110 protein-coding genes and 1 tRNA gene (2 of these 111 cut by a window edge) are annotated in these 112,000 nt (G+C 67.8%); 53 read left to right on the top strand and 58 right to left on the bottom strand.

The genetic code is table 11. The annotated features are described in order from the left end of the window. A protein-coding gene (locus IG196_RS05565; protein WP_192195341.1) for a purine-nucleoside phosphorylase crosses the window boundary here: on the bottom strand, positions 1 to 855 show its 5' portion. It extends 210 nt beyond the left edge of the window; 855 of the gene's 1,065 nt are visible here — the first part of the coding sequence; its start codon is at positions 853 to 855; its stop codon lies beyond the left edge, outside the window. 108 nt (positions 856 to 963) lie between these two features. Here IG196_RS05565 and IG196_RS05560 point away from each other — a divergent pair, with 108 nt between their 5' ends. Further along, the gene (locus tag IG196_RS05560) at positions 964 to 2,118 is read left to right on the top strand and encodes a DNA topoisomerase IB (protein WP_192195340.1); all 1,155 of its coding nucleotides are present in this window, start codon (positions 964 to 966) and stop codon (positions 2,116 to 2,118) included. Here the strand turns inward: IG196_RS05560 and IG196_RS05555 are convergent. From IG196_RS05555 to IG196_RS05535, 5 genes are all read right to left on the bottom strand, one after another. Next, positions 2,064 to 2,744, bottom strand: coding sequence for a hypothetical protein (locus IG196_RS05555; protein WP_192195339.1), 681 nt, complete (start codon positions 2,742 to 2,744; stop codon positions 2,064 to 2,066). The genes IG196_RS05560 and IG196_RS05555 overlap by 55 nt on opposite strands. Before the next feature lie 164 nt (positions 2,745 to 2,908). Further along, a complete protein-coding gene (locus IG196_RS05550; RefSeq protein WP_192195338.1) occupies positions 2,909 to 3,094 on the bottom strand; it encodes a DUF3606 domain-containing protein in 186 nt (61 codons plus the stop codon). Between the two features lie 111 nt (positions 3,095 to 3,205). Further along, positions 3,206 to 4,708 carry a class I adenylate-forming enzyme family protein gene (locus IG196_RS05545; protein WP_192195337.1) on the bottom strand — a complete coding sequence of 501 codons (1,503 nt, stop codon included), beginning with the start codon at positions 4,706 to 4,708 and terminating at the stop codon, positions 3,206 to 3,208. Between the two features lie 3 nt (positions 4,709 to 4,711). Next, positions 4,712 to 5,698: a Bug family tripartite tricarboxylate transporter substrate binding protein gene (locus tag IG196_RS05540; RefSeq protein WP_192195336.1), complete on the bottom strand. Its 987-nt coding sequence runs from the start codon at positions 5,696 to 5,698 to the stop codon at positions 4,712 to 4,714. 44 nt (positions 5,699 to 5,742) lie between these two features. After that, a complete protein-coding gene (locus IG196_RS05535; RefSeq protein WP_192195335.1) occupies positions 5,743 to 8,079 on the bottom strand; it encodes an acyl-CoA dehydrogenase in 2,337 nt (778 codons plus the stop codon). A 144-nt stretch (positions 8,080 to 8,223) separates the two neighbouring features. Between IG196_RS05535 and IG196_RS05530 the strand changes: the two genes are divergently transcribed. Genes IG196_RS05530 through IG196_RS05520 form a run of 3 tightly spaced genes read left to right on the top strand, consistent with a single transcriptional unit; the run spans position 8,224 to position 11,547 of the window. Continuing rightward, positions 8,224 to 9,006 carry a citryl-CoA lyase gene (locus IG196_RS05530; protein WP_192195334.1) on the top strand — a complete coding sequence of 261 codons (783 nt, stop codon included), beginning with the start codon at positions 8,224 to 8,226 and terminating at the stop codon, positions 9,004 to 9,006. Between the two features lie 5 nt (positions 9,007 to 9,011). Continuing rightward, positions 9,012 to 10,175 carry an acyl-CoA dehydrogenase family protein gene (locus tag IG196_RS05525; RefSeq protein ID WP_180839065.1) on the top strand — a complete coding sequence of 388 codons (1,164 nt, stop codon included), beginning with the start codon at positions 9,012 to 9,014 and terminating at the stop codon, positions 10,173 to 10,175. A gap of 10 nt (positions 10,176 to 10,185) precedes the next feature. Continuing rightward, on the top strand, positions 10,186 to 11,547 hold the full coding sequence (locus IG196_RS05520) for an MmgE/PrpD family protein (protein WP_192195333.1): 1,362 nt from the start codon (positions 10,186 to 10,188) through the stop codon (positions 11,545 to 11,547). 10 nt (positions 11,548 to 11,557) lie between these two features. On the opposite strand, the gene IG196_RS05515 is transcribed toward IG196_RS05520, so the two are convergent. From IG196_RS05515 to yaaA, 10 genes are all read right to left on the bottom strand, one after another. Further along, a complete protein-coding gene (locus IG196_RS05515; protein WP_192195332.1) occupies positions 11,558 to 12,265 on the bottom strand; it encodes an aspartate/glutamate racemase family protein in 708 nt (235 codons plus the stop codon). A gap of 315 nt (positions 12,266 to 12,580) precedes the next feature. After that, positions 12,581 to 13,564 (bottom strand): Bug family tripartite tricarboxylate transporter substrate binding protein, encoded by a 984-nt coding sequence (locus IG196_RS05510; protein ID WP_225616933.1) that lies wholly within the window; start codon positions 13,562 to 13,564, stop codon positions 12,581 to 12,583. Between the two features lie 96 nt (positions 13,565 to 13,660). Continuing rightward, the gene (locus tag IG196_RS05505) at positions 13,661 to 14,815 is read right to left on the bottom strand and encodes a mandelate racemase/muconate lactonizing enzyme family protein (RefSeq protein WP_139703161.1); all 1,155 of its coding nucleotides are present in this window, start codon (positions 14,813 to 14,815) and stop codon (positions 13,661 to 13,663) included. A gap of 123 nt (positions 14,816 to 14,938) precedes the next feature. Then, positions 14,939 to 15,826 carry a LysR family transcriptional regulator gene (locus tag IG196_RS05500; protein ID WP_192195330.1) on the bottom strand — a complete coding sequence of 296 codons (888 nt, stop codon included), beginning with the start codon at positions 15,824 to 15,826 and terminating at the stop codon, positions 14,939 to 14,941. A gap of 13 nt (positions 15,827 to 15,839) precedes the next feature. Next, positions 15,840 to 16,730 (bottom strand): LysR substrate-binding domain-containing protein, encoded by an 891-nt coding sequence (locus tag IG196_RS05495; RefSeq protein ID WP_192195329.1) that lies wholly within the window; start codon positions 16,728 to 16,730, stop codon positions 15,840 to 15,842. 95 nt (positions 16,731 to 16,825) lie between these two features. Further along, positions 16,826 to 17,755, bottom strand: a complete 930-nt coding sequence (locus IG196_RS05490; RefSeq protein ID WP_192195328.1) for an SDR family NAD(P)-dependent oxidoreductase — start codon at positions 17,753 to 17,755, stop codon at positions 16,826 to 16,828. A 135-nt stretch (positions 17,756 to 17,890) separates the two neighbouring features. After that, positions 17,891 to 18,760 (bottom strand): NADPH-dependent 7-cyano-7-deazaguanine reductase QueF, encoded by an 870-nt coding sequence (queF, locus tag IG196_RS05485; protein ID WP_192195327.1) that lies wholly within the window; start codon positions 18,758 to 18,760, stop codon positions 17,891 to 17,893. Then, positions 18,757 to 19,656, bottom strand: a complete 900-nt coding sequence (locus tag IG196_RS05480) for an alpha/beta fold hydrolase (RefSeq protein ID WP_192195326.1) — start codon at positions 19,654 to 19,656, stop codon at positions 18,757 to 18,759. The genes queF and IG196_RS05480 overlap by 4 nt, the downstream gene beginning before the upstream one ends. Before the next feature lie 25 nt (positions 19,657 to 19,681). Continuing rightward, on the bottom strand, positions 19,682 to 20,530 hold the full coding sequence (locus IG196_RS05475) for a 2OG-Fe(II) oxygenase (protein WP_192195325.1): 849 nt from the start codon (positions 20,528 to 20,530) through the stop codon (positions 19,682 to 19,684). Next, positions 20,530 to 21,312: a peroxide stress protein YaaA gene (gene yaaA / locus IG196_RS05470; RefSeq protein ID WP_099795461.1), complete on the bottom strand. Its 783-nt coding sequence runs from the start codon at positions 21,310 to 21,312 to the stop codon at positions 20,530 to 20,532. Before yaaA ends, IG196_RS05475 begins: the two co-directional genes overlap by 1 nt. Positions 21,313 to 21,417: 105 nt before the next feature. On the opposite strand from yaaA, the gene IG196_RS05465 reads away from it, so the two are divergent. Together IG196_RS05465 and galU are read left to right on the top strand one after the other, a co-directional pair. Beyond that, positions 21,418 to 24,288: a valine--tRNA ligase gene (locus IG196_RS05465; protein WP_192195324.1), complete on the top strand. Its 2,871-nt coding sequence runs from the start codon at positions 21,418 to 21,420 to the stop codon at positions 24,286 to 24,288. Positions 24,289 to 24,389: 101 nt separating this feature from the next. After that, the gene (gene galU / locus IG196_RS05460; RefSeq protein WP_192195323.1) at positions 24,390 to 25,283 is read left to right on the top strand and encodes a UTP--glucose-1-phosphate uridylyltransferase GalU; all 894 of its coding nucleotides are present in this window, start codon (positions 24,390 to 24,392) and stop codon (positions 25,281 to 25,283) included. 65 nt (positions 25,284 to 25,348) lie between these two features. On the opposite strand, the gene IG196_RS05455 is transcribed toward galU, so the two are convergent. From IG196_RS05455 to cysM, 3 genes are all read right to left on the bottom strand, one after another. After that, entirely contained in the window at positions 25,349 to 25,576 is a 228-nt protein-coding gene (locus IG196_RS05455; RefSeq protein WP_099795458.1) for a sulfurtransferase TusA family protein, read from the bottom strand. Further along, entirely contained in the window at positions 25,566 to 26,141 is a 576-nt protein-coding gene (locus IG196_RS05450; protein ID WP_192195322.1) for an NUDIX domain-containing protein, read from the bottom strand. Before IG196_RS05450 ends, IG196_RS05455 begins: the two co-directional genes overlap by 11 nt. A gap of 69 nt (positions 26,142 to 26,210) precedes the next feature. Beyond that, positions 26,211 to 27,113, bottom strand: coding sequence for a cysteine synthase CysM (cysM, locus tag IG196_RS05445; protein WP_099795456.1), 903 nt, complete (start codon positions 27,111 to 27,113; stop codon positions 26,211 to 26,213). A 41-nt stretch (positions 27,114 to 27,154) separates the two neighbouring features. Between cysM and IG196_RS05440 the strand changes: the two genes are divergently transcribed. Beyond that, a tRNA-Leu gene (locus IG196_RS05440) sits at positions 27,155 to 27,239 on the top strand. A 103-nt stretch (positions 27,240 to 27,342) separates the two neighbouring features. On the opposite strand, the gene IG196_RS05435 is transcribed toward IG196_RS05440, so the two are convergent. From IG196_RS05435 to IG196_RS05425, 3 genes are all read right to left on the bottom strand, one after another. Next, positions 27,343 to 27,792 (bottom strand): GAF domain-containing protein, encoded by a 450-nt coding sequence (locus IG196_RS05435; protein WP_192195321.1) that lies wholly within the window; start codon positions 27,790 to 27,792, stop codon positions 27,343 to 27,345. Positions 27,793 to 27,887: 95 nt separating this feature from the next. Continuing rightward, positions 27,888 to 28,310: a RidA family protein gene (locus IG196_RS05430; protein WP_192195320.1), complete on the bottom strand. Its 423-nt coding sequence runs from the start codon at positions 28,308 to 28,310 to the stop codon at positions 27,888 to 27,890. 13 nt (positions 28,311 to 28,323) lie between these two features. Then, positions 28,324 to 29,259, bottom strand: coding sequence for an NAD-dependent epimerase/dehydratase family protein (locus tag IG196_RS05425; protein ID WP_192195319.1), 936 nt, complete (start codon positions 29,257 to 29,259; stop codon positions 28,324 to 28,326). Positions 29,260 to 29,332: 73 nt separating this feature from the next. Between IG196_RS05425 and IG196_RS05420 the strand changes: the two genes are divergently transcribed. Both IG196_RS05420 and IG196_RS05415 read left to right on the top strand, forming a co-directional pair. Beyond that, positions 29,333 to 30,397 carry a CDP-6-deoxy-delta-3,4-glucoseen reductase gene (locus tag IG196_RS05420; protein ID WP_192195318.1) on the top strand — a complete coding sequence of 355 codons (1,065 nt, stop codon included), beginning with the start codon at positions 29,333 to 29,335 and terminating at the stop codon, positions 30,395 to 30,397. A gap of 47 nt (positions 30,398 to 30,444) precedes the next feature. After that, positions 30,445 to 31,422, top strand: coding sequence for a Bug family tripartite tricarboxylate transporter substrate binding protein (locus IG196_RS05415; protein WP_192195317.1), 978 nt, complete (start codon positions 30,445 to 30,447; stop codon positions 31,420 to 31,422). Here the strand turns inward: IG196_RS05415 and IG196_RS05410 are convergent. Further along, the gene (locus tag IG196_RS05410; RefSeq protein ID WP_192195316.1) at positions 31,394 to 32,170 is read right to left on the bottom strand and encodes a Crp/Fnr family transcriptional regulator; all 777 of its coding nucleotides are present in this window, start codon (positions 32,168 to 32,170) and stop codon (positions 31,394 to 31,396) included. The genes IG196_RS05415 and IG196_RS05410 overlap by 29 nt on opposite strands. A gap of 156 nt (positions 32,171 to 32,326) precedes the next feature. Between IG196_RS05410 and IG196_RS05405 the strand changes: the two genes are divergently transcribed. Continuing rightward, positions 32,327 to 34,522: a xanthine dehydrogenase family protein molybdopterin-binding subunit gene (locus tag IG196_RS05405; RefSeq protein WP_192195315.1), complete on the top strand. Its 2,196-nt coding sequence runs from the start codon at positions 32,327 to 32,329 to the stop codon at positions 34,520 to 34,522. An 11-nt stretch (positions 34,523 to 34,533) separates the two neighbouring features. Further along, entirely contained in the window at positions 34,534 to 34,992 is a 459-nt protein-coding gene (locus IG196_RS05400) for a (2Fe-2S)-binding protein (protein WP_056572291.1), read from the top strand. 59 nt (positions 34,993 to 35,051) lie between these two features. On the opposite strand, the gene IG196_RS05395 is transcribed toward IG196_RS05400, so the two are convergent. From IG196_RS05395 to IG196_RS05360, 8 genes are all read right to left on the bottom strand, one after another. Further along, complete coding sequence (locus IG196_RS05395; protein ID WP_225616932.1) at positions 35,052 to 35,825, bottom strand: ABC transporter ATP-binding protein; 774 nt, start codon at positions 35,823 to 35,825, stop codon at positions 35,052 to 35,054. Position 35,826: 1 nt separating this feature from the next. Beyond that, a complete protein-coding gene (locus IG196_RS05390; RefSeq protein ID WP_101493176.1) occupies positions 35,827 to 36,600 on the bottom strand; it encodes an ABC transporter ATP-binding protein in 774 nt (257 codons plus the stop codon). A 17-nt stretch (positions 36,601 to 36,617) separates the two neighbouring features. Next, a complete protein-coding gene (locus IG196_RS05385; protein ID WP_192195314.1) occupies positions 36,618 to 37,826 on the bottom strand; it encodes a branched-chain amino acid ABC transporter permease in 1,209 nt (402 codons plus the stop codon). Between the two features lie 13 nt (positions 37,827 to 37,839). Beyond that, complete coding sequence (locus IG196_RS05380; RefSeq protein WP_056572297.1) at positions 37,840 to 38,769, bottom strand: branched-chain amino acid ABC transporter permease; 930 nt, start codon at positions 38,767 to 38,769, stop codon at positions 37,840 to 37,842. A gap of 240 nt (positions 38,770 to 39,009) precedes the next feature. Next, entirely contained in the window at positions 39,010 to 40,302 is a 1,293-nt protein-coding gene (locus IG196_RS05375) for a replication-associated recombination protein A (protein WP_192195313.1), read from the bottom strand. 24 nt (positions 40,303 to 40,326) lie between these two features. Further along, positions 40,327 to 40,968: an outer membrane lipoprotein chaperone LolA gene (gene lolA, locus IG196_RS05370; RefSeq protein WP_192195312.1), complete on the bottom strand. Its 642-nt coding sequence runs from the start codon at positions 40,966 to 40,968 to the stop codon at positions 40,327 to 40,329. A gap of 172 nt (positions 40,969 to 41,140) precedes the next feature. Continuing rightward, positions 41,141 to 43,591, bottom strand: a complete 2,451-nt coding sequence (locus tag IG196_RS05365; RefSeq protein WP_192195311.1) for a DNA translocase FtsK — start codon at positions 43,589 to 43,591, stop codon at positions 41,141 to 41,143. Positions 43,592 to 43,685: 94 nt separating this feature from the next. Further along, positions 43,686 to 44,360, bottom strand: a complete 675-nt coding sequence (locus IG196_RS05360) for a Crp/Fnr family transcriptional regulator (RefSeq protein WP_056572305.1) — start codon at positions 44,358 to 44,360, stop codon at positions 43,686 to 43,688. 181 nt (positions 44,361 to 44,541) lie between these two features. Here IG196_RS05360 and trxB point away from each other — a divergent pair, with 181 nt between their 5' ends. From trxB to rpmG, 3 genes are all read left to right on the top strand, one after another. Beyond that, positions 44,542 to 45,492, top strand: a complete 951-nt coding sequence (trxB, locus tag IG196_RS05355) for a thioredoxin-disulfide reductase (protein WP_192195310.1) — start codon at positions 44,542 to 44,544, stop codon at positions 45,490 to 45,492. 248 nt (positions 45,493 to 45,740) lie between these two features. Further along, positions 45,741 to 45,974, top strand: a complete 234-nt coding sequence (gene rpmB / locus IG196_RS05350) for a 50S ribosomal protein L28 (protein WP_007830293.1) — start codon at positions 45,741 to 45,743, stop codon at positions 45,972 to 45,974. A gap of 11 nt (positions 45,975 to 45,985) precedes the next feature. Next, positions 45,986 to 46,159 carry a 50S ribosomal protein L33 gene (gene rpmG, locus IG196_RS05345; protein ID WP_007830291.1) on the top strand — a complete coding sequence of 58 codons (174 nt, stop codon included), beginning with the start codon at positions 45,986 to 45,988 and terminating at the stop codon, positions 46,157 to 46,159. A 164-nt stretch (positions 46,160 to 46,323) separates the two neighbouring features. Here rpmG and IG196_RS05340 read toward each other — a convergent pair whose 3' ends face one another. From IG196_RS05340 to IG196_RS05330, 3 genes are all read right to left on the bottom strand, one after another. Then, the gene (locus IG196_RS05340) at positions 46,324 to 47,538 is read right to left on the bottom strand and encodes a fatty acid desaturase (protein WP_192195309.1); all 1,215 of its coding nucleotides are present in this window, start codon (positions 47,536 to 47,538) and stop codon (positions 46,324 to 46,326) included. A gap of 136 nt (positions 47,539 to 47,674) precedes the next feature. Further along, a complete protein-coding gene (locus tag IG196_RS05335) occupies positions 47,675 to 48,946 on the bottom strand; it encodes an RsmB/NOP family class I SAM-dependent RNA methyltransferase (RefSeq protein ID WP_101493169.1) in 1,272 nt (423 codons plus the stop codon). A 43-nt stretch (positions 48,947 to 48,989) separates the two neighbouring features. After that, positions 48,990 to 50,843, bottom strand: coding sequence for a M48 family metallopeptidase (locus IG196_RS05330; protein ID WP_101493168.1), 1,854 nt, complete (start codon positions 50,841 to 50,843; stop codon positions 48,990 to 48,992). A 56-nt stretch (positions 50,844 to 50,899) separates the two neighbouring features. On the opposite strand from IG196_RS05330, the gene IG196_RS05325 reads away from it, so the two are divergent. Then, a complete protein-coding gene (locus IG196_RS05325) occupies positions 50,900 to 51,148 on the top strand; it encodes a DUF1653 domain-containing protein (protein ID WP_101493167.1) in 249 nt (82 codons plus the stop codon). Here the strand turns inward: IG196_RS05325 and IG196_RS05320 are convergent. Both IG196_RS05320 and purN read right to left on the bottom strand, forming a co-directional pair. After that, entirely contained in the window at positions 51,136 to 51,468 is a 333-nt protein-coding gene (locus IG196_RS05320; RefSeq protein ID WP_101493166.1) for an I78 family peptidase inhibitor, read from the bottom strand. The genes IG196_RS05325 and IG196_RS05320 overlap by 13 nt on opposite strands. A gap of 38 nt (positions 51,469 to 51,506) precedes the next feature. Next, positions 51,507 to 52,103, bottom strand: coding sequence for a phosphoribosylglycinamide formyltransferase (gene purN, locus IG196_RS05315; protein ID WP_192195308.1), 597 nt, complete (start codon positions 52,101 to 52,103; stop codon positions 51,507 to 51,509). A gap of 173 nt (positions 52,104 to 52,276) precedes the next feature. Here purN and IG196_RS05310 point away from each other — a divergent pair, with 173 nt between their 5' ends. The 4 genes from IG196_RS05310 (at position 52,277) to IG196_RS05295 (ending at position 56,833) form a co-directional block, all read left to right on the top strand. Continuing rightward, the gene (locus IG196_RS05310) at positions 52,277 to 53,458 is read left to right on the top strand and encodes an acyl-CoA dehydrogenase family protein (RefSeq protein WP_062482930.1); all 1,182 of its coding nucleotides are present in this window, start codon (positions 52,277 to 52,279) and stop codon (positions 53,456 to 53,458) included. Positions 53,459 to 53,470: 12 nt separating this feature from the next. Continuing rightward, on the top strand, positions 53,471 to 54,586 hold the full coding sequence (locus IG196_RS05305; RefSeq protein WP_192195307.1) for an acyl-CoA dehydrogenase family protein: 1,116 nt from the start codon (positions 53,471 to 53,473) through the stop codon (positions 54,584 to 54,586). A 96-nt stretch (positions 54,587 to 54,682) separates the two neighbouring features. Beyond that, entirely contained in the window at positions 54,683 to 56,041 is a 1,359-nt protein-coding gene (locus IG196_RS05300) for an alpha/beta fold hydrolase (protein WP_192195306.1), read from the top strand. 6 nt (positions 56,042 to 56,047) lie between these two features. After that, on the top strand, positions 56,048 to 56,833 hold the full coding sequence (locus tag IG196_RS05295) for an enoyl-CoA hydratase (protein ID WP_192195305.1): 786 nt from the start codon (positions 56,048 to 56,050) through the stop codon (positions 56,831 to 56,833). A 33-nt stretch (positions 56,834 to 56,866) separates the two neighbouring features. On the opposite strand, the gene IG196_RS05290 is transcribed toward IG196_RS05295, so the two are convergent. Beyond that, a complete protein-coding gene (locus IG196_RS05290) occupies positions 56,867 to 57,427 on the bottom strand; it encodes an HNH endonuclease (protein WP_099795431.1) in 561 nt (186 codons plus the stop codon). Between the two features lie 164 nt (positions 57,428 to 57,591). On the opposite strand from IG196_RS05290, the gene IG196_RS05285 reads away from it, so the two are divergent. The 13 genes from IG196_RS05285 to IG196_RS05225 all read left to right on the top strand — a co-directional run bounded on the left by IG196_RS05285 (position 57,592) and on the right by IG196_RS05225 (position 71,902). Further along, positions 57,592 to 58,629, top strand: a complete 1,038-nt coding sequence (locus IG196_RS05285; protein ID WP_101493161.1) for a bifunctional riboflavin kinase/FAD synthetase — start codon at positions 57,592 to 57,594, stop codon at positions 58,627 to 58,629. Positions 58,630 to 58,754: 125 nt separating this feature from the next. Then, positions 58,755 to 61,604, top strand: coding sequence for an isoleucine--tRNA ligase (gene ileS, locus IG196_RS05280; protein ID WP_192195304.1), 2,850 nt, complete (start codon positions 58,755 to 58,757; stop codon positions 61,602 to 61,604). Further along, positions 61,604 to 62,119: a signal peptidase II gene (lspA, locus tag IG196_RS05275; protein WP_062480914.1), complete on the top strand. Its 516-nt coding sequence runs from the start codon at positions 61,604 to 61,606 to the stop codon at positions 62,117 to 62,119. The genes ileS and lspA overlap by 1 nt, the downstream gene beginning before the upstream one ends. A 165-nt stretch (positions 62,120 to 62,284) precedes the next feature. Further along, a complete protein-coding gene (locus IG196_RS05270; protein WP_192193234.1) occupies positions 62,285 to 62,968 on the top strand; it encodes a transposase in 684 nt (227 codons plus the stop codon). Next, the gene (locus IG196_RS05265) at positions 62,956 to 63,678 is read left to right on the top strand and encodes a transposase (protein ID WP_263864230.1); all 723 of its coding nucleotides are present in this window, start codon (positions 62,956 to 62,958) and stop codon (positions 63,676 to 63,678) included. Before IG196_RS05270 ends, IG196_RS05265 begins: the two co-directional genes overlap by 13 nt. Positions 63,679 to 63,910: 232 nt before the next feature. Then, complete coding sequence (locus tag IG196_RS05260; protein ID WP_192195302.1) at positions 63,911 to 64,930, top strand: LacI family DNA-binding transcriptional regulator; 1,020 nt, start codon at positions 63,911 to 63,913, stop codon at positions 64,928 to 64,930. A gap of 28 nt (positions 64,931 to 64,958) precedes the next feature. Next, positions 64,959 to 65,972, top strand: a complete 1,014-nt coding sequence (locus tag IG196_RS05255) for an ABC transporter substrate-binding protein (RefSeq protein WP_192195301.1) — start codon at positions 64,959 to 64,961, stop codon at positions 65,970 to 65,972. A 16-nt stretch (positions 65,973 to 65,988) separates the two neighbouring features. Then, positions 65,989 to 66,825, top strand: coding sequence for an ABC transporter permease (locus IG196_RS05250; RefSeq protein ID WP_192195300.1), 837 nt, complete (start codon positions 65,989 to 65,991; stop codon positions 66,823 to 66,825). Then, the gene (locus IG196_RS05245; RefSeq protein WP_099797419.1) at positions 66,825 to 67,625 is read left to right on the top strand and encodes an ABC transporter permease; all 801 of its coding nucleotides are present in this window, start codon (positions 66,825 to 66,827) and stop codon (positions 67,623 to 67,625) included. Before IG196_RS05250 ends, IG196_RS05245 begins: the two co-directional genes overlap by 1 nt. Then, the gene (locus IG196_RS05240) at positions 67,615 to 68,688 is read left to right on the top strand and encodes an ABC transporter ATP-binding protein (RefSeq protein WP_192195299.1); all 1,074 of its coding nucleotides are present in this window, start codon (positions 67,615 to 67,617) and stop codon (positions 68,686 to 68,688) included. Before IG196_RS05245 ends, IG196_RS05240 begins: the two co-directional genes overlap by 11 nt. Beyond that, positions 68,685 to 69,545, top strand: coding sequence for a phosphodiesterase (locus IG196_RS05235; RefSeq protein ID WP_192195298.1), 861 nt, complete (start codon positions 68,685 to 68,687; stop codon positions 69,543 to 69,545). Before IG196_RS05240 ends, IG196_RS05235 begins: the two co-directional genes overlap by 4 nt. 73 nt (positions 69,546 to 69,618) lie before the next feature. Further along, entirely contained in the window at positions 69,619 to 71,280 is a 1,662-nt protein-coding gene (locus tag IG196_RS05230) for a Na/Pi cotransporter family protein (RefSeq protein ID WP_101493154.1), read from the top strand. A gap of 370 nt (positions 71,281 to 71,650) precedes the next feature. Then, positions 71,651 to 71,902: a hypothetical protein gene (locus IG196_RS05225; RefSeq protein ID WP_192195297.1), complete on the top strand. Its 252-nt coding sequence runs from the start codon at positions 71,651 to 71,653 to the stop codon at positions 71,900 to 71,902. Positions 71,903 to 72,036: 134 nt separating this feature from the next. On the opposite strand, the gene IG196_RS05220 is transcribed toward IG196_RS05225, so the two are convergent. After that, entirely contained in the window at positions 72,037 to 73,044 is a 1,008-nt protein-coding gene (locus IG196_RS05220; protein ID WP_192195296.1) for a bile acid:sodium symporter family protein, read from the bottom strand. A gap of 70 nt (positions 73,045 to 73,114) precedes the next feature. Here IG196_RS05220 and IG196_RS05215 point away from each other — a divergent pair, with 70 nt between their 5' ends. Continuing rightward, on the top strand, positions 73,115 to 74,044 hold the full coding sequence (locus tag IG196_RS05215) for a LysR family transcriptional regulator (protein ID WP_192195295.1): 930 nt from the start codon (positions 73,115 to 73,117) through the stop codon (positions 74,042 to 74,044). Here IG196_RS05215 and IG196_RS05210 read toward each other — a convergent pair. Together IG196_RS05210 and IG196_RS05205 are read right to left on the bottom strand one after the other, a co-directional pair. Beyond that, the gene (locus IG196_RS05210) at positions 74,001 to 74,426 is read right to left on the bottom strand and encodes a response regulator transcription factor (RefSeq protein ID WP_192195294.1); all 426 of its coding nucleotides are present in this window, start codon (positions 74,424 to 74,426) and stop codon (positions 74,001 to 74,003) included. The two genes, IG196_RS05215 and IG196_RS05210, sit on opposite strands and share 44 nt — an antisense overlap. Positions 74,427 to 74,536: 110 nt before the next feature. Beyond that, positions 74,537 to 75,523, bottom strand: coding sequence for a quinone oxidoreductase family protein (locus IG196_RS05205; protein WP_192195293.1), 987 nt, complete (start codon positions 75,521 to 75,523; stop codon positions 74,537 to 74,539). A 110-nt stretch (positions 75,524 to 75,633) separates the two neighbouring features. On the opposite strand from IG196_RS05205, the gene IG196_RS05200 reads away from it, so the two are divergent. Further along, the gene (locus tag IG196_RS05200) at positions 75,634 to 76,545 is read left to right on the top strand and encodes a DMT family transporter (RefSeq protein WP_192195292.1); all 912 of its coding nucleotides are present in this window, start codon (positions 75,634 to 75,636) and stop codon (positions 76,543 to 76,545) included. A gap of 19 nt (positions 76,546 to 76,564) precedes the next feature. On the opposite strand, the gene IG196_RS05195 is transcribed toward IG196_RS05200, so the two are convergent. The 11 genes from IG196_RS05195 to IG196_RS05145 form a co-directional block, all read right to left on the bottom strand. Further along, a complete protein-coding gene (locus IG196_RS05195) occupies positions 76,565 to 77,356 on the bottom strand; it encodes an SDR family oxidoreductase (RefSeq protein ID WP_192195291.1) in 792 nt (263 codons plus the stop codon). A gap of 43 nt (positions 77,357 to 77,399) precedes the next feature. Beyond that, positions 77,400 to 78,353, bottom strand: a complete 954-nt coding sequence (locus IG196_RS05190; RefSeq protein WP_192195290.1) for a DMT family transporter — start codon at positions 78,351 to 78,353, stop codon at positions 77,400 to 77,402. Positions 78,354 to 78,374: 21 nt separating this feature from the next. Next, on the bottom strand, positions 78,375 to 79,988 hold the full coding sequence (locus IG196_RS05185; RefSeq protein ID WP_225616931.1) for a gamma-glutamyltransferase family protein: 1,614 nt from the start codon (positions 79,986 to 79,988) through the stop codon (positions 78,375 to 78,377). 16 nt (positions 79,989 to 80,004) lie between these two features. Beyond that, entirely contained in the window at positions 80,005 to 80,988 is a 984-nt protein-coding gene (locus IG196_RS05180; RefSeq protein WP_412556369.1) for a Bug family tripartite tricarboxylate transporter substrate binding protein, read from the bottom strand. A 193-nt stretch (positions 80,989 to 81,181) separates the two neighbouring features. Continuing rightward, positions 81,182 to 82,693: a tripartite tricarboxylate transporter permease gene (locus IG196_RS05175; protein ID WP_192195288.1), complete on the bottom strand. Its 1,512-nt coding sequence runs from the start codon at positions 82,691 to 82,693 to the stop codon at positions 81,182 to 81,184. Between the two features lie 19 nt (positions 82,694 to 82,712). Next, positions 82,713 to 83,201, bottom strand: coding sequence for a tripartite tricarboxylate transporter TctB family protein (locus IG196_RS05170; RefSeq protein ID WP_192195287.1), 489 nt, complete (start codon positions 83,199 to 83,201; stop codon positions 82,713 to 82,715). A gap of 135 nt (positions 83,202 to 83,336) precedes the next feature. After that, positions 83,337 to 85,124, bottom strand: a complete 1,788-nt coding sequence (locus tag IG196_RS05165) for a GspE/PulE family protein (protein ID WP_192195286.1) — start codon at positions 85,122 to 85,124, stop codon at positions 83,337 to 83,339. Positions 85,125 to 85,134: 10 nt separating this feature from the next. Next, positions 85,135 to 85,920 carry a spermidine synthase gene (locus tag IG196_RS05160; protein ID WP_139700088.1) on the bottom strand — a complete coding sequence of 262 codons (786 nt, stop codon included), beginning with the start codon at positions 85,918 to 85,920 and terminating at the stop codon, positions 85,135 to 85,137. Continuing rightward, positions 85,920 to 86,465: a DNA-deoxyinosine glycosylase gene (locus IG196_RS05155; protein ID WP_192195285.1), complete on the bottom strand. Its 546-nt coding sequence runs from the start codon at positions 86,463 to 86,465 to the stop codon at positions 85,920 to 85,922. Before IG196_RS05155 ends, IG196_RS05160 begins: the two co-directional genes overlap by 1 nt. Positions 86,466 to 86,572: 107 nt before the next feature. Then, the gene (locus tag IG196_RS05150) at positions 86,573 to 87,070 is read right to left on the bottom strand and encodes a hypothetical protein (protein WP_192195284.1); all 498 of its coding nucleotides are present in this window, start codon (positions 87,068 to 87,070) and stop codon (positions 86,573 to 86,575) included. Positions 87,071 to 87,201: 131 nt separating this feature from the next. After that, on the bottom strand, positions 87,202 to 88,062 hold the full coding sequence (locus IG196_RS05145) for a TatD family hydrolase (RefSeq protein ID WP_192195283.1): 861 nt from the start codon (positions 88,060 to 88,062) through the stop codon (positions 87,202 to 87,204). Positions 88,063 to 88,150: 88 nt separating this feature from the next. On the opposite strand from IG196_RS05145, the gene IG196_RS05140 reads away from it, so the two are divergent. From IG196_RS05140 to IG196_RS05125, 4 genes are read left to right on the top strand one after another with little or no spacing between them, the layout of a single operon-like run. Then, positions 88,151 to 89,152 (top strand): S1C family serine protease, encoded by a 1,002-nt coding sequence (locus tag IG196_RS05140; RefSeq protein ID WP_192195282.1) that lies wholly within the window; start codon positions 88,151 to 88,153, stop codon positions 89,150 to 89,152. A gap of 24 nt (positions 89,153 to 89,176) precedes the next feature. Next, positions 89,177 to 90,202, top strand: a complete 1,026-nt coding sequence (locus tag IG196_RS05135; RefSeq protein WP_101493136.1) for an AAA family ATPase — start codon at positions 89,177 to 89,179, stop codon at positions 90,200 to 90,202. Continuing rightward, positions 90,183 to 91,178, top strand: coding sequence for a DUF58 domain-containing protein (locus tag IG196_RS05130; RefSeq protein WP_192195281.1), 996 nt, complete (start codon positions 90,183 to 90,185; stop codon positions 91,176 to 91,178). Before IG196_RS05135 ends, IG196_RS05130 begins: the two co-directional genes overlap by 20 nt. Further along, positions 91,175 to 92,212, top strand: a complete 1,038-nt coding sequence (locus IG196_RS05125) for a VWA domain-containing protein (protein ID WP_101493134.1) — start codon at positions 91,175 to 91,177, stop codon at positions 92,210 to 92,212. The genes IG196_RS05130 and IG196_RS05125 overlap by 4 nt, the downstream gene beginning before the upstream one ends. Here IG196_RS05125 and IG196_RS05120 read toward each other — a convergent pair. Further along, on the bottom strand, positions 92,196 to 92,831 hold the full coding sequence (locus tag IG196_RS05120; RefSeq protein WP_192195280.1) for a TetR/AcrR family transcriptional regulator: 636 nt from the start codon (positions 92,829 to 92,831) through the stop codon (positions 92,196 to 92,198). The two genes, IG196_RS05125 and IG196_RS05120, sit on opposite strands and share 17 nt — an antisense overlap. Before the next feature lie 71 nt (positions 92,832 to 92,902). Beyond that, on the bottom strand, positions 92,903 to 93,505 hold the full coding sequence (locus tag IG196_RS05115) for a phenylacetic acid degradation protein PaaY (RefSeq protein ID WP_192195279.1): 603 nt from the start codon (positions 93,503 to 93,505) through the stop codon (positions 92,903 to 92,905). A 149-nt stretch (positions 93,506 to 93,654) separates the two neighbouring features. Here IG196_RS05115 and IG196_RS05110 point away from each other — a divergent pair, with 149 nt between their 5' ends. From IG196_RS05110 to IG196_RS05040, 15 genes are all read left to right on the top strand, one after another. Continuing rightward, positions 93,655 to 94,458 carry an enoyl-CoA hydratase-related protein gene (locus IG196_RS05110; RefSeq protein ID WP_192195278.1) on the top strand — a complete coding sequence of 268 codons (804 nt, stop codon included), beginning with the start codon at positions 93,655 to 93,657 and terminating at the stop codon, positions 94,456 to 94,458. A gap of 1 nt (position 94,459) precedes the next feature. Further along, positions 94,460 to 94,906 (top strand): hydroxyphenylacetyl-CoA thioesterase PaaI, encoded by a 447-nt coding sequence (gene paaI / locus IG196_RS05105; protein WP_192195277.1) that lies wholly within the window; start codon positions 94,460 to 94,462, stop codon positions 94,904 to 94,906. 14 nt (positions 94,907 to 94,920) lie between these two features. Continuing rightward, on the top strand, positions 94,921 to 96,231 hold the full coding sequence (gene paaK, locus IG196_RS05100) for a phenylacetate--CoA ligase PaaK (protein WP_192195276.1): 1,311 nt from the start codon (positions 94,921 to 94,923) through the stop codon (positions 96,229 to 96,231). Between the two features lie 41 nt (positions 96,232 to 96,272). Next, positions 96,273 to 97,283: a 1,2-phenylacetyl-CoA epoxidase subunit PaaA gene (gene paaA, locus IG196_RS05095; RefSeq protein ID WP_192195275.1), complete on the top strand. Its 1,011-nt coding sequence runs from the start codon at positions 96,273 to 96,275 to the stop codon at positions 97,281 to 97,283. Further along, the gene (paaB, locus tag IG196_RS05090; protein ID WP_056578133.1) at positions 97,280 to 97,576 is read left to right on the top strand and encodes a 1,2-phenylacetyl-CoA epoxidase subunit PaaB; all 297 of its coding nucleotides are present in this window, start codon (positions 97,280 to 97,282) and stop codon (positions 97,574 to 97,576) included. The genes paaA and paaB overlap by 4 nt, the downstream gene beginning before the upstream one ends. A gap of 17 nt (positions 97,577 to 97,593) precedes the next feature. Further along, positions 97,594 to 98,373 carry a 1,2-phenylacetyl-CoA epoxidase subunit PaaC gene (gene paaC, locus IG196_RS05085; RefSeq protein WP_153280351.1) on the top strand — a complete coding sequence of 260 codons (780 nt, stop codon included), beginning with the start codon at positions 97,594 to 97,596 and terminating at the stop codon, positions 98,371 to 98,373. Continuing rightward, positions 98,367 to 98,897, top strand: a complete 531-nt coding sequence (gene paaD / locus IG196_RS05080; protein WP_412556368.1) for a 1,2-phenylacetyl-CoA epoxidase subunit PaaD — start codon at positions 98,367 to 98,369, stop codon at positions 98,895 to 98,897. Before paaC ends, paaD begins: the two co-directional genes overlap by 7 nt. A 12-nt stretch (positions 98,898 to 98,909) precedes the next feature. After that, on the top strand, positions 98,910 to 100,004 hold the full coding sequence (gene paaE / locus IG196_RS05075) for a 1,2-phenylacetyl-CoA epoxidase subunit PaaE (protein ID WP_101493126.1): 1,095 nt from the start codon (positions 98,910 to 98,912) through the stop codon (positions 100,002 to 100,004). A gap of 52 nt (positions 100,005 to 100,056) precedes the next feature. After that, positions 100,057 to 101,202, top strand: coding sequence for an ABC transporter substrate-binding protein (locus tag IG196_RS05070; RefSeq protein WP_099795395.1), 1,146 nt, complete (start codon positions 100,057 to 100,059; stop codon positions 101,200 to 101,202). 221 nt (positions 101,203 to 101,423) lie between these two features. Further along, on the top strand, positions 101,424 to 102,452 hold the full coding sequence (locus IG196_RS05065) for a branched-chain amino acid ABC transporter permease (protein WP_192195273.1): 1,029 nt from the start codon (positions 101,424 to 101,426) through the stop codon (positions 102,450 to 102,452). After that, complete coding sequence (locus IG196_RS05060; RefSeq protein WP_192195272.1) at positions 102,449 to 104,347, top strand: ABC transporter permease subunit; 1,899 nt, start codon at positions 102,449 to 102,451, stop codon at positions 104,345 to 104,347. The genes IG196_RS05065 and IG196_RS05060 overlap by 4 nt, the downstream gene beginning before the upstream one ends. Further along, a complete protein-coding gene (locus IG196_RS05055) occupies positions 104,344 to 105,075 on the top strand; it encodes an ABC transporter ATP-binding protein (protein ID WP_192195271.1) in 732 nt (243 codons plus the stop codon). Before IG196_RS05060 ends, IG196_RS05055 begins: the two co-directional genes overlap by 4 nt. A gap of 156 nt (positions 105,076 to 105,231) precedes the next feature. Continuing rightward, positions 105,232 to 107,283 (top strand): phenylacetic acid degradation bifunctional protein PaaZ, encoded by a 2,052-nt coding sequence (gene paaZ, locus IG196_RS05050; protein ID WP_192195270.1) that lies wholly within the window; start codon positions 105,232 to 105,234, stop codon positions 107,281 to 107,283. Beyond that, positions 107,283 to 108,041: an SDR family NAD(P)-dependent oxidoreductase gene (locus tag IG196_RS05045; RefSeq protein WP_192195269.1), complete on the top strand. Its 759-nt coding sequence runs from the start codon at positions 107,283 to 107,285 to the stop codon at positions 108,039 to 108,041. The genes paaZ and IG196_RS05045 overlap by 1 nt, the downstream gene beginning before the upstream one ends. Before the next feature lie 29 nt (positions 108,042 to 108,070). Beyond that, the gene (locus tag IG196_RS05040; RefSeq protein ID WP_192195268.1) at positions 108,071 to 108,631 is read left to right on the top strand and encodes a methyltransferase family protein; all 561 of its coding nucleotides are present in this window, start codon (positions 108,071 to 108,073) and stop codon (positions 108,629 to 108,631) included. On the opposite strand, the gene IG196_RS05035 is transcribed toward IG196_RS05040, so the two are convergent. The 5 genes from IG196_RS05035 to IG196_RS05015 all read right to left on the bottom strand — a co-directional run. Next, positions 108,612 to 109,034, bottom strand: a complete 423-nt coding sequence (locus IG196_RS05035) for a hypothetical protein (protein ID WP_192195267.1) — start codon at positions 109,032 to 109,034, stop codon at positions 108,612 to 108,614. The genes IG196_RS05040 and IG196_RS05035 overlap by 20 nt on opposite strands. A gap of 5 nt (positions 109,035 to 109,039) precedes the next feature. Continuing rightward, complete coding sequence (locus IG196_RS05030) at positions 109,040 to 109,648, bottom strand: flavin reductase family protein (protein WP_192195266.1); 609 nt, start codon at positions 109,646 to 109,648, stop codon at positions 109,040 to 109,042. Between the two features lie 107 nt (positions 109,649 to 109,755). Next, positions 109,756 to 110,232, bottom strand: coding sequence for a hypothetical protein (locus tag IG196_RS05025; protein WP_101493116.1), 477 nt, complete (start codon positions 110,230 to 110,232; stop codon positions 109,756 to 109,758). 58 nt (positions 110,233 to 110,290) lie between these two features. Next, entirely contained in the window at positions 110,291 to 111,016 is a 726-nt protein-coding gene (locus IG196_RS05020; RefSeq protein ID WP_192195265.1) for a hypothetical protein, read from the bottom strand. Positions 111,017 to 111,223: 207 nt separating this feature from the next. Then, positions 111,224 to 112,000, bottom strand: the 3' portion of a protein-coding gene (locus IG196_RS05015) for a LysR family transcriptional regulator (RefSeq protein ID WP_192195264.1). Its footprint extends 210 nt past the window's final position; the window shows 777 of its 987 coding nt (coding positions 211–987); its start codon lies off the right edge, out of view — the gene reads right to left on this strand; it ends in the stop codon at positions 111,224 to 111,226.

The following is a 112,000-nucleotide window of genomic DNA, read 5'->3' as shown; positions in this document are numbered from 1 at the left end:
GCCGTGGGTGCGCTTGATCACGAGGGTGATGGCGGCGGCTTCCATTTCGGTGATCACGTAGTCGTCGGCGCCGTAGAGCTTGGCGATGTACTGCGCCTGCTTCGACATGCCGGGGCCGTGGAAGAAGGTGTCGCCCGTCATGTGCGTGCCGGTGCCCACGAAGGGCGCGCGGCGTGCGGCGGTATCGGCGTAGCGCAGGCGGTATTTGCGGGCCGATTCCGAGTCTTTCAGCGGCGTGTCGGCCGACAGCTTCATGGCCCAGCCGACGAGGTCGGGGTTGAGCTTGAAGCGGCGGTACTCCTCGTAGCCCTTGCGCGGCATGAAGGTGGGTTCGCCGGGCTTGTTCTCTTCGGGCGCCCAGCGGTGGCCGAGGTCGTAGTCGACGAGCCAGGTGGCCCAGCTCACCTCGCCGATGGTGCCGCGCTGCGGCGGCGTGCCGGCCACGCCGGAGATCACGTAGTAGGCCTGCGAGAAGTCGAACTGCGGGTTCAGCAGAATGGCCTGCATCGACGACGACGAGTTGACCTTGCCCATGCCCAGCACCGCGCCGCACACGCCGTCGGTGTTGCAGTACACGGGCTGCAGCGCACCGGGCACGGCCATCGGCTTGGCCCCCTTCCAGTAGCGCTCGTACCAGTACTGGAACTCGCCGGCGCGGTCGCCGGTGTTCTGGCCGATCTCGAACATGGCGGCGACGAACACCTTCACCTTGACGGGTGCGGCGGTAACTGCAGCAGCAGCGCGCGTGTCGGCGGTGGGCGAAGTGGAGGCACAGGCCGTGGCGAGCAGCACGGCGCCGCACAGCGCCAGGCCGCGGGCGCCCAGGGAAAAGCGGCGTGAGTTGAGGAGGGACATGGGTGGAATCCGAAGAGAAAGAAGGAAGGGAAAGCGCACCTCGGTAACAGCGTGAGCGTGCGGCGTCCTACACCGCACGATTGTCGATGCTGGCACAAGCGCGATGTCATGCCTTCGATGCAAACCCCATGCCGGCCCGCACCGGCGTCCGCCCTGCCCCTGGCCCGCGGCCTGGTCTACGTGAACCCCGGCATGCCGGGCATCCGCCGCTTGAAGTGGGGCGACAGCTTTCGCTACCGCGACGCACACGGCCGCTGGGTGCGCGACGCCGACACGCTGGCGCGCATCCGCCGCCTGGCGATTCCGCCGGCCTACACCGAGGTGTGGATCTGCCCGCTGCCCAATGGCCACCTGCAGGCCACGGGGCTGGACGCGCGCGGCCGCACGCAGTACCGCTACCACCCCGACTGGCGCACGCTGCAAGATGGCACCAAGTTCGAGCGCCTCGAGGCCTTCGGGCGCGCCTTGCCCCGTTTGCGCGCCCGCGTGGCGCGCGACCTGCGCGCCGGCACCAAGACCCCCGGCCGCGCGCAGGTGATCGCCACGCTGGTGCGCCTGCTCGACACCACGCTGCTGCGCGTGGGCAACGAGGCCTACGCGAGCAGCAACGGATCGTTCGGCCTCACCACGCTGCGCAACCGCCATGCGGCGGTGCAAGGCTCGGCGCTGCGGCTGCGCTTTCGCGGCAAGAGCGGCGTGACGCACGAGGCCCGCGTCGACAACCCACGCGTGGCCCGCGTGGTGCGCCAGTGCCAGCAGCTGCCGGGCCAGGCGCTGTTCCAGTACACGGACGAAGCGGGCGAGGTGCGCGGCGTGCCGTCCAACGACGTGAACGACTACATCGCCGACGCCACCGACAAGGGCGACGGCGAGCGCTTCACCGCCAAGGACTTCCGCACCTGGCACGGCACGGTGCAGGCGCTGGAACTCACACGGCTGGCCTGCGCCTGGGAGGGCGACGAGCGCCGGCCCGGCGCCAAGGACATCCTCGCGGCCGTCGCGCGGCAGCTCGGCAACACGCCGGCGGTCTGCAAGAAGGCGTATGTGCACCCGGCCGTGCTGGCGCTGGGCGAGGCGCTGGCGCGCGCCGACGACACGGCGGTCACGGGCACGCTGCTGGAGAAGATCGCGGCCCGTGCCGCCACGGCCGGCCCGGCGCGCGGCCTGGTCGCGGCGGAGCGGCGATTGCTCGCCTTCCTGCGGGCGCCTCAGCCTGCGGCGAGGGCGAGGCGCACGGTGTCGGCGTCGAGCAGCACGGCGTAGCCGAGGTCTTCGGCCAGGTTCTGCAGCGCCACGGTATCGATGGCCAGGGCGCGCGGCGCGCGGTGGGCGTCGAGCACCGCGTTCGTACCGCCGGCCTCGCGCACCAGGGCGCGCAGGCGCAGCGCATCGGCGCCGTCGGGCTCGATGCAGATGGTGCCGATCTCGTCCACGCCGTCGTGCAGGTAGCCCAGCGCGCCGAGGAACAGGTAGCGCAGCGCAGCGGCATTGGGCCAGCGCGGCTCGTCGTCCTGCGGGGCCGCGAGTGCGTCATCGACCTCGAGCGTCACGCCGTGCAGGTCGAAGGCCGAGCGCATCAGCGTCATGCATTGCGCCACCAGCGCGCTGCGCGTGATGCCGTCGTCGGTGGTGGCCAGTTCCCAGTCGCGCAGCGAGCGGATCGCGCCGACCAGCTCGGACACCTGGTTGTCGATGAGGTTCACGCGGTCCTCGCAGGCGGCGGGGTCGACGGGGTCGGCCGCCACCTGGCGCTTGAGCATCAGCACCGCCATGCGGATCACCGAGACGGGCGCCGTCATGTCGTGCCGCAGCGCCGGCAGGGCGCGCGTGAGCAGCTCGTGGCGCACGCCGGCCGCAATCCAGCTGCGGGCGCTGGGGGACGACTTCATCGCGGTGCAGCGGCCCGCAAGGGCGCGCGGCCCGAGTGGCGGGAGGCGGCAGGGAACACGGTCACGGGAGGATTCCTGAAGGCGGGAACAAGGCCACGAGTATCGGGCCCGCTCCGCGCCGCGGCTGTAGGAGCCTGCCTACGCCCTGCCCGCGCCGCCGCGCGTCAAGCCGCTGGCTTGCCGAGGTAGGCGCGCACGTCCTTCACCTCGACCCCGGCCGCCGCGACGGCCGAGCGCAGCTGCGCCTCCGTCACGCCCAACGTCTGGGTCCAGTAGCGAACCTCGTGGAGTTCATTGACATTGACGCGGGCTGCATCCTGCGGTCCGCGCTTGCTCAGGTCATCGGCCATGGGAAAGTCTCCTCGGTAGATGCTTTCACCATGCCGCGTCGGCGCGCCGCTCGTTAGAGGACAGCAGCGCGCGCCCGTGCAGGAAAAGTCCGAGGACCGGCCCGATGGGTTTCAGGACGCGCGGGCCCGTGCCTGCAGCTCCCGCTTGAGCAGCTTGCCATTGGCCGTGGTCGGCATCGCGTCGATCACCTCGACGCGCGCGGGCCGCTTGTAGGGCGACAGGTGCTCGACCAGGTGCGCGCGCAGCGCCGCCTCGTCGAGCGCCGCGCCGGGGTTCAGCTCGACGAAGGCGACGATCTGCTCGTTGCCGTCGGCCTCGGGCACGCCGACCACGGCGCACAGGTGCACGCCGGTGAAGCGGCCGATCACCGCCTCGACCTCGGCCGGGTACACGTTGAAGCCCGAGCGGATGATCATTTCCTTCAGCCGCCCGACCACGAACAGCGCGCCGTCGGCGTCGAAGCGCCCGAGGTCGCCGGTGGCGTACCAGCCGCCCGGGCGCATCACCTGCGCGGTGGCGGCCGCATCGCGGAAGTAGCCCAGCATCAGGCCCGGGCCGCGCAGCCAGATCTCGCCGGTGTCGCCGGGTGCGGCTTCGGCGCCCTCGGCCGTGACGATGCGCCCCTCGCCGCCCTCGACCACATAGCCGGCCGAGGTGTCGGCGCGCGGCGCCTCGGTGCGCGTGAGGAACACCGAGCCCGCGTACTCCGAGAGGCCGTAGCCGTAGTGCAGCGGCTGGCCGAAGCGCTGCTCCACGCGCTGCTTGAGCGCGGGGTCGAGCGGCGCGGACCCTGTGTACACGTAGCGCAGATTCGGAAAGCGCGGCGCGAGCTGTTGTGCCTCGATGTGCGCCAGCAGCCGCGCGTACATGGTCGGCGGCCCGAGCAGGTTCGACACCTGCCCGTGCGCCAGCGCTTCGAGCATGTCGGCCGGCGAGAAGTTGGCGCGCAGCACCAGCGCGGCCCCGCCCGTGAGCGCGGCCATCAGCACGGTGCCGATGCCGAAGATGTGGGTCATCGGCAGGAAGGCGTAGACGCGGTCGTGCGTGTCGAGCGCACGCACCGCCGCCGACACGCGGCCGAAGTGCAGCAGCCCGCGGTGCGACACCATCACGCCCTTGGGCGTGCCCGAGGTGCCTGAGGTGAAGATGATCGCGGCGGCATCGGCCAGCGCGGCGTCGGGCTCGGGGCGGGCTTCGGCGCGCGCGGCGGTGAACATCACGCCGGACAGCGTGGCCGGCACGGCCGACGCGCGCTGCGCGTGCGTGCGCGCGGCATCGGACGCATCGGTGGTGAAGCCGCACAGCCGCGCGTCGGCGCGTTCGGCAATGGCCGCGATCTCGCCCGGCGACATGCGCGCGTTGACGCCGCACGACCATGCGCCCACGCGGCTGCAGGCCAGCAGCAGCGCGATGTGGGCAGCACAGTTTTCGGCCACCAGCACCACGCGGTCGGTCGGCCGCACACCGGCGGCGAGCAGGTCGTTCGCGGCGGTCTCGACCATGGCCTGCAGCGCGCCATACGTCGTGGTGCCCTCAAGTTCGTACAGAAACACCGCGTCCGGCGTGCGGGCGGCGCGGTCTTCGAGCAGGTGATGAATGCGTGATGGCTGCATCGGCTATTCCGCCTCGATGCCCTTGGACGCGCTCGCCCACAGCTTGCGGTCCGACACGCCCTTGGTGCCCAGCACCTCCGGTGCGCCCGCCCAGACGTCGTAGCCCTGCTCGCGCAGGCGGTGGGCGATGTCCTCGCGTGCCAGCATCTTCTGCGCCGCGGCGTTCACGCGCGCGACCAGCGTCGGGTCCATGCGCGCCGGGCCGTACAGGCCGAACCAGCCGCCCACGTCGTAGCCGGGCACGCCCGACTCGATCATGGTCGGCACGTCGGGCAGCATGCGGTTGCGCTGGCGCGAGGTGACGGCCAACGCACGCAGCTTGCCCGACTGGATGAAGGGCCGCGAGGTGGCGATGATGTCGAACATCATCGGCACGGTGCCGGCCATCACGTCGGCCAGCGCCGGCGCGCTGCCCTTGTACGGTACGTGCGTGAGCTGCAGGCCGCTCATCTTCTCGAGCAGCGCGCCGCACAGGTGGTTCGATGCGCCCACACCCGCCGAGCCGTAAAACAGCTTGCCGGGCTTGGCTTTGGCATAGGCCAGCAGCTCGCCCACGTTGCGCACCGGCAGGTCGTTGTTGACCACCAGCACGTTGGTGTAGTCGACCAGCGGCGCCAGGGGCGTGAGGTCCTTCATCGGGTCGAAGGGCATGCTGCGCTGCACGTTCGGGTTGATGGTGATGGTCGGGCTCGCGCCGAAGAACAGCATCGCGCCATCGGGCGGCGCCTTGGCGACGGCGTTGCCGCCGAGCGAGCCCGCAGCGCCGGGCCGGTTGTCGACGATCACCTGCGTGCCCAGCTCCTGGCCCAGCGCGGGCGCGAGCAGGCGCGCGGCGCCGTCCACCGGCCCGCCGGCGGAATAGCCGACCACCAGCTTGATGAGCGGTGGCAGCGGCTGCTGCGCGAAGGAGCGGTGCGGCAGTGCGGCCAGCGCCGCGCTGCCCGCCAGCGCGGCCATGAGCTGGCGGCGAGAGAGTTCGAGGGATTGCATGAGCGTTGTCTCCTTTTGTGTATGTCTTCGGTCGCTCACATCGCTCAGGCCGGCAAGTCCAAAACTTGTCGCGCGAGGATGTTGCGCTGGATCTCGTTCGTGCCGCCGTAGATCATTGCGGCGGTGGAGCCGATGAGCGGCGATAGCACGTTGAAGCTCTGGCCGTCGAGCACCTGGTCGCCCGCGACCGCGCCCTGCTCTTCGCCGGCCTCGACCAGCAAGGCACCGATGCGGTGGTACGTCTCGCTGGCCCAGATCTTCAGCAGCGACACCGACGCCGGCAGCGGCTTGCCGGCGCGCACGATGTTGGCGAAGCCCGTGTACGCGGCCGACAGGTCGAGCACGTCGAGCCGCAGCGCTGCGAAGCGCTGTGCGAACACTGGGTCGGCGAACAGCCGCCGCGCCTGCCCGAGCCGCGCCAGTTGGCCCAGCGCGTACTGCGACTGCTTGGGGCTGCCCAGGAAGATGCGCTCGAAGCCCAGCAGCGCCTTCGCAATCGTCCAGCCGCCGTGCAGCTGGCCCACGAGCTGGTCGGCCGGCACGCGCACGTTGTCGAAGAACACTTCGCAGAACTCGGGCTCGCCCGCCAGCGTGTGAATGGGCCGCACCGTCACGCCCGGCGTGCGCAGGTCGCACAGCAGGAAGCTGATGCCCTCCTGCTTGCGCGCGCCCTTGTCGGTGCGCACGAGCATGAAGATGTGGTTGGCGTCTTGCGCGAGCGTGGTCCAGATCTTCTGGCCATTGACGACGAAGTGGTCGCCCTGCGCATCGCGCCCCGCCACCGCCTCGGTGCGCAGGCCGGCCAGGTCGGAACCGGCATTGGGCTCCGAATAGCCCTGGCACCACACGTGCTCGCCGCTGAGGATGCGCGGCAGAAAGCGCTGTTGCTGCTCGGGCGTGCCGTGCTGGATGAGCAGCGGCCCGATCATCACGATGCCCTGGTCGGGCGCGCGCGCCACGCCGTGCTGCTCCAGCTCTTCGATCCAGGCGATGAGCTTGTCGGCCGGCAGGCCCATGCCGCCATGCGACTGCGGCCAGGCCGGCGCGATCCAGCCCTGCGCCGAGAGCGTGAGGTACCAGTCGCGCATCTCGCTCCAGCGCGCGCGGTGCGAGAGGTAGCGCAACTGCGCCGGATACCGCTGTTGCAGAAAGCCGCGCACCATGCGGCGGAACTCGGGCTCGGGCACCGTGGACCAGTCGGTGGTGCGCGCGAGGAACTCGGCGCTCCAAGCTGTCGCGCTGCTCGCAGCGGCTTCGGCTTCGCCGGTCAGCGCGGCATGCCGGCGCTGGTGCGCCGTGACATTGCCCAGCCACGCCGACAGGCACAGCACGCGCTTGTAGAACAGGCTCAGGTCGCACTCCTGCGTGTAGCCGATGGCCCCGTGCAGTTGCACCGCTGCGCGCGACGCCTGCAACGCGGCAGCCGTGCAGCGCGCATTGACGCGGCTGGCCTCGGCTTCGAGCCGGTCAGAAGGCAACGCACCGTCGCCCACCAGCGCCAGCACTTCGTTGAGCGTGGCCTGCGCCACTTCGAGGTGAATGAACATGTCGACGCTGCGGTGCTGCAGCGCCTGGAAGCTGCCGATGGCCTTGCCGAACTGCGAGCGCGTGCGCAGGTAGGCCAGCGTCTGCGCCAGCATCGCCTGCCCCGCGCCCAGCAACTCCGCCGCCTGCAGGATCTGCCCGGCCGCGAGCGCCTGGCGCAGCGCCTCCTGCGCGGCCGGCCCGCTGGCCAGCACGGCTTCGGCCGGCAGCACGACCTCTTCGAAGCGAAGGTTGGCTGCCTGGCTGCCATCGACCAGCGGCACGAGCGTTTCGCTCACGCCCGCCGTGCCGCGCGGCACCCACAGCAGCACGGCGTCGTCCTCGCCACGCGCCGACACCAGCCAGCCGCTGGCAGCGGCGCCGGGCAGCACCATGAGTTTTTCGCCCTGCAGCAGCACGCCACCCACATGACCGGACCGCGCTTCGCAGCCGCAGGCCAGCGGCACGGCGCTGAGGTCGCCCGCGCTTTCCTGCCAGGCCAGCGCGGGCAGGCTACGGCCCGCGACGAGGTCGGCCAGCAAGGCACGCGCGCCGGACGAGTCGAGCCGCGCCAGCAGCAGCGCGCTCAGGCCCGCCACCGCCAGCAGCGGCTCGGGCGCTGCGTGCTCGCCGGCCGCGCGCAGGATTTCTGCAGCGCCGTCGAGCCCCAGCGCGAGGCCGCCGGCCGCTTCGGGCGCCAGCATGCCGGGCCAGCCGAGCGCGGCGATTTCGCCCCAGCCGTTGGCCTCGTCGGCCTCCGGATGCTCAGTGCGGGCACGGCGCCGCGCGGTGGCACCGCTGCGGGTGAAGTAATCGAGCGCCGCTTCGCGCACGGCCAGAAGTGAGTCGGAATCCATCGCGCTGTCTGCCTTTTCTTTTCCGTTGCAATGACGAGTCGCAGCGTGCCCGAAGACCCCGCCGCAGGGCATTCGCAATTGCGGAAGGGAGGGTTTGGCAATCACTGAGTGGCCGATCGCGCGCACGGGGATAGATTTGCGGCCATGACAAAGATCAAGAAATCCCTGCACACCGACCTCGGCCACAGCACGCCCGACAAGATCACCGTGCGCGGGCGCGACCTGCCCTCGGAAATCCTCGGCCACCTCAACCTGGGCGACATGGCCTTCCTGGAGCTGACGGGCCGCATCCCGACACCGCAGGAATCCGTGACCTTCAACGCCATCGTCGTCACGCTGGTGGAGCACGGCGTCACGCCGAGCGCGCTGGCCGCACGGCTCACCTACGCCGGCGCGCCCGAAGCCCTGCAGGCCGCCGTGGCCGCCGGCCTGTGCGGGCTGGGCAGCGTGTTCGTGGGCAGCACCGAAGGCGCCGCGAAGATGCTCTACGAGGCCATTCCCTTCGGCGAGAAGCCGTCGCGTCCGCTGGCCGACATGGCGAAGGACATCGTGGCCGACCACCGCGCGCGCAAGCTCATCGTGCCGGGCCTGGGCCATCCTCTGCACAAGCCGATCGACCCGCGCACGCCGCGCCTGTTCCAGATCGCAGCCGAGAACGGCCTGTCGAGCCACTACGTCGCGCTGATGCAGGCGGTGCAGGAAGAGGCCGAGCGCGTGTCGGGCAAGTCGCTGCCGATCAACGCCACGGGTGCCATCGGCGCCATTGCGGCCGAGTTCGGCTTTCCGTGGAAGATCATTCGCGGCTTCGGCGTGATGGCGCGCGCCATCGGCCTCGTGGGCCACATCCTCGAGGAGATCGACGACCCGATGGCCATCGAAATCTGGCAACGCGTCGAAAAAGAAGCAGGCGGCCCCCGCCAGGACTGAAGCACATGATGATCGCCACCGACAACCGCTTTCCCGACATTCGCGACGCCGTGCGCGACCTGTGCGCGCAGTTTCCCAACGAGTACTTCCGCAAGGTCGACGAGGCGCGCGGCTACCCCGCCGAGTTCGTCGACGCGCTCACCAAGGCCGGCTGGATGGCCGCGCTGATTCCGCAGGAATACGGCGGCTCGGGCCTGGGCCTGACCGAAGCCTCGGTGATCATGGAAGAGATCAACCGCTGCGGCGGCAACTCGGGCGCCTGCCACGGCCAGATGTACAACATGGGCACGCTGCTGCGCCACGGCAGCGAGGCGCAAAAACGCCAGTACCTGCCGAAGATCGCCAGCGGCGACTTGCGCCTGCAGTCGATGGGCGTGACCGAGCCGACCACCGGCACCGACACCACGAAGATCAAGACCACGGCCGTGAAGAAGGGCGACCGCTACGTCATCAACGGGCAGAAGGTGTGGATCTCGCGCATCCAGCATTCGGACCTGATGATCCTGCTGGCGCGCACCACGCCGCTCGCGGACGTGAAGAAGAAGTCGGAAGGCATGTCGATCTTCATCGTCGACCTGCGCGAGGCCATCGGCAAGGGCATGACGGTGCGGCCCATCCTGAACATGGTGAACCACGAGACCAACGAGCTGTTCTTCGAGAACCTCGAAATCCCGGCGGAGAACCTGATCGGAGAGGAAGGCCAGGGCTTCAAGTACATCCTCGATGGCCTGAACGCCGAGCGCACGCTGATCGCGGCCGAGTGCATCGGCGACGGCTACTGGTTCATCGACAAGGTGACGGCCTACACGAAGGACCGCGTGGTGTTCGGCCGGCCCATCGGGCAGAACCAGGGCGTGCAGTTCCCGATTGCCGAAGCCTTCATCGAGACCGAGGCCGCCAACCTGATGCGCTACGAGGCCTGCCGCCTCTTCGACGCGCGCCAGCCCTGCGGCGCACAGGCCAACATGGCGAAGTACCTGGCGGCCAAGGCGAGCTGGGAGGCGGCCAACGCCTGCCTGCAGTTCCACGGCGGCTTCGGCTTTGCGTGCGAATACGACATCGAACGCAAGTTCCGCGAGACGCGGCTGTACCAGGTGGCGCCGATCTCGACGAATCTCATCCTGAGCTACGTCGCCGAACACATGCTCGGCCTGCCGCGCTCGTTCTGAAGGACTGCACATGAACGCCATCGACCACCCCAGCAAGGTGCTCGCGACCTTCGCGGCCGAACTGAAGTTCGCCGACATTCCCGCGCCGGTGCTGCGCCGCACCGAGGACCTGACGCTCGACTGGCTCGGCTCGGTGCTCGCGGCGCGCACGGCACGGCCGATACGCAGCATCGAGCGCTTCGCACAGATGATGGGCCCCGCCGAAGGCCCGAGCGAAATCCTCACCTCGCGGCGCACCAGCTCGCCGCTGTTCGCGGCACTGGTCAACGCGGCGGCCTCGCACTACGTGGAGCAGGACGACGTGCACAACGGCTCGGTGTTCCACCCGGCCGCCGTCGTCATCGCACCCGCACTCGCGGTGGCACAGAGCATCGGTGCCAGCGGCGCGCAGCTGCTGACGGCCGTGGTCGCGGGCTACGAGGTGGGCATCCGCGTCGGCGAGTTCCTGGGTCGATCGCACTACCGCACCTTCCACACCACGGCGACGGCGGGCACGCTCGCGGCAGCCGCTGCGGTGGGCCGGCTGCTCGAGTTGTCGCCGCAGCAGATGCTGCATGCCTTCGGCTCCGCCGGCACGCAGTCGGCCGGCGTGTGGGAGTTCTTGCGCGACGCCGCCGATTCGAAGCAGCTGCACTGCGCGCACGCGGCGGCCAGCGGGTTGATGTCGGCCTACCTTGCGCAGGACGGCTTCACGGGCGCGGCAAAAATTCTCGAAGGTGCGCAGGGTCTGGGCGTAGGCATGTCGAACGACGCCGATCCGGCGAAGCTCACCGACGGCCTGGGCACGCGCTGGACGCTGGCCGAGACCTCGTTCAAGTACCACGCCTCCTGCCGCCACACGCACCCGGCTGCCGACGCGCTGCTGCAGGTGATGGAACAGAACCAGCTCAAGCCGGCAGACGTTTCCCAGGTCACGACGCATGTGCACCAGGGCGCCATCGACGTGCTGGGCCGCGTGACGGTGCCCGCCACGGTGCACCAGGGCAAGTTCTCGATGGGCACGGTGCTGGGCCTCATCGCCGTGCACGGGCGCGCGGGCCTGGGCGAGTTCGACCGCGACTTTCTCTCACCCGAGGTCTCGGCCTTCCGCGAGAAGGTGACGATGGCGCTCGACGACGAGGTCGACACCGCCTACCCCGCGCGCTGGATCGGCAAGGTCAGCGTGCACACCACCGACGGCCGCACATTGGCCGGTCGCGTCGACGAGCCCAAGGGCGACCCCGGCAACAGCCTGAGCCGCGCCGAGATCGAGGACAAGATGCAGCGCCTCGCGCACTACGGCGAAGGCGCGACGGCCGACGAAGCGACGGCGCTGTGCGAGCGTGTCTGGCAGCTGGCCGACACGGCGCGCGTGGGGCGCTGGCTCGGCTGAGGCCGGTCGTTCAGGCGAACAGCCGGCCCTGCCCCGGCGAGCGCGCATCGAGCCCCGCGGTGCGCACGAGGTCCCAGAAGCCCGCGGGCGAGCTGGACACCACGGGCACCTGCAGGCGCGCCTCGACCTCGCGCACGGCATCGAGCGTGACGAGGCCGCCGCACGAGATGAGGAGGCCGTCGGCACCGGGCTGGTCTTCGAACACCTTGAGGCACAGGTCGACCAGCACCTCGGTCGACACCTGGCCGACAGCCTGCACGTCGGAGATGGCCAAGCCTTCGAGTGCGAGCGGTTCGAAGTCGCTCTGTTCGAGGTAGGTGCGCAGCTGCGTGTTGACCTCGTCGATGTAGGCGGTGGCGACGGCCACGCGCCGCACCTTCAGGTGACGCAGGCCCGCGATGATCGCGTCGCTCATGGTCGTGCAGGGAAGGTCCGTCGCCTGTTCCATCTCTCGCTGGAGTTGGCGCGTGAAGGCGACGCCGCGGAAGAAGCTCAGCGACGTGCCCATGAGGGAGATGGCGCTGGCGCCCTCTTCCTTGAGTTCCAGCGCTTTGCCGATGACCGAGTCGATCACTTCGGTGTAGCCGCGGGTGGAGATTTCGCCGAGGCCCAAACCTTTTGCTGAGAAGCGGATGCGGTCGCCGTAGAGCAGTGGGCCGTCTACCGGGACTGCGCCGGCTGCGGGGGGGACGATGAGGCCCAGATGAGGAGGGGTCATGGGTGTGGCTCTTGTTGGTTTAGGGCGTGTGCACAGGCCACCGGGTACTTCCCTCCGCGAATGTCCCCCGGGCTTCGCCCTCCTCCTTGATTTCGCTGCGGGAAGCACCCAGTGCCCTGCGCACACCGAGCGCGGTCGTTTTTTTGGTCGATCAACGACTGCACTGCCCAACGCTCACGGCGATGGGGTGCCTTGCGCAGCGAAATAAAGGAGGAGCGAAGCGGGGGACATTCGCGGAGCAAGGCTCCCCGTCGGCGGGAGCGTCGCCCTGAAGAACCGCAGCGCACAGAAGAACGACTCAAGCAGACAGCCACCTCAGTTCCCCTCCGCCACGATGCGCTGGTCCGTGATGATGCGTTTCCATCGCGTCGTTTCCTCCGCCATGTCCTTGCCCAGCTGAGCCGGTGTGGCGTAGGCACGCAGCGTGCCTTGCGCCGCAGCGGCCGTGCCCGTCTCGGGCATGTCGAGCACGGTCTTCACCGCAGCTGAGAGCTTGTCGACGACATCGTTGGGCGTGCCCGCCGGTGCGAGCAGGAAGATGCGCGGCGCCACGTCGAAGCCCGGCAATGCGTCGGCCAGCGGTGCCACGCTTTCGGCGCCTTCGAGTTTTGCGTTGTTCAACAACGCGAGTGCGCGCAGCTTGCCGGCCTTCGACTGCGCCATCGCCGCCGTGGCGCTCACCACGCCCAGCGGCACCTGGCCGCCAACGACGTCGGGCACGATCTGCGCGGCGCCGCGGTACGGCACATGCACCACGAACGCGCCGGTGGATTGCTTGAGCATCTCGAAGCCCAGGTGCTGCACGGTGCCGACACCCGACGATGCGTAGGAGTAGCGCCCCGGATGCGCCTTGAGTTCCTTGACGAGTTCGGCGGGCGTCTTGGCGGGAAAGTCGTTGCCCGCAACGATCATCAGCGGCGACACGAACGCGCCGGCCACGGGCTTGAAGCTGGTCAGCGGATCGATGGGGATCTTCGGCTGCAGCAGCTTGGCGATGAGCAAGGCGCTGTCGCCCATCATCAGCGTGTAGCCTTCGGGCGGTGCCTTGGCGACGAGGTCGGCCGCGATGAGGCCGGTGGCGCCGGTGCGGTTTTCCACCAGCACCTGCTGGCCCAGCACGGCCGGCAGACGCGCGCTGAGCATGCGCGCGACGGCATCGACGCCGCCGCCGGCCGAGTAGCCGACGACGATGCGGATGGGCTTGTCGGGAAACTTCTGCGCCCACGCGGCGGGTGCGGCGGCCAGCAGGCCGGCCAAGGCCAGGGCGGCCCGCATTGCATGCCGGCGCGAGGGTCGCATGGCGTCTCTTCTTCTGTCGTTCATCTTGTCTCCGTGGTGGTCGGGATTCGCCGGCCGTCTGCGCGGCCTGGTCGGGGTCGAAAGTGTCGTTGCGCGTCAGGCCTTTCCCTTGCCGTGCGAGGTCGGCAGCTTCGCGAGTTCGCGCACGCGCTCGGCATTGGGCGTGAAGCCCAGGCCCGGCGCCTCGGGCAGCGTGAGCCAGCCCTGGTCGGGCACGGGCAGGCCGTCGAAGATCTGCTTGAGCATCTGCACCGCGACGTAGTGGTACTCGACCAGCCCGCCGTTCGACACGCCCGCGTGCAGGTGCATGTTGTGGAAGGGCCAAGCGCCGCCGTTGTCGATCGGCACGTTGAAGGCGGCGGCCATGCCGGCGATCTTCAGGCACTGCGAGTAGCCGCCCGAGATGGTCACGTTGGGCTGCAGCACGTCGGCCGCCTGGTTCACCAGCAGGTCGCGGAAGCGGAAGGCCAGGCCTTCGTTCTGCCCGCAGGCCAGCGGAATGCGCGTGCGTGCGCGCAGCTGGGCCATCTGGCGCACGTCGTTCTGCGTGAGCGGCTCCTCGAAGAAGCTGATGCCGTAGGGCTCGATGCGCTGCGCGAGTTCGGTGGCGTGGAACAGGTCGAGGCCGCAGTTGGCGTCGACATACAGCTTGACGTCGGGGCCCACGGCCTCGCGCACAGCGGCGACGCGGCGCACGTCTTCGGCAATGACTTCGTCGAGCGGGCGCGGCTCGTCGCGGCGCGCGAGGGCATGGTTGCCGACGGTCATCTTCAGGCGCTGAAAGCCTTGCGACACCCACAGCTTGGCGGCGGCGGCGAGCTGGTCGCGCTCGAAGAAGCCGAAGCCGAAGGTGGCATACACCGGCACCTTGGCGCGTGCGCCACCGAACAGGCGCCACAGCGGCTGGCCGAGCGCCTTGCCCTTCAGGTCCCACAGCGCGATGTCGAGCGCGGCGATGGTGTGGCTCGCGTAGCCGGTCTGGCCGCGCGGCGAGAGCAGCCAGTAGAGCTTCTCCCACAGGCGCTCGGTGGCCATCGGGTCTTCGCCGATCAGCGCGGGGCCGGCCACTTCGCGCACGGCAGCGGCAATGATTTCTTCTTCGGTGATGGCGGTCATGCCGTGGCCGACGAGGCCGGTGTCGGTCTCGATCTCGGTGAGGCACAGCGACAGCGAGGTCTGCTTGTTCAGGCCGACCACGTCGATGGTCACGGGAATGTTCAGCGGCGTGGCGCTGACGCGGATGATCTTCAAGGCTGTCTCCTTTGGTGTGCCCGCATCTTTGCGCGCGGGCCGCAGGAGAACAATTCGTTTTTGGCGAGTTCGAGCCTTCGCGCGGCGCGAAGGCTCGTTGCCCGATGGACCGCCCGCCTCAGCTCAGTCGGGACGGCCGAGGTGTTCGAGCACCGAGCGCGCGGCGGCCGTGAGGTCCTGCTGGCGCCGCACGCACAGCAGGTGGCGGCGCAGCGCCCAGGGCGCGTCGAGCTTGAGGCAGCGCAGCTTGAGAATCTGCAGCTGCGGCAGGATGGCCGCATAGGGCAGCACGCCGATGCCCACGCCCTGCTCCACCATGCGGCAGACCATGTCGAAGCTGCCCACCTGCATGCGCACCTTGAGCGGCACCTGCGCCTCGAGCGCGGCGGCGAGCAGCACGCGGTGCAGCGCCGTGCCTTCGCGCACCACGATATGGTCGTGGCGCAGCACCTCCTGCACATCGATGCGCTTGCGGCGCGCCAGCGGGTGGTCGCGCGCGATGACCACGGCCAGCTCGTCGGTGCGGTAAGGCAGGCATTCGAGGCCGTCGGCCGGCGTCTGGCCTTCGATCACGCCGATGTCGGCCAGGCCGGCCTGCACGGCCTTCACCACTTCGGTGCTGGCGCGTTCCTGCAGATCGATCTTGAGCACCGGATGCAGGCGCAGGAACGAGCCGATCTGCGCCGGCAGAAACTGCGCGATGGTCGAGGCGTTGGCCGTGATGCTGACCACGCCCGCCACGCCGTTCTGAAAGTCGTCGAGCTCGGCGCCGAGCCGGTCCATGGCCGACAGCACGGCGCGCGCATGCAGCAGCAGCCCATGGCCGGCCGAGGTGAGCGTGACGCCGCGCGCATGCCGCACCAGCAGCGGCAGCCGCGCGCGCGCTTCAAGATCGGAGATGCGCTTGCTCGCAGCCGCCAGCGCGATGTGGCAACGCTTGGCGCCTTCGCTGATGCTGCCGTGGTCGGACACGGCCACGAACAGGCGCAGCGACTTCAGGTCGGCGGACATGGCCGGTCGGTCCTCAGGCGAGGACGAGGTGATCGAACAGCTCGCGCGCGGAGGCCGGCAGCTGTTCGCGGTTGCGCGCGATGAGCTTGAGCTCGCGCTCGGCCCAGGCGTCGCTGAGCGCCACGGTCGAGATGCGCATGGCCATCGACAACCGGTGCGCCGACGACGACGGCAGCACGCCGACGCCCACGCCCGCTTCGATCATCAGGCAGATGGCCTCGAAGCTGCTCACCTGGATGCGCGGGTTGAAGCCGCGCCCCGCGAGTTCGGCGCGGCGCTGCAGAAAGCGGTGGATCGCGCTGCCGTGGTGCAGGCCCACATGCTGCTCGTCGAGCGTGTCGGCAAAGGCCACCGACGACGCGCCCGCCAGCGGATGCGTGGGCGGCACCACCAGCACGAGCTGGTTGCGGCCGAAGGGGCGCGCATCGAACTCGCCGGTGTGCACGTCGCCCGCGAGGATGCCGATGTCGGCCTCGCCGTCGGCCACGGCGCGCACGATTTCTTCGCTCAGGTATTCGCGCAGATCGACCTGCACGGCCGGGTGCTGCGTGAGAAAGCCCGCGAGCTTCTGCGGCAGGTACTCGGTGATCGAGGTGGTGTTGGCGAACACGCGCACATGGCCCTTGATGCCCTTGCCGAAGTCCTGCATGTCGCAGCGCAGGTGCTCCATCTGCTGCATCACGCGCTTGGCGTGGTACAGCACCGCCTGCCCCGCGGCCGTGAGCGTCACGCCCTGGGCACTGCGATGCAGCAGCTTGCCGCCCACCGCCTCTTCCATCTGCTTGATGCGCGTGGACGCGGCGGCCAGCGAGATGCAGGCCTTCTCGGCGCCACGCGTGAGGCTGCGCGCGTCCGCCACGTAGACGAACAGTTTCAGGTCGAACAGGTCGAAGTGCAGGTTCACCGGGCGGGCACGAAGGAAGCGGGAGGAACGCGCATTGTCCGGCGAACCGTGCCGCCTGCAGCCGCTTGCGGGTTTGTCCTCATGCCCTCATGTCTTCAGACCGGGTCCCAGCTGAACACGTCGGCCGAGCGGTCCAGCGGGAAGAAACTGGCGCGCATCGCCGGCATGGCGTGCTCGGCAATGCTCTCGGGTGTCCAGCCTTCCGAGCGGTGGACGGAGCGCACCGGGCGCGGCTGGCTGATCAGGGAGATCTCGTTGTTGCGCACCGAGAAGATCTGACCATTGACTGCCGCGGCTGCATCGCTCGCCAGGTACACCGCGAGCGGCGCCACCTTGGCGGGTGTCATCTGCTTGATCTTGTCGACGCGGGCGCGCTGCTCGTCGGTGTCGGTGGGAATGGCGCCGATCATGCGGCTCCAGGCGAAGGGCGCGATGCAGTTGGAGCGCACGTTGAACTTGAGCATGTCCAGCGCGATGGACTTCGACAGCGCCGCGATGCCGAGCTTGGCCGCCGCGTAGTTGGCCTGGCCGAAGTTGCCGATCAGGCCCGAGGTGGAGGTCATGTGCACCAGCGCGCCCGAATTCTGTTCCTTGAAATGCGTCGCGGCCGCACGGCTCACGAAGTAGGCGCCGTACAGGTGCACCTTGATCACCGCGTCCCACTCGTCGACCGACATCTTGTGGAAGAACCGGTCGCGCAAGATGCCCGCGTTGTTGACCACTGCGTCGATGCGCCCGAAGCTGTCGACCGCACATTCCACGATGCGCCCCGCGCTCGCGGCATCGGCCACGCTGTCGGTGTTGGGCACCGCCTGCCCGCCCGCCGCACGGATCTCCTCGACCACCTGCTGCGCCGGCCCGGCACTGCCTGCTGTGCCGCCGCCTTCGGCGTCGAGTGCCCCGTCGAGCCTCGCGCCGATGTCGTTGACCACCACCTTCGCGCCATGCCGCGCCATCGCGAGCGCGATGTCCCGCCCGATGCCGCCGCCCGCGCCGGTGACGACGATCACTTTTCCTTCAACCATGTGTCTTGCCTCTGCTTCGGATGTTCGTTCGCCCGCGCGTTCGCGGGGGAATTTCAGAATGCCACAGGGGGTGGGCTGCGGGTTCAGGAATTCCGAAGAGGGGCTTAAGCGACGGCGCGAAGGCCGGCTGGCTGGCTACTGCCGCGCCGTACGGATGTTCGCCGGCAGCGTCTGCGGCCAGCTCGTGCGGAACGGGTTGATGTCCAGCCCGCCGCGCCGCGTGTAGCGCGCATACACCGCGAGCTTGGTCGGCTGGCACTGGCGCCAGATGTCCGTGAACATGCGCTCGGCACAGGGCTCGTGGAACTCGTTGTGGTTGCGAAAGCTCACGATGTACGCGAGCAGGCCGGCCTGGTCGATGGGCGGACCGCTGTAGCGGATCTGCACGCTGCCCCAGTCGGGCTGGCCGGTCACGAGGCAGTTGCTCTTGAGCAGGCGGCTGGTGAGGGTTTCGTTCACGTGCACCTGCGTCGTGTCGCTGCTCAGCAGCTCGGGCGCGGGCTGGTAGTGGGTGCATTCGATGTCGAGGCGGTCGAGGTCGAGGCCGTCGATCTCGTGCACCGGCTCGCGGTCGAACAGCTCGGGTGTGAGCAGCTTCACGCCGATGCCGGCCGACTGGTCGCTGCCGCGCCATGCGGCTTCGGCGAGGTCGGTGCGCAGGTGCTCGCGCACGGCATCGATGCTGGCGAAGGTGCTGTTGTTGAAGCTGTTGAGGTACAGCTTGAACGACTTGCTCTCGATGATGTTCGGCGTTTCGCAGGGAATGGTGAAGTGCGCGATGGCCACCTGCGGCCTGCCGCGCGGGTTCAGCCAGCTCAGCTCGAAGGCGGTCCAGAGGTCGGCGCCGAAGAAGGGCAAGGCGCCGGCCTGGATGCCCATGGCTTCGCGCTGCGTGGCGCGTGCGATGGGGAACAGCAGGCTCGGGTCGTACTTGTCGGCGTAGGCCGAGGCGCGGCCGAGTTGCGATTGTTCAGGGGTGTTGGGGTTGGTCGGGTCGTGGCTCATGGGGCAGTTCCGGCATCCGCCGCGTGTGCGAACGGAGCGATGTGGTGGGCGAGGATCGTGCAGACCTCGGGCGGCAGGTCGTGGCCCATGCCGGGCACGGAGATGAAGGTCGCGCCCGGAATGCGCTGCGCCGAATCCCTGCCGCAGGCGATGGGCACGAGCGCGTCGGCGTCGCCGTGCAGCACCAGCGTCGGGCGCTGGATGCGTGCCAGCACCTGCGGTCGGTCGTCGTCGGCGCCGATGGCGAGCATCTGGCGCATCAGGCCGGCCGGGTGGTAGGCGCGGCGCATGCTGAAGGTGAGGCGCGTGGCCAGTTGCTCGTCGGTCTGCGGGTAGGCCGGGCTCTGGATGAGCCGCAGCAGCTTGATGCTGTGCGCGACCAGCGCGGCTTCTTCGTGGCTGCGCGGGCGCCGCATGAGCAGGGCCCCGACTTCGCGGCGCGGGCCCGGCAGGCCGCGCGCGCCGCTGGAACTCATGATGCTCACGAGGCTGGCAGTGCGCTCGGGCGCGGTGGCGGCGATGCGCTGCGCGATCATGCCGCCCATCGAGGCGCCGACGATGTGGGCCTTCTTGATGCCCAGCGCGTCGAGCACGCCGAGCGAATCGAGCGCCATGTCCTGCAGGGTGTAGGCGCTGCGCACCTTCAGGCCGATCCGGTGGCGGATGGTTTCCCAGACGAGGTTGCCGGTGCCGAGGTGGTCGAAGCCCTGGCTCAGGCCGATGTCGCGGTTGTCGTGGCGCACCACGCGAAAGCCCGCATCGACCAGCTGCTGAACGAAGCCGTCGGGCCAGGCGACCAGCTGCATGCCCAGCCCCATGATCAGCAGGATGACGGGGCGCCCTTCGCCGCCGGTGTCGTCGACTTCGATCTGCAGGCCGTTGGCGGTGACTTTCATCGGTTCCCTGTTGTTTCTCTTGCTGCTACTTGAATTCGCGCTCGCGCAGCCACTTGGTGGCGACCCATTTCTCACCCGCGAGCACCGGCGCGCCGCCATGCAGCGTGCGGGTGGCCGGGTCGGGCCGGTCGTAGCTGAAGAACACGCCGGTGCCGCGCACCGGGGCCACTTCGAGCCCGATGTCGGGGAAGGTGGTGGCACCGCCCTGCTCGGGCTCCTGCAGGTACATCACGAGCGTGGCCACGCGCTGGCCGCCGCGCTTGAGGATGGTGGGCGTGCCGGGCTCGTGCGGGTCGAAGTAGTCGTAGTGCGGGCGGTACTGCGCGCCGGGCGCGTAGCGCAGGATCTGCAGGCCCTCGCCGTATTCGAGCGGCCAGCGCAGCAGCATGGCCAGGCGCTGTTCGAGGCGCGCGACGATCTCGTTCTCGCCGCGCTCGAAGAACATGCCGTCGCTGGTGCGATCGACGTTGAGCACCTCGCCGCCGGTGCGGGTCTCGACGGTGAGCGAACGGGCCAGCCGCACGCGGGCGGCGGCGATCAGGCCTTCGCATTCCTCGGCCGACAGCAGGTTGCCGAACACGACGACGCGCGGATGCCGCACGGTCTGCAGCACCTGCACGCGGCGGTCGCCGGCCTCGATGTACAGCGGCGCGCCGTCCAGGTCGGGGCCGGGCATCTCGGTGCGGGCCGGCGCCAGGGCCGCCTCGGCCTGGGCCTCGGGGAAACCGGCCTCGAGCTGGGCCAGCGCCGCGTCGGTGGCCGAATCGTGCCAGCCGGCCTCGCGCATCGACATGCGCAGTGCGGGCACCGAATGGCCGGCCGCGAGCTGGGCCACCAGCCATTCGCGCAATTCCGGACTGATCGCTTGGGACATCAGACTTTCCTTCTGAACACCAGCCTTTCGGCTGTCGACACGTTTGCGTCGAAACCATAACCCTCGAGATCGAATTTTTCCAGCGCCTTGGGCGTGGCCGCCTGGTGCAGCACGGCCCAGCGCGCCAGCAGGCCGCGGGCGCGCTTGGCGAAGAAGCTCACGATCTTGTACTTGTCGCCCTTCCACTCCTGGAACACGCATTCGACCACGCGCGCCTTGAGCACTTTCTGGTCGACCGACTTGAAGTACTCCTGCGAGGCGACGTTGATGACGACCGGCGTGCGGTCGGCCGCGAGGCGTTCGTTCAAATGCTCGGCGATGCGCGAGCCCCAGAAGGCGTACAGGTCCTTGCCGTGGCGGTTGGCCAGCGCGGTGCCCATTTCGAGCCGGTAAGGCTGCAGGCGGTCGAGCGGGCGCAGCAGGCCGTACAGGCCGCTCAGGATGCCGACGTGGTCCTGGGCCCAGGCGAGCTGGGCCGGCGTGAGGCTGCGGGCGTCGAAGCCGCCGTAGACGTCGCCATCGAAGGCAAAGGCGGCCTGGCGGGCGTTCTTCTCGGTGCTTTTGGACGACCAGGCGGCGTAGCGGGCCACGTTGAGGGCCGAGAGCTTGTCCGACAGGTGCATCAGCTCGGCGATGTCCTGGGGCGACTTCTCGCGCAGCAGCTTGATGAGTTCGGCCGAGGGGCCGCGCGGGGCTTCGAAGTGGGGCTGGGTGGCGGGGGTTTCGGAGGGGACGGGGGTGTCGTAGTCGAGCGACTTCGCGGGGGAAAGCAGGAACAGCATCGGTCGATTATGTGGGGCTGGGGTTACCCCGGGCCACGCCGGTAAAATCCCGGGCAATCCCACCCTGTCACCAACGGCACCCGAGGGTGCCGTTTTGCATTCCCCATGAGCGAACCTACCTCCCAGCCCGGCCTCGAGAGCCTCTCCAAATCGTTCGAACCCGCCGCCATCGAGGCGCACTGGGGCCCGGAATGGGAGCAGCGCGGCTACGCCAAGGCGGGTTTCCGCGGCACGCAGCAGCCCAAGGAAGGCGCCGAGTCGTTCGCGATCCAGCTGCCGCCGCCCAACGTGACGGGCACGCTGCACATGGGTCATGCGTTCAACCAGACGATCATGGACAGCCTCACGCGCTACCACCGCATGAAGGGCGCCAATACGCTGTGGGTGCCGGGCACCGACCACGCGGGCATCGCCACCCAGATCGTGGTGGAGCGCCAGCTGCAGGAGCAGAAGGTCAGCCGCCACGACCTGGGCCGCAAGAACTTCGTGGCGCGCGTGTGGGAATGGAAGGAAAAGTCGGGCAGCACCATCACCGAGCAGATGCGCCGCATGGGCGACACGGTCGACTGGAGCCGCGAGTACTTCACGATGGACGACGACCTGTCCAAGGTGGTCACGCACACCTTCGTGAAGCTCTATGAAGAAGGCCTGATCTACCGCGGCAAGCGCCTGGGCAACTGGGACCCGGTGCTCAAGACCTCGGTGAGCGACCTCGAAGTCGAGAGCGAAGAAGAAGACGGCTCGCTCTGGCACATCGCCTACCCGCTGGAAGACGGCAGCGGCACGCTCACGGTGGCCACCACGCGCCCCGAAACCATGCTCGGCGACACGGCCGTGATGGTCCACCCCGAAGACGAGCGCTACAAGCACCTGATCGGCCAGCGCGTGAAGCTGCCGCTGGTGGACCGGTTGATTCCGATCATTGCCGACGATTACGTCGACAAGGAATTCGGCACCGGCGTGGTCAAGGTGACGCCTGCGCACGACTACAACGACTACGCCGTCGGCCAGCGCCACAAGCTCGAGGTGATCGGCATCCTGACGCTCGACGCGACCATCAACGACAACGCGCCTGAAAAATACCGTGGGCTGGACCGCTTCGTGGCGCGCAAGGCCGTCGTGGCCGACCTCGAGGCACTGGGCCTGCTGGTCGAGGTGAAGAAGCACCGCCTCATGGTGCCGCGCTGCGCACGCTCGGGCGCCGTGGTCGAGCCGATGCTCACCGACCAGTGGTACGTGGCCATGACGCGCCCCGGCGCCGACGGCCAGTCGATCGCGCAGAAGGCCATCGACGTCGTGAAGTCGGGCGAAGTGCGCTTCGTGCCCGAGAACTGGGTCAACACCTACAACCACTGGATGGAGAACATCCAGGACTGGACGATTTCGCGCCAGCTCTGGTGGGGCCACCAGATTCCTGCCTGGTACGACGAAGACGGCACGGTGTACGTGGCCGAGACCGAAGCCGAGGCGCAGGCCAAGGCACCGGGCAAGACACTGACCCGCGACGAAGACGTGCTCGACACCTGGTACTCGTCGGCGCTGGTGCCCTTCTCTTCGCTGGGCTGGCCCGAGAAGACGCAAGACCTGGCGCTGTACCTGCCCTCGACCGTGCTCGTCACGGGCTACGACATCATCTTCTTCTGGGTCGCCCGGATGATCATGATGACCAAGCACTTCATGGGCACGGTGCCGTTCAAGGACGTGTACATCCACGGCCTGGTGCGCGACGCCCAGGGCAAGAAGATGAGCAAGTCGGAAGGCAACGTGCTCGACCCGGTCGACCTGATCGACGGCATCGAGTTGCCCCAGCTGCTCGACAAGCGCACGCAGGGCCTGCGCAAGCCCGAGACCGCACCGGCGGTGCGCAAGAACACGCAGAAGGAATTCCCGGACGGCATTCCGGCCTTCGGCGCCGATGCGCTGCGCTTCACGTTTGCCTCGCTGGCTTCGCTGGGCCGCAGCATCAACTTCGACTCGAAGCGCTGCGAGGGCTATCGCAACTTCTGCAACAAGCTGTGGAACGCCACGCGCTTCGTGCTGATGAACTGCGAAGGCCAGGACTGCGGCCTGCTCGAACACACCAAGGAAGACTGCCAGGTCGGCGGCAAGGCCCACGGCTACCTGAAGTTCAGCCGCGCCGACTTCTGGATCGTCTCGCAGCTGCAGCGCGTCGAGGCCGAAGTGGCCAAGGGCTTCGAGGAATACCGCCTGGACAACGTCGCCAACGCGATCTACCAGTTCGCCTGGGACGAGTTCTGCGACTGGTACCTCGAGATTGCCAAGGTGCAGATCCAGACCGGCGACGACGCGCAAAAGCGCGCCACGCGCCGCACGCTGATCCGCGTGCTCGAGGCGCTGCTGCGCCTGGCGCATCCGATCATTCCGTTCATCACCGAAGAGCTCTGGCAGAAGGTCTCGAAGGTCGCGGGCCGTGAAGGCGCGTCGATCATGATCGCGGCCTATCCGCAGAGCCAGCCCGAGAAGATCGACGAAGCGGCCGAGGCGCACGTGGCGCGCCTGAAGGCGCTGGTCGACGCCTGCCGCACGCTGCGCGGCGAGATGAACGTGTCGCCCGCCACGCGCCTGCCGCTGTACGCGGTGGCCGACGATGCCGAAGGCGCAGCCTTCCTGCGCGACGCGGCCCCGGTGCTGCAGGCGCTGGCCAAGCTCAAGGAAGTGAAGGTGTTCGACGACGAGGCCTCGTGGCAGGCCGCCGCCGAAGCAGCGCCCGTGGCGGTGGTGGGCGCCACGCGCCTGTGCCTGCACATGGAGATCGACAAGGCGGCCGAGAAGCTGCGCATCGGCAAGGAAATTGCACGCATCGAGGGCGAGATCGCCAAGGTGCACGGCAAGCTCGGCAACGAGGCCTTCGTGGCCAAGGCGCCGCCCGCCGTGATCGAGCAGGAGCGCACGCGCCTGGCCGATTTCACCGCCACGCTGGAGCGCCTGCGCGACCAGCTTGTACGCCTCGGCTGACAGACGAGGCCAGAGTGGGGGCTTAGGATGCGGATGCAGGCTTTGCGCTGCATCCTCTCCCAACCCTCTTCTTTCCTCTTTGAAACGACACTGAACCGCCCATGTCCACTTCTTCCCCGACACGCATCCGCAAGGCCGTATTCCCTGTTGCAGGCTTCGGCACCCGCTTTCTGCCCGCCACCAAGGCGCAGCCGAAGGAAATGCTGCCGGTTGTCGACAAGCCACTGATCCAGTACGCCGTCGAAGAAGCCTATGCCGCGGGCATCCGCGACATGATTTTTGTGACCGGGCGCAACAAGCGTGCGATCGAAGACCACTACGACACCGCCTACGAGCTCGAAAGCCAGCTCGAAGCCAGCGGCAAGCACGCGCTACTCGAAATCGCCCGCTCGGTGTCGCCCGACGACATGACCTGCTCGTACGTGCGCCAGCCGCGCATGCTGGGCCTGGGCCACGCCGTGCTGTGCGCCGAGCACCTGGTGGGCAACGAGCCTTTCGCCGTGCTGCTGGCCGACGACCTGATGGTCGGCCCTGTCGGCGGTCAGCCCGTACTGGCGCAGATGACCGAAGCCTTCGCACGCCTGGGCGCCTCGGTGCTGGCCGTGCAGGAAGTGCCGCTCGAACACGTCAAGCGCTACGGCATCGTGGCCGGCGAGACCGTGGAAGAGGGCCTCGTGAAGGTCAACCGCATGGTCGAGAAGCCCAAGCCCGAAGACGCGCCCTCGCGCCTGGGCGTGGCCGGCCGCTACATCCTCACGCCCGGCGTGTTCGACGAGATCCGCAACCAGCCCAAGGGCGCGGGCGGCGAGATCCAGCTGACCGACGGCATCGCGGCGCTGATGAAGAAGGAATCGGTCTACGCCTACTCGTACAAGGGCGTCCGCTACGACTGCGGCAGCAAGGAAGGCTTCCTGCAGGCTTCGGTGGAACTGGCGCTGGCGCACCCCGAAGTGGGCGAGCAGTTCCGCGAATACCTCAAGAGCCTGAAGCTCTGAGGGCGCTCAGAAGCACCAACGAAAAGGGGCCGTGAGGCCCCTTTCCTTTTGTCGATCGCCGATCGCTAGCGCCGCTTCAGCACATGGATGAAGTCGCTGCCCACGGTCTCCTGCGCCATCAACTCGTTGCCGGTCTGGCGCGCAAAGGCCTGGAAGTCGCGCACCGAGCCCGGGTCGGTCGACACCACCTTCAGCAGCTGGCCGCTCGCCATGTCGTTGAGCGATTTTTTCGCCTTCAGGATCGGCAGCGGGCAGTTGAGGCCGCGCGTGTCGATTTCGCGATCAACTTGCATTGCCAGGCTCCGGCGGCAGGCTCAGGCCGCGGCGACGTTCTTCGTTTTCCGCGGCGGTGAAGAACACGGGCTCGTGGCCGCGCGTGCGCAGCCAGTCGGCCAGCGCGTAACCGGTGCCAGCGGGCCAGCACCGCAGGTCGGGCAGGTCGTAGAGGCGGTAGTCCACCAGCTCGGGCGAGAGCTTCACCTCGCCCTCGGCCACCACGTGGTACGCGATGATGATTTGGTTCATGCGCTGGAAGTCGTAGGCCCCGACGAGCTTGGAGGCGCTCACGTCGAGGTTGGTCTCTTCCTTGACCTCGCGCGCGATGCCTTCCTCGGGCGTCTCGCCGGCTTCCATGAAGCCGGTGATGAGCGCAAACATCTTGCCCGGCCAGGCCGCATTGCGCGCCAGCAGCACCTGGCCGCGGTACTCGACGATGGCCGCGAGCACGGGCGTGGGGTTGTTCCAGTGCGTGTGGCCGCAGTTGGGGCAGCGCAGGCGCTCCTTGGGACCGCCGTCTTCCATCAACGCGATCCATTCGAGCGGGGTGGCACAAGCTTGGCAAAACTTGGGGTGGGGCATGGGGAAGTCTCTGTTCTTTTTTCTCGGGCGTGCCGCGCCCGATGAAGGCGCCGCAGCGGGATGACGGAATCAGGCGGGAAAAACGCCCGTCGACAGGTAGCGGTCGCCGCGGTCGCACACGACGAAGACGATGGTCGCGTTCTCGACCTTCTTCGACACCTCGATGGCCGCCCACAGCGCGCCGGCTGCCGAGATGCCGCCGAAGATGCCCTCTTCGCGCGCCAGGCGTCGGCACATTTCCTCGGCGTCGTCCTGGGTCACGCTGATTTCTTCGTCGACGCAGCTCGGGTCGTAGATCTTCGGCAGGTATTCAGTGGGCCACTTGCGGATGCCAGGAATGCGCGAGCCTTCGGCCGGCTGCGCACCGACGATGCGCACCGCCGGGTTCTTTTCCTTCAGGTAGCGCGAGACACCGGTGATCGTGCCCGTGGTGCCCATGGCGCTCACGAAGTGGGTGATCTTGCCTTGCGTGTCGGTCCAGATCTCAGGGCCGGTGGTCTCGTAGTGGATGCGCGGGTTGTCGGGGTTGGCGAACTGGTCGAGCACGCGGCCCTTGCCTTGGCCGACCATCTGCTCGGCCAGGTCGCGCGCGTATTCCATGCCGCCGCTCTTGGGCGTGAGCACGAGTTCGGCGCCGAAGGCCTTCATGGTCTGGGCGCGTTCCACGGAGAGGTCCTCCGGCATGATCAACACCATGCGGTAGCCCTTGATGGCGGCGGCCATCGCCAGCGCGATGCCGGTGTTGCCCGAGGTGGCCTCGATCAGCGTGTCGCCGGGCTTGATTTCACCGCGTTCCTCGGCCCGCTTGATCATCGACAGCGCCGGCCGGTCCTTGACCGAACCCGCCGGGTTGTTGCCTTCGAGCTTCCCCAGAATCACGTTGCCGCGCTTGGCGTTTTCCGCGGCGTGGATGCGTTGCAGGGCAACCAGGGGGGTCTTGCCGATGGCGTCTTCGATCGTCGGATAATTCATGCCAGCCACTGTGCCATAATTTTGGGCTTCCTTCCGGATGTGCCCGGGTGGTGAAATTGGTAGACGCAGGGGACTCAAAATCCCCCACCGAAAGGTGTGCCGGTTCGATTCCGGCCCCGGGCACCATGAGACGACAGCGTCTCACCCCCACATCAAGAAACCCGCTCGCTTCATCGGCGCAGCGGGTTTTTCTTTGCTTCGAGCCCTCTCGGGCCGGGCAGCGCCCTTCCTAGCCAAGAACGCCGGCGAGCCTCACCTGGAGCGACAAGGCGGCCCGGTGGAGCAGCTCGAACTCGTCGTCCGGCAGCGGCATGGCCGTGAAGTTGAAGTGGCACAAGGTCCCGGCGACCGCGCCTGCGGGGTTCAACAAGGGAACCCCGTGGTAGCTGATGGTGTAGTCCCGCCCGGGATGCGTTGCAAAGCGTTCGTCCGCACTCGAGTCGTCGGTCCGGAACCAGCCGTCACGCAACACGAAGGGACAGATGCTCGCCTCGAAGGGAACGACGGCAATGTTTTCGGGGATCAGCTCGCCTTGCTTGTCATGCAGATAGAGGCTCGTGACCAGGTCGGAGCGGATCTTGTAGATCCCGGTGTACCGGTGCGGCACACGCGCATTCAAGTAGGCGAGGACCGCCTGCGCGCCTTGATCGGCAAGCAACGTTTCAATTGTTTTTGGCATACGTTTCGTTCGCTTCGACGGGTTCGATCTGGCACCCGTCCCGCCATGGTACGCCCGGCCCGGTCTGCGATGCCGGCCCCGGGCACCCGCTTCCGTCAGTCTGCCTGCGCGGTCCTCAACGCCGCCACCGCACGAATCTCCACCCGCAGCGCCGGCCGCGCCAGCGCGGCCACGCCGAGGATGGTCCACGCCGGGAAATCCTCGGTGATGTAGCGGTCCTTCACTTCGCGAAAGCCCGTGAGTTCGCTGCCGACGTCGACGTGGTAGCTCACGATCTCCACCAGGTCGGCGAAACCGAGCCCCGCGCTTTCGAGCACGACGCCCAGCCGCCGGAAGGCCCAGTCGGCCTGTTCCGAGGCGCTCTCGGGCACGCTGCCGTCGGCACGCAGGCCGACCTGCCCCGCCACGAACAGCAGGCCGCCGGCCTTGACGCCGGGCGCGTACTTGAAGGTGTCGAAGACGGCGGTCGAGCCGAAGGTCGGATGGCCGTCGGGGATGCGGACGCTCTGTTTGCTCACGGGGTGCGTCCTGTCAGGCTTCTGCCGGCAGCAGCCCGGTATGCACCGTCGGGTGCGCCAGCCGCACGCGCAGCTCGCGCTTGAGCCGCGTGTTGTCGAGCCGGCGCGATTCGCCCATGAAGCTCAGCAGCTGCAGCGGCAATTGCCGCTCGGCTTCGTCGCGCGCCACGCGCGGCGGGCGGGGCATGCCGTAGAGGTCGGCGGCCAGGTCGAAGTAGTCGCCCATGCGCAGCTCGGTGTCGTCCGATGCATGCACCACGCGCTGGGGTTTGCCGCGGAACAGCGCCGCCGTGCAGGCGCGTGCAAGGTCGTCGGCGTGGATGTGGCTGGTGTAGACGTCGTCCTCGCGGCGCAGCACGGGCGTGCCGCGCTCCAGGCGGCCGCGCGGGGTGCCGTTTTCGCGGTCGGGGGCGTAGATGCCCGGAATGCGCAGGATGCTGGTGCGCACGCCGGTGCTGCGGCCGAACCAGCGCACGGCGCGCTCGGCATCGACGCGCCGGTGGGAGCGCGGGGTGTCGGGGCGCACGCCGCGCGTTTCGCTCACGCGCGCGCCGCCGCAGTCGCCGTACACGCCGCTGGTCGAGCCGTAGACCAGCGCCGAAGGCAGCGAGCGCAGCCGCAGCGCCTGCATCAGCGACACGGTGCGCTGATCGCGCCACCAGGCGGCCCCGCCATCGCGCGCGGGCGGCGCCAGGTGCAGCACGCGGGTGGCGATGCCCGCCAAGCGGCGCAGGGCGGCGCTGTCGTCCAGATTGCCCACCAGGGGTCGGATGCCGGCCGCGCGCAGAGCTGCGACACGGTCGGCGGAGGACGTGAGCGCCACCAGCTGCATGCGCCCGCGCAGGTCGCGCGCCACGCGTTGGCCGACGTCGCCGCAGCCGACGATCAGCAGGCGCTCGCGCCGGAACCGGGCCGGCAGTGCGCCGGAGGGGCTATTGATTGAAGGCAAAATCCGGGTTCCTGTCTCTTTTCAGTTGTCCCGGCCGCACGCAGCCGGGAAAGTTCACCCCCGAAGAATACCGATGACTGCTACAGCGCCGCACGAAGCGGGCTTTTCCATCACCGTCGAACCCAGCGGGCGCCACTTCGTGGTCCAGGGCGACGAAACGATCCTCGCCGCGGGCATCCGCCAGGGCATCGGCCTCCCCTACGGCTGCAAGGACGGCGCCTGCGGTTCCTGCAAGTGCAAGAAGCTGTCGGGCGAGGTCACGCTCGGCCCGCACCAGAGCAAGGCGCTGAGCGCCGAGGAGCAGCTGGCCGGCTACGTGCTGACCTGCTGCGCCCACCCGACGAGCGACGTGGTGCTCGAGTCGCGCCAGGTCACCGAGGCCGGCGCGCTGCCGATCCGCAAGATGCCGGTGCGTGTGATGGCGCTCACGCGCCAGTCGCACGACGTGATCCTGCTGCGCCTGCAGCTGCCGGCCGGCGAGCCGCTGCAGTTCTATGCGGGCCAGTACGTGGAGTTCATATTGCGCGACGGCGCGCGCCGCAGCTATTCGATGGCCAATGCACCGCACACGGTGGCCGTGCCCGGCACGGGGCTGGAGCTTCACCTGCGGCACCTGCCGGGCGGCAAGTTCACCGACCACGTCTTCGGCGCGATGAAGGAAAAGGAAATTCTGCGCATCGAAGGCCCCTTCGGCAGCTTCTTCCTGCGCGAGGACTCCGACAAGCCGCTGATCCTGCTGGCCTCGGGCACGGGCTTCGCGCCGATCAAGGCGCTGCTCGAGCACATGAAGTTCAAGGGCATCGAGCGGCCCGCCACGCTCTACTGGGGCGGGCGCCGCCCCGAAGACCTGTACATGGACGCCTGGCTGCGCGCGCAGCTGGCCGAAATGCCGAACCTGCGCTACGTGCCCGTGGTGTCGAACGCGACGCCGGAAGACAACTGGACCGGCCGCACCGGCTTCGTCCACCAGGCGGTGCTGGAAGACTTCACGGACCTGTCGGGCCACCAGGTGTATGCCTGCGGTGCGCCGATCGTGGTCGACTCGGCCAAGCGCGATTACGTGGCGCTGGCCGGCCTGCCTGAAGAAGAGTTCTTCGCCGACGCGTTCACCACCGAAGCCGACAAGGCACTGCCCTGAGCCTTCGCGTTCCCCTTTTCCTTTCCGCAGACGTTACGTAGAACAACATGAAGACGAGACACTTCCTCCTGACCCTGATCGCCGGCGCCGCAGTGCTCGGCACCGGCCACGCCGCAGCCCAGCAACACCGCCCGATCCGCCTCATCGTGCCCTACGCGGCCGGCGGCCCGATCGACAACACGGCGCGCATCCTGGCCGAGCAGGTGAAGGACACGCTGGGCGGCCCGGTCATCATCGACAACAAGCCCGGCGCGGGCGGCAACATCGGCGCCGACTTCGTCGCCAAGGCGCCGGCCGACGGCCTCACGATCGGCATCGCGGCCACGGCCACGAACGCAGTGAATCCGTGGCTGTACAGCAAGATGCCGTTCAACGCCGCGACCGACTTCGCACCCATCACGCAGATGGTGCGCGTGCCCAACGTGCTGGTGATGAACGCCGACACGGCGAACCGCCTGAACATCCGCACGCTGGCCGACCTGATCCGCTATGCCAAGGCCAACCCCGCTAAGCTCAACTACGCCAGCGGCGGCAACGGCAGCGCCGGCCACCTGGCGGGCGAACTGTTCAAGAAAGAAGCGGGCATCTTCGCGGTGCACATTCCGTACAACGGCGGCAACCCGGCGCAGTTGGCGCTGCTGTCGGGGCAGGTCGACTTCAACTTCGACAACCTCGCCACGGCCGCGCCGAACATCCGCTCGGGCAAGCTGAAGGCAATTGCGGTCACGACGCTCCAGCGCAGCAGCGCCCTGCCCGACGTGCCGCCCGTGGCCGACACGCTCAAGGGCTTCTCGATCGACACGTGGTGGGGCCTGGTCGCACCGGCCGGCACGCCGCCCGATGTGGTCGCGAAGCTCAATCAGGCCTTCGTCGCCGCGCTGAACGCGCCGGAAACGAAGACCCGCTTCGCCTCGATGCTGGCCGAGCCGGTCGGCAACTCGTCCGAGCAGTTCGGCAGCTTCATGAAGAGCGAGCTCGCCAAGTACGAGAAGGTGGTCAAGGCCACCGGGGCGAAGGTGGACTGACGAGGTCGTCCAGGGGCGCGCTCGCTTCTGTGTCGGTGGCCGCCGCAACGGCCACCGCCGCTTCGGCCGCCCCGCTCTGGTACGTGCGCAGGCCCGCGAGGTCGAGCACTTCCACGCCACCGTGTTCGATGCGCAACAGGCCGTCGCGCTGCAGCGCATGCAGCGCGCGGTTGGCACGCTGGCGCGACACCGCCGACAAGAGGCCGATCTCGTCCTGGCTCAGCCGCACGAAACGCGTCGCGCGCGGGTAGAGGATCGGGTCGAACAGGCTGGCCAGGCAACGCGCCACGCGCGCATCCGGACCGAGCAGCCGATCGAACTCCATGAGGCCGATGAACAGGCTCAGTCGCGCGTTGATGTGTAACAACAGAAACCGATTGAAGTCGATGCTGGTGGACATCAGCCGCTCGAAGCTGTGTCGCGGCACACAGGCCACGCGCGTCGGCCGCAGCGCCACGCCGTCGTAGCGCCAGCATCCGGGGGTGAGCAGCGAGCCTTCGCCGCCCCAGCCGCCGGCGGTCACGCCTGTGAACGTGGACACGCGCCCGTCGGGCAGCGACACCGACATCTTCATGAGGCCGTCGATCACGCCGATCCAGTGATCAGCGGGCTCGCCGCGTCGCACGACGAAGCCGCCGGCCGGGACCACGCGCTCGTGCGACTCCTGCACGACGCGATCGAGTTCGTCGTCCGTGAGCGCGCGCGCCCACAAGCTCTCGCGGAGCATGTTCTCCAACGCGTCCGACATCGCGCCTCCTGCTGTCTTCCCTCGTGACATCGCATCGGCCGATCCGTCGCAGGCGCCGGTCGGCGGGGTACCGTAAGAAGTGTCGTTGCAACGACATCTTCGGCGCGGCGATGGTGCCACAGTCATTCGCGTTCGCCAAACAACAAGGAGACAACGATGAAGCGTTCGAACAAGGACCCGCGCCCCGCGCGCGGACCGGACGACGGGGATGCGCACGGCCTGCGCCGGCGCGATGTGCTCGGCTACGCCACGGCCGCTCCGCTGGCCTCGGCGGCGGCCGGCATCGCGGGGCTCGGCGCCCTCACGGCGCCCGCCTCGGCGGTCGCCGCGCTGCTGCCGATGACCCCGCCCGACACCACCGACCTGATCGACATCGGCGACGCGGTCACGCTCACGGCGCTGCCGACCATGGCGCTCGTGAAGGTGACGAACACCGGCGACGGTCGCGTGCGGCTCGCGCTGCCGCGCCTCGAAGTGGGCCAGGGCATCGCCACGGCCAGCGCCATGATGCTGGCCGACAAGCTGCGCCTGCCGCTGAGCGCGATCGAAGTCACGTCGGCCGACGCGAGCCCCGAGCTGATCTGGAACCAGCTCACGGGCGGCTCGTCGAGCGTGCGCTCGATGCACGCGGGCATGCCGCTGCTGGGTGGCCTCGGCGGCCTGCTCTCGGGCTCCACGCCTTCGGTGGTCGGCCAGCGCGTGACGCGGCTCGATGCGCTCGACATCGTCACCGGCCGCAAGAAGTTCACGCTCGACCAGGCGGTGCCCAATGCCAAGCCGACGATGGTGCGGCGCCCGCCGACCATCAACGGCAAGTTCGTCGGCATCAACAACATGAACACGGTGATGGCGATGCCGGGCGTGATCGGCGTGGTGCCGATTCCGTCGACCAACGGCATCACGCCGACGCCGCCGGGCGTGGCCGTGATGGCCGAGACCTTCGGCCAGGCCTGGGCCGCGGTGAACGCGCTCGACGTGACCTGGGCCGCGGGCCCACTCGACGGCGAATCGAACGCCACCATCATGCGCAAGCTGAAGTCGTCGCTGCTGCCCTTTGCGCTGCCGCCGCTGGGCGCGCTGACGGTCGAGGCCGAGTTCGAGTTCGCGCCGGCCGCGCACTGCCCGATGGAGGTCGAATGCGCGATTGCCGACGTGCGCGCTGATCGCGCCGAAATCTGGGCCGGGCTGCAGAGCCCCATCGTCACCCAGCAGGCGGTGGCCGCCGAACTGGGCCTGCCGCTGAACAAGGTCGTCGTGCATGCGGTGCCCTCGGGCGGTTCCTTCGGGCGGCGCCTGTTCTGGGACCCGGTGCTGCAGGCGATCCAGGTGTCGAAGGCGCTCGGACGCCCCTGCCGCCTGATGTACCACCGCACCGACGACATGCGCCACACGCGCATCCGCCCGCCGATCTACCAGAAGGCGCGCGCCACGATGCTGCTGGGCCAGGTCATCGCCTTCGAGCAGCGCATCGCCAGCGTGCGCCTGGACACGCGCCACGGCTTCGGCAACATGCTCGAAGCCGCCGCCATCGCGCTGCCCAATGCCTTCCCGCAGACGGTGGGCAACTTCGCGATCGAGCAGGTGATGTTCAAGACGATGGTGACCTCGCCGTACAACTTCGGCGTCACGACCAAGCTGCTGACGCCGGTGGCGATGGACATGAACACCTGCTCCTACCGCTCGGTGCACATCCAGCCCGCGCGGCTGGTGGAAGAGATCCTGGTCGACGAAATGGCCCGCGCCGCGCGCAAGGACCCGATCGCCTTCCGGCTCGAGTACCTGCGCCTGCCGCGCGCCCGTGCGGTGCTGAAGGCGGTGGCAGAGGCCGCGCAGTGGGGCAAGGCGATGCCGGCGGGCTTTGCGCAGGGCGTGGCCGTGCACCAGGAGTCGAAGTCGTTCACGGCCTGCATCGTCGAGATCGACGCGCGCGTGCCGGCGCAGGCCCGCGTGGTGCGCGCGACCATCGCCATCGATGTCGGCACGCCGATCAACCCCTCGGGCATCGAGGCGCAGCTGCAGGGCGGCCTGTGCGAATCGATCGCGCTGGTGCTGTCGGCGGGGCTGCACATCCAGAACGGCCTGCCGCTGGAAGGCAGCTACTCGCAGTACCACTTCTCGCGCATGAAGCACTACCCGAAGGACGTGAAGATCATCATCATGCCGGCCAACGGCGAGGCCATCGGCGGGCTTGGCGAGGTCGGCCTGTCGGCGAGCTCGGGTGCGATCGCCAACGCCTACGGGCGCGCCACCGGCATCAAGCCGCGCAGCTTCCCGCTGAACTTTCCGGTCGACTTCACGCCGATCCCGCCGGGCAAGCTGCCCACGCCCGTCAACGTTCCGATTCCCGCCTGAGGAGACCCACCATGCCTGTGCAATCTTTCAAGGTGAACGGCCAGAACGTCGACGTCGAGGCGCCCGACGACCTGGCGCTGCTGTGGGTGCTGCGTGACAAGCTCGGCATCACCGGCCCGAAGTACGGCTGCGGCATCAACGTGTGCAAGGCCTGCACCTGCCACGTCGACGGCAAGGCCGTGACGACCTGCTCGGTGCGCGTGTCCGACGTGCGCGGCCGCCAGGTGACGACCATCGAGGGCCTGGCCAACGGCAACACGCTGCACCCGGTGCAGCAGGCCTGGATGAACCTCGATGTGCCGCAGTGCGGCTTCTGCCAGCCGGGGCAGATCATGGCCGCGGTCGACCTGCTGCGCCGCACCCGCACCCCGACGGATGCCGACATCGACGCCATCGAGAACGTGTGCCGCTGCGGCACCTACGGCCGCATCCGCGAGGCGATCAAGGCCGCCGCCGCGATGATGGGATAGACGTAAAAACGGCCAGCCACCGCGCGCTGCGGTGCTGGCCGGTCGGCGCTGGCTGGTGCTTACTCGCCGAGGTAGGCGGCGCGCACGCGCGGATCGCGCAGCAGTTCCTTGGCGTCGCCGTTCATCGTGATGAGGCCCGACTCCATCACGTAGCCACGGTCGGCCAGTTGCAGTGCGCGGTTGGCGTTCTGCTCCACCAGCAGGATCGTGACGCCCTGCGAGGCCACGGTCTGCACCACCTCGAAGATCTTGTCGCACATGATCGGCGACAGGCCCATGGTGGGTTCGTCGAGCAGCAGCACCTTCGGGCGCGCCATGAGTGCGCGGCCCATGGCCAGCATCTGCTGTTCGCCGCCCGACATCGTGCCGGCCAATTGGTCCTTGCGCTCGCGCAGGCGCGGGAAGGTCACGAACACGCGCTCCATGTCGCTCGCGATCTCGGCCTTGTCGTTGCGGATGTAGGCGCCGATCTGCAGGTTCTCGGTGATCGTCATGCGCGTGAACACGCCGCGGCCCTCGGGCACCATCACGAGGCCCTCGCCCACCAGGTCCCACGCGCCGCGGCCCTTGATGCTGCGGCCCATGAACTCGATCTCGCCCGCGCCGGCCGGCAGCGTGCCGGTGATGGCCTTCATGGTGGTGGTCTTGCCGGCGCCGTTGGAGCCGATGAGCGAGACCAGCTCGCCCTCGAACACGTCGAAGTCCACGCCCTTCACGGCCTGGATGCCGCCGTAGCCGACCTTCAGGCCGCGAACCTTGAGCAGGTTCTTGCCTGCGGCCTTGGCGGCGGCCGCTGCCGTCGTGGTTGCCATCGTTGCTTCTGCGGTGCTCATCTCAATGTCCTCCGGTGCCGAGGTAGGCCTCGATCACCTTTTCGTTCTTCTGTACCTCGACCGGGTTGCCCTCGGCAATCTGCTTGCCGTAGTCGAGCACGGTGACGCGGTCGCACAGGCCCATGATGAGCTTGACGTCGTGTTCGATGATCAGGATGGTGCGGTTGTCCTTGCGGATGCGGTCGATCAGTTCGCGCAGCAGGACCTTCTCGGTCGAGTTCATGCCGGCGGCCGGTTCGTCCAGTGCGATGAGCTGGGGGTCGGTGGCCAGTGCGCGGGCAATTTCGAGGCGGCGCTGGTCGCCGTAGCTCAGCGTGCGCGCCTTGTAGTCGGCGAACTTGCCGATGCCCACGTAGTCGAGCAGCTCTTGTGCGCGCTTGGCGATGGCCGCTTCTTCGGCCTTGAAGCCCTTGGTGCGCAGCATCGCGCCGAACACGCCCGAGTGCGTGCGGATGTGGCGCCCGACCATCACGTTCTCGAGCGCCGTCATTTCGGCGAAGAGGCGGATGTTCTGGAAGGTGCGTGCAATGCCGGCCTTGGCCACTTCGTGCACGGCCGTCGGCTGGTAGGGCTTGCCGGCCAGCTCGAAGGTGCCGCTGTCGGGCGTGTACAGCCCGGTGATCACGTTGAAGAAGGTCGTCTTGCCGGCGCCGTTCGGCCCGATCAGGCCGTAGACCTGCCCGCGCTTGATGGTGATGCCCACGTCGGAGAGGGCCTGCAGCCCGCCGAAACGCTTGGAGATGCCGCGAACTTCGAGGATGGTGTCTGTCGTCATGTCTGTGTTTCCTGGGCTCACGGATTGATGGACATGGGACGCGATGCCGCACCCGGCACTTCGTCAGCGGGGCTGTCGATGCCCGGTGCGTGGGTCTGGAGCGTTCCGGGCGCCACGGCCGCATGGGTCGGATCGACAGGCACGCCGCCCTTCTTCGTCAGCGTCTTGCCGTGCTCCGGCGAAGGCCACAGGCCGCGCGGACGCATCAGCATGATGATGATCATGGCCAGCGCGATGAACAGCTGGCGCAGGATGGACGCGTCGAGGCGGCCATCGGTCAGCGCCTGCAGCGGGCCCGCCACGTAGCGCAGCACTTCGGGCAGCGCGGCCAGCAGCACGGCGCCCAGGATGACGCCGGGCAGGTGCCCGAGGCCGCCCAGCACGACCATGGCGACGATCATCACCGACTCCATCAGGCTGAAGGACTCGGGCGACACGAAGCCCTGGAAGGCCGCGAACATCGCGCCCGACACGCCGCCGAAGCTGGCGCCCATGCCGAAGGCCAGCAGCTTCATGTTGCGGGTGTTGATGCCCATCGCCTTGGCTGCGATTTCGTCTTCGCGGATGGCCATCCAGGCGCGGCCGATGCGCGAGATCTGCAGCCGGTGCGAAATGATGATGGTGGCCACCACCAGCGCCAGGAACAGGTAGTAGTACAGCGTGACCGAGGAGATCGTGAAGCCGTCGAACTTCCACGCCTTGCCGAGGTCGAGGCCCCAGAACTTGATGGAGTCGATCGCCGTGATGCCCTTCGGCCCGTTGGTGATGTTGATCGGCTGGTCGAGGTTGTTCAGGAACACCCGGATGATTTCACCGAAGCCGAGCGTGACGATTGCGAGGTAGTCGCCGCGCAGCTTCAGCGTGGGCGCCCCCAGCATCGCGCCGAGCACCCCGGCCACCACCAGGGCGAGCGGAACCACGATCAGGAGCGAGGTGTGCAGCCCGTTCGGGAACATCGCCTTGAACCACGGGAAGGTGTCCGAGAGGTGCGACGAGCCCATCAGCGCGTAGAGGTACGCGCCGACCGCAAAGAAGGCCACGTAGCCCAGGTCGAGCAGGCCGGCATAGCCGACCACGATGTTCAGGCCGAGCGCGAGCATCACGTAGAGCAATGCGATGTCGGCGATGCGCACCCAGGCATTGCCTTGGGTCTGCAACAGGATCGGCAGCGCCAGCACGGCGACCACGCCGAGGATGTAGAGCGCGAGGTTCTTGCTGTTTTTCATGGTGTGCTGCTCCTCAGGCCCGGTCCGCCACGCGCTCGCCGAGCAAGCCCGAAGGCCGCAGCGTGAGCATCACGATCAGCACGATGAAAGCGAAGATGTCGCTGTAGTTGCTGCCCAGCACGCCCCCCGTGAGGGTGCCGATGTAGCCGGAGCCGATGGCCTCGATGAGGCCCAGCAAAATGCCGCCGACCACCGCGCCGGCCAGGTTGCCGATGCCGCCGAACACGGCCGCCGTGAAGGCCTTGAGGCCGGGCAGGAAGCCCATCGCGTGTTGCGCGATGCCGTAGTTGGAGGCGTACATCACGCCGGCGATGGCCGCGAGCACGGCGCCGATGATGAAGGTGGCCGAGATGACCATGTCGGGCCGGATGCCCATGAGCGCCGCGACGCGCGGGTTCTCGGCGGTGGCGCGCATCGCGCGGCCGAGCTTGGTGTAGTTGACCAGCCACATCAGCACCACGAGCGAGAACGCCGTGACGCTGAGGATCATGACCTGCGTCGGCGAGATCACGGCGCCGCCCACGTGGATGGGGTCGGTCGGCAGCAGGTTGGGGTAGGCCTTGTTGGTCGGCTTCCAGATGATCATGGCCAGCGTCTGCAGCAGGATCGACACGCCGATGGCGGTGATGAGCGGTGCGAGCTTGGGGCTGTTGCGCAGCGGCCGGTAGGCCACTTTTTCGATCACGAAGTTGAGGCTTGCCGCGACGACGCAGGCAATGATCAACGCGACGAGAAGAATCAGCCAGCCCGGTGTGTTGGGCATGCCGTCCTTCATGAGCCCGATGATGGTCCAGCTTGTGAGCGCCCCCACCATCAGCACTTCACCGTGCGCAAAATTGATCAGATTGATGATGCCGTACACCATGGTGTAGCCCAAGGCTATCAAGGCATACATGCTGCCGAGAACCAGACCGTTGATGATCTGCTGCAGCAATATTTCCATAACGCGATTCCCTATGTGTTGCACCTTGCGGGTGCCATTCACCTACCGAGGCACCGGTTTGGCGCCTCTGGCTTGACAAGCAAAAAACCAGCCAACATGTGCCGTCGGTAGGTTTGGTGGGCGGGATTTTAGACATGCCCCGGCGCTGTTTTGGGGCGGGATGACCGGGGTTTACCCGCTCACCTCATGCTGTATGTGGGTGAGGTCATGCGCGGCGTGAGCGCATGTTGCAAGACAGTATCAATCGTCTTTTTCAGCGTTGCGGCGGCGCAGTTCGCGCAGCTTTTCTGAGATACGGATTTCGAGCCCGCGCTCGACCGGTTCGTAGAAGACCTGGCCTTCCAGGCCCTCGGGCAGGTAGCGCTCACCGGCGGCAAAACCGCCCTCCTCGTCGTGCGCGTAGCGGTACCCCTTGCCGTAGTCGAGCTCCTTCATGAGCTTCGTCGGCGCATTGCGCAGGTGCATCGGCACCGGGCGCGTGCTGTCCTTCTTTACCAGCGCGCGCACCGCGTTGTAGGCCTTGTAGACCGCGTTCGACTTGGGCGCGATGGCCAGGTAGACCACGCATTCGGCCAGTGCCAACTCGCCTTCGGGGGTACCCAGTCGCTCGTAGACCTCGGCCGCGTCGAGCGCCAGGCGCAGCGCGCGCGGGTCGGCCAGGCCGATGTCTTCGCTGGCCATGCGCACGAGGCGACGCGCCATGTAGCGCGGGTCGGCGCCGCCGTCGAGCATGCGAACGAACCAATACAGGGCGGCATCGGGGTCGCTGCCGCGCACCGATTTGTGCAGCGCGCTGATGGTGTCGTAGAACTGCTCGCCGCCCTTGTCGTAGCGGCGCATGCGCTCACCGAGCACACGCAGCAGCCACTCGTCGGTGATGTTCGTGAGCTTTTCGGCACCCGCCGCAACGGCCAGCGTCTCGAGGGTATTGAGCAGGCGGCGCGCGTCGCCGTCCGCGTAGGCGACCAGGCGGTCGATGGCCGCCTCGTCGATGGCCGGAACCGCCTGGATCGATTGCGCCCGGGTGACGATCTGCTTCAGGTCGCCTTCGTTGAGCGACTGCAGCACATACACCGCCGCCCGCGACAGCAAGGCCGAATTGACTTCGAACGACGGGTTCTCGGTGGTCGCGCCGATGAAGGTGAACAGGCCCGACTCGACGTGCGGCAGGAACGCGTCCTGCTGGCTCTTGTTGAAGCGGTGCACCTCGTCCACGAAGACGATCGTGCGCTGCTGCGTGAGCCCGTCGCGCGCCACCGTGGCCTGCTCGACCGCCTCGCGGATGTCCTTCACGCCGCCCAGCACCGCGCTGATGCTCAGGAACTGCGCATCGAACGCGTCGGCCATGAGCCGCGCGATGGTGGTCTTGCCGGTGCCCGGCGGGCCCCAGAGGATGCAGGAGTGCGGCTGGCCCGACTCGAAGGCGATGCGCAGCGACATGCCCGGACCGAGCAGGTGCTGCTGGCCGATCACGTCGCCGAGCGTCTTGGGACGCAGGCGCTCGGCGAGGGGCTGGTGGGAGCGCGTGGCCAAACCGAAACTACCGTCTGCTGGTGATTACTGCTTGAGCACGTCCGCGCCCGCAGGCGCCTTGAACTCGAAGGTGCTCGCAGGCAAGGCCGGGTTCACCTCCACCTTGCTGAACTTGAGCATCGAGCGCTGGCCGAAGCTGTCCAGGATCTCGAGGGCCGCGAGCGCGTCGCCCTGGAAGCCGACCATCACGTTCTGCAGCTGGCCGTCCTTGTTCTTCGGCGTGGCCTTGACCCACTGCAGGCCATCACGCTCCGGTGCGGCTTCCAGCGCGAAATCGGCCTGCAGGGCGCGCAGGTCGGCGGCGGAGGCAATCAGCGCCGCGGGCGTCGAGCCCAGCGCCTGCGCCTGGGTGCGCTGCGTGACCTGGTTCAGGTCGGCGTCGTAGAGCCAGAGCGTCTTGCCGTCGGCCACGATGCTCTGGGCAAAGGGCTTGCGATAGTCGAACTTGAATTTACCGGGGCGTTGGAATTCGAAGGTGCCGGTCGACGTCTTGACGCGGCCCGGCTGGCCCTCGCGCGGCGGGGCCGTCACGGTCTGGGTGAACTCGGCGCGGCCGGACTTGACGGTCTTCACGAAGGCTTCGAGGCTTTCGAGCCCGTCGGCCCAGGCACTGCCGGCCACCGTGCAGAACAGGCCGGCCAACAGCCAGAGGCGGGTTTTCTTCATGGGAGGTTCCTCGGAAAAACGTTGCTGCGATGTCCATCGACACTACCCGCAGCAGATGCCGGCATCTGTAGGCTTTGATGAAGATTTGCAGCGGCACCGGTGCGCGTTTGCAAATTGCCTCTCAGCACGTAACCGGCTTGGTGGCAGTGGTCGTCGATGGCGCGCCGGGGGCTCACTCCGCCTGGCGCGCAGGCACGAGAATTTCGCGCTGGCCGCTGCCGCTCATGGCGCTCACGAGGCCGGCCTTTTCCATGTCTTCAACGAGGCGCGCGGCGCGGTTGTAGCCGATCTTCAGGTGGCGCTGCACGAGCGAGATGCTGGCCTTGCGGTTCTTGAGCACGACCTCGACCGCCTGGTCGTACATCGGGTCTTTTTCGGCATCGCCGCCACCGCCGAGCAGATCGCCGTCACCGTCGCCATCGACCGTGCCGCCTTCGAGCACGCCCTCGATGTAGTCGGGCTCGCCCTGGCTCTTGAGGTAGGCCACCACGCGGTGCACTTCCTCGTCGCTCACGAAGGCACCGTGCACGCGGATCGGCAGGCCGCTGCCGCTGGCCATGTAGAGCATGTCGCCCATGCCCAGCAGCGCCTCGGCGCCCATCTGGTCGAGGATGGTGCGGCTGTCGATCTTGGAGCCCACCGAGAACGCGATGCGGGTCGGAATGTTGGCCTTGATGAGGCCGGTGATCACGTCGACGCTGGGCCGCTGCGTGGCCAGGATCAGGTGGATGCCGGCGGCGCGCGCCTTCTGCGCGAGGCGGGCAATGAGCTCTTCGATCTTCTTGCCGACCACCATCATCAGGTCGGCCAACTCGTCGATGATGACGACGATGTGCGGCTCGCGGCGCAGCGGTTCCGGATCGTCCGGCGTGAGGCTGAAGGGGTTGTAGATGAACTCTTCGCGCGCCTTGGCTTCGTCGATCTTGGTGTTATAGCCGGCCAGGTTGCGCACGCCGAGCTTGCTCATGAGCTTGTAGCGGCGCTCCATCTCGGCCACGCACCAGTTCAGGCCGTGCGCCGCCTGGCGCATGTCGGTGACCACGGGCGCCAGCAGGTGCGGGATGCCTTCGTAGACCGACATTTCGAGCATCTTCGGGTCGATCATGAGCAGGCGAACGTCGCGTGCCTCGGCCTTGTAGAGCAGCGAAAGAATCATCGCGTTGATACCGACCGACTTGCCCGAGCCGGTGGTACCGGCCACCAGCACGTGCGGCATCTTCGCGAGGTCGGCCACCACGGGGTTGCCGATGATGTCCTTGCCGAGGCCCATCGTGAGCATCGACTTGCCTTCGTTGTAGACCTGCGAGCCCAGGATTTCGCTGAGCTTGATCGACTGGCGCTTGGCGTTCGGCAACTCGAGCGCCATGTAGTTCTTGCCCGGGATGGTCTCGACCACGCGGATCGACACCAGCGAGAGCGAACGCGCGAGGTCTTTGGCAAGGCCCAGGATCTGCGAGCCCTTGACGCCGGTGGCGGGTTCGATCTCGTAGCGCGTGATCACGGGGCCCGGCGAGGCGAGCACCACGCGCACCTCGACGCCGAAGTCTTTGAGCTTCTTCTCGATCATGCGCGAGGTCATCTCGAGCGTGTCGGACGACACCGTTTCCTGGCGCACCAGCGCGGCGTCGAGCAGGTCGACCTGCGGCAGCTTGCTGTCGGGCAGTTCGTTGAAGAGCGGCTTCTGGCGCTCCTTGACGACGCGGTCGCTGCGGGGCACCTCGGTCATCGCGGGCTCGATCTGCACGGGCGGCGATGCGGGGCGGCGCTTGGGCGCGACTTCTTCCTCGTCGTCGTCGAAGCTCGGATCCAGAGCTTCGCCGAACGCGGTCTCCTTGCTGGGACGCGTTTTCTTGGCGCGTGGCGCGGGCGCCAGTTCTTCCTCGTCGCCGGCGCGTTCGCGCGCGGCCTGCTTGCCCATGGCGATGTCGGCCGCCATTTCGCGTTTTTCACGGCGCGACTCGAACAGCGAGTAAGCACGAGCACCGATGCGCTCGGCGATCAGGCTCCACGAAAAGCGAAAGACCAGCGCCGAGCCGATCACGCCGCCCGCAATGGCGACCAGCGCCGAGCCCGTGAAACCCAGCCAGCGCACGCTCGCCGGCCCCACGAGGAAGCCGAGGGCGCCGCCGCCCGAACCCGGCAGGTGCGATTCGAGCCGGTACAGGCGCGACCACTCGAGCACCGCGCTCGCGCACAGCAGCAGGACGAGGCCGAACCAGAAAGCAAGCCGGCTGCGATTGAAGCGACCGCGCGGGGGTTGCTCGACCGCAGGTGTGGGTTCGCCACCGCGCAGCCAGCCGGCCAGCGACGAGAGCCACGCGCGCAGACCGGCCGCGAGGCACCACCAGACGGAATAGCCGGCAAGGAAGTAGCTGCCATCGGCCAGCCAGGCGCCGATGCGGCCGCCCCAGTTCTTGACCTCACCGCCCGTGCCCGAGGTCGACCAGGCGGCATCGGACGGGGTGAAGCTCAGCATCGCCAGCAGCCAGAACAGGAGGGCTGCGAACCCGGCGATCAAGGTGATTTCGTGGGCGAAGCGCAGGGCGCGCAGGCGCACGGGTTGCCCTTCGGCAGCGGAAGAAGAAGAGGACGACGATTGAAGCGTATGAAGCGAATAGGTCATGAAAAGCACGGCGTCCGGCCCGAAAAAACGAAGGCCGGCCGCCCGAACACTACAACAAAAGGCCGTGGACGCCGAAAGCGCCGGGCCTGTGGGCTCAGGTCAGCGTCAGGAGCCGGTCCTTGATGATCACCGAGCCGTCTTCCTGGGACTGCACGAAACCACGCTCTTCCAGGTCCTTCATGACGCGGCTCACCATTTCGCGCGACGCGCCGACCATCTTGGCCAGGTCCTGGCGGGAGATCTTGTCACGGACCTTGAGGTTGCCCAGGCCGTCCTGGCTGGCGAACTCGAGCAGCGCGCGGGCCACGCGGCCGTACACGTCCATCAGTGCCAGCGACTCGATCTTGCGGTCGGCGTGGCGCAGGCGCTGCACCAGGCCGCGCATGATGTTGTAGGCCATCGAGGAGTTCTCGGGCAGGCAGCGCGCGAAGGCGTCGCGGCCCAGCATGAGCACGTCGCACTGGATTTCGGTGCGCACGGTGGCCGAATGCGGCTCGTCGTCGATCAGGCTCATCTCGCCGAGATAGTCGCCGGGATGCAGCGTCGCCAAGATCACCTCGCGACCGCGGCTGTCGGCGCTCGTGACGCGGGCGCGGCCGGTCAGGATGATGTACAGCGCATCGGATTTCTTGCCCTGCTCTACAACGACCTCGGCGCGTTTGAAGCGCTTCTTGATGATCGCATCCGCAATGCTTGCGGACTGCGAGGCCGTCAACGACGCGAACAATGGAACGCGCCGAAGCAATTCAAGGTTGGACAGCATCGACATTAATCAATCCCTGAAACAGCGCGCTGATGTGATCCTGATGCTGAGCCCATGGATTACTACAATCGCGCGCATTGAAAACACCGTGCACCCGGTGTTGAACCGGGCGGTGATACTCCCCACGTATCGCTACCACCCTGAAAATGTACACGCTGACGCAGCGTCTATCCTAGGTTTTCTACTCATGTCCGCACCCCAACACGCCAAGGTTCTCATTCTGGGCTCCGGCCCGGCCGGCTACACCGCCGCCGTCTACGCGGCACGCGCCAACCTCCAGCCTTTGCTCATCACGGGCATCGCGCAAGGCGGTCAACTCATGACCACGACCGAGGTCGACAACTGGCCCGCCGACGTGCACGGCGTGCAAGGCCCGGAGCTGATGCAGCGCTTTCTCGAGCACGCCGAGCGCTTCAAGACGCAGATCGTGTTCGACCACATCAACAAGGTCGACCTGAGCAAGCGGCCGTTCACGCTCACGGGCGACAGTGGCACCTATACGTGTGATTCGCTGATCATTGCCACGGGCGCATCGGCCAAGTACCTGGGCCTGGATTCCGAAGAAAAGTTCATGGGCCGCGGCGTCTCCGCCTGCGCGACCTGCGATGGTTTCTTCTACCGCGAGCAAGAGGTCTGCGTGATCGGCGGCGGCAACACGGCCGTCGAAGAAGCGCTGTACCTCTCCAACATTGCAAACAAGGTAACGCTCGTGCATCGCCGCGACAAGTTCCGCGCCGAGCCCATCCTGATCGACAAGGTCATGGAAAAAGTGGCCGAAGGCAAGATCGTGCTGAAGCTGCACAACCAGTTGGACGAGGTGCTCGGTGACGGCACGGGCGTGACGGGCATCCGCATCAAGAACACGCAGACCGGCGCGACCGAAGACATCGAGCTCAAGGGCTGCTTCATCGCGATCGGCCACCACCCGAACACCGACATCTTCCAGGGCCAATTGGAAATGAAGGACAACTACATCGTGACCCGCTCAGGCCTGAAGGGCTTCGCGACGATGACCAGCGTGCCCGGCGTGTTCGCCGCCGGCGACGTGCAGGACAACATCTACCGCCAGGCCATCACGAGCGCCGGCACGGGCTGCATGGCCGCCCTCGACGCGCAGCGCTTCCTCGAGGAGCACTGAGGCCTTTCCCGCGGGACGGACACCGGCCCCTCAGGGCCTGGTTTCCCGCATCTGCGGCACGGCCATCCCAGCCGGACCCGAAAGGGCTATAATCCGAGGCTTTGCCGAAATAAGGTCCAGCTCCTACCAGGAGTCGGGTTGCGGCAAATCCGGGGTACCGCCACCCGTTTCTGGCGAGGTCAAGCTGCAAAACACCCTGCAATCGCCCTGATTGCGCCGGTGCCAGCTGTTCAAGAAAGAGTGTCCACATGGCACGCGTATGCGACGTAACGGGCAAAGGCCCGATGGTCGGAAACAACGTTTCCCACGCCAACAACAAAACCAAGCGCCGGTTCCTGCCGAACCTGCAATACCGCCGTTTCTGGGTCGAGACTGAAAACCGCTGGGTTCGCCTGCGCGTTTCGAGCGCTGCACTGCGCCTGATCGACAAGAACGGTATCGATGCCGTGCTCGCAGACCTGCGTGCCCGCGGCCAAGCTTAAGGAGCTGAATCATGGCAACGAGCAAAGGCGGACGCGAAAAGATCAAGCTGGAATCCACTGCGGGTACCGGCCACTTCTACACGACGAGCAAGAACAAGAAGACGATGCCTGAAAAGATGTCGATCATGAAGTTCGACCCCAAGGCACGCAAGCACGTCGAATACAAGGAAATCAAGCTGAAGTAATTCAGCCTGCTCTCCCAAAAAACCCGCTGCTCACCCAGCGGGTTTTTTATTGCCCGTCGTTTTTGCAAACGCAGAAAAGACAGGCGCAAAAAAGCCGACCCTCAGGTCGGCTTTTTGATTGAGCCAGAGCAACAGCGCGCGAGGCGCTGGCACTCTTTTCTACGTCAGGCGCGTGCAGCGCGCAGGCGGGTCGAGAACTCGCGCAGGCCGGCGATGCCGCTGGCTTCCGCACGGTGGCACCAGGCCGCCAGATCGGCCGCCAGCTGCTCGCGCGATTGCGAGGTGTTCAGCCACAGCTGACGCAGCTCTTCGCGCATCGTGACCATCTTGTCGAGCACCGGGTGCGCGGCACGGGCCTGCACCAGATGGGTGCGAGCCGAGGCGGGCACCTTGTCGTCGTCACGGTGCAGCCAGCGCTTGGCTGCCTTGAGCACCGACAGGTCGGCGCCCTTGGCCTTCAGCACTTCGATTTCCTCGCTGGTCGCACGGCGCATTTCGCGGGCGTAACCGGCCATCACTTCGTAGCGGTTGGCAATAACGGCCTCGAGCGTCTTCTCGTTGGCCACGGGCTGGACGTCACCCATCTGCATCTTCGGCGGCACCTTCTTGACCTTGGCCCAGCCGAGCTTCTGGAACACCTGGATGTAGAGCCAGCCGATGTCGAACTCGTACTTCTTGACCGAGAACTTGGCCGAGGTCGGGTACGTGTGGTGGTTGTTGTGCAGCTCTTCGCCACCGATGATCAGGCCCCAGGGCATGATGTTGCGGCTGGCGTCGGCAGCCTCGAAGTTGCGGTAGCCCCAGTAGTGGCCGATGCCGTTGATGATGCCGGCGGCGGTGATCGGGATCCAGAGCATCTGGACTGCCCACACGGTCAGGCCGAGCCCGCCGAACAGCGCCAGGTTGATCACCAGCATCAGGCCCACGCCTTGCCAGCTGTAGCGCGTGTACAGGTTGCGCTCGATCCAGTCATCGGGCGTGCCGTGACCGTAGCGCTCCATCGTTTCCTTGTTCTTCGATTCCTTGCGGTACAGCTCGGCGCCGCGCCAGAAGACTTCGTCGATGCCCTTGACCTGCGGGCTGTGCGGGTCGTCGGCGGTTTCGCACTTTGCGTGGTGCTTGCGGTGAATGGCAACCCATTCCTTCGTCACCATGCCGGTGCCGAGCCAGAGCCAGAAACGGAAGAAGTGCGAGGGGATCGGACCGAGGTCCATCGCCTTGTGCGTCTGCGTGCGGTGCAGAAAGATCGTGACCGCTGCGATGGTGAAGTGCGTGGTGACGAGCGTGTACAGCACGACTTGCCACCAGGCAATGTCCCACAGGCCGTGTCCGAGCCATTGGATGACCGCGTTCAAAACGGCGGAGTCAGGAAGCATCATTGAGTCAGGTACTCCATGGCCACACGAAGGTGCAGCCTTCAGGTAAGTAACCCGCGATTTTAGGATGTCAGGGCCAAAACGAGGCCTTTTGTCCTTCTGTCACACCGCAGATTTACCCTAGTTTGGAGCCCCGTCCCTATTTCCGGTTCCACACGGCGGCAAAAAAGCCGTCGGTGGCGTGGCGATGAGGCCACAGCCGCAGGTAGCGGCGGCCGTCTTCTCCACCCGCGCAGAGGGCCTCGGCGCCCTCCACCTTGAGGCTTTGGAGCAATTCCGCCGCGTCCATGGGCTCGAAATCGGGGTTCGCGGCGGCAAAAGCCTCGGCGATGGCCTCGTTTTCTTCCGGCAGCACGCTGCAGGTGGCGTACACCAGCCGGCCGCCCGACTTCACGAGCCGCGCCGCACTTTGCAGGATGGCGGTCTGCTTGGCCGTCAGCTCGGCCACCGACTTGGCCGATTGCCGCCATTTGAGGTCGGGGTTTCGGCGCAGCGTGCCGAGCCCCGAACAGGGCGCGTCGACCAGCACGCGGTCGATCTTGCCGGCCAGGCGCTTGACCCGGTCGTCGCGCTCGTGGGCGATCGCTGCCGGGTGCACGTTCGACAACTTGCTGCGCGCCAGCCGCGGCTTGAGCGCGTCCAGGCGATGGGCCGAGGTGTCGAAGGCGTAGAGCCGGCCGGTGTTGCGCATGGTCGCGCCGATGGCCAGGGTCTTGCCGCCGGCGCCGGCGCAGAAATCGACCACCATTTCGCCGCGCTTGGCGTCCAGCAGCAGCGCCAGCAGCTGCGAGCCTTCGTCCTGCACCTCGATGGCGCCGCGGACGAACGCGTCGAGCTTGGTCAGCGCGGGCTTGCCCTCGATGCGCAAACCCCAGGGCGAGAACGGCGTTACTACCGATTTGATAGCAGCCTTCGCAAGCTCCGCCTTCACTTCGGCCCGTTTGTCCGTGAATGCATTGACGCGCAGGTCGAGCGGTGCCGGCTGCTGCAGGCTCTCGACCATCGGCCAGAAGCCGTCGCCCAGCTGCGCCTTGAGCGGCGCGACCAGCCATTCGGGCAGGTTGTGGCGATGGCGTTCGAGCAGGTCGTCGGGTGTGACGGCGTCGCAGTTGTCGAGCCAGCGCTTCTCGGTGTCGTTGAGCGCGCTCTTCAGAAAGTCGCGCGGGCCGTGAAAGCCCAGGATCGCCATGCGGCGCTCCTTCGACCCGCTGCCCGAGGGCGACAGGTGATCGAACAGCAGCTTCTTGCGAAGCACGGTGTAGACGGTCTCGGCGAGCGTCGCGCGCTCGCGCGGGCCGAACTCGCGGTGGTCGCGGAAAAAGCGCGAAACGACCTGGTCGGCCGGGTGATCGAATTTCAGGACAAGGCCGACCAGATCGGCGGTGGCCTCCAACAGGGCTTTGGGATGCATAGCCCCGATTGTCTCAGCCGGCCGGCCTCGCGGCCGAAACGCCTCAGGCGCCGCGCACCCAGACGGTTCCGAAGGCCTGCCGCTCGATGTCTTCCAGCGTGGGCGAATGCCCGGCCCAGAGCACCAGCGCCGCCCCCGGCAGGGTCAGCGTCTGCTCGAGCTCGCGGCACAGGTGCCAACGGTCCTCGTCGCCGAGCCCCGGCACGTCGACGAACACGATGTACGCCCGCCGCCATGCGAATTCGCGCAGGTTCTTGCGCACCACCCACAGCCGCGACACGGGCAGGCAGCGCACGATGTCCGCGCGCAGCTCGCCCAGCTCGTGGTCGTTCAGGTCGTGGCGCGAAATCTGGCTGAAGAACGGCGTGTCGGTGATCTCTTCCCAGGCGCGCGCCTCGGCCTCCTCCGCCTCCTTGAGCCGCGCGCGCCACAGCTTGAGCCCCTGCTCGTCGTGCGGCCCCGCTTCGGGATCTTCGAGCGAGGCGACGGCGTTCTTGGCCGCCCACCAGCGGCTGGCCACGCCCGACTGGTGCAGCCGCTCGAGCACCGCCAGGCGCTCGGCGCGCTCGCGCACGGGCAGCATCTGGGCCAGCCCGCGCAGGGCGCCCGGGTGGTCCGGCGCGATCCGCAAGGCGCTCTCGTAGCGCGCGCGCACCGGCGCCGCCGGGTCGAGCCGGCGCTCGGCGTCGGCCCACTCGACCATCTCGTCGGGCGTGTTGCGCTCGCCGCGGGCCGCCAGTACGGCGATGCGCTCGCGGATGCGCGAGCGGTGCGCGTGGTGCTGCTTCCAGTCGGCTGCGTGGGCGCGGCGCCAGGCGTTGTCGAAATGCGAGATCCACTTGTGCTTGTCGGCCAGCATGTCGAGCGCGGGCCGTTGCGACCAGGCCGGCAGCGCCGCCTTCTGGTTCAGTGCTTCCAGCCGGTCGCGCAGCACCGGGTGGGTGTCGTCCAGGTCGCTGACGCGGCGCATGGCCTCGCGCAGTGCCTGGCGTGCGAACTCCTCGCTCGGCGGCGTGCGGGCGCGCTGCCGCAAAGCGGCGAACGGGCCAGGCGGCAGCGGCTCGCGCTCGGCGCGCGCCCAGTGCCAGGGCCAGAACTCGCTGGCGTACCAGTTGCCCTTGATGGCTACTTCGGTGAGCGCGGCCGCGGCCACCTCGGTGCCGAGCAGCCGGCCCGAGATGCGGTCGGCCTCGTACTCGTCCTGGCGGGCCAGCGCGAAGGTCTTGGCGGCAAAGCGCGGAAAGTACCAGCGGAAGAAGGCCTGCGAGACCAGCGCCATCACGCCCTCGTCGCGCTGCAGGCTGGCATCGAGCCGCAGCCACGACAGCCGGGTGCGGTAGATCCAGGCGCTGAGGCGGCCGTGGTTGCCGCGCAGGTGCCCGTATTCGTGGGCCAGCACCGACAGCAGGCGCTGCCGGTCCAGCATCATCAGCAGCGGCAGGCCGATGCTCAGCGAGTTGAGCGCGCCGCCGAACAGGCCGAAGCGCGGCACCTGGCTGATGCTGGCGTTGAAGTTGTCGTCCAGGTAGACGCGGTGCACCGGCGGTCCCTTGATCCGCTCGCGGATGCGGTCCAGCGCCTCGAACAATCCGGGTGCGTCCGCGCGCGTGAGCAGCTCGCCGTCGGGCTCGTCGAAGTGCACCCAGAGCGCGCGCAGGGTCGCCCAGAACAGGCCCAGCGCAAACACGAGCAGCCAGCCGCGGGTGAAGTTGAAGCGCCCCTCGGCCACCGACACGACCACCCAGGCCACAATGCCCACCGCCAGGCCGAGGCAGGCCAGCACCCAGAGATAGCCGAGCGCGGCAAACGCCGCGACGCCACGCCGGTAGCGCGCGCTGTCGTCCGCACTTGCGTGCTCGCTCAGGCGAACCAGGTGAACAAAATCCGCACGGTCCATCCGACTCCCGTCAAATACACATCCGACAGTTGTTATTCGAAGAAAGAAGTGCCCCGTTGAACGACGAAGACCTCCCTCCCCTGATCGAAACGCCCCCCGGTCGCTACCGCCACTACAAGGGCGGCGAGTACGACGTGATCGGCACCGTCCGCCACAGCGAAACGCTGGAGCCGATGACGCTGTACCGCGCCCTCTACGGTGCCCGCGGCCTGTGGGTCCGGCCCGCCGCGATGTTTGAAGAAACCATCGAGATCGAGGGCCGGCCGCAACGCCGGTTCACCCCGATCGACGCTCAGCCGCAGTGAACGTCCTTGACGCGGCCGCGCGCGTCCACGCTGAGGTTGAGCCGACCGGCGTTGAGTTCCATCGTCACTGCCTGGTTGGGCTTGAGCACCCGCACCGTGCCGGCGCCGGCACGTGCGCGCGCGGCGGCTTCGAGCTGAGGCGTCACCTGCTGGGCCACGGCAAAGCGGGCGCCTTCGGCGTTGCACTGAAAGACGGGCTCGGCCGGCGCGGCAGGTGCAGCGGCAGCAGCGCTGCCCGGTGCCGGCGCGGGGGCCGGGGCGGCGCAGGCGGCCAGCAGGGCCACGGTGGCCATCGTCAACAGTAGCGATTGGGTTTTCAAAGTTCTGTGCTCCCGAAAACCCGCGAATATAAACAACTTTAAGCTTTGTGACTCAATGTATCCAAAAGCCATCCAGCGATGGCGCGCGGATACAGCAGGTGCTCCTGGGACAGCACCCGGCCGGCCAGCGTGGCGGCCGTGTCGTCGGGCAGCACCGGCACCACGGCCTGCGCCAGGATCGGCCCGTGGTCGAGCTCGGCCGTGACCTGGTGCACCGTCACCCCGGCCACCTTGCAGCCCGCGTCGATGGCGCGCTGGTGCGTGTGCAGCCCCGGAAACGCCGGCAGCAGCGAGGGGTGGATGTTCACCAGCCGCCCCGCGTAGCGCGCCACGAAGCCCGGCGTCAGGATGCGCATGAAGCCCGCCAGCACGACCAGCGCGGGCGCGTGGGCGTCGACCGCCTCGGCCAGCGCGGCGTCGAAGGCCTCGCGGCTGTCGAAGGCCTGGTGCGGCACCACGGCAGTCGCGATGCCGTGCGACCTGGCCAGCGCCAGCCCGCCGGCCTCCGCCTTGTTGCTGATGACGGCGGCAATGCGCGCGCCGAAGCGCTCGGCCCAGCGGTCGCGCTCGGCGGCACGCACGATGGCCGCCATGTTCGAGCCGCCGCCGGAGATCAGGATCACGATGTTCTTCATGGGAGGCCGGGATTATCCGTGCCCCGCCAACACCCCGATCAGCCTCCCGTCCACCCACGCGCCGGCGGGCTTGTCGCGACGCGGACACCGGATCGCAGCACGACCGTGCTAAAACTCGCAATTCCGGAGACACCCCGCGTCTGCGGTGGACCGATCAACACAGCGAGGCACGCATGGATTTGAGCTTCACACCCGAAGAACAGAAGTTCCGCGAAGAAGTTCGCGCATGGGTCAAGGACAACCTCCCCCAGGAGATTTCGCACAAGGTGCACAACGCGCTCGAACTGACGCGCGACGATCTGCAAGGCTGGGCCAAGATCCTCGGCAAGAAGGGCTGGCTGGGCTACGGCTGGCCCAAGGAATTCGGCGGCCCCGGCTGGACCGCCGTGCAGCGCCACCTGTTCGAGGAAGAAACCGCACTGGCCGGCGCGCCGCGCATCATCCCGTTCGGCCCCGTCATGGTGGCCCCGGTGATCATGGCCTTCGGCAACGCCGAGCAGCAAAAGCGCTTCCTGCCCGGCATCGCCAGCGGTGAAGTCTGGTGGAGCCAGGGCTACAGCGAACCCGGCTCGGGTTCCGACCTGGCCTCGGTCAAGACCAAGGCCGAGCGCAAGGGCGACAAGTACATCGTCAACGGCCAGAAGACCTGGACCACGCTCGGCCAGCACGGCGACTGGATGTTCAATCTCGTGCGCACCAGCAACGAAGGCAAGCCCCAGACCGGCATCAGCTTCCTGCTGCTGGACATGAAGTCGCCCGGCGTCACCGTGCGCCCGATCAAGCTGATCGACGGCGGCGTCGAGGTGAACGAGGTGTTCTTCGACAACGTCGAAGTGCCCGCCGAGAACCTGATCGGCGAAGAGAACAAGGGCTGGACCTACGCCAAGCACCTGCTCTCGCACGAGCGCACCAACATCGCCGACGTGAACCGCGCCAAGCGCGAACTCGAGCGCCTGAAGCGCATTGCCAAGAGCGAAGGCGTGTACGACGACCTGCGCTTCCGCGACGAGATCGCCAAGCTCGAAGTCGACATCGTCGCCCTCGAGATGATGGTGCTGCGCGTGCTGTCGGCCGCCACCTCGGGCAAGAACTCGCTGGACGTGGCCGGCCTGCTCAAGATCCGCGGCAGCGAGATCCAGCAGCGCTACGCCGAGCTGATGATGCTGGCCGGCGGCCCCTATTCGCTGCCGCTGATCCGCGAAGCCATGGAAGCCGGCTGGCAGGGCAACTTCCCCGGCGGCAACCCGGCGCTGGCACCGCTGGCATCGACCTTCTTCAACATGCGCAAGACCACGATCTACGGCGGCTCGAACGAAGTGCAGCGCAACATCGTGGCGCAAACCGTCCTGGGCTGAGGAGACACCAACATGGATTTCAATTTTTCGGAAGACCAGGACCAGCTGCGCGACGCCGTTCGCAAGTGGGTCGACAAGGGTTATGACTTCGAGCGCCGCCGCGGCATCGAGGCCAAGGGCGGCTTCTCGCGCGAGGCGTGGGACGAACTGGCCGAGCTCGGCCTGGGCGGCCTGTACATCAGCGAAGACGACGGCGGCCTGGGCATGGGCCCGGTGGCCGGCATGGTCGTGATGGAAGAACTGGGCCGCGGCATCGTGCTGGAGCCCTTCGCGCAGACGCTGATCGCCGGCGCCGTGCTCGGCGGCTACGCCGACGCGGCCACCAAGGAAAACTGGCTGCCGCGCATCGCCGGCGGCCAGGCCCTCGTGGTGCTGGCCTACCAGGAACGCAAGGCACGCTACCGCCTCGACGTGTGCGACGCCACCGCCGTCAAGTCGGGCAACGGCTATTCGCTGACCGGCGCCAAGAGCGTGGTGCCCGTGGGCGACGAAGCCGACGCCTTCCTCGTGCCCGCCAAGGTCGACGGCAAGATCGCCCTCTTCCTGGTTGAACGCAGCGCCAGCGGCGTCGAAGCCCGCGGCTACGGCACGCAGGACGGCGGCCGTGCGGCCGAGGTCGTGTTCGACAAGGCCGACGCCACGCTGGTCACGGCCGACGGCCTGGCCGCGCTCGAATACGCAGTGGATGTCGGCATTGCCGCCACCTGCGCCGAAGCGGTCGGCGTGCTCGACAAGACGCTCGACGTCACGATCGACTACATGAACCAGCGCAAGCAGTTCGGCGTGGTCATCTCCAGCTTCCAGGCGCTGCGCCACCGCATCGCCGACATGAAGATGCAGCTGGAGCTGGCACGTTCGATGAGCTACTACGCCACGCTCAAGCTCAACGCCCCGGCCGACGAACGCCGCCAGGCGCTGGCCCGCGCCAAGTACCAGCTGGGCACGTCGATGCGCTACGTGGCCGCGAACTCGGTGCAGCTGCACGGCGGCATCGGGGTGACCGACGAGTACATCGGCAGCCACTACTTCCGCAAGCTCACGCAGCTCGAACTCACCTTCGGCGACACGCTGCACCACCTGGGTGAAGTGTCGGCACGCATGCAGGACACGGCCGGCGTCTTCGCCTGACGGCTGTTTGTCGATAGCATCCAACGCCCGCCCGCCTTGCGCCGGCGGGCGTTTTCACTTGCGGGGCCCGCTCCCCCTGCCAGGAGAGAGACAGACATGCCTTCCCGCCGCACCCTGCTTGCCTCGGCCCTTGCCGGAACCGCCGCCGTCACCTTGCTGACCGCCTGCGCGACCTCCACACCCTCTTCCACCGAGCGCCCGCCCATCGTCTTCATGCACGGCAACGGCGACTCGGCGGCGCTGTGGCAGACCACGGTCTGGCGCTTCGAATCGAACGGCTGGCCGCGCGAGCGGCTGTTTGCCGTCGACCAGCCGAATCCCCTGGCCCGCGACGACGACGCCGTGGCCCAGCCGGGGCGCAGCTCCACCACCGAGTCGGCCGCGTTCCTGCGCGCCGAGGTCGAGAAGGTGCTGAAGGCCACGGGCGCGCCCAAGGTGGTGCTGATCGGGAATTCGCGCGGCGGCAACACCATCCGCAACTACGTGCAGAACGGCGGCGGCGCGGCCGTGGTGAGCCATGTGGTGCTCGGCGGCAACCCGGCGCACGGCATCTGGAAGGTGAAGGGCCTGCGCGAGAACAACGAGTTCTCGGGGCTCTCGGCCTTCATGCAGCAGCTCAATGCGCCCAAGGGCCTGAACGGCGACGAGGTCACGCCCGGCGTGCAGTGGCTCACGCTGCGCTCGGACAGCAACGACAAGTACGCCCAGCCCGACGGCCTGTGGATCGGCGCGCCGGGCCAGCCGACGAACATCGGCTTCGACGGGCCGGCACTCAAGGGCGCCACCAACCTCGTGCTGCCGCGCGTGGACCACCGCGAGACCTCGTTCTCGCCCGCTGCCTTCGCAGCGACCTGGCGCTTCCTGACCGGCCAGGCGCCCGCCAGCACGGCGGTGGCACCGGAATCGAAGGTCGTGCTCGACGGCCGCGCGATCGGCGCGGACAACCTCGCGCTGGCCGGCGCACGCGTCACGGTCTTTGCGGTCGACCCGGCCTCGGGCGCGCGGCGCGGCGAGGCGGCGCACCAGCAGACGGTCGGCGCCGACGGCCGCTGGGGGCCGTTCAGCGCGCAGCCGGCGGCGCGCTACGAGTTCGTGCTCGACGTGCCCGGCCAGGGCACCACGCACCTCTACCGCAGCCCGTTCGTGCGCAGCAGCGGCGTCGTCAACCTGCGGCCCGAGCGCCTGGCGCCGGCCGAAAGCGGTGCGGGTGCGGTGGTCGTCTTCACGCGTCCGCGCGGCTACTTCGATGCGCAGCGCGACACGATGCAATTCGACGGCCAGAGCCCGCCCGCCGGCGTGCCAGCCCAGGGCGCGGGACAGTCGACCTCGCGGCTGCGCATCGCGGCCGGCGCGCCGCAGCGCACGGTCAGCGCCGAGTTCAACGGCGAGCGCCTCACCGGCCAGAGCTGGCCCGCCGCGCAAGGGCACACGACGGTGCTCGAGCTGACGTACTGAACCGCCATGAACGACACGTCCCCCTTTGTTGTGACGGCGCGTGACGCGCGCGGCGTGGTCACGCTCACGCTGAACCGCCCCGCCGCCTTCAACGCGCTCTCCGAAGGCATGCTGGGTGCGCTCGAAGAGGCGCTCGGTTCCGTCGCCGCCGATGACACGGTGCGCGCCGTCGTCATCGCTGCCGCAGGCAAGGCCTTCTGCGCGGGCCACGACCTGAAGGAAATGCGCGCCGAACCGTCGCTCGGCTACTACCAGCAGCTGTTCGACCGGTGCGGCGCGATGATGCTGTCGATCCAGCGGCTGCCCGTGCCGGTGATCGCGCGCGTGCATGGCATTGCGACTGCGGCCGGCTGCCAGCTGGTCGCTGTGTGCGACCTGGCCGTGGCCGCCAGTGACGCGCGCTTTGCCGTCAGCGGCGTCAATGTGGGGCTGTTCTGCGCCACGCCCGGCGTCACGCTGTCGCGCAACCTGGGGCGCAAGGAAGCTTTCGAGATGCTGGTGACGGGCGAATTCATCAGCGCCGAGGAAGCGCGCGAGAAAGGTCTCGTCAACCGGGTCGCACCGCCCGAAGGGCTCGATGCCACGGTCGAGAAGCTGGTGGCCAGCATCGTCGCCAAGCCCCGCACGGCACTCGCGCTGGGCAAGGCGCTGTTCTACCGCCAGCTCGAGACCGGCATCGAGGCCGCACTGGCTGATGCCAGCCAGACCATGGCCTGCAACATGATGGACGAGAGCGCGCTGGAAGGCGTGCAGGCCTTCATCGAGAAGCGACCGCCGGCCTGGAAGGGCTGAAAACAAAAAAGAGGCCGAAGCCTCTTTTTGTTTTCAGATGTCGTGCAACCGGGACGACTGCGGCAGGTGCGCCATCAAAAACTCCATCTGGTCCGCCAGGATGCGGCGGTTGCGCAGGATGAAGTCTTCCCACAGGCTCGGCACATACGGCGCATACAGCAGCGGCATGTTCGCCTGCTCGGGCGTGCGGCTGCTCTTGCGGTGGTTGCAGGGCTTGCAGGCCGTGACCACGTTCATCCACGTGTCGATGCCGCGCTGCGCGAACGGAATGATGTGCTCGCGCGTGAGTTCGTCTTCGTGGAAATGGCCGCCGCAGTAGGCGCAGACGTTGCGGTCGCGCGAGAACAGCTTGCTGTTGGTGAGGCCCGGGCGCTGCGCGAAGGGGTTGATGCGCGGCACACCCTTGGTGCCGATGATGCTGTTGATCGCGATCTGCGACTGCTCGCCCGTGACCGCGTTGTGGCCGCCACGGAACACGGCCACCTGCGCGCCCACTTCCCAGCGGACTTCGTCCGCTGCGTAGTGGATCACCGCCTGTTCCAGCGATATCCATGACTGGGGCAGCCCTTGGGCCGACAGCTTCAAGACCTTCACACACGCCTCCTCGAACGAGAAAACCACGCAGAGACCAGAGACTCGGGGTGCATCGGTGACTCACGTCAACCCACGCACTGCGTCACAATATACCGGCTTTGTGACAAATCGGCCTGATTTGCCCATTCGACGGGCATCAGGCGCTATCAAAAAGATACTCTCCCATGCAGGTTTTCCGCGGCTTCCGACACCCGGGCGTAGCTCCGGCCTGCGCCCTCACGATCGGCAACTTCGACGGCGTCCACCGCGGCCACCAGGCCATGCTGGCGCTGTTGCAGACCGAGGCCCGCCATCGCGGGCTGCCCAGCTGCGTGCTGACCTTCGAGCCGCACCCGCGCGACTATTTCGCCGCCGTCACCAAGAAACCCGACCTGGCCCCGGCCCGCATCGGCACGCTGCGCGACAAGCTGACCGAGCTGGCGTCCTGCGGCGTCGACCAGACCATCGTGCTGCCCTTCGACGGCCGGCTGGCGTCCCAGTCGCCCGAGGCCTTCATCCAGAACGTGCTGATCGACGGCCTGGGCGCGCGCTACGTGCTGGTGGGCGACGACTTCCGCTTCGGCGCCAAGCGCGCCGGCGACTACGCCATGCTCGATGCCGCCGGCGAGGCCCACGGTTTCGACGTCGCCCGCATGAACAGCTATGAGGTGCACGGCCTGCGGGTGTCCAGTTCGGCCGTGCGCGAGGCGCTGGCCGAAGGCCGCATGGCCGACGCCCACACCCTGCTGGGTCGCCCGTACACGATCTCCGGCCACGTGGTCCATGGCCGCAAGCTGGGCCGGGCGCTGGGCGCTTCGTCGCCGGGCAAGGACGACGGTTTTCGCACCCTCAACCTGCGCTTCAAGCACTGGAAACCGGCCGCCAGCGGCATCTTCGCGGTGCTGGTGCATGGCCTGGCCGACCAGCCGCTGCCCGGTGTGGCCAACCTCGGCGTTCGCCCCTCGCTGGACGCCAACGACGTCAACGCCGGACGCGTGCTGCTCGAGACGCATTGCCTGGAGTGGCCCTCGCATCTGGGGGCCGAAGGGGCCTACGGTAAAATCGTGCGCGTGGAACTCCTGCACAAACTGCACGACGAATTGCGCTACACCAGCCTCGAAGCCCTCACTGCGGGCATCGCGAAGGATGGCCGCGACGCACGCGCGTTCTTCGCATCGACCCACGCCGAGACCCACCGCCAGACCACGCGCGACCGAATTTAGCCCTGCACGCCCCGTGCTGCCGCCCTTCGACAAGCTCAGGGCGAACGGCTATATCTTCCGCACCGACCGCTCAATGCAGTTCGGGCTGAGCCTGTCGAAGCCCCCTCTGTTTCGCCGCACCCAACATGTCTGACGCTGCTTCCCCCAAAGATTACCGTTCCACGCTGAACCTGCCCGACACCCCCTTCCCGATGCGCGGCGACCTGCCCAAGCGCGAACCGGGCTGGGTCAAGGAATGGAACGACGAAGGCCGCTACCACCGCCTGCGTGACGCCCGCCACGGCGCGCCCAAGTTCATCCTGCACGACGGCCCGCCGTACGCCAACGGCCAGATCCACATGGGTCACGCGGTGAACAAGATCCTGAAGGACATGATCACCAAGGCGCGCCAGCTCGAAGGCTTCGACGCGCTGTACGTGCCCGGCTGGGACTGCCACGGCCTGCCGATCGAGAACGCCATCGAAAAGCAGTTCGGCCGCAACCTGAGCCGTGACGAGATGCAGGCCAAGAGCCGCGCCTACGCCACCGAGCAGATCGCCCAACAGATGGTCGACTTCCAGCGCCTGGGCGTGCTGGGCGAATGGGACCATCCCTACAAGACGATGGACTTCGCCAATGAAGCCGGCGAGCTGCGCGCGTTCAAGCGCGTGATCGAGCGCGGCTTCGTGTACCGGGGCCTGAAGCCCGTGTACTGGTGCTTCGACTGCGGCTCCTCGCTGGCCGAGTTCGAGATCGAATACGCCGACAAGAAGAGCCAGACCATCGACGTGGCCTTCAAGGCGCACGAGCGCGAGAAGGTGCTCAAGGCCTTCGAGACCGACCACACGATCCTCGGCGACATCTTCGCCGTGATCTGGACCACCACCGCGTGGACCATCCCGGCCAACCAGGCGATCAACCTCAACCCCGAGCTCGAGTACTCGCTGGTCGACACCGAGCGCGGCCTCTTGATCCTGGCCAACTCGCTGGTCGAGATGTGCATGACGCGCTACGCGCTCGACGGCAAGGTGCTGGCCACGGTCAAGGGCGAGAAGCTCGGCGGGCTCGAATTCGAGCACCCGCTGTACGACGTCGATGCGGGCTACCAGCGCCTGTCGCCCGTGTACCTGGCCGACTACGCCACCGCCACCGACGGCACCGGCCTCGTGCACTCCTCGCCTGCCTACGGCGTGGACGACTTCAACTCCTGCATCGCCCACGGCGTGGCGTACGACGACATCCTGAACCCGGTGCAGGGCAACGGCAGCTACGCGCCCGACTTTCCGCTGTTCGGCGGCCAGAACATCTGGAAGGCCGTGCCGGTGATCATCGCCGCGCTGCGCGACGCTAACCGCCTGCTGACCACCGAGACCATCACCCACAGCTACCCGCACTGCTGGCGCCACAAGACGCCGGTGATCTACCGCGCGGCCGCGCAGTGGTTCGTGCGCATGGACGAGGGCGAAGGCGTGTTCACCAAGGACAAGGCGCCCAAGACGCTGCGCCAGACCGCGCTCGACGCCATCGAGCAGACCAGCTTCTATCCCGAGAACGGCAAGGCCCGCCTGCACGACATGATCGCCGGCCGGCCCGACTGGTGCATCAGCCGCCAGCGCAGCTGGGGCGTGCCGATCCCGTTCTTCCTGCACAAGGATTCGGGCGAGCTGCACCCGCGCACCATGGAAATCCTCGACCAGGCTGCCGACATCGTCGAGGAGGGCGGCATCGAGGCCTGGAGCCGCGTCACCGTCGAAGACATCCTGGGCGCCGAAGACGCACCGAGCTACACCAAGAGCACCGACATCCTCGAGGTGTGGTTCGACTCGGGCTCGACCTTCTCGCACGTGCTGCGCGGCACGCACCCCAACGTGCACCACGAGACCGGGCCCGAAGCCGACCTGTACCTCGAAGGCCACGACCAGCACCGCGGGTGGTTCCACTCGTCGCTGCTGATCGCCTGCATGCTGGAAGACCGCGCACCGTACAAGGGCCTGCTCACGCACGGCTTCACGGTGGATGCCAAGGGCATCAAGATGAGCAAGTCGCTCAAGAACGGCATCGACCCGCAGGAAATCAGCAACAAGCTGGGCTCGGAAATCATCCGCCTGTGGGTGGCCGCGAGCGACTACTCGGGCGACATCGCGGGCGACGACAAGATCCTCGCGCGCGTCGTCGACGCCTACCGCCGCATCCGCAACACGCTGCGCTTTTTGCTCGCGAACACCAGCGACTTCGACATCGCGAAAGACGCGGTGCCGCTCGACCAGCTGTTCGAGATCGACCGCTACGCCATGTCGCGCGCGGCGCAGTTCCAGGCCGAGATCCTTGCGCACTACCAAGTGTACGAGTTCCATCCGGTGGTGGCCAAGCTGCAGATCTACTGCTCGGAAGACCTGGGCGGCTTCTACCTCGACATCCTGAAGGACCGCCTCTACACGACGGCCCCGGGCTCGCTCGCACGCCGCAGCGCGCAAACCGCGCTGTGGCACATCTCGCAGGCGATGCTGCGCTGGATGGCGCCGTTCCTGAGCTTCACGGCCGAAGAGGCCTGGAAGATCGTGGGCACCGGCAAGGCCGGCGAATCGATCTTCACGCAGACCTACAGCCAGTTCGCCGCACCCGACGAAGCGCTGCTCGCCAAGTGGGGCCGCATCCGCGAGATCCGCGACGGCGTCAACAAGGACATCGAGGCGGTGCGCGCCGAAGGCAAGGTCGGCTCGTCGCTGCAGGCTACCCTGCAGCTGAACGCACCGGCCGACGACCTCGCGCTGCTGGGCTCGCTGGGCGACGACCTGAAGTTCGTGTTCATCGCCTCGGCCGTGGCACTGGCGGCGGGCGACACCCTGTCGACCGTGGTCACGCCCAGCACCGCGCAGAAATGCGAACGCTGCTGGCACTACCGCGAGGACGTGGGCCACGATGCGGCGCACCCGACCATCTGCGGCCGCTGCACGAGCAACCTGTTCGGCGCGGGCGAATCGCGCAGCGTGGCCTGATGGCGACCGCACGCTCCGCCTCGTCGGCCTCGCGTTCGCGCGGCGCCAGCATCTGGCCGTGGCTCGGGCTGGCGACGATCATCGTGATCATCGACCAGTTCACGAAGACGCTGATCCTGGGCTACTACAAGCTCGGCGACGCGACCTACGTGACGAGCTTCTTCAATGTCGTGCGCGCGCACAACACGGGCGCCGCCTTCTCGTTCCTGGCCGACCACTCGGGCTGGCAGCGCTGGTTCTTCACGGCCATCGGCGTGGCAGCGGCGATCTTCATCGTCTGGATGCTCCGGTCGCACGCGGGCCAGAAGCTCTTCTCCTTCGCGATGGCCTGCATCCTGGGCGGCGCCATCGGGAATGTGGTCGACCGCATGATGCACGGCTACGTCGTCGACTTTTTGAGCTTCCACTGGGGCAACTGGTACTTCCCGGCGTTCAACGCGGCGGACAGCGCCATCACGCTCGGGGCGATCTGCCTGATCGTCGACGAGATCCGGCGGGTCCGACGCGGCAAGTAAGCCAGTTCTAGACCAAAGGGGCCCACGCAGTCTGTGTAAATAGTCATCGCTGAGTCCGCGAGAAGTGCCCTTCAGGCGTTTGTCTGAGGGGCATTTTTCGTTGGAGGCTGACCAATGGGACATCGATACGGACAGGCACGGGGACAGGCAACGTTGTTCCCACTGATGCTCGATGAGCTCGTGGGCCAGGACGCACTGGTTCGGGTGGTGGACGCCTGGGTGCAGGCGCTGGACCTGAAGGCGCTGGGCTTTGCCAAGGCGCAGGCGCAGCGACTGGGAACACCGCCCTACGACCCGGGCGATCTGCTGCGGCTGTACATCTGGGGCTACCTGAGCGCGATCCGTTCCTCGCGGGCCCTGGAGCGCGAGTGCCACCGCAACGTGGAGTGCATGTGGCTGCTGGGGCGCCTAGCCCCGGATCACAAGACCATCGCCGAGTTCAGGCGCCAGAACACGGCGGCCCTGGTGGCCAGTTGTGCGGCCTTCGTGCAGTTCGCGCGGGCCAGCCGGGTGATCCGCGGATCGACAGTGGCCATTGATGGCTCCAAGGTGCAGGCAGTGGCCTCGCGCAAGGCGGTGGTGGGCCAGCGTGAGCTGGCCGCACAGGCACAGCGCAATGCGCAGGAGATCGCGGCTTATCTGCGGTTGCTGGACAGCCGGGACGGCGAGGATGACCAGGGCGGTGATGGGCCCGGCGATGGTCCTGGTACGCCCGATGAAGTGCGCGCGGCCTTGGAACGACTGAAGGCCCAGGGCGAGCCATCGCCAACCAAGCCCAGCAACTCCTGCGCAGCGACGCGAGCACCGTCGTGTGCGGTGAGCCCGAAGCACGCCCGATGCGTAGCCTGAACAGCCAGCCGGGCTACAACCTGCAAACGGCGGTGGAGACGCAAAGCCACCTGATCGTGGCGCATGAGGTGGTCTGCGAGGTGAACGATCAGCGCCAGTTGCAGCCCATGGCCGAGGCGGCCAGCCGGGTGCTGCAGCAGCCCTGCTCGGTGGTGGCCGATGCGGGCTATGCCAATGGGGAGCACATTGCAGCCTTGGACGCCCAGGGCATCACCAGCTACGTGGCGGGCGAGCGTTCGGTGAACCACCAGGGCGGCGGCAGCCTGTACCAGCGCAGCGCCTTCGTCTATGACCCGGCCAGCGACAGCTTCACCTGCCCGGCGGGCAGTGCCCTAAAGCGCAAGCAGCTCTCGCGCAAGGACAAGATGGTGGTCTATGCAGCACAGCCGAGCGATTGCGCGGGCTGTGCCCAGAAACTCAAATGCACCACGGCGCGCCAGCGCTTCGTCTCGCGCCACCTGTACGAAGAGGCGCTCGAAGCCAATGCAAGCAGGCTGGCCGCTCAGCCCTGGATGATGGGGCTCAGGCGCCAGACGGTGGAACACCCCTTTGCCAGTATCAAACACCTCATTCTGGGCAATGCCCGGTTGCTGATGAGGCATACCAGTGGAGCGCGCGCGGAGTTCAGCTTGGCGGTGATGGCCTACAACCTCAAGCGGGTGTTCAACATGAAGGGAGCGCCCTGGATGCACCAGGCGCTCAGGGGCTGAGGCCCTTGGGCGTTTGCTCGCCCCAATGAAAAATGCCCCGCTCTCGCGGGGCATCTCGATCTAAGCGGCCAGCAGACTATTTACACAGCCTGCACGGGCCCCTTTTTCTTTGGGCCGCACGCTGCGCCAACGGCCCCGGGGTTCTCCCCACTTCCCCACCCTGTCATCGCGAAGTCATACTGCGCCGGTCCAATGTAATCGATTACATGAACCACGCCACGGACCCCGCACGATGAGCATCCAAGCTGTAGCCGCCCAAGCCGGGGTCTCCGTGGCCACGGTCTCGCGCGCCTTCAATTTCCCCGACAAGGTGACGCCGGCCACGCGCGAACTGGTGGAACGCGTGGCGCGCGAGCTCAACTACCTGCCCAACGCCAGCGCCCGCACCTTGCGCACCCAGCGCAGCCGCACGCTCGGCGTGGTGCTGCCCACGCTGCTGAACCCGACCTTTGCCGAATGCCTGCAGGGCATTGCGCGCGCGGCCGTCGCGGGCGGCTACGCGATCCTGCCGGTCACCACGGGCTACCGGCTCGACGAGGAAGAACGCGCCGTGCAGCTGCTGCTGGCGGGCAACGTCGACGGGCTGATCCTCGTGGTGTCGAACCCGTCCACCTCGGCCGCGCTGCAGCGCCTGCAGGCCGCCGCCGTGCCCTACGTGCTGGCCTACAACCGGCACGCCGACCACCCCTGCGTGTCGGTCGACAGCGAAGGCGCGGTGGCCGATGCGGTCACGCGCCTCGTGCTGCTGGGCCACCGGCGCATCGCGATGGTCAGCGGCACGCTGGCCGCGTCGGACCGCGCGCAGCAGCGCTACCGCGGCTACCAGCGCGGCATGGCCGAGGCCGGCCTCGCGGCGCCACCGCTCGTCGAGGTGCCGTTCGTCGAGACCGCCGTCGATGCGCTGTGCGCCGAGCTGCGCCCGCACACCCGCCCCACCGCGCTGGTCTGCTCGAACGACCTGCTGGCCATCCGCAGCATCCGCGCCGCGCACCTGAGCGGCCTTGCGGTGCCCGACGACCTCAGCGTGGTCGGCTTCGACGGCATCGCGCTCGGCGAAGACCTCACGCCCGCGCTCACCACCATCGCACAGCCCAACAGCGACATCGGCCGCCACAGCGTCGAGCTGCTGGTGCAGGCGATCGCCGGCGGCCGCGCGCTGCAGGCCGACGCGAGCCTGCTGCTCCCCCATGCCTTCCGAGACGGCGAGTCGTGCGCGAGTGCGCGCGAAGACAACGACGCCGCAGTGTCCTGACCTCACCACCCCTCCCAGGAGTTCTTCCATGTCCCTACGCTTTCACCGACTCGCCCGCCTCGGCGTACTGGCCGCCGCCCTCGTCGCCGCCGGCGGCGCCATGGCCCAGACCGCCATTTGCTACAACTGCCCGACCGAATGGGCCGACTGGGGCACCCAGCTGAAGGCCATCAAGGCCAAGACCGGCATCACCGTGCCGGCCGACAACAAGAACTCGGGCCAGTCGCTCGCGCAGCTGGTCGCCGAAAAGGCCAGCCCCGTGGCCGACGTCACCTACCTCGGCGTGACCTTCGCGGTGCAGGCCGCGAAAGACGGCGTGGTCGAGCCCTACAAGCCGGCCGCGTGGAAAGACATCCCCGACGGCCTGAAAGACCCGGCCGGCAACTGGTTCACCATCCACTCGGGCACGCTCGGCTTCATGGTCAACGTCGACGCGCTCAAGGGCAAGCCGGTGCCCAAGTCGTGGGCCGACCTGCTCAAGCCCGAGTACAAGGGCCTCATCGGTTATCTCGACCCCGCCTCGGCCTTCGTGGGCTACGTGGGCGCCGTGGCCGTGAACCAGGCGCGCGGCGGCACGCTCGACAACTTCAAGCCGGGCATCGACTACTTCAAGGCGCTGCAGAAGAACGAGCCCATCGTGCCCAAGCAGACCTCGTACGCGCGCGTGCTGTCGGGCGAGATCGCGATCCTGCTCGACTACGACTTCAACGCCTATCGCGCCAAGTACAAGGACAAGGCCAACGTCGCCTTTGTCATTCCCAGCGAAGGCACGCTGGCCGTGCCCTACGTGATGAGCCTGGTCGCCAAGGCGCCGCACGCGGCCGACGCGAAGAAGGTGCTCGACTTCACGCTGTCCGACGAAGGCCAGGCGATCTGGGCCAAGGCCTACCTGCGCCCGGTGCGCGCCAGCGCCATGCCCAAGGAGATCGAGGTGCAGTTCCTGCCCGCAAGCGACTACGCGCGTGCAAAGACCGTCGACTACGCCCGCATGGCCGAAGCGCAGCGTGCCTTCTCCGACCAGTACCTGAAGGAAGTGCGCTGATCCGGCGCCGCGCGCGATGACACGCAGCACCACCACATCCTCCAACGCCTGGAACCCGCGCTGGCGATTGCTGGCCTGCGTCGCGCCGGCGGCCGTCTTCTTCGCGGCCTTCTGGCTGCTGCCGGTGGTGCGCCTGCTCGCGCTGCCGGCCGACAAGGGCGCGGCCACCTACTTCGCGGTGCTGACCGATGCGCGCTATCTGCAAAGCATGGCCAACACCGTCGCGCTGTCGGTGGCGGTGACGCTGGCCACGCTGGTGCTGGGCGCGGCGGTGGGCATCTACCTCGCGCGCCATGCCTTCCCCGGCAAGCGCATGCTGCTGTCGCTGCTCACGCTGCCGCTGTCGTTCCCGGGCGTGATCATCGGTTTCTTCGTGATCCTGCTCGGCGGGCGCCAGGGCGTGGTGGCCGACCTGAGCGACACGCTGATCGGCGAGCGCATCACCTTCGCCTACGGCCTGCTCGGCCTCTTTTTGGCGTACCTGTATTTCTCGCTGCCGCGCGCCATTGCCACCTATGCCGCGGCGGCCGAGTCGATGAACACGCAGCTCGAAGAAGCGGCGCGTTCGCTCGGCGCCTCGAAGCTGCGCGTGGCGCGCGACGTGTGGATGCCCGAGCTGGCACCCACCACGCTGGCCTGCGGCGCCATCTTGTTCGCGACCTCGATGGGCGCCTTCGGCACGGCCTTCACGCTGGCCAGCAAGTTCGAGGTGATCCCGATCACCATCTACAACGAGTTCACCAACTACGCCAACTTCGCGCTCGCCGCGTCGCTGTCGATCTCGCTGGGTGTCGTGACCTGGCTGGTGCTCTTCGTGGCACGCCGCTTCGGCGCCAACCCGGTCGCCCGATGATGAAGACACCTTCACAACCCCGCGCCCCGTTCCTGCTCGCCATCACGGTGATCGTGAGCCTCTTCATGATCGCGCCGATGCTGCTGTCGGTGATGGCCGGCCTCGTCAACAACTACAGCGTGGGCCTCAAGAGCGGCCTCACGCTGCGCTGGCTCGGCGAGGTGTGGGAAAACTACGGCGGCACCGTCGGCTGGTCGCTCGCGCTGGCCGTGGCCTGCGTCGTGTGCACCGTGCTGCTCGGCGTGCCCTGCGCCTACGCGCTGGCGCGCAGCCGCTCGCGCGCGGCGCGCATCTTCGAAGAGCTGCTGACCTTGCCGGTCGCGGTGCCGGGGCTGGCGACGGCGCTCGCGCTCATCCTCGCCTACGGCCAGCTCACGGCTTTCCGCACCAGCTTCGCCTTCATCCTCGTGGGCCACATCGTCTTCACGCTGCCCTTCATGGTGCGCACCGTGAGCTCGGCCTTCCAGCGCGACGACCTGCTCGCGCTCGAAGAGGCCGCGCGCTCGCTGGGTGCGAACTTCCGCCAGCGCTTCATGGGCATCCTGGTGCCGGCCGTGTTCCCCGCCATCGTGGCCGGCAGCCTGATGGTGTTCACGCTCTCGGTGGGCGAGTTCAACCTCACCTGGATGCTGCACACGCCGCTCACGCGCACGCTGCCCGTGGGCCTGGCCGACAGCTACGCCTCGATGCGCATCGAGATCGGATCGGCCTACACGCTGGTCTTCTTCGCCGTGATCCTTCCCGTGCTGTGGGGCCTTCAATATCTCGCCAACCTGATGCAGAAACGCCATGGAACTTGAACGCATCCCCGTCGACATTTCGAACTGCGCAAAGACGTATGCCGACGGCACGCGCGGCCTGCAGCCCACCAATCTCAAGGTCGAGGCCGGCGAGGTGCTCGCGCTGCTCGGCCCCTCGGGCTGCGGCAAGACCACGCTGCTGCGCCTCATCGCTGGGCTCGAGGCGCCCGACGACGGCAGCCGCATCGTCTTCGGCGACCAGGACGTCACGCAGCGCCCGGTCGAGCACCGCGGCGTGGGCATGGTGTTCCAGAGCTACGCGCTCTTTCCGCAGATGACCGTGGCAGCCAACATCGGCTATGGCCTGCGCATCCGCGGCGTGTCGCCCGCGGAAGAGAAACGCGCCGTGGGCGAGCTGGTCGACCTCGTGCGCCTGGGCGGCCTGGAGAACAAGCGCCCCGCCGAACTCTCGGGCGGCCAGCGCCAGCGCGTGGCCCTGGCGCGCGCCGTGGCCGTGCGCCCGCGCGTGCTGCTGCTCGACGAGCCACTGGCCGCGCTCGACGCCAAGCTCAAGGAATCGCTGCGCGACGAACTCGCCGAACTGCTGCGCCGCCTGCACATCACGGCCATCCACGTCACGCACGACCAGCAGGAAGCGCTGGCCATCGCCGACCGGCTCGCCGTGATGCGCGCCGGGCGCATCGTGCAGGTCGGCCGCGGCGAAGACCTGTACCGCGCGCCCGCGCATCCCTTCGTGGCCGAGTTCCTGGGCCGGGTCAACCGGCTGGAGCGCGCGGCCGACGCCATCGCACAGGGCGTTGTCCGACTCGGAGGGTCGTACCTGCCCTGCCCCGCACCCTGGCAGCAGCATGCGACGCTGCTGGTGCGCCCCGAAGACATCGAGATCGGCGCGCCCCCGCCCGACGACACGCCCGGCTGGGGCCGCGCGACCGTCGAACGCCGCACCTTCCTCGGCGACCGCGTGCAGCTGCACCTGCGCGTGCAGGACCAGCCCGTGCTGGTGGCCGACGTGGGCCGCGACAACCCCTTCGGGCCGGGCGACGCGGTGGGCCTGCGCATCCCCGCCGAGCGCCTGATGACGTCGCAGGAAACCAGCGCATGACCACGACAACCGCGAACCCCAACACCTTCCTGGTCCAGCTGACCGACCTGCACATCCGCGAGCCCGGCCGGCTGGCCTATGGCCGCATCGACACCGCGCCCTACCTCGCGCGTGCCGTGCAATCGGTGCTCGCGCTGCGCCAGCCACCCGACGCGGTGGTGATCACCGGCGACCTGACCGACTTCGGCCGCGCCGCCGAGTACGAACACCTGGCCGCCCTGCTCGCGCCGCTGACGATGCCCATCTACCTGCTGCCCGGCAACCACGACGACCGCGACCAGTTGCGCCGCAGCTTCCCCGGCCACGCCTACCTGGGCACGGGCGCCGACACGCACGGCTTTGTCCAGTATTCAGTGCGCGTCGGCGACCTGCGGCTGCTCACGCTCGACACCTGCGTGCCCGGCGCCAGCCACGGCACGCTGTGCGACAAACGCCTGGCCTGGCTCGAAGCCCAGCTCGACGCCTGCCGCCACGAGCCCGTGGTGGTCGCCATGCACCACCCGCCCTTCGAGACGCTGATCGGCCACATGGACGAGATCGGCCTGCTCGAAGGCGCCGACGCGCTCGAGGCGCTGCTGCGCCGCTACACGAACGTCGAGCGCGTGATCTGCGGCCACCTGCACCGCGCCATCGACGTGCGCTTCGGCGGCACCATCGCCTCGACCTCGCCGGCGCAGGCGCACCAGGTCTGCCTCGACCTCGCGCCCGACGCCGCCTCGGCCTGGACGCTGGAGCCGCCCTCGTTCCGTGTCCACGCCTGGTCCCCGGCCGGGCGCCGGCTCGTCACCCACCTGGCGGCCTCCGGGAGCTTCGAAGGCCCTTATCCTTTCCACGACAACGGAGCCCTGATCGACTGAAGCGTCCACTTGTGGAAAATGGGGCTGAAACGAACCAAAACGAAAACAAGAGAAAGGTCAGCCCCCGCCCTCCATGAAGCACCTTCTGAATCTGCTTGCAGCCGTCGCCCTGCTGGTGTGGGGCACGCACCTCGTGCGCACCGGCGTGCTGCGCGTCTTCGGCGCCAACCTGCGCAAGATCCTCGTGCAGAGCATGCGCAACCGCTTCACGGCCGCGCTCTCGGGCATCGGCGTCACGGCGCTCGTGCAGTCCAGCACGGCCACGTCGCTCATGACCTCCTCCTTCGTGGGGCAGGGCCTGGTCACGCTGCCGGCCGCACTGGCGGTGATGCGGGGCGCCGACGTGGGCACGGCGCTGATCTCGGTGCTCTTCTCGGCCGACCTCTCGTGGCTCTCGCCGATGTTCATCTTCGTGGGGGTGGTGCTGTTCATCACGCGCTCCGCCACCGTGGCCGGCCGCGTGGGGCGGGTGCTGATCGGGCTGGGGCTGATGCTGCTGGCGCTGCAGCTGGTGGTCGCGGCCACCGAGCCCCTCTTCTCATCGCCGGCTGTGCGCGCGCTGCTCGCGTCCATCACCAGCGACGTGCTGCTGGAGATCACCCTCGGCGCCGCGCTGGCGATCGTGGCGTATTCGAGCCTGGCAGTGGTGCTGCTGGTGGCGGCCATGGCGACGTCGAACGTGGTGCCGCTGGACGTCGCGCTCGGCCTCGTGCTCGGCGCCAACCTCGGCAGCGGCCTGCTCGCGGTGTTGACCACGGCCAAGTCGGCGGTGTCGGTGCGGCAGGTGACCGTCGGCAACCTGCTGTTCAAGGCGCTGGGCGTGGCGCTGGTCACGCCGTTCGTCGGCTTGTGGATTCGCTACGTGCAGCCCCAGTTGCCCAACCAGACGCATGGTGTGGTGCTGTTCCACCTGGCGTTCAACGTCGTGATCAGCATCGGCTTCATCGGCCTCACGCAATGGGTCGCCAAGCTGGTGACGCGCATGCTGCCCGTGCCGCCGCAGCCCGTGGGCACCAGCCGGCCGCATCACCTCGACCCGTCGGCGCTGTCGACGCCCTCGCTCGCCATTTCGAATGCCGCACGCGAGGCGCTGCACCAGGCCGACATCGTGGAGACCATGCTCATCGGCACGCTCGACGTGATCCGCAACAACGACCTGCGGCTGGCGCAGGAGCTGCGGCAGCTCGACGACACGGTGGACGAGCTGTACTCGGCGATCAAGTACTACATGACGCGCATCTCGCGCGAGGCGCTGGGCGAAGAGGAAAGCCGGCGCTGGACGGACATCATCAGCTTCACCATCAACATGGAGCAGATCGGGGACATCATCGAGCGGGTGATCATTGATATCGAGGACAAGAAGATCAAGCCGCAGCGCAACTTTTCGGCCGCGGGGATGGCGGAGATTGTGGAGCTGCATGGGCGGCTCATTGCCAATCTGCGGTTGAGCATGAGTGTGTTCTTGAATGGGAATGTGCGGGATGCGCAGAAGCTTCTGGAAGAGAAGGCGCGGTTTCGTGATCTGGAGCGGGCTTATGCAACGACTCACCTGGACCGGTTGTCGGATCGGACCACTCTCAGCATCGAGACGAGTTCGCTGCACATCGACTTGATCAGCGATTTGAAGCGGATCAATTCGCACATCTGCTCGATTGCTTATCCGATTCTTGAATCGGCTGGGGCGTTGGCACCTAGCCGGCTTCGTGAGTCTCGGCTTGGGAAGATCGAGGGCTGATCGTTTTTTCTCCCGAGGCCGGGTCTCGCCCCGGCGGGCGACCTACTTTTCTTTGCTTCGCCAAAGAAACGTAGGCAAAAGAAAGGCGACCCTGCTGTCTGCGTCCCTCCGCTTCGCTGCGGGCAACCTGCGGTGCTCACGTTTCGCGGGGTCTCGCAGAACTCGCTCCACTGCGTTGCGCTCAAACAGCTGCGAGCCCTGATCCGCGAAACGCTCCGCTCCTCGGCGCATACAGAAGGGGTTTGGATACCTCACGGGCCATCGCTGCGCTCGGCCAGTGGGCCGCAGCAGGCGCTTCGCGCCTGCTGCGGCGGGGGTTGGTAGGGGCGATGGATGGCCTCGACATGGGCGTTATCGCTGTCACCTGCACATGCACATGCACATGCACATGCACATGCACGAGCACGAGCACGAGCACGAGCACGAGCACGAGCACGAGCACGAGCACGAGCACGAGCAAAGCCGTGGCATCCGGCTGTTGGAAGTTCCCGGGCCGAGCGAAGCGACGGCCCGCCCGGTATCCAAGCCCCTCTGGCTGCGCCGAGGAGCGCAGCGTTTCGCGGATCAGGGCTCGCAGCTGTTTGAGCCGCAGGCGAGTTCTGCGAGACCCCGCGAAACGTGAGCACCGCAGGTTGCCCGCAGCGAAGCGAAGGGTCGCAGACAGTGGGGTCGCCTTTTCTTTGCTTACTTTCTTTTGGCGAAGCAAAAGAAAGTGAGTCCGCCGCCGGGCGGAATCCCGGCCTCGGAAAACAAACCCTACTCAGCCGCCCGCAAGCCAGCCGAAGCAGTTGCAGCAGCCCTCCGCGCATACCGCTGAGCCAACACCGCACAAACCATCAACTGCATCTGATGAAACAACATCAACGGCAAAACGATGGCCCCGACAGCGTGCGAAGCAAACAGCACCTTGGCCATAGGAATCCCACTGGCCAGACTCTTCTTCGACCCACAAAAAACGATAGTGATCTCGTCCTCAACGCTGAAGCCGAAGCGCCGCGCCATGAACGTAGTCACCCCCAACGCCAGCGCCAGCAACACCCCACAAACCAACAGCAGCCCCAACAGCGCACTCACAGGAATCTGCTTCCAAAGCCCCTCGATCACAGCCGCACTGAACGCCGTATAGACCACCAAAAGAATCGACCCCTGGTCCACAAACTTCAGCACCGCAGCCCGCTTCTGAATCCACTTGCCAATCAAAGGACGCGACAGGTGACCGATGACGAAGGGCACCAGCAGCTGCAACAGAATCCGCTCGATCGCATCGAGTGAAGAAGACGACGCTACTGCCCCGCCCTCAGGCAAAACAACAAGGCTCACCAGCACCGGCGTAATGAACACCCCCAGCAACGTCGAAGCCGAAGCACTGCAGATGGCAGCCGGCATGTTGCCGCGCGCCATGGCCGTGAACGCAATCGCCGACTGCACCGTCGCCGGCAGCACGCACAGGAACAGCACGCCCGTGTACAGCTGCGGCGTCACCAGCGGCCCCAGCACGGGCCGCAGCCCAAGCCCCAGCAGCGGGAACAGGATGAAGGTGCAGGCGAACACCAGCAGGTGCAGCCGCCAATGCGTGATGCCCGCAAGAATCGCCTCGCGCGACAGCTTGGCGCCGTGCAGGAAGAACAGCAGCCCGATCGCGACCGTGGTCAGGCCTTCGAAGAAATGCGCGACGCGGCCGCTTGCGGGCAGCAGGCTGGCCAGGGTGACGACCGCGACGAGCGTGAGCGTGAAGTTGTCAGGAAGAAAGCGTGAACGTGCCATGGCCTGCATTGGACCGCTCGCCCATTCAAAAGAGAAATGGATTTATCGGATGGATATATGATTTGAGCGCATGAACGTCACGCTGCGCCAACTCCGCGTTTTCCGCTCGGTGGCCGAGGGCCGCAACTTCAGCCGCGCGGGCGACCAGGTGGGCCTGAGCCAGCCTGCCGTGAGCCGGTCGATCTCGGAACTCGAGGCCCAGCTCGGCCTCAAACTGCTCGACCGCACCACGCGCGAGGTGGTGCTGACCGAAGCCGGCCACTCGTTCGCGGCCCGGCTCGACCGCGTGCTCGACGAACTCGACCAGACCCTGCAGGACGTGGCCGGCCTGGCCAGCGCGCGCGGCGGCAAGGTGCGCGTGGCGAGCAGCCCCACGCTGTCGGCCAACCTCATGCCCGACTGCATCGCGGCCTGCGCGGTGCAGGCGCCGGGCATCCAGTTCCTGCTGCTCGACCGCATCCAGCAGGACGTGCTGGACAGCGTGCGCAGCGGCGAGGTCGATTTCGGCGTGGTGATCGAGCCCTCCGAAGCCGACGACCTGCACTGCGAATCGATCCTCGCCGACCCCTTCATGGTGGTCACGCTGCCCGGCCACCGGCTGACGGAAAAAAAAGCCTCGGTGAACTGGTCCGCACTCGACGGCCAGCCGCTGGTGCTGCTCGATCACGCCTCGGGCAGCCGGCGCCTCATCGACCTGGCGCTGGAGCGGCACGGCGCGCGCTGCGACGTGAAGCAGCAGCTGGGCCATGCGACCACCGTGTTCCGCATGGTCGAGGCCGGCATCGGCATCAGCGTGATGCCGGGCCTGTCGTTGCCGCCCGAGGGGCTGGCACGGCTGGTGGTGCGCCCGCTGGTGCCGAACGTTCAGCGCGCGATCATGCTGATCCGGCGCCGCAACCGCGAGCTGTCGCCGCTGGCGCAGCGGGTCTGGCGCATGGTGCGCGAGACGGCCGCGCTCAGTGAGGCGCCACCGGCTTCATCGGCGACGAAGGCGCGCTGAAGAAACGCTCCTGCCGCTGGCGCACGCAATAGTCGATCAGGTCCTCGACCTCGGTGGCCTTGTCGAACACCGCGTCGGCGCCGAGCTGCGCGCACTTGCGGCGCGTCTCGGGCGTGGCGTGGTTGCTCAGCACCACGATCTTCTGCTTTGGGTCGCGGTTGCGGCAGGCCTCGAGCACGCTGAAGCCGGTGCCATCGCCCAGGAACAGGTCGACGATGGCCAAGTCCCACAGCGCCGGGTTGCGCGTGAGCCAGCGCGTGCCCTCGGCCTCCGACTCGGCCTGGCCGACCGGATCGATGCGCGCCATCTCGCGCAGCGTGCCCGCCAGGCTGGCGCGCTGGGCGGGGTTGTCTTCGACGATGAAGGCGCGGACGGTGGTCATGGCGGGATGTGCGACGGGACAAGTGCAGGCTACAAATTGCGCCCGCCACAAGTCGAAGGTGTGACACCCCACCGCGCGTAGGACATCACCCGTCGGCCCGCCGCTTCGCCTCAGAGCGTGAGGATCGTGCAGCCCGTGGTCTTGCGCGCCTCGAGGTCGCGGTGCGCCTGCTGCACGTCGGCCAGGGCGTAGCGCTGGTCGATGGGGATCTTCACCGCGCCGCTTTGCACCACGGCGAACAGGTCGTCGGCCATCGCCTGCGTGCTTTCACGCGTAGCGATGTGCGTGAACAGCGTCGGACGCGTCACGTAGAGCGAGCCCTTCGAGGCCAGCAGCCCGAGGTTGATCGGCGGCACCGGGCCCGAGCCGTTGCCGAAGATCGCCAGCAGGCCGAAGGGACGCAGGCTGTCGACGGAGCCTTCGAAGGTGTCCTTGCCCACCGAGTCGTACACCACCTTCACGCCCTTGCCGCCGGTGATCTCCTTCACGCGCGCCGCGAAGTTCTCGGTGCTGTAGTTGATGGCGTGCGCCGCGCCGTGCGCCAGCGCGAGCTTGCACTTGGCGTCGCTGCCGGCCGTGCCGATGAGCTGCAGGCCGAGCGCCTTGGCCCACTGGCAGGCGATGAGGCCAACGCCGCCGGCCGCCGCATGGAACAGCGCGAAGTCGCCGGGCTGCAGGCCCTCGGCGGGCAGCGTCTTCTTCAGCAGGTACTGCGCGGTGAGGCCCTTGAGCATCATGGCCGCGCCGGTCTCGAAGGAGATGTCGTCGGGCAGCTTGCACACGCACTTGGCGGGCATCACGCGCAGCTCGCAATACGCGCCCGGCGGCTGGCTCGCGTAGGCGGCGCGGTCGCCGGCCTTCAGGTGCGTCACGCCCTCGCCCACCGCCTCGACGATGCCCGAGGCTTCCATGCCCAGCTGCAGCGGCATCTGGAACGGGTACAGGCCCGTGCGCTGGTAGGTGTCGATGAAGTTCAGGCCCACGGCCTTGTGGCGGATGCGGATCTCGCCGGGGCCGGGCTCGCCCACCTCGACCTCGACGACCTTCAGTTCCTCGGGACCGCCATGGCGGTCGATACGGACGGCTTTGCTCAACATCGTTGCTGTCTCCACGCAGGGGGAAAAAAGAATGGGACGGGCATCGTGCCACGTTTGCTCTTTCCGCGACGGGCCATGGACACTGCGCGGGCCCGGTAGAGTCGGCGGCCATGTCTTCCGCATCGCACCACCGCATCACGCCCCTCACCGCCCTTCTGCTCACCGTGCCGCCGCTGCTGTGGGCCGGCAATGCCGTGGTCGGCCGGCTGGTGCGCGCGCTGGTGTCGCCGCTGACGCTGAACTTCGTGCGCTGGGTGATCGCGTTCGTGCTGCTGCTGCCATTGGCAGCGTGGGTGCTGCGACGGAGCAGCCCGCTGTGGGCGCACTGGAAGCGCTACGCGCTGCTGGGCCTGCTGGGCATCGGCCTGTACAACGCTTTTCAATACCTGGCGCTGCAGACCTCCACGCCGATCAACGTCACGCTGGTGGGCTCGAGCCTGCCGCTGTGGATGCTGGCCGTGGGCACGCTGTGCTTCGGCGCGCGCGCCAGTCGGCGCACGGTGGGCGGCGCGCTGCTGTCGATGCTCGGCGTGCTGCTGGTGCTCAGCCGCGGCGAATGGCAGCAACTGCTGGCGCTGCGACTGGTGCCGGGCGACCTGTACATGATCGTGGGCACCATCGTCTGGGCCTTCTACAGCTGGCTGCTGGCACACACGAACGAGCCTGCCAATGTGCGCGCAGACTGGGCTGCCTTCCTGATGGCGCAGCTGGTGTTCGGCCTCGCATGGTCGGGCGCGCTGGCCGCCGGCGAATGGACGCTGACCGACGCCCACATCGACCTGGGCTGGCCGCTCATTGCGGCGATGCTGTTCATCGGTATCGGCCCCGCCGTGCTGGCCTACCGCTGCTGGGGCACCGGCGTGCAACGCGCGGGGCCGCAGGCAGCGAGCATCTTCATGAACCTCACGCCGCTGTTCGCGGCCGTGCTGTCGGCGGCCTTCCTCGGCGAGGCACCGCACTGGTACCACGGCGCCGCCTTCGTGCTGATCGTCGGCGGGATCGTGGTGTCGTCGCGGCGCTGAACGCGCGCCGCTGCGTCGGTCAGTAGGTGCCGGGGTAAGCGCCGCCGTCGGCCAGCACGTTCTGGCCCGTCATGTAGCCGGCCTGCATGCTGCACAGGAACGCGCAGATCGCACCGAACTCCGCCGGGTTGCCGAAGCGCTTGGCCGGAATGTTCTTCTTGCGCGCTTCCCACACGGTGTCGAAATCCTGGCCCGACTTCTGCGCCGCGCCAGCCATCGTGCCCTTGAGGCGGTCGGTCTCGAAGGAGCCCGGCAGCAGGTTGTTGATGGTCACGCCCTGCGCCGCGATGGGCGTGCGCGCCACGCCGGCCACGAAGCCCGTGAGGCCGCTGCGCGCACCGTTCGACAGGCCCAGGATGTCGATCGGCGACTTCACCGAACTCGACGTGATGTTGACGATGCGACCGAAGCCGCGTTTCGCCATGCCGTCCACCGTGGCCTTGATGAGTTCGATGGGCGTGAGCATGTTGGCGTCGACCGCCTTGATCCACGCCTCGCGGTCCCAGTTGCGGAAGTCGCCGGGCGGCGGGCCGCCGGCGTTGGTGACGACGATGTCAAAGTCGTGGCCCAGCGCGAACACGGCCGCGCGGCCGGCTTCGGTGGTGATGTCGGCCGCCACGTGCTTGACGAACGGACCCGACGGCCCTGCCGCTGCCACCAGCTGCTTGGCCGCGGCGTCGAGCGCCTCGGCGCCGCGCGCCACGATCACCACGTTGACGCCCTCGCGCACCAGCGCCTCGGCGCAGCCGTAGCCCAACCCCTTGCTCGCGCCGCACACCAGCGCGGTCTTGCCTGCAATGCCCAGATCCATGTGTTTGCTCCAGTCGATCGATCGATTGATCGTGCAGGGGCGGCTAACGCCCCTTGCGTGTGAAAACGAAGATGCCCGCGATGACGAGCACCGTGCCGGCCGCGATCCACGCGGTGAACGGCTCACCCAATATGACCACCCCCATGAGGATGGTGGACAGGGGCCCGATCATGCCGGTTTGCGCCGCAATGGCGGGGCCGATGCGCTCGATGGCCATCATCACCATGAGGACAGGCACAGCGGTGCAGAGCGTGGCGTTGAGCACCGACAGCCAGATCACCTCGGGCGCCACTGCCATCGCCGCGCTCATGGGCCGCGTGAGCACGAACTGCAGGATGCACAGCAGGCAGGCCACGGTGGTCGCCAGCCCCACGAGCCGCAGCGAGCCCAGCCGCTTGACGAACTCGCCGCTGTACACAAGGTAGCCCGCGTAGCTCACCGCGCTGAGGAACACGAGGAACGCGCCCCACGCGGCCGCGCCGCCGCCCTTGCCGTCGCCGCCGGTCCACAGCTCGTGGCCGAACACCAGCAGCACGCCGGCGTAGCTCACGACCATGCCGAACACCTGCGGGCGCGTCGGGCGGCGCCGGTACAGCAGCCAGCCGAAGAACAGTACCAGCGTGGGGTTGAGGTACAGGATCAGCCGTTCGAAGCTGGCCGAGATGTAGGCCAGTCCGGCAAAGTCGAGAAAGCTCGCGAGGTAGTAGCCCGAGAAACCGAGCCCCAAAATGCCGAGCCAGTCGCGCGTCGTAAGTGCGGGCTTGCCGCGGCCAGCCCACCACGCCATCAGCGCGAACAGCGGCAGCGCAAAGAGCATGCGCAGCATGATGAGCGTGATGGCGTCGACGCCGTAGCGGTACGCCAGCTTGACGATGATTGCCTTGCCGCTGAAGGCGATGGCGCCCAGCGTGGCAAGGACGAGGCCGGTGGCGTAGCCCTTGCGGGCGGCCTCGTGTGCGTGCGGGGGAATGCCGGCCGATGCGGCTGCTTTGTTCATCCCCCGATCATCCCTTGATCCTCAGTAGCCTGCAGCGAGGCCGTCGCGGCGCGGATCGCTTGCAGCGACATAGCCTTCGACCGACGGCTCGCCCGCACGCCAGATGAACTGGCCGGCGCCGAAGTCCTGGTAGGAGTCGTTGATCACCTCGAGGTGATGGCCCAGGTCGCGCAGCCCTTGCAACGTGTTGGCATTCATCGCAGCCTCGACGTTGATCTCGAGCCCCGCGTTGAAGCGCCAGCGCGGTGCGTCGCACGCGGCCTGCGGGTTCTGGCCGTAGTCGAGCATGCGCACCAGCGTCTGCATGTGGCCTTGGGGCTGCATGTTGCCGCCCATCACGCCGAAGCTCATCACCGGTTGGCCGTCCTTGGTGAGGAAGGCCGGGATGATGGTGTGGAACGGGCGCTTGCCCGGTGCCACCACGTTCGGGCTCTCGGCCTTGAGGCTGAAGCCGTGGCCGCGGTTCTGCAGGCTGATGCCGAAGTCGGGTTCGACGCAGCCCGAGCCGAAGCCCATGTAGTTGCTCTGGATGAAGCTCACCATCATGCCGCTCTCGTCCGCCGCGGTGAGGTAGATGGTGCCGCCCTTGACCGGGTTGCCGGCCTTGAAGTCCTGCGCCTTGTTCACGTCGATGAGTCTCGCACGCGAAGCCAGGTACGCGTCATCGAGCATTTGCGCGGGGGTCACCGTCATCGACGATGGCTCCGACACGTAGCGGTACACATCGGCGAAGGCCAGCTTCATGGCCTCGATCTGCAGGTGCTGCGACTGCACGGAGTCGACCGGCAGCGACGCGATGTCGAACTTCTCGAGGATGCCCAGCGCGATCAGCGCCGCGATGCCCTGGCCGTTCGGCGGGATCTCGTGCAGCGTGTGGCCGCGGTAGTCGCGCGAGATGGGCTTGACCCACTCGGGCTGGTAGGCCGCCATGTCGGCCACGGTGAGCGCGCCGCCCTGTTCCTGCGAGAACTTGGCGATCGCTTCGGCGATCTCGCCGTTGTAGTAGGCCTCGCCCTTGGTGCGGGCGATGGCCTTGAGCGCGCGGGCCGCCGCGGTGAAGCGGAACAGCTCGCCGATCTCGGGCGCGCGGCCCCAGGGCAGGAAGGCCTGGGCAAAGCCGGGCTGCGACTTCAGCAGCGGCGTGGCCGCCGCCCACTTGCCCTGCACCACCGGCGGCACGAGGTAGCCGCGCTCGGCGATGTCGATGGCGGGCGCCATCAGGTCGGCGAAAGGCAGCTTGCCGAAACGATCGCTCATCGCGACCCAGCCGCGCACCGCACCCGGCACCGTGACCGAGTCGATGCCGCGCATCGGCGGCGTGGCGGCGTCGGCGCCGTACTTGGCCTTGAAGTATTCGGGCGTCCAGGCCTTCGGCGCGGGGCCCGAGGCGTTGAGGCCGTGCAGTTCCTTGCCGTCCCACAGGATGCAGAAGGCGTCGCTGCCCAGGCCGTTGCTCACGGGCTCGACCAGCGTCATCACGGCGGCCGTGGCAATGGCCGCATCGACCGCGTTGCCGCCCTGTTGCAGGATGCGCAGGCCGGCCTGCGCGGCCAGCGGGTGCGACGTGGCGACCACGTTGCGCGCAAACACCGGCAGGCGGGTGGAGAGGTAGGGGTTGTTGAAGTCGAAGTTCATGTCGGCGTGCTCTCGTTTATTCATTCGTGATCTTGCGATCGACGACGATTTTTTTCCACTTGGCGGCGTCAACGGCCACCATCTTTGCGAACTGCTCGGGCGTGCCCGCGTCCGCCGGCTCGATGCCCAGGCGCGCGAGCTTGTCCTTCAGCTCGGGGTCGGCCAGCGCTTCGTTGGCGGCCTTGTTCACGCGCGCCACGATGTCGGCCGGCAGCCCCTTCGGACCGTAGAAGCCGAACCAGGTGTTCGACTCGAAGCCCGGCAGCGTGTCGGCGACGGGCGGCAGCTCGGGCGCGAGCGGGCTGCGCTTGAGCGATGTGACGCCCAGTGCGCGCAGCCGGCCGTCGCGCACGTGCGGCATGCCGGTGGGCAGCGAATCGAACAGCACGTCGACCTTGCCGCTGATGAGGTCGGGCACCGCGAGCGCCGTGCCGCGGTAGGGAATGTGCGTGACGAACACGCCGGCCTGCGCCTTGAAGAGCTCCGCCGTGAGCTGCACGATGGTGCCGTTGCCGCTCGATGCGTAGTTGAGCTTGCCGGGGTTCTTCTTGGCGTGGTCGATCCACTCGCGCACCGTCTTGGCGGGCGTGTTGACCGGCACCAGCATGATGCTCGGCGCATCGCCCACGTGGGCGATGGGCGCGAAGTCGCGCACCGTGTCGTAGGGCAGCCGGGCCGTGATGGCCGGGCCGATGGCGTGCGTGCTCGTGGTCGCGAGCAGCAGCGTGTAGCCGTCGGGCGGCGCCTTGGCCGCGAGGTCGGAGCCGATGGCACCGCCCGCGCCGGGCTTGTTGTCGATGATCAGCTGGGTGCCGAGCTTCTCGCTCATCTTCTGGCCCAGCGTGCGGGCGAAGAGGTCGGTGGCGCCGGCCGCCGGGAACGGAACGATCAACCGGATCGGACGGTTCGGATAGGTCTGCTGGGCCAGGGCAGGCACCGCGGCCAGCACCAGCGCGGCCGCGGCGAGCGCGATACGGGTGGTTCGTTTCATGGAATTCATTGTGTCCGAGGTGGTGTGTCGAGGGCGCGCCTTGTCCGACGTGGCCGCAGGATTGGACACGCGGGGCATTGAAAAGGGAAATGGATTTATCGGATAGATATATGAATCCAGCGCATCAATCGTGCCACTGCGAAGCCCCAACGAAAAACGGCGCCCGAAGGCGCCGTTTGTGCAGTCAGGCAAAAGCCGTCGATCACTCTTCGACGAAGGCCTCTTCGCGCTTGGACTTCACTGCGGGCAGCAGCACGATGATCAGCAGCAGCGCTGCAGCGATCAGCAGGCCGGCCGAGATCGGACGCGTGACGAACACGCTCCAGTCGCCACGCGACAGCAGCAGCGAACGGCGCAGGTTCTCTTCCATCATCGGGCCCAGGATGAAGCCCAGCAGCAAGGGTGCGGGTTCGCAGCCGAGCTTGAAGAAGGTGTAGCCGATGAAGCCGAACGCACCCACCATCCAGATGTCCCAGGTGTTGTTGTTGGTCGAGTACACGCCGATCGCGCAGAACAGCACGATCGCCGGGAACAGGAACTTGTAGGGCACCGACAGCAGCTTGATCCACAGGCCGATGAGCGGCAGGTTCAGGATCACCAGCATCGCGTTGCCGATCCACATCGAGGCGATCAGGCCCCAGAACAGCTCGGGGTTGCTGGTCATGACCTGCGGACCCGGCTGGATGTTGTGGATCGTCATGGCACCGACCATCAGCGCCATCACGGCGTTGGGCGGAATGCCCAGCGTCAGCAGCGGAATGAAGGAGGTCTGCGCGCCGGCGTTGTTGGCGGCTTCAGGCGCGGCCACGCCGCGGATGTTGCCCTTGCCGAAGGGCACTTCACCCGGATGCAGCTTGGTCTTCTTCTCGATGGTGTAGGCCGCAAAGGCCGACAGCAGCGCACCGCCACCGGGCAGGATGCCCAGCGACGAACCCAGCGCCGTACCACGCAGCACGGCGGGCAGCATGCGCTTGAAGTCTTCCTTGGTCGGGAACAAGCCCGAGACCTTGGCGGTGAAGACTTCGCGCTCTTCGTCCGGACGCGACAGGTTGGCAATGATTTCGCCGTAACCGAACACGCCCATGGCGATGGCCACGAAGCCGATGCCGTCGGTGAGTTCAGGCACGTCGAAGCTGAAGCGCGCGACACCCGAGTTCACGTCGGTACCGACCAGGCCCAGCAGCAGGCCCAGCACGATCATCGCGATCGCCTTGAGCAGCGAACCCGAAGCCAGCACCACGGCGCCGATCAGGCCCAGGATCATCAGCGAGAAGTATTCGGCGGGGCCGAACTTGAAGGCCAGCTCGGTCAGCGGCGGTGCGAAGGCAGCAAGAATGAGCGTGCCGACGCAACCCGCGAAGAACGAGCCCAGGCCCGCAGCGGCGAGCGCCGGACCTGCACGGCCCTTGCGCGCCATCTGGTAGCCGTCGATCACGGTCACCACCGACGACGATTCGCCTGGCAGGTTCACCAGAATCGCGGTGGTCGAGCCACCGTATTGCGCGCCGTAGTAAATACCGGCCAGCATGATCAGCGCCGACACGGGCGGCAGCGCGTACGTGGCAGGCAGCAGCATCGCGATGGTCGCGACCGGGCCGATGCCCGGCAGCACGCCGATCAGCGTGCCCAGAATACAACCGGCCAGGCAGTACAGCAGGTTGGTGAAGGTGAAGGCAACGCCAAAACCCAGCGAGAGGTGTTCAAACAGTTCCATGGTGTGAGCAGCTTTCTTCTCAACCGGTGATGAAGGTCGGCCAGACCTGGATCTGGAGCTTCAACGCCCAGATGAACGCGACGTAGCTGCCGACGGCCAGAACGGTGGCCAGGATCAGCACGGTGGGCAGCTTGAACTCATGGCCCGCCAGGCTCGAGATGATCACGAGCGCGTAGATGGCGATGATCATGCCCATGGCCGGCACGCCGAGGCTCGGCAGGCCGCCCAGCAGCACGCCGAAGGCGAGGTTGGCGCCCAGGATGAACACGACCTGCTTCCAGGCCCACTTGCCGATTTTTTCGCCGTCGGTCGTTTCAACGGTGAGCCCGCTGAACATGATGCCCAGGCCGATGAAGGCCATCAGGATGCCGAGCATCAGCGGGAAGTAACCCGGACCCATGCGAGCACCGCTGCCCACGCTGTAGGTGGTGGCGCCCCATGCGAACGCCACGCCCACGACGGTGAACATCAGTCCCGAGAAAAAGTCTTTCTGACTTTTGATTTTCACGAACAGTCTCCTCGAACAATTTCGATGCGGGATTGTCGAGTCAGCCTCCGGTCAGGCTGATGTGGATTCCACTAACCGGAGGACTAGGGATAACCCGAAATGACTCATGCCCCGTCGCGCGGGGGGCACGTGTTTCTACTCGAGCGGGGGCGTGGCGCTGAGCACTTCTTCGATGGTCGTCACGCCCTCGGCCACGCGCAGCGCGCCGGCCAATCGCAGCGGCCGCATGCCGTCGATCACGGCCTGGCGCCGCAGGCCCGTGAGGTTGGGCTCCTTGGTGACCTTGTCCTTGAACGGCTCGGTCACGCTCAGCAGTTCGTACAAACCCATGCGGCCCATGTAGCCGGTCATGCGGCAATCGACGCACCCGACCGGCTTGTAGGCACGCACCGGGCCGGTGATCTGCCACGGCTTGACGATGGCCTCCAGGCTCTCGCGCGTGACCGCGTCGTCAGGCTGCTTGCAATGCGGGCACAGCGTGCGCACCAGACGCTGCGCGAGCACGCCCAGCATCACGGCGGTGATGAGGTACGAGGGCACGCCCAGCTCCATCATCCGCGTGATGGCGCTCGGCGCGTCGTTGGTGTGCAGCGTGCTGAACACGAGGTGGCCTGTGAGCGCGGCCTGCACCGCCATCTCGGCGGTGGCGAGGTCGCGGATTTCGCCGACCATGATGATGTCCGGGTCCTGCCGCATCAGCGCGCGCAGGCCCTCGGTGAAGCCGAAGTCGAGCTGCGGCTGCACCTGCGTCTGGTTGAACGAGGGCTCGATCATTTCGATCGGGTCTTCGACCGTGCTCACGTTGACCTCTTCGGTCGCCACGCGCTTGAGCGTGGAGTACAGCGTGGTGGTCTTGCCCGAGCCCGTGGGCCCGGTCACCAGGATGATGCCGTTGGGCCGCGTGACCAGCTGTTCCCAGCGCTGCGCGTCGTGCTGCGCAAAGCCCAGCGCGTCGAGGTCTTTCACCGCGGTGTCGGGGTCGAAGATCCGCATCACCATCTTCTCGCCGAAGGCGGTCGGCAAGGTGGACAAACGCATTTCGACTTCGTCGCCGCGCATGTTGCGGGTCTTGATGCGGCCGTCGAGCGGGCGGCGCTTTTCGACCACGTCCATGCGGCCCAGCAGCTTGATGCGCGCGACCATCGCGTTCATCACGCCCATGGGCATCTGGTAGGCCGGGTGCAGGATGCCGTCGATGCGAAAGCGGATCACGCCTTGTTCCCGGCGCGGCTCCAGGTGGATGTCGCTGGCGCGCTGGTCGAAGGCGTACTGCCACAGCCAGTCGACCACCTGCACCACGCTCTGGTCATTCGCGTCGAGCTGCTTGGTGCTCTTGCCGAGTTCGACCAGCTGCTCGAAGCTCGCACCGCCGGTGTTGCCGCCGGCCTTCTGCGCGGCGCGCACCGACTTGGCGAGCGCAAAGAATTCGGCCGTGTAGCGCTGGATGTCCGACGGGTTGGCCACCACGCGGCGCACAGTGCGCTTCGACTGGCGCTCGACCTCGGCGATCCAGTCGGTGAGAAAGGGCTCGGCCGTGGCCACCACCACCTCGTTCGGCAGCACCTGCACGGGCAGCACCTTGTGGCGCTCGGCATACCCGGCGCTCATGGTGTCGGCCACCTTGCCCACGTCGACCTTGAGCGGATCGATGCGCAGGTAGCTCAGGCCGGCGCGGCCGGCGAGCCATTGCGTGAGCGCTTCGAGGTCGAGCGGCTTGCCGTCGGCCTCGCGCGTCATGGCGACATTGGCCAGGCGCACCAGCGGCGCCTGACGGCTCTCGGCCTGGGCGCAGCGCGCGATGGTGCGCTTGGCCTCCATCGGCGAGATCACGCCGTCGGTGGCGAGCCATTCGATCAGGCGACGCAGGTCGAGCGGACCTTCGTGGCGGGCAGCAGCGGAGGCGGCGGCGGGTACAGCGCTCATGAACCGGAAATCAGGTGGTGAGGGAAAGCGTCATCGGCTTGAACACCCGCAGCCACTTGGGCGCGGGCAGGCCCCAGCGAGTCTGGATGGTTTGGGCGCGCTCGGCAAGCACCTCGCGCTTCGGGCGCGACGGCGTGCGCTGGGCCAGCACCACCGTGTTGCCTTCGCGCGTCGGCTTGAAGGCCCACACGGCATCGGCACCGAAGGCGGCGGCGATTTTCTCGAGGCTGCGCTCGTAGCTCGACGAGCGGCCGAACAGGTTGACCGTCATGCAGCCGTCTTCGGTGAGCAGCGCGCGGCAGTCGGCATAGAAGTCTTCGCTGTCGAGCACCGGCGCGGCGGCCTCGTGGTCGTACAGGTCGACCTGCAGCGCGTCGACCGTGCCCTGCCATTCGGGCTTGCGAATTTCCTCGGCCGCATCGGCGATCACCACGCGCAGCTTCAGGTCGTCGGCCGGCAGCTTGAACCAGCCGCGGCAGGCCGACACCACCTGCGGGTTCAGCTCGACCGCGGTGGTGCGCATGCGCAGCGTCTTGCGGCTGAACTTGGTGAGCGTGGCCGCGCCCAGGCCGAGCTGCATCGCGTGGCGGTTGCCCACGCCTTTGCTGTCGACGAACAGCAGCCAGGCCATCATGCGTTGCACGTACTCGAGCTCGATCTCGAACGGCGCGTCGAGCTTCATCGACCCCTGGACCCATTCGGTGCCCAGGTGCAGGTAGCGGATGTCGCCCCAGTCGGAAAAATTGACTTCGGGGAGGACGAGGGTTTTCTTGGAAGCAGCGGAAGAGGAAGCCATCAGAGAAGGTGGTGAGCAACGAAGACCTCGCGCCAGGCCGCGAGCTTGCGCTCGAAGGACCATGACGCGTTGGCGGGGCTGGTGGATGGCAGCGAATAGACCGGCACCCCGAGGGTGCGCGTGTGGCGTGCGTGCTTGAAGCTCTCGCCGCCGTTGTGGGCGATGGCCGCGAGCTTCGGCAGCTGCAGGCCGGCGATGTCGTTCACGACCGGCGAGCGGATCGCCGTGTCGAGGCTGCCCTCGCGCTCGCAGGCGCCGTACACGTCCCACACGCCGAGGCCGCGATCGAGCAGCCACGCGCAGCGCGCGCGGTAGCTGTCCGCGCCCGTCGGAAGCGCAGGGTCGGGCCAGAGGGCTTGCAAGATCTTCCAGAACTGATTTTGGGGATGCGCATAGTACTGCTGCTGCACGAGCGACTTGACGCCCGGGAAGCTGCCGAGAATGAGCACACGTGTGTTCGACGAGACGAGGGGTGCGAGGCCGGTCAGCGCCGTGCCGCCGGCGGCGGCAGCAACGGTCGGAGACGGGGCGGCGGTCGGTTTCATGGGCGGTATCTTGGCATTGCCGCGCAGGCGCCTTGAACGCCCATGAAAAAACCCGCCGAAGCGGGTTCTTTCTTGAAGCACGGGGCCGAAGCCCCGGTGCGTGGAAGTTACGGCTTCTTGGCCGCGTCGTGCTCGGCCGTGCCCGGCACCTTCTCGCCGATCGCCTTGCCGGTGCTGCGCATGCCGTCGGCCGTCTTGTGGCCGGCGTTTTCAACAGCGTCGCCGGTCTTCACGGCGGCCTTCTTGGTGGCGGTGGTGGCCTTCTTGGTGGTGTTCTTGGTCGCGTTCCAAGCCTTCTTGGTGCCGCGCTCGGTGGCGGTGGCTGCCTTCTTGGTGCCGCTCTTGGTGGCATCCCAGGCCTTCTCGGCGCCGCTCTCGGTGGCGTTCACGGCCTTCTTGGTCGTGCTCTTGGTGGCGTCCCAGGCCTTCTCGGTACCGCGTGCGGTCGCATCGACGGCGTCCTTGCCGGCTTCCTTCACCTTCTCGGTGGTCGTCGGCTCGGCCGTGGCGGGTGCCGCGGTGGTCTGCGCGACGGCCGACATACCGATGGAGGCCAGCGCCAGTGCGAGCGTGACAGGCAGGGTACGAACAAAAGATGTGGTCATGAAAGACTCCTTTTTTGAGTGAACTAGCGGAGTGACGACAGTGCCACTGGACAACCAACGTCACTTCGAACTTCAAGGATGACAGCAAAAACGGCCCGATAACCTGCGCTGGCGCAACTCGGGACCTTGACCTACGCGGCGGGCGGACGCCCCTCCGACACGCTCAGCAGACTTTGGAGCTTCGGCAGGGCTGCGACGGCATTTCGCGTGGTGTTTTCAGCCAGCGACGCGATGTCGATGCCCCGCAACTGCGCGACCACTTCGGCGATGCGCGGCAGCTCGCCGGGCTCGTTGCGGCCCTGCGCTTGCCCAGCATCGCGCTGCGCCTGCGTGCGGTAGAGCCAGTGCGGCTGGATGTCGGGCGCGTCGGTTTCCATCACCAGCGCGTCCATCGGCAAGGTGGCCGCGAGGCGGCGCAACTGCAGCGCGCGCTCGAAGGTCACGGCGCCGCCGAAACCCAGCTTGAGCCCGATCTCGATGCAGGCCTGCGCCTGCTGCTCGCTGCCGTTGAACGCGTGGGCGATGCCGTGCCACGGCCGCCCGCCCCCCGTCTGCCGCAAGTGCTTGAGCACCTTGTCGACCGAGCGCCGCACATGGATGAGCACGGGCAGCCCATGCTTGCGCGCCAGTTGCAACTGAGTGTGAAAGAAGCGTTCCTGTTTGTCCGCATCCAAGCCTTCGACGAAGTAGTCGAGCCCGATCTCGCCGACCGCCACCAGGCGCGGATCGTCGCGGCGTGCGTGCAGTTCGGCATCGAGCGTCTGCAGGTCGGCATCGCTCGCCTCGCCCGTGCACAGCGGGTGGATGCCCAGCGCGTAGGCGTCGCCTTGCGTGTGGGCCAGCTCGCGCACGGTGGCGAAATTGAAGGCCGCCACCGCCGGAATGACGCACAGCACCACGCCCTGCGCAGCGGCGCGGGCGCGAATCGTTGGCATCTCCGCACCGAATTCGGGCGCATCGAGGTGACAGTGGGTATCGACAAACGCAGCCATCGCGCCATGATGCCCGAAGGGATGCACAGGCGCGGAAAGCGTGCTACTGTGAACTCCTTCACGCGTCTTTTTTGCCGGAGGTGCTCCGATGCGCAGGCCCGCTTTCTACAGCCGCTCGCCCCGCACGCTGCCGCCGGCCGCAGAACCGGCGGCCGGGTCGCCGGCGGATGCCGCGGCTGTGGCCGACGCGGACACCGTGCAAATCACCCCACCACCTCGCGCACGCTGGCAACCCGGGCGCCGCGCCTTCGCACTGCTCACCGTCTCCTGCATCGCCATCGCCGCCGGCGGCGCCTTCTGGGCACCGCACCACGGCGCCAAGGCGCTCACGCAGAAAGACATCGACGCCGCCGTGCTGCGCACGCTGCAGACCAACACCCTGCCCTCGCCCGCTGCCAGGGCCGCCGACATCGTGCGGCCCTCGGTGGTGCGCGTGGTCGGCTATGGCCCCGAGAAGGCCACGCCCGAGGCCAAGACCCAGAAGCGTGGCCGCAACATGGCCAAGGGCAAGGCGCCCGAGGCGCCCGCCGACGGCGGCACGCCGGGCGAGGTTGAGCGCGGCGTGGGCACGGGCGTGGTGATCGTCGACAAGGGCGTGATCCTCACCAACCTGCACGTGGTCGCCGGCGCTGAGAAGATCAAGGTCACCTTCGCCGACGGCCTCGAAGCCATCGCCGTCATCACCGGCGTGCAGCCCGAGAACGACCTCGCGGTGCTGCAGGCGCAGAAGATTCCCGACGACCTGATTCCCGCCGTGATGCGCTCCACCGCCGACCTGCGCTCCGGCGACCAGGTGGCGGCTGTGGGCTTTCCGTTCGGCATCGGGCCTTCGGTGTCGGCCGGCGTGGTGTCGGGCCTGAAGCGCTCCTTCCGTTCGCCCGAAGGCAAGCAGGAGCTGGGTAACCTGATCCAGTTCGACGCCGCCGCCAACCCCGGCAACTCGGGCGGGCCGCTCATCAACATGGACGGCGAGGTGCTCGGCATCGTCACCGCCATCCTCAACCCGACGCAGCAGCGCACCTTCATCGGCATCGGCTTCGCCGTGCCGATCGAGAACGCCGCCTCTGCGGCCGGCTCGCCGCCTTTCTGATTTCTTCGAAAGAAAGCCCTTCGCATGAGCACAGAAAACCCGACCTCCTCGACCTTTTCCACAGCGCCCGCCACCGCCGAGCTGATGGAGCAGATCCTCTACGAGGTGAAGCGCGTGGTCGTGGGGCAAGACCGCTTTCTCGAGCGCGTGATGGTCGCGATGCTCGCGGGCGGCCACCTGCTGGTCGAGGGCGTGCCGGGGCTGGCCAAGACACTCACCATCAAGACGCTGGCCGACACCGTGCGCGGCCAGTTCAAACGCATCCAGTTCACGCCCGACCTGGTGCCGGCCGACCTCGTGGGCACGCGCATCTACAACCAGAAGACGGGCGAGTTCAGCACCTCGCTGGGCCCGGTGTTCGCCAACCTGCTGCTGGCCGACGAAATCAACCGCGCGCCGGCCAAGGTGCAGAGCGCGCTGCTCGAAGTGATGCAGGAGCGCCAGGTCACCATCGCCGGCGAAACGCACAAGGTGCCGCGCCCCTTCCTCGTGATGGCCACGCAGAACCCCATCGAAACCGAAGGCACCTACCCGCTGCCCGAAGCGCAGGTCGACCGCTTCATGATGAAGGTGATGGTCGACTACCCGAGCGACGAAGAAGAGTTCGTGATCGTGCAGCGCGTGATCGGCCCGCCCGTCTCGGCCACGCCGGTCGCCACCACCGACCAGCTGGCCGAGTTGCAGGCCGAGGCGCGGCGCGTGTACGTCGACCCCTCACTGATCCAGTACGCCGTGAAGCTGGTGTCGGCCACGCGCACGCCCGAGAAGCACGGCCTGAAAGACCTGCGCCGCTTCATCACCTTCGGCGCCAGCCCGCGCGCGAGCATCAGCCTCACCGAAGGCGCGCGCGCCCTGGCACTGCTGCGCGGCCGCAGCTACGCGCTGCCCGAAGACATGAGCGCGCTGGTGCCCGACGTGCTGCGCCACCGCGTGACGCTGTCCTACGAAGGCCTGTCTGAAGGGCTCACGCCCGACGGGCTGATCGAGAAGATCATGAAGGCCGTCCCTGCTCCCCCTAAGCCCCTCGAACATGAAAAGCTGGTGGCGTAAGGCCCCCGAGGCCGCGAACGACGACCGGCTCGCACTCGAAGCCGGCGGGGCCGAACGCGCACTGCGCCGGCTCGAATGGACCGTGATCCGCCGCCTCGACGGCCTGCTGCAGGGCGACTACCGCACGCTGATGCGCGGCAGCGGCCTCGACCTGGCCGACCTGCGCGAGTACCAGCACCACGACGACGTGCGCCACATCGACTGGAACGTCACCGCGCGGCTGCAGACGCCGCACGTGCGCGTGTTCACCGAAGACCGCGAGATGTCCGCCTGGTTCGTGCTCGACCTGAGCCGCTCAGTCGACTTCGGCTCGGGCCTGAAGGCCAAGCGCGAGATCTCGGCCGGCTTCGTCGGCGTGCTCGCGCGCTTGCTCACGCGGCATGGCAACCGGGTCGGTGCGCTGGTCTACGGCCGCGACCTCGAGGCCGTGATTCCGCCGCGCACCGGCCGCCGCCATGTGCTGCACCTGCTGCACGCGATGGAAAGGCGCGCGAACCAGGCCGAGGCTGCCCCCACGCAGAAAGGCATGACGCGCCTGGCCGACCTGCTGACCTCCGCCGCCTCGCTCATGCCGCGCCGCTCGACCGTGTTCGTGGTGTCCGACTTTCTCAGCGAGCCCGGCTGGGAGCGCCCGCTGGGCCAGCTGGTGCAGCGGCATGAAGTGATTGCCGTGCGCCTGTTCGATCCGCTCGAACTCGAGCTGCCCGACCTCGGCCTGGTGCCGCTGCGCGATGCCGAAACCGGCGAGCAGCTGTGGGTCGACACCCATGACGCGGGGTTCCGCAAACGCTTCGCGCGGCTGGCCGCCGAGCGCGAAACCATCCTGCGCACCACGCTGGCCCGGGCCGGCGTCGACGCCCTCGAACTCTCGACCAATGACGATCTGGTCGAAGCCATCGTGCGATTCGCGGACCTGCGCAAGCGCCGGGTTCGCGGCGTCGCAGCGGGTGGCGGGAAGGCGGTGGTGGCGGCATGACATTTCTCTGGCCTCAATTCCTCTGGCTGCTGGCGGCCTTGCCGCTGCTGGTGCTGCTCTATGTCTGGCTGATCCGCCGCAAGAAGAAGATGGCAGTGCGCTACGCCAGCCTGTCGATCGTGCGCGAGGCCATGGGCCCGGGCCAGAGCCTGCGGCGCCACATTCCGCCGCTGCTGTTCCTGGTGGCGATGGCCGCGATGCTCGTGGCGGCGGCGCGGCCGATGGCGGTGGTGGTGCTGCCGTCGAACCAGCAGACCATCATCCTGGCGATGGACGTGTCGGGCAGCATGCGCGCGGCCGACGTGCTGCCCAACCGGCTGGTGGCGGCGCAGGAGGCGGCCAAGAGCTTCATCAAGGACCTGCCGCGCCATGTGAAGGTGGGCATCGTCGCCTTCGCGGGCAGCGCGCAGGTGGCGCAGTTGCCCACCACCAACCACGACGATCTCGTGACGGCCATCGACAGCTTTCAGCTGCAGCGCGCCACGGCCACGGGCAACGCCATCGTGGTGTCGCTGGCCACGCTGTTCCCCGACGCGGGCATCGACATCTCGCAGTTCAGCGCGCCGAGCCGCCAACGCGGCATTCCGATCGACCAGAACGAGAAGCAGCTCAAGGAGTTCACGCCCGTGGCACCCGGCTCGTTCACCTCGGCCGCCATCATCATGCTGACCGACGGCCAGCGCACCACCGGCGTCGACCCGCTCGACGCTGCCAAGGCCGCGGCCGACCGCGGCGTGCGCATCTACACGGTGGGCGTGGGCACGGTCGACGGCGAAACCATCGGCTTCGAAGGCTGGTCGATGCGCGTGCGGCTCGACGAAGAAACCCTCAAGGCCATCGCCAACAAGACCAGCGCCGAATACTTCTACGCCGGCACCGCAAGCGACCTGAAGAAGGTCTACGAAACGCTGAGCTCCAAGCTCACCGTCGAGAAGAAGGAGACCGAGGTGTCGGCGCTGTTCGCGCTGGCCGCCGCGGTGCTCACGCTGCTGTCGGCGGGGCTGTCGCTGCTCTGGTTCAACCGGATTCTTTAGCGCTCTCTGAGGGGGCAGCGGGCGGCATCTTCACCGCCCCCACCCCGCCCAAGAACAGGTCGGCCACGATCGGCGCGATGGCCGCGTGGTCGAGCCGGCCGCCGGGCTTCATCCAGGTGAACATCCAGTTGATCATGCCGAACAGCAGCATGGTCAGCGGCTTGGCGAGTTCGTCGCTCGGCGCGCCGGGGCGCAGCGCCGACACGGCGCGCGCGAAGCCCGCGACCACGGCGCGCTCCTGGTCGAGCACGCGCTCTCGGTCTTCGTCTGCGAGAAAGCGCACGTCGTCGGTGAGCACGCGGTGCGCGTCCTGCGCGCCGGCGTACTCCTCGACGATGCGGTAGATGAAGCGGCGCAGCCGCTCCTCGTCGGTGTGCGGGTTGGCCTCTTCCTCGGCCACCAGCGCCGCCAGCTTCGAGACGTGCGTCTCGGCGATGCTGATGAGCAAGCTGCTCTTGTCCTTGTAGTAGTGGTAGAGCGTGGCCTTCGAGAGGTTGCAGGCCTCGGCGACCTGGTTCATCGAGGTCGCGGGGTAGCCACGGCGGGCGAACAGCTGGGCGGCCTGCGCAAGGATCAGTTCGCGCTGGTCGTCGTAGGTGGCGGATCTTCCACGCGGCATCGGGTCTTCTTCCTGGGTTATCTGTCGGTTGCTGGCATGCAGCACGCTCGATCTTGCATGAAGCCGCAGGGCTACCCGCGGCGGGTGGCGATCAACGATTTCACGTCGGGGGCGGGCAAACGCGGCCGGTCTTTTTCCACCTCGGCGAGCGGCGCCACCTCGTGCAGGCTCGCGAGGCTGCGCACCGTCAGCGCCTGGTAGGTCTGCGTGCCTTCGAGCTTCCAGGCGATCTCTTCGTCGCTCAGCTCACGCCGCACCTTGGCCGGAATGCCCGCCGCGAGCGAGCGCGCGGGCACCTTCATGCCGGCGGGCACGAAGGCGCAGGCCGCAACGATGGCTTGCTCGCCCACCTCGGCCTCGTCCATCACCACCGCGTTCATGCCGACCAGCGCGTCGCGCCGCACGATGCAGCTGTGCAGGATCGCGCCGTGGCCGATGTGGCCGTTGACCTCCACCACCGTGTCGTTGTCGGGAAAGCCGTGGATGCAGCAGTGGTCCTGCACGTTGGAGCCCTCCTGCAACACGATGCGGCCGAAGTCGCCGCGCAGGCTGGCGCAGGGGCCCACATAACAGTGCGGTCCGACGATCACATCGCCGATCAGCACGGCCGTGGGATGCACGTAGGCGCTCGGGTCGACGACGGGGATCACGCCGTCGATGGAATAGCTGGGCATTCGGTCTCCTTGTTTTTTGCGAGTCTCAGGGTTTGCCCTGAAGGCACCCCGCTTGTGCCGGAATCGAGGTCGATCCTAAAATCAACCGAACGGTCGGTCAATAGTGTTTGCCTGCCGATCCGGCCCCACAAAGGATGAAAGAGACACGCATGACTGAGCCTTTGGTACTCATCAGCGACAGCGGCGCCGTCCGCACGCTGAGCCTGAACCGCCCTGCGGCGCTCAACAGCTTCACGACCGGGTTGCACGCCGAACTGCTGGCCGCGCTCGAAGCCGCTGCCGCCGACAGCAGCGTGCGCTGCGTGGTGCTCACCGGCGCCGGCCGCGCCTTCTGCGCCGGGCAGGACCTGGCCGACCCGTCGGTCGCGCCCGACCCCACGCCGGGCGCCGCGCCCAAGGACCTGGGCCACGTCATCTCTACCTACTACGGCCCGCTGGTCGCACGCCTGCGCTCGATGCCGGTGCCGGTGGTTGCAGCCGTCAATGGGGTTGCCGCCGGCGCGGGCGCCAACCTCGCGCTGTGCTGCGACCTCGTGGTGGCCGGCCGCTCGGCCAGCTTCATCCAGGCCTTCACCAAGATCGGCCTCGTGCCCGACACCGGCGGCACCTGGCTGCTGCCGCGCCTCGTGGGCCCGGCGCGCGCGCTGGGCATCGCGATGCTGGGCGACAAGCTCCCCGCCGAAGAAGCCGCGCGCATCGGCCTCATCTGGCAGTGCGTGGACGACGCGGCCCTGGCCGACACCGCCGCCGCGCTGGCCTCGCGCCTGGCCGGCATGCCGACACGCGCGCTGGTCGCCACCCGCGAGGCCATGGCCGCCGCGCAGAACCTCGACCTCGGCGCGGCACTTGCCGAAGAAGCGCGCATCCAACGTGAGATGGGCAATGCCGACGACTACCGCGAAGGTGTCGAGGCTTTCCGCGCCAAGCGCGCCCCGGTGTTCAAGGACCGCTGAGATGACAGACGCTTCCTCCCGCACCCCGCAACAGACCGCCGAGTACGTGCGCGACGGCATGTTCGCGAACGACAACGCCAGCAAGGGCCTGGGCATGCGCATCGTGGAGGTCGGCCCCGGCCAGGCCACGCTCGAAATGCGCGTGCGCCCCGACATGCTCAACGGCCACGCCATCTGCCACGGCGGCTTCATGGCCACGCTGGCCGATTCCACCTTCGCCTTCGCCTGCAACTCGTACAACGAGCTGACCGTGGCCTCGGGTTTCGCCATCGACTTCCTCGCGCCGGCGCGCGAGGACGACGTGCTCACCGCGCGCTGCTTCGAAGTGTCGAAGGCCGGCCGCACCGGCGTGTACGACACCGAAATCACCAACCAGCGCGGCGAGCGCATCGCGATGTTCCGCGGCCGCTCGTACACCGCCAAGGGCCGCCCGGCCGTGCCGGCTTGAGGAGACAAGACACCATGACCGTGAAACGCCCCGCCCCCGGCGACCTCGACCCGATCGAAACCGCCAGCCGCGACGAGATCGCCGCGCTGCAGCTCACGCGCCTGCGCGCCACGCTGCGCAACGCCTATGACAACGTGCCGCACTACCGCAAAGCCTTCGATGCCAAGGGCGTGCATCCCGACGACCTGAAGTCGCTGGCCGACCTGTCGAAGTTCCCGTTCACGGTGAAGACCGACCTGCGCGACAACTACCCCTTCGGCATGTTCGCCGTGCCGCGCACGCAGGTGGCGCGCATCCACGCGTCGTCGGGCACCACCGGCAAGCCGACCGTGGTGGGCTACACCAAGAACGACATCGACACCTGGGCCGACCTGGTCGCGCGCTCCATCCGCGCAGCGGGCGGACGGCCCGGCGACATGATCCACGTCGCCTATGGCTACGGCCTCTTCACCGGCGGCCTGGGCGCGCATTACGGCGCCGAGCGCGCGGGCTGCACCGTCATCCCGATGTCGGGCGGCCAGACCGAGAAGCAGGTGCAGCTGATTCAAGACTTCAAGCCCGACATCATCATGGTCACGCCGAGCTACATGCAGGTGATCATCGAGCAGTTCGAGCGCCAGGGCCTCGACGCGAAAGACAGCTCGCTCAAGCTCGGCATCTTCGGCGCCGAACCATGGACCGAGGCCATGCGCCGCGACATCGAGACCAAGGCCGGCATCGACGCGGTCGACATCTACGGTCTCTCCGAAGTGATGGGCCCGGGCGTGGCCAGCGAATGCGTCGAGAGCAAGGACGGCCCCGTCATCTGGGAAGACCACTTCTACCCCGAGATCATCGACCCCGAAACGGGCGCGCTGAAGGCCGACGGCGAAGAAGGCGAACTCGTCTTCACCTCGCTGAGCAAGGAGGCCATGCCCATCGTGCGCTACCGCACGCGCGACCTCACGCGCCTGTTGCCGCCCACCTCGCGCGCGTTCCGTCGCATGGGCAAGATCGTCGGGCGCAGCGACGACATGATGATCATCCGCGGCGTGAACGTCTTCCCCACGCAGGTGGAAGAGATCGTGCTCGCGCACAGCGCCCTCACCGGCCTGTACCAGGTGCGCGTGAGCCGCGAAGGCCTGCTCGACCAGGTCGAGGTGCACTGCGAACTCACACCGCACGAGGCCGCCGCGGCCGACCGCACCGCCATCTCCGACTGGGTGCAGCACCGCGTGAAGACGCTCATCGGCATCTCCACCCGCGTGGTCGTGCACGGCCCCGACGAAATGGAACGCACGCAGACCGGCAAGGCCCGCCGCGTGATCGACACGCGCCCGCGCTGAGCCGCCCGCGCGCCCCCACACCGCACCGAAAGGACACGCACATGTACACCCAGGCCATGGACACGATGGGCAAGGACGCAGGCGACGGCAAGCAGAAGGCCGTGCGCTCCGCCGACGAGCTGCGTCTCGAGGAACGCTTCGACACCCGCATCGACGCCGGCGACTTCATCGAGGCGAAAGACTGGATGCCCGAGCACTACCGCAAGACGCTGGTGCGCCAGATCAGCCAGCACGCGCACTCGGAAATCGTCGGCATGCTGCCCGAGGGCAACTGGATCAGCCGCGCACCCACGCTCAAGCGCAAGGCCATCTTGCTGGCCAAGGTGCAGGACGAAGGCGGCCACGGCCTCTACCTGTATGCCGCCGCCGAAACGCTGGGCACCTCGCGCGACCAGATGTTCGACGCGCTGCACACGGGCAAGGCCAAGTACAGCTCGATCTTCAACTACCCCACGCTCAGCTGGGCCGACATGGGCACCATCGGCTGGCTGGTCGATGGCGCGGCCATCATGAACCAGGTGCCGATCTGCCGCTGCTCGTACGCACCGTATGCGCGCGCCATGATCCGCATCTGCCGCGAAGAGAGCTTTCACCAGCGCCAGGGCTACGAAGCACTGCTGACGATGATGAAGCAGGGCACCGACGCGCAGAAAGCCATGGTGCAGGACGCGGTCAACCGCTGGTGGTGGCCCTCGATCATGATGTTCGGCCCGCCCGACGACCAGTCGCCCAACTCGGCGCAGTCGATGCGCTGGGGCATCAAGCGATTCAGCAACGACGAGCTGCGCCAGAAGTTCATCGACGCCACCGTCGAGCAGGCCGCGATCCTCGGCGTGACCCTGCCCGACCCCGACCTCAAGTGGAACGAAGAACGCCAGTCGCACGACTTCGGCGTCATCGACTGGAGCGAGTTCTGGCGCGTGATCGCCGGCGACGGTCCCTGCAACCGCGAACGCCTGCAAGCGCGCGTCGACGCCTGGGACGACGGCGAATGGGTGCGCGAAGCCGCCCTCGCCCACGCCAACAAACAACCGATGAAGGAAGCAGCATGAGCACCGAAGTGAAGCAAGAGTGGCCCCTGTGGGAAGTGTTCGTGCGCAGCAAGGCCGGCCTCGACCACAAGCACTGCGGCAGCCTGCACGCGGTCGATCCGAAGATGGCGATCCAGATGGCGCGCGACGTCTACACGCGCCGCCAGGAAGGCAGCAGCATCTGGGTGGTGCGCTCCGACCAGATCGTGGCCAGCGACCCGGGCGACAAGGACATGTTCTTCGACCCGGCCGAAGACAAGGTCTACCGCCATCCCACCTTCTACGCACTGCCCAAGTCCGTGGACCACATGTGAGCCCAGGACGGCACGCCATGCAAGCCTCGATCGAACTGAACCGCACGCCCGCCGTGCACTACCTGCTGCGCATCGGCGACACCTGCCTCGTGCTCGCGCAGCGCCTGGGCGAATGGTGCGGCCACGCACCGGTGCTCGAAGAAGACATCGCGATGGCCAACATCGCGCTCGACCTCGTCGGCCAGGCCCGCGCCGTGCTCACGCACGCCGGCAAGCTCGAAGGGGCTGACCGCGCGCACGACGAAGACCAGCTCGCGTATCTGCGCGACGAGCGCGACTACTTCAACCTCACGCTGGTCGAACTGCCCCGCGGCGACTTCGCCTTTGCCGTGCTGCGCAACACCATGGTCGCCACGCTGCTCAAGCTGCTGTGGCAACGCCTCTCTGCATCGAGCGACGCCGAAGTGGCCGCCATCGCCGGCAAGGCGCTGAAGGAAGCGCGCTACCACCAGCAGCACTCGGCCGACTGGGTCGTGCGCCTGGGCGACGGCACCGACGAGTCGCGCCGCCGCACCGAGAAGGCGCTCAAGCAGCTGTGGCTCTACGTGCCCGAGCTGTTCGAGAGCGACGACGTCGATGCGCAAGCCAGCGCCAGCGGCCTCGGCCCGGCCTGGAGCGAACTGCGCGAGCCCTGGCTCGCCGACATGCAGCAGGTGCTCGACGCGGCCGGCCTCGCCATGCCGAAGGAAGCCGCTTTCCGCAGCACCGGAAAGCATGGCGTGCACAGCGAGCACATGGGCTACATCCTGGCCGAGATGCAGCACCTGCAGCGCAGCTTCCCCGGAGGCGTGTGGTGACGAACGCCCTGGCGTCGCGCATTGATGCGGCGTGGGCCGTGCTGCACACCGTGCCCGACCCCGAGGTGCCGGCCGTGTCGGTCTGCGACCTGGGCATCGTGCGCGAGGTGATCGAGCACGACGACGGCCTCGAGATCGTGCTCACGCCAACGTACTCCGGCTGCCCCGCGACGGAAGCCATCGAGCACGACGTGCTGGCCGCCATCGAACAGGCTGGCCTGGGCCGCGCGCGCGCCACGCTGCGCCGTGCACCCGCCTGGACCAGCGACTGGATCAGCGACGAAGGCCGCGACAAGCTCAAGGCCTACGGCATCGCGCCGCCCGCGCACCTCACGCCCGAGCAGGCCTCCACCACCGCCGTGCCGATCAAGCTCTTCGGCCGCATGGCCGGCGAGCGCATCGCCTGCCCGCGCTGCGCCAGCGAGCGCACCGAGCGGCTCTCGGCCTTCGGCTCGACCGCCTGCAAGGCGCTCTATCGCTGCATGGCCTGCCGCGAACCCTTCGAACATTTCAAGCCTATTTGAGGCACGCCCACGATGAGCACCCTCTTCCACCCCCTGCGCGTGAAGGCCATCGAGCCCGACACGCACGAGGCCGTCATCGTCTCGTTCGAGGTGCCGGCCGACCTGCAGCAAGTCTTCGGCTTCACGCAGGGCCAGTACCTCACGCTGCGCCATGACATCGACGGCCAGGACCTGCGCCGCTCCTATTCGATCTGCGCCGGCATCGACGACGGCGAGCTGCGCGTCGGCGTGCGCAAGGTGCGCGGCGGCGTGTTCTCCAACTGGATCAACGCCCACCTGCAGCCCGGCGACAGCCTGCAGGTGATGGCGCCGCAAGGCCGCTTCTTCGTGCCCATCGAGCCCGAGGCCGCGCGACATCACGTGGGCATTGCGGGCGGCAGCGGCATCACGCCGATCCTGTCGATCATGAAGACCGTGCTGGCGCGCGAGCCGAAGAGCCGCTTCACGCTGATCTACGGCAACCGCCAGCTGCAGTCCACGATGTTCAAGGAAGAGATCGAGGACCTGAAGAACCGCTACATGACGCGCCTCGTGCTGCAGCACGTGTTCTCCGACGAGCACACCGATTCGCCGCTGGGCTTCGGCGTGATGAACCGCGAGAAGATCGGCGAGTTCCTGACCTCGGTGGTGCCCGCCGCGCAGATCGACCAGGTGTACGTGTGCGGCCCGTTCCAGATGAACGACGAGGCCGAGGCCGCGCTGCTCGCCGCGGGCGTGCCCGAAGACCGCATCCACATCGAGCGCTTCGGCGTCGCGCTGCCCTCGGCCACGTCGGCCAACCAGGTCGGCGCGGTGGTGCACGAGGCGCAGCCGGGCGATGCCAAGCAGGCGCGCGTGACCATCGTGCGCGACGGCCTGCAGCGCGAGATCACCTACACCGAGGGCCAGCCCAGCATCCTCGATGCGGCGTCGGCGGCCGGGCTCGAAGTGCCGTTCTCGTGCACCTCGGGCGTGTGCGGCACCTGCCGCGCGAAGTGCGTGGACGGGGAAGTCCGCATGGAAAGAAACTTCGCGCTCGACAAGAATGAAGTGGCCGCGGGATTCGTGCTGACCTGCCAGGCCCACCCCCTGACCGAACGCGTCACGCTGTCTTTCGACGAGCGTTGAACGCCCGCTTTTCCCTCGGCCTTTCCCATACCAACCCGGAGACAAACCAACCATGACATTCTTCAAGCCCCTGCTGATCGCCGCCCTGTGCGCCACGGCCCTCTCGGCCTGGGCCGACGTCAACGTCGGCGTGACCATCTCGGCCACCGGGCCGGCCGCGTCGCTCGGCATCCCCGAGAAGAACACCATCTCGCTGATGCCCAAGACCATCGGCGGGCAGAAGATCAACTACATCGTGCTGGACGATGCCTCCGACACCACGGCCGCCGTGAACAACACGCGCAAGCTGATCGCCGAGAACAAGGTCGACGTGATCCTGGGCTCGACCACCACCCCGGCCTCGCTCGCGATGATCGACGTGGCCAGCGAAGCGCAGACGCCGATGATCTCGGTGGCCGCCTCGGCCCGCATCATCGAGCCGATGGACGCCAAGAAGAAGTGGGTCTTCAAGACGCCGCAGAACGACATCATGATGTCGCTGGCCATCGCCGAGCACATGGCCGCCAACGGCGTGAAGACGGTCGGCTTCATCGGCTTCTCCGACGCGTACGGCGAAGGCTGGTCGCAGGAGTTCGCGAAAGCCGCCGAGCTGAAGAAGATCAAGATCGTGGCCAACGAACGCTATGCGCGCTCCGACACCTCGGTCACCGGCCAGGCGCTGAAGCTCATGTCCGCCAAGCCCGACGCGGTGCTGGTCGCCGGCTCCGGCACGCCGGCCGCGCTGCCGCAGAAGACGCTCAAGGAGCGCGGCTACACCGGCAAGATGTACCAGACGCACGGCGTGGCCAATGCCGACTTCCTGCGCGTGGGTGGCAAGGACGTCGACGGCACCTTCCTGCCGGCCGGCCCGGTGCTCGTGGCCGACCAGCTGCCCGCCAGCAACCCGGTGAAGAAGTCTGCACTCGCCTACGTCGCCGCCTATGAAGCCGCTTACGGCAAGGGCACGGTCTCGACCTTCGGCGCGCACGCCTGGGACGCGGGCCTCTTGATGAGCTCGGCCGTGCCGGTCGCGCTGAAGAAGGCCCAGCCGGGCACGCCCGAGTTCCGTGCCGCCCTGCGCGATGCGCTCGAGCAGACCAAGGACGTGTCGGGCGCGCACGGCGTGTTCAACATGACCGCGGCGGATCACCTGGGCCTGGACCAGCGCGCGCGCGTGATGGTGAAGATCGAAAACGGCGCCTGGAAGTACCAGCCCTGAAGTCTTCCTGCCTTGCTCCCTCCCCTTCCTGGGGAGGGCGGGGGTGGGGGCACGACGGCATTGAACACCGCGCAGCCGCGAACGCAGTGGCTGCCCCCATCCCAACCTTCCCCCAGAGGGGGAAGGAGCAATACAGACGCAGACAGACAGCAGCGCGCGCGACCGACAGCGCTAGCAACAGACACTGACTCGACACACGGGCCCCGCCCGAAGGTTTTCATATGGACTTGCAGATTGCCCTGTTGCTCGGGCAGGACGGCATCGTGAACGGCGCGGTCTACGGACTGATGGCGCTCGCGCTGGTGCTGGTGTTTTCGGTCACGCGCGTGATCTTCATTCCGCAGGGCGAGTTCGTCGCCTTCGGTGCGCTCTCGATGGCCGCGCTGCAGGGCGGGCGCACGCCGGCCACGCTGTGGCTGCTGGTGGCGCTGGGTGCCATGGCGCTGGTCGTGGAGCTGTGGCGCTGGAAGCGCGGCGCAACGATCGACTGGCGCTCGGCCTTCACCTGGTGCGTCGCCTTCCCGGCCGTCGCCGCGGTGCTGGTGCTGGGCCTCAAGCCCACGTCGATGACGATGCAGGCCATCACCACGTTGGTGCTGATCGCGCCGCTCGGGCCGCTGCTCTATCGCCTCGCGTACCGCCCGCTGGCCGATGCCACGGTGCTGATGCTGCTGATCGTCTCGGTCGCGCTGCACGGCGTGCTGGTCGGCCTGGGCCTGTTCTTCTTCGGTGCCGAAGGTTCGCGCACCACGCCGTTCTCCGACGTGCGCTTCGACATCGGCGGCATCCCCGTGAGCGGCCAGTCGATCGTGGTGGTCGGCGTCACGCTGCTGCTGGTGATTGCCATGTTCTGGTTCTTCGGTCGCTCCATGGTCGGCAAGGCGCTGCGCGCCACCGCCATCAACCGCGTGGGCGCACGGCTCTCGGGCATTCCCACCGAGCTGTCGGGCGACCTGAGCTTTGCACTCGCGGCGCTCATCGGCGCGGTGTCGGGCCTGCTGATCGCACCGATCACCACGGTCTACTACGACACCGGTTTTCTCATCGGCCTGAAGGGCTTCGTGGCCGCCATCGTCGGCGGGCTCGCGAGCTACCCGCTGGCGCTCGCGGGCGCGCTGCTGGTCGGCCTGCTGGAAGCTTTCTCTTCGTTCTGGGCCAGCGCCTACAAGGAAGTGCTGGTGTTCACGTTGATCATTCCGGTGCTGTGGTGGCGTTCGCTGCGCAGCCACCATGTGGAGGACGAGGAATGAGCGCGTCGCCCACCACCTCTTCCGCCACGGCTGCACACGCGGGCCGTCCGCTGGTCACGCCGCGCACGCTCACGCTGGCGTGCATCGTCGCGCTCGCGCTGGCCTGGGGCTGGCTGCCCGACTTCACGGTCGCGGTGCTCAGCAACATCGGCCTGTATGCGCTGGTGGCCGCCGGGCTGGTCATGCTGACCGGCGTGGGCGGCATGACCTCCTTCGGCCAGGCCGCGTTCGTCGGCATGGGCGCCTATGCCACCGCGTGGATCTGCACCTCGCCCACGGCCGCGGGCTGGCTCGGCGGCATCGCCGGCTCGGCGCTGGTGCCATGGCTCGGCCTGCTGCTCGGGCTGGTGCTGACCTTCGCACTGGCCTGGGCGCTCGGCGCGGTCACGCTCAAGCTGTCGGGCCACTACCTGCCGCTGTGCACCATCGCCTGGGGCCTGAGCCTGTACTTCCTGCTCGGCAACATGGAGTTCCTGGGCGGCCAGACCGGCATCACGGGCGTGCCGCCGCTGGTGGTCGCGGGCATCTCGCTGGCCTCGCCGCGCGCGCTCGGCGTGGTGATCTGGGCCGTGCTGCTGCTCGCGCTGTGGGCGCTGCACAACCTGCTCGACTCGCGCGAAGGCCGCGCCATCCGCGCGCTCAAGGGCGGCCGGCTCATGGCCGAGTCGATGGGCGTCGACACGGCGCGCCACCGCATCAAGCTGTTCGTGCTGGCCGCACTGCTGGCGGCCGTGTCGGGCTGGCTCTACGCGCACATGCAGCGCTTCGTGAACCCCACGCCCTTCAACCTCAACATCGGCATCGAGATGCTGTTCATGGCGGTGGTCGGCGGTGCGGGCCACCTGTGGGGCGCGGTGCTCGGCGCCACGCTGATCACGCTGCTGAAAGAGAAGCTGCAGGACATCCTGCCCGCGCTGCTGGGCACCAGCGGCAACTTCGAGGTGGTGGTGTTCGGCCTGCTGATGCTGTTCGTGCTGCAGCGCTTTGCCGACGGCCTGTGGCCCACATTGGCGCGGCTGGTGAGCCGCTGGGTGCGGCCGGTGGCCAAGGCACCGCTGGCTGGCGCGACGGCCCCGGCGGCGCAGCTTGCACAACGCGTGCTGCCGGCGGCGGGAACGATGCTGCTGCAGGCCGACGCGGTCAGCAAGCGCTTCGGCGGTCTCATCGCCAACAACGACATCTCGATGACGCTGAAGGCCGGCGAGATCCATGCGCTGATCGGACCGAACGGTGCGGGCAAGAGCACCTTCTTCAACATGATCTCGGGCGTGGACGACCCCAGTTCGGGCCAGGTGCGGCTCGAAGGCGATGCCATGTCGGGCCGCCCCTCGCGCGCCTTCGCGGCGCGCGGCCTGGGCCGCACCTTCCAGCACGTGCGCCTGCTGGGCCAGCGCAGCGTGGTCGAGAACGTGGCGCTCGGTGCGCACCTGCGCGCCAAGCGCGGCTGGCTCGCCGCGATGCTGCGGCTGGACCGCGCCGAAGAGGCCGCGCTGATGGCCGAAGCGCGCAAGCAGATCGAGCGCTGCGGCCTCGGCGCGCACGCCGACACGCCGGCCGCGTCGCTCTCGCTGGGGCAGCAGCGCGTGGTCGAGATCGCCCGCGCGCTCGCCGGCCAGCCGTCGGTGCTACTGCTCGACGAACCCGCCGCCGGCCTGCGCCATCTTGAAAAGCGCGCGCTCTCCGAGCTGCTGGGCCAGCTGCGCGCCGAAGGCCTGGGCATCCTCGTGGTGGAGCACGACATGGAGTTCGTGATGAACCTCGCCGACCGCATCACCGTGCTCGAGTTCGGCACCGTGATCGCCACCGGCACGCCGGCCGAAGTGCAGGCCAACCCGCGCGTGCTCGAGGCCTACCTCGGTGGCGCCGACGACGAACTGCTGGAAGACGCCCGATGAGCCATCCCATCCTCCAATTGGACGACTTCTGTGTCGCCTACCGCACCGTCGAGGCGGTGCACAGCGTGCGCCTGCACGTGAACGAAGGCGAGATCGTCACCGTGATCGGCCCCAACGGCGCCGGCAAGACCACGCTGCTGTGCGCGGCCATGGGCCTGCTGGTGTCAAGCGGCAAGCTGTCGCTCGACGGCGAACGCATCGCGCGCCCCGGCGTCGAGACCATGGTGGCGCGCGGCGTGGCGCTGGTGCCCGAGCGGCGCGAGCTGTTCGGCGAGATGTCGGTCGAAGACAACCTGCTGCTCGGCGGCTTCTACCAGTGGCGCAAGGGCAAGCGCGACCAGCGCGCGCGCATGGACGAGATCTTCGATATCTTTCCGCGCCTGAAGGAGCGCCGTCCGCAGATGGCCTCCACGCTCTCGGGCGGCGAGCGCCAGATGCTGGCCATCGGCCGCGCACTCATGGCGCGCCCGCGCCTGCTGATGCTCGACGAACCTTCGCTGGGCCTGGCCCCGCTGGTGGTGCGCGAGGTGCTGCGCGTGGTGTCGCAACTGCGCAAGCACGGCGTCTCGGTGCTGCTGGTGGAACAGAACGCCCGCGCCGCCCTGCAGGTGGCCGACCGCGCCTATGTGCTCGAGATGGGCGCGGTGGCGCTCGAAGGCAATGCCGGCGATCTGCTGCACGACCAAAGAATCATCGATACCTACCTGGGCATCGGGAACAAGAAATGACGCTGCCCCCGTTTTCCTCTCTCCCCTTCCGGGGGAGGGTCGGGGTGGGGGCCAGCGGCGATCGATAAAGCACCCCGCCGAACCAGCGCCGCCTGCCCCCATCCCAGCCTTCCCCCGGAAGGGGAAGGAGCAACACAACAGCCAAAGGACATCACCATGACCACCCTTCAAAGCTACATCGCCGGCCGCTGGATCGGCCAGGAAGCCGCGCAATCGCTGCGCAGCGCCGTCAACGGCCAGGCCGTGGCGAGCACGCACGCCGAGGCCATCGACTTCGCGGAGGCGCTGGCGCATGCGCGTCGCGTCGGCATCCCCGCGCTCATGAAGCTCGACTTCCAGCAGCGCGCCGAGCGCCTGAAGGCGCTGGCCAAGTACCTCGCCGCCAACAAGGAAGCGCTGTATGCCGTGTCGGCCCACACGGGTGCCACGCGCGCCGACGGCTGGATCGACATCGAAGGCGGCGCCGGCACGCTGAGCGCCTACGCCAGCATCGGCACCAACGAGCTGCCCTCGGGCAACCTCGTGCACGAAGGCCCGGCCTTCCCGCTCGGCAAGAAGGGCGGCTTCGCGGGCACGCACATCCTGGTGCCGCGCGGCGGCGTGGCGGTGCACATCAACGCCTTCAACTTCCCGGTGTGGGGCCTGCTCGAAAAGTTCGCGCCCAGCTTCCTCGCGGGCATGCCCTGCATCGGCAAGCCGGCCACGGCCACCAGCTACCTCACCGAAGCGCTGATGAAGCTCATCGTGCAGTCGGGCATCCTGCCCGAAGGCAGCCTGCAACTCGTGATCGGCGGCACAGGCGACCTGCTCGACCGCCTCGAAGGCCCCGACGTGGTCACCTTCACCGGCTCGGCCGACACCGCCGCCAAGCTGCGCGTGAACGCGAACCTGGTGCGCCAGTCGATCCCGTTCAACGCCGAAGCCGACTCGCTCAACTGCGCGATCCTCGCGCCCGACGTGACGCCCGACGACGAGGAGTTCGATCTCTTCGTGAAAGAGGTGGCGCGCGAGATGACCACAAAAGCCGGCCAGAAGTGCACGGCCATCCGCCGCGCGATCGTGCCGCGCCAGCACCTCGACGCGGTGGCCGAGAAGCTGCGCGCCCGCCTGGCCAAGACCGTCATCGGCGACCCGTCGCGCGAAGACGTGCGCATGGGCGCCCTCGCCTCGCGCGACCAGCAGGCCGACGTGGCCGAGCGCGTCGCCACGCTGCTGCAGGGCGCGGAGTTGGTGTACGGCGCACGTGACGGTTTCTCGCCCGTGGGCGACGGCGTGAGCGAAGGCGCGTTCTTCGCGCCCACGCTGCTCCTGAGCCGCAAGCCACTCGAACACGATGCCGCGCACGACATCGAGGCCTTCGGCCCCGTCAGCACGCTCATGCCGTACGACGGCATCGACGAAGCGCTGGCGCTGGCCGCACGCGGCAAGGGCAGCCTCGTGGGCACGCTCGTCACGCGCGACCCGGCCATCGCCGCAAAGGCCATTCCGGTCGCTGCCGCCTGGCACGGTCGCCTGCTGGTGCTCGACCGCGAGGCCGCCGCCGAATCGACCGGCCACGGCTCGCCGCTGCCGGTGCTGAAACACGGCGGCCCGGGCCGCGCGGGCGGCGGCGAAGAGCTCGGCGGCCTGCGCGCCGTGAAGCACTACCTGCAGCGCGCCGCACTGCAGGGCTCGCCCACCATGCTGGCCGCCGTCACCGGCGAGCACGTGCGCGGCGCCGCGCTGCGCGAGAGCGAGGTGCATCCCTTCCGCCGCTACTTCGAAGAGCTGCGCATCGGCGACTCGCTGCTCACGCACCGCCGCACCGTGGGCGAGGCCGACATCGTCGCCTTCGGCGGCATCTCGGGCGACTACTTCTACATGCACTTCGACGAAGAGGCGGCCAAGGCCTCGCCCTTCGGCAAGCGCATTGCGCACGGCTACTTCGTGCTGTCGGCGGCCGCGGGCCTGTTCGTCTCTCCCTCGCCCGGCCCGGTGCTGGCCAACTACGGCCTGGACACGCTGCGCTTCGTCAAGCCCGTGGGCATCGGCGACACCATCCAGGCGCGCCTGACCTGCAAGCGCAAGATCGACCGCAACAAGAAGGACGCGAGCGGCCAGGGCCAGGGCGTGGTGGCCTGGGACGTGGAGGTGACCAACCAGTTGGGCGAACTGGTCGCGAGCTACGATATCCTGACGCTCGTCTCCAAGAAACCAGAAACCAACTGATGTTCGATCTCACAGGAAAAGTCGCGCTCGTCACCGGCGGCAACGGCGGCATCGGCCTCGGCATGGCACAGGGCCTCGCCAAGGCTGGCGCCCGCGTCATCGTCGCGGCGCGCAATGCACAGAAGTCGGCCGCCGCCGTCGAATCGCTGAAGGCATTGGGCAGCGACAGCTTCGCACTCGCACTCGACGTGACCGACGAAGCCTCGGTGCAGAAGGCCTTCGACGAGGTCGTCGCGCGCTGCGGCCGGCTCGACATCCTCATCAACAACGCCGGCACCACGGTGCGCAAGCCCGTCGACCAGCTCGCGCTGGCCGAGTGGCACCAGGTGATGGACACCAACCTCACCAGCGCCTTCCTGTGCAGCCGCGCCGCGCACCCGCACCTGAAGGCCGCGGGCGGCGGCAAGATCATCAACATCGGCTCGATGATGTCGATCTTCGGCGCGCCCTACGCCCCGGCCTATGCCGCGAGCAAGGCCGGCATCGTGCAGCTCACCAAGTCGACCGCGCTCTCGTGGGCGGCCGACCAGATCCAGGTCAACGCCATCCTTCCGGGCTGGTTCGAGACCGAGCTGACCGACGGCGCACGCAACCAGATTCCGGGCCTGTACGAGCGCGTGAAGACCCGCGCCGCCGCCGGCCGCTGGGGCCAGCCCTCGGACATCGCGGGCACCGCCGTGTTCCTGGCGAGCGCCGCATCGGACTACGTGACCGGCACCGCCATCCCCGTCGACGGCGGGTTTTCGATCTCCGGCTGAACCACGCGGGCCGTGTAAATTCGGCCGCCATGCTCCTCTGGTTTCAGCTCTTTCTTTTCGTCGCCGGCACGGCCGCGCTGCTGTACGTGTCGCGCGGCCCGCTCAGTCAGCCCGGCTCCCACGGCTTCTACCGCTTCTTCGCGTGGGAATGCATGCTGGTGCTGATCGTGCTGAACCTGCCCGTGTGGCACGTCGATCCGCTCTCGGCTACGCAATTGATTTCTTGCGTGCTGCTCGCCTTGTCGATCTGGCTGCCCATCCACGCGGTGCGGCTGCTCAAGGCGCACGGCAAGCCGAGCGAGGCGCGCAGCGACGATCCGGCGCTGTACGGTTTTGAAAAGACCTCGGCGCTGGTGACCACCGGCGCCTTCCGCTACATCCGCCACCCGATGTACACGGCGCTGATGCTGCTGGCCTGGGGCGCCTTTCTCAAGCAGTTCACCTGGCTCACGCTGGCGCTGGTGCTTGCGGCCACGCTGTTCCTGTTCCTGACGGCGCTGCGCGACGAAAAGGAATGCCTCGCGCACTTCGGCGACGCCTACCGCGAGTACATGCGCGGCACGCGGCGCTTCATTCCTTTCGTGGTGTAGCGCCGGGTTTTTCGTCGGGCGCGCCGTCTTCTGTGCGCGCCCCCCACCAGGCCGCGAGGACCAGCCCGCCCTTGCGCACCAGCAGCACCGCCATGACCACGAGCACGGCCCGCGAGGCCACGTAGCCCGCGATACCGAGCACGGTGGACGGCAGCGGCTTGGACGCCCAGAAGATGACCCAGGTCGCGAGGCCGGCCATCGCCAGCCCGCCGACGATCAGCATCACACCACCCACCATCCACGTGAGGATCGCGAGCCGCGCGGCCAGGCCGGTCAAACGGTCGGCGCCGGGCCAGTCGCGCCAGGTCCACAGCGCGGCCAGTCCCAGCGACCCCATCATGGCCACCAGCAGCCCCATGAGGCTGTAGGCGACGACGGTGATGACCTGGCTCAGCTCCGGCATGCAGGCTACGGTGTCAGACGCGGCAGCGCCTTCGCATCGACCGCTTCACCGTCGACGATGAAGTGCCCGCCCGCCACATGGTGCAGCGTGCGCAAGTCGTCATGCCCTTCGAAATGCCAGCGCCCTTCGGAGAACACGCGCGCATCGGCCTGCGCCGCGATCACCTCGCCCAGGAACAGGTCATAGCGTTGCTGGATCGGCGGCTCGGGCAGCAGCCGGCATTCGAGCCAGGCCGCGCAGCCTTCGAGCAGCGGTGCGCCGGTGGCGTCGCCCGCGAAGGTCGAGAGGCCGTAGGCGGCGAACTTGTCGCTGCCGTCGCGCTCGGCGATCTCGCGGCCTGAGCTGTTGCCCAGTGCATCGGTCAGGTCGAGCTGCGCGCGCGTGGGCACCTGCAGTGCGAAGGTGCCCGCACCTTCGAGCAGCACGCGCGTCCAGGTGCTCTTGTCGAGCACGACCGCCACCTTGGGCGGATCGAAATCCAGCGGCATCGCCCAGGCCGCGGCCATGATGTTGCGCCGGCCGTCGTGCGCGGCGCTCACGAGCACGGTGGGTCCGTGGTTCAAAAGTCGGTAGGCCTTGTTCAGCGGAACCGGCCGGCGGTGAGAGGCGTTCATGCGCGTAGGGCCCGCGAAGGCGAGCCCGGAAGATGGTGGCCCACCAGCCTACCAGCAGGCGTCGCGCCCTGCCCTGCAGAGGGGCTCAGGCGCTCGCTTGTCGCCCGTCAGGCCGCGTAGGCGTCACACAGGGCGAGGTACTCGTCGCCAGAAATTTCCAGCGCGGTCGCGCGGCGCAGCACGCGGGCCTTCGGCTTGGGCAGGTCGGTCTTGATCTGGATCTGCTTGCCGATGGGAATGCCCATGTAGTCCTGGTTGACCCAGGTGTTCTCAACGATGTTGCCCCACGGCAGCAGCAGGCCGTTCTCGAAGGTCAGGCCCTGGCGGCCGATGACGAACGCGGGCGTGGCGATGTTGGCCAGCGTGCGGATGCACTTGACGGCCAGCCATGCGGCCAGCAGGCCGAAGCCCGCCGCAATGAGGATGCCGATGTTCTTGTCCTGCGCGCGGATGCACAGCACGGCCAGCACGACCGTCACCACCACCCAGAGCGTGGCACCGGCGATCAGCCGCGTGCGCGAGTAGAAGACCGGGCGGTCCTGGCGGGTTTTTTCCTGTTGGTTGGCGGAGCTGTAGATTTCCATTTTTTTGAGTCCCGGTATCGCTGTACTTTGGAGATGAAGAAAAGAAAAAGGAGAAGGCTCAGGCTGACGGCAGGCGCTGCATGAGGCAGCCCATCAGCACCGGCTCGTTGTCGATCTTCGAGCGATCGATCTTGCGGGTCTTGCCGTTGGCGACGATCACCAGGTGCTCGTCGACGTCCATGGCTTCGGCGTCCGACTGCGTGCGGATGGTGTCGATGCTCGACCACGCGATGAGCTGGCCCTTGTGCACCAGGCCTTCCGCGTTCAGCGCCAGTGCGCCGAAGGGCACGGTGTCACCCGCATGCAGGCGCCGCTCGACGTCGTGCCGCAGCACCTCGCCGACGGCTTCTTCCACCTCGGCGAGCAGCTCGAAGGCGTCGTCCCACAGGTCGAGCCGCAGACGCAGCGTCTGGCCGTCGCGGGTGGTGAGCAGCAGGTGGTTGCGGTTGTGGCGATGGCGCAGCCGCGTCACGTCGGCAAAAGCGATGGTCTGCGTGCCGAGCTGCAGACCGTGCGCGTTCAGCGTCAGAACCTGCGGGCTTCGCAACCACGCAAAGAAGTCGCTGCCCTTCCAGCAGATCAAATAGATCGCAGCCGGAATCGCCAGCACCAGCACGAAGAACGCGCCCTTGTAGCGCACGAAGTCCGGCGTGATGAGGTAGGGAAGGATGTAGATCTTTGCCGGCACCAGCACCATGGCGCAGAAGACATAGATCGCGGCCAGGCCGGCCAGCACACAGTAGAACGCGTAGCGCGGAAAGATGCGGTCGTGACGAAGGGGCATGTGAAGCAAGTACCCAATGCGTCGACAACGGGCGTGGTGGCGTGGAGCTGAATTGCGCGCACGAAGATACCAGCGAGAAGCGTCACTCTCGAGGCTGCGCGCGCGTTACGGCGTCTTTTTTTTGGACAGGCAGCGCTCTCTGCGAAGTCCATTAACCGAGAAGATTTAAGTTTGATGCCCGCTTCGACACAACCGCTGCTTAAGCATTCATGGCAACTCTGCAAGCAGCGCGCGGTGTGCCGCCAGCGCGCGCCCACGCATCGGGGCCTGCGCGTCGCGCCCCGTGAGCGGACCGAAGCGCGCATCTTTCGACACGGCCGACACCGCCTCACGAAGACAGCGGTGCGCCGGGTCGACCTCGTCGCGCGGATGCCAGGCCTGCAGCACCTGCTCGGGCGGCACAGCCACCGGCAGCTTGAACATCGCCAGGCCGAGGCTCGCCGCGACGGTGCGCGCCAGCGGCTCGGGCACGCAGGCCACCAGCGACGAGCGGGCGGCAGCCATCAGCGCGCCATAAGCGCTGGGCACGGTCAACGCAATCTGCCGCGCACAGCCTTGTGCCGCGAGCAGGCTGTCGAGGGGCTCGACCGACCTGGCACGCCGCGTGACCGCCACATGCTGCTGGGCCGCCAGGCGCTTGGGCGTGACGCGCGCCTTGAGCAGTTCGTGCCCCGCCCCGACCACGCCGACGATGCGTTGCTCGTACAGCAGCGCGGTCTGAATCTCCGGCCCCTTGTCAGGCAGCGTGCCCACGTCGAGGTCGATGCGCCCTTCGCGCAGGGCCATCGCATCGCTGTCGCTTTCGGGCACGAAGCGCAGGCGCGCCAATGGCATGTCGCGCCGCAGCGCGGCCAGCAAGGTGGCGCCGTAGACGATGCCCATGCCTTCGGGCGCGCGCACCGTGAACTCGCGCGTCACACGCGCCAGCGGCACGCCGCCGTCGGGCTGCATCAGCAGGCGCGCGTCGGCGATCAGGCGGCGCAC

This window comes from Variovorax sp. 38R, from assembly GCF_014843395.1.
Classification (GTDB): Bacteria; Pseudomonadota; Gammaproteobacteria; order Burkholderiales; family Burkholderiaceae_C; genus Variovorax; species Variovorax paradoxus_H.
This window is presented reverse-complemented; position numbering and strand designations above follow the sequence as displayed.

Coding starts and splice junctions, on each gene's coding strand:
- paaE (WP_101493126.1), top strand. CDS start 98,910: ATGAGCACCCTCTTCCACCCCCTGCGCGTGAAGGCCATCGAGCCCGAC.
- IG196_RS05520 (WP_192195333.1), top strand. CDS start 10,186: ATGAACGCCATCGACCACCCCAGCAAGGTGCTCGCGACCTTCGCGGCC.
- queF (WP_192195327.1), bottom strand. CDS start 18,760: ATGAGCCACGACCCGACCAACCCCAACACCCCTGAACAATCGCAACTC.
- IG196_RS05385 (WP_192195314.1), bottom strand. CDS start 37,826: ATGAAAAACAGCAAGAACCTCGCGCTCTACATCCTCGGCGTGGTCGCC.
- IG196_RS05390 (WP_101493176.1), bottom strand. CDS start 36,600: ATGACGACAGACACCATCCTCGAAGTTCGCGGCATCTCCAAGCGTTTC.
- IG196_RS05500 (WP_192195330.1), bottom strand. CDS start 15,826: ATGTCCGCCGACCTGAAGTCGCTGCGCCTGTTCGTGGCCGTGTCCGAC.
- IG196_RS05065 (WP_192195273.1), top strand. CDS start 101,424: ATGGACTTGCAGATTGCCCTGTTGCTCGGGCAGGACGGCATCGTGAAC.
- IG196_RS05255 (WP_192195301.1), top strand. CDS start 64,959: ATGTCCCTACGCTTTCACCGACTCGCCCGCCTCGGCGTACTGGCCGCC.
- IG196_RS05310 (WP_062482930.1), top strand. CDS start 52,277: ATGGATTTGAGCTTCACACCCGAAGAACAGAAGTTCCGCGAAGAAGTT.
- IG196_RS05020 (WP_192195265.1), bottom strand. CDS start 111,016: ATGCCCCTTCGTCACGACCGCATCTTTCCGCGCTACGCGTTCTACTGT.
- yaaA (WP_099795461.1), bottom strand. CDS start 21,312: ATGCTGTTCCTGCTTTCCCCCGCGAAGTCGCTCGACTACGACACCCCC.
- IG196_RS05165 (WP_192195286.1), bottom strand. CDS start 85,124: ATGAGCGCTGTACCCGCCGCCGCCTCCGCTGCTGCCCGCCACGAAGGT.
- IG196_RS05045 (WP_192195269.1), top strand. CDS start 107,283: ATGTTCGATCTCACAGGAAAAGTCGCGCTCGTCACCGGCGGCAACGGC.
- paaA (WP_192195275.1), top strand. CDS start 96,273: ATGTACACCCAGGCCATGGACACGATGGGCAAGGACGCAGGCGACGGC.
- IG196_RS05545 (WP_192195337.1), bottom strand. CDS start 4,708: ATGCAGCCATCACGCATTCATCACCTGCTCGAAGACCGCGCCGCCCGC.
- IG196_RS05285 (WP_101493161.1), top strand. CDS start 57,592: ATGCAGGTTTTCCGCGGCTTCCGACACCCGGGCGTAGCTCCGGCCTGC.
- galU (WP_192195323.1), top strand. CDS start 24,390: ATGTCCACTTCTTCCCCGACACGCATCCGCAAGGCCGTATTCCCTGTT.
- IG196_RS05540 (WP_192195336.1), bottom strand. CDS start 5,698: ATGCAATCCCTCGAACTCTCTCGCCGCCAGCTCATGGCCGCGCTGGCG.
- IG196_RS05215 (WP_192195295.1), top strand. CDS start 73,115: ATGAACGTCACGCTGCGCCAACTCCGCGTTTTCCGCTCGGTGGCCGAG.
- IG196_RS05130 (WP_192195281.1), top strand. CDS start 90,183: ATGAAAAGCTGGTGGCGTAAGGCCCCCGAGGCCGCGAACGACGACCGG.
- IG196_RS05455 (WP_099795458.1), bottom strand. CDS start 25,576: ATGCAAGTTGATCGCGAAATCGACACGCGCGGCCTCAACTGCCCGCTG.
- IG196_RS05360 (WP_056572305.1), bottom strand. CDS start 44,360: ATGTCGATGCTGTCCAACCTTGAATTGCTTCGGCGCGTTCCATTGTTC.
- IG196_RS05180 (WP_412556369.1), bottom strand. CDS start 80,988: ATGAATTCCATGAAACGAACCACCCGTATCGCGCTCGCCGCGGCCGCG.
- IG196_RS05185 (WP_225616931.1), bottom strand. CDS start 79,988: ATGAACTTCGACTTCAACAACCCCTACCTCTCCACCCGCCTGCCGGTG.
- IG196_RS05155 (WP_192195285.1), bottom strand. CDS start 86,465: ATGAAACCGACCGCCGCCCCGTCTCCGACCGTTGCTGCCGCCGCCGGC.
- IG196_RS05070 (WP_099795395.1), top strand. CDS start 100,057: ATGACATTCTTCAAGCCCCTGCTGATCGCCGCCCTGTGCGCCACGGCC.
- IG196_RS05060 (WP_192195272.1), top strand. CDS start 102,449: ATGAGCGCGTCGCCCACCACCTCTTCCGCCACGGCTGCACACGCGGGC.
- IG196_RS05190 (WP_192195290.1), bottom strand. CDS start 78,353: ATGAACAAAGCAGCCGCATCGGCCGGCATTCCCCCGCACGCACACGAG.
- IG196_RS05335 (WP_101493169.1), bottom strand. CDS start 48,946: ATGCATCCCAAAGCCCTGTTGGAGGCCACCGCCGATCTGGTCGGCCTT.
- rpmG (WP_007830291.1), top strand. CDS start 45,986: ATGGCAACGAGCAAAGGCGGACGCGAAAAGATCAAGCTGGAATCCACT.
- cysM (WP_099795456.1), bottom strand. CDS start 27,113: ATGAATTATCCGACGATCGAAGACGCCATCGGCAAGACCCCCCTGGTT.
- paaI (WP_192195277.1), top strand. CDS start 94,460: ATGACAGACGCTTCCTCCCGCACCCCGCAACAGACCGCCGAGTACGTG.
- IG196_RS05235 (WP_192195298.1), top strand. CDS start 68,685: ATGACCACGACAACCGCGAACCCCAACACCTTCCTGGTCCAGCTGACC.
- IG196_RS05450 (WP_192195322.1), bottom strand. CDS start 26,141: ATGCCCCACCCCAAGTTTTGCCAAGCTTGTGCCACCCCGCTCGAATGG.
- IG196_RS05340 (WP_192195309.1), bottom strand. CDS start 47,538: ATGATGCTTCCTGACTCCGCCGTTTTGAACGCGGTCATCCAATGGCTC.
- IG196_RS05125 (WP_101493134.1), top strand. CDS start 91,175: ATGACATTTCTCTGGCCTCAATTCCTCTGGCTGCTGGCGGCCTTGCCG.
- IG196_RS05300 (WP_192195306.1), top strand. CDS start 54,683: ATGCCTTCCCGCCGCACCCTGCTTGCCTCGGCCCTTGCCGGAACCGCC.
- IG196_RS05435 (WP_192195321.1), bottom strand. CDS start 27,792: ATGCCAAAAACAATTGAAACGTTGCTTGCCGATCAAGGCGCGCAGGCG.
- IG196_RS05515 (WP_192195332.1), bottom strand. CDS start 12,265: ATGACCCCTCCTCATCTGGGCCTCATCGTCCCCCCCGCAGCCGGCGCA.
- IG196_RS05555 (WP_192195339.1), bottom strand. CDS start 2,744: ATGAAGTCGTCCCCCAGCGCCCGCAGCTGGATTGCGGCCGGCGTGCGC.
- IG196_RS05420 (WP_192195318.1), top strand. CDS start 29,333: ATGACTGCTACAGCGCCGCACGAAGCGGGCTTTTCCATCACCGTCGAA.
- IG196_RS05240 (WP_192195299.1), top strand. CDS start 67,615: ATGGAACTTGAACGCATCCCCGTCGACATTTCGAACTGCGCAAAGACG.
- IG196_RS05265 (WP_263864230.1), top strand. CDS start 62,956: ATGCGTAGCCTGAACAGCCAGCCGGGCTACAACCTGCAAACGGCGGTG.
- IG196_RS05260 (WP_192195302.1), top strand. CDS start 63,911: ATGAGCATCCAAGCTGTAGCCGCCCAAGCCGGGGTCTCCGTGGCCACG.
- paaC (WP_153280351.1), top strand. CDS start 97,594: ATGCAAGCCTCGATCGAACTGAACCGCACGCCCGCCGTGCACTACCTG.
- IG196_RS05220 (WP_192195296.1), bottom strand. CDS start 73,044: ATGGCACGTTCACGCTTTCTTCCTGACAACTTCACGCTCACGCTCGTC.
- lolA (WP_192195312.1), bottom strand. CDS start 40,968: ATGAAGAAAACCCGCCTCTGGCTGTTGGCCGGCCTGTTCTGCACGGTG.
- purN (WP_192195308.1), bottom strand. CDS start 52,103: ATGAAGAACATCGTGATCCTGATCTCCGGCGGCGGCTCGAACATGGCG.
- IG196_RS05380 (WP_056572297.1), bottom strand. CDS start 38,769: ATGGAAATATTGCTGCAGCAGATCATCAACGGTCTGGTTCTCGGCAGC.
- IG196_RS05475 (WP_192195325.1), bottom strand. CDS start 20,530: ATGTCCCAAGCGATCAGTCCGGAATTGCGCGAATGGCTGGTGGCCCAG.
- IG196_RS05230 (WP_101493154.1), top strand. CDS start 69,619: ATGAAGCACCTTCTGAATCTGCTTGCAGCCGTCGCCCTGCTGGTGTGG.
- IG196_RS05055 (WP_192195271.1), top strand. CDS start 104,344: ATGAGCCATCCCATCCTCCAATTGGACGACTTCTGTGTCGCCTACCGC.
- IG196_RS05135 (WP_101493136.1), top strand. CDS start 89,177: ATGAGCACAGAAAACCCGACCTCCTCGACCTTTTCCACAGCGCCCGCC.
- IG196_RS05415 (WP_192195317.1), top strand. CDS start 30,445: ATGAAGACGAGACACTTCCTCCTGACCCTGATCGCCGGCGCCGCAGTG.
- IG196_RS05560 (WP_192195340.1), top strand. CDS start 964: ATGCCTTCGATGCAAACCCCATGCCGGCCCGCACCGGCGTCCGCCCTG.
- IG196_RS05525 (WP_180839065.1), top strand. CDS start 9,012: ATGATGATCGCCACCGACAACCGCTTTCCCGACATTCGCGACGCCGTG.
- IG196_RS05295 (WP_192195305.1), top strand. CDS start 56,048: ATGAACGACACGTCCCCCTTTGTTGTGACGGCGCGTGACGCGCGCGGC.
- IG196_RS05550 (WP_192195338.1), bottom strand. CDS start 3,094: ATGGCCGATGACCTGAGCAAGCGCGGACCGCAGGATGCAGCCCGCGTC.
- IG196_RS05245 (WP_099797419.1), top strand. CDS start 66,825: ATGAAGACACCTTCACAACCCCGCGCCCCGTTCCTGCTCGCCATCACG.
- IG196_RS05405 (WP_192195315.1), top strand. CDS start 32,327: ATGAAGCGTTCGAACAAGGACCCGCGCCCCGCGCGCGGACCGGACGAC.
- IG196_RS05140 (WP_192195282.1), top strand. CDS start 88,151: ATGCGCAGGCCCGCTTTCTACAGCCGCTCGCCCCGCACGCTGCCGCCG.
- IG196_RS05270 (WP_192193234.1), top strand. CDS start 62,285: ATGCTCGATGAGCTCGTGGGCCAGGACGCACTGGTTCGGGTGGTGGAC.
- IG196_RS05410 (WP_192195316.1), bottom strand. CDS start 32,170: ATGTCGGACGCGTTGGAGAACATGCTCCGCGAGAGCTTGTGGGCGCGC.
- IG196_RS05330 (WP_101493168.1), bottom strand. CDS start 50,843: ATGGACCGTGCGGATTTTGTTCACCTGGTTCGCCTGAGCGAGCACGCA.
- IG196_RS05040 (WP_192195268.1), top strand. CDS start 108,071: ATGCTCCTCTGGTTTCAGCTCTTTCTTTTCGTCGCCGGCACGGCCGCG.
- IG196_RS05160 (WP_139700088.1), bottom strand. CDS start 85,920: ATGGCTTCCTCTTCCGCTGCTTCCAAGAAAACCCTCGTCCTCCCCGAA.
- IG196_RS05400 (WP_056572291.1), top strand. CDS start 34,534: ATGCCTGTGCAATCTTTCAAGGTGAACGGCCAGAACGTCGACGTCGAG.
- IG196_RS05195 (WP_192195291.1), bottom strand. CDS start 77,356: ATGGATCTGGGCATTGCAGGCAAGACCGCGCTGGTGTGCGGCGCGAGC.
- IG196_RS05025 (WP_101493116.1), bottom strand. CDS start 110,232: ATGGAAATCTACAGCTCCGCCAACCAACAGGAAAAAACCCGCCAGGAC.
- IG196_RS05145 (WP_192195283.1), bottom strand. CDS start 88,062: ATGGCTGCGTTTGTCGATACCCACTGTCACCTCGATGCGCCCGAATTC.
- IG196_RS05395 (WP_225616932.1), bottom strand. CDS start 35,825: ATGAGCACCGCAGAAGCAACGATGGCAACCACGACGGCAGCGGCCGCC.
- ileS (WP_192195304.1), top strand. CDS start 58,755: ATGTCTGACGCTGCTTCCCCCAAAGATTACCGTTCCACGCTGAACCTG.
- IG196_RS05480 (WP_192195326.1), bottom strand. CDS start 19,656: ATGAAAGTCACCGCCAACGGCCTGCAGATCGAAGTCGACGACACCGGC.
- paaZ (WP_192195270.1), top strand. CDS start 105,232: ATGACCACCCTTCAAAGCTACATCGCCGGCCGCTGGATCGGCCAGGAA.
- IG196_RS05465 (WP_192195324.1), top strand. CDS start 21,418: ATGAGCGAACCTACCTCCCAGCCCGGCCTCGAGAGCCTCTCCAAATCG.
- paaB (WP_056578133.1), top strand. CDS start 97,280: ATGAGCACCGAAGTGAAGCAAGAGTGGCCCCTGTGGGAAGTGTTCGTG.
- IG196_RS05115 (WP_192195279.1), bottom strand. CDS start 93,505: ATGCCCAGCTATTCCATCGACGGCGTGATCCCCGTCGTCGACCCGAGC.
- IG196_RS05210 (WP_192195294.1), bottom strand. CDS start 74,426: ATGACCACCGTCCGCGCCTTCATCGTCGAAGACAACCCCGCCCAGCGC.
- IG196_RS05205 (WP_192195293.1), bottom strand. CDS start 75,523: ATGTTGAGCAAAGCCGTCCGTATCGACCGCCATGGCGGTCCCGAGGAA.
- rpmB (WP_007830293.1), top strand. CDS start 45,741: ATGGCACGCGTATGCGACGTAACGGGCAAAGGCCCGATGGTCGGAAAC.
- trxB (WP_192195310.1), top strand. CDS start 44,542: ATGTCCGCACCCCAACACGCCAAGGTTCTCATTCTGGGCTCCGGCCCG.
- IG196_RS05365 (WP_192195311.1), bottom strand. CDS start 43,591: ATGACCTATTCGCTTCATACGCTTCAATCGTCGTCCTCTTCTTCTTCC.
- IG196_RS05150 (WP_192195284.1), bottom strand. CDS start 87,070: ATGACCACATCTTTTGTTCGTACCCTGCCTGTCACGCTCGCACTGGCG.
- IG196_RS05535 (WP_192195335.1), bottom strand. CDS start 8,079: ATGGATTCCGACTCACTTCTGGCCGTGCGCGAAGCGGCGCTCGATTAC.
- IG196_RS05490 (WP_192195328.1), bottom strand. CDS start 17,755: ATGGTTGAAGGAAAAGTGATCGTCGTCACCGGCGCGGGCGGCGGCATC.
- IG196_RS05200 (WP_192195292.1), top strand. CDS start 75,634: ATGTCTTCCGCATCGCACCACCGCATCACGCCCCTCACCGCCCTTCTG.
- IG196_RS05175 (WP_192195288.1), bottom strand. CDS start 82,693: ATGGAACTGTTTGAACACCTCTCGCTGGGTTTTGGCGTTGCCTTCACC.
- IG196_RS05250 (WP_192195300.1), top strand. CDS start 65,989: ATGACACGCAGCACCACCACATCCTCCAACGCCTGGAACCCGCGCTGG.
- paaK (WP_192195276.1), top strand. CDS start 94,921: ATGACCGTGAAACGCCCCGCCCCCGGCGACCTCGACCCGATCGAAACC.
- IG196_RS05510 (WP_225616933.1), bottom strand. CDS start 13,564: ATGCGACCCTCGCGCCGGCATGCAATGCGGGCCGCCCTGGCCTTGGCC.
- IG196_RS05120 (WP_192195280.1), bottom strand. CDS start 92,831: ATGCCGCGTGGAAGATCCGCCACCTACGACGACCAGCGCGAACTGATC.
- IG196_RS05110 (WP_192195278.1), top strand. CDS start 93,655: ATGACTGAGCCTTTGGTACTCATCAGCGACAGCGGCGCCGTCCGCACG.
- IG196_RS05305 (WP_192195307.1), top strand. CDS start 53,471: ATGGATTTCAATTTTTCGGAAGACCAGGACCAGCTGCGCGACGCCGTT.
- IG196_RS05225 (WP_192195297.1), top strand. CDS start 71,651: ATGCACATGCACATGCACATGCACATGCACGAGCACGAGCACGAGCAC.
- IG196_RS05030 (WP_192195266.1), bottom strand. CDS start 109,648: ATGAACGCCTCTCACCGCCGGCCGGTTCCGCTGAACAAGGCCTACCGA.
- lspA (WP_062480914.1), top strand. CDS start 61,604: ATGGCGACCGCACGCTCCGCCTCGTCGGCCTCGCGTTCGCGCGGCGCC.
- IG196_RS05035 (WP_192195267.1), bottom strand. CDS start 109,034: ATGCCGGAGCTGAGCCAGGTCATCACCGTCGTCGCCTACAGCCTCATG.
- IG196_RS05530 (WP_192195334.1), top strand. CDS start 8,224: ATGACAAAGATCAAGAAATCCCTGCACACCGACCTCGGCCACAGCACG.